Source organism: Alistipes sp. AF48-12 (assembly GCF_003477565.1).
Lineage (GTDB): Bacteria > Bacteroidota > Bacteroidia > Bacteroidales > Rikenellaceae > Alistipes_A > Alistipes_A hominis.
On record NZ_QUDJ01000002.1, the window covers coordinates 173,014 to 256,065 of the forward strand.

At 54.3% G+C, this 83,052-nt stretch carries 64 protein-coding genes, 2 tRNA genes and 1 pseudogene (1 of these 67 only partly in view); 46 read left to right on the plus strand and 21 right to left on the minus strand.

All coding sequences use genetic code 11. The features are described from left to right. The 17 genes from DW082_RS01995 to DW082_RS14415 all read left to right on the plus strand — a co-directional run. A protein-coding gene (locus tag DW082_RS01995; protein WP_118457076.1) for a F0F1 ATP synthase subunit delta crosses the window boundary here: on the plus strand, nucleotides 1-265 show its end. Its footprint begins 290 nt before the window's first position; the window shows 265 of its 555 coding nt (coding positions 291-555); its start codon lies off the left edge, out of view; the stop codon is at nucleotides 263-265. Nucleotides 266-292: 27 nt separating this feature from the next. Beyond that, nucleotides 293-1,873, plus strand: a complete 1,581-nt coding sequence (atpA, locus tag DW082_RS02000; RefSeq protein WP_055202729.1) for a F0F1 ATP synthase subunit alpha — start codon at nucleotides 293-295, stop codon at nucleotides 1,871-1,873. Nucleotides 1,874-1,876: 3 nt separating this feature from the next. After that, nucleotides 1,877-2,743, plus strand: a complete 867-nt coding sequence (locus DW082_RS02005) for a F0F1 ATP synthase subunit gamma (protein WP_055202731.1) — start codon at nucleotides 1,877-1,879, stop codon at nucleotides 2,741-2,743. 464 nt (nucleotides 2,744-3,207) lie between these two features. Further along, nucleotides 3,208-4,779: an SUMF1/EgtB/PvdO family nonheme iron enzyme gene (locus DW082_RS02010; protein ID WP_055202733.1), complete on the plus strand. Its 1,572-nt coding sequence runs from the start codon at nucleotides 3,208-3,210 to the stop codon at nucleotides 4,777-4,779. A 60-nt stretch (nucleotides 4,780-4,839) separates the two neighbouring features. Then, nucleotides 4,840-6,201 carry a Gfo/Idh/MocA family protein gene (locus tag DW082_RS02015; RefSeq protein WP_118457078.1) on the plus strand — a complete coding sequence of 454 codons (1,362 nt, stop codon included), beginning with the start codon at nucleotides 4,840-4,842 and terminating at the stop codon, nucleotides 6,199-6,201. Between the two features lie 91 nt (nucleotides 6,202-6,292). Next, the gene (locus DW082_RS02020) at nucleotides 6,293-6,787 is read left to right on the plus strand and encodes a WbuC family cupin fold metalloprotein (RefSeq protein ID WP_101571891.1); all 495 of its coding nucleotides are present in this window, start codon (nucleotides 6,293-6,295) and stop codon (nucleotides 6,785-6,787) included. Then, the gene (locus DW082_RS02025) at nucleotides 6,784-7,683 is read left to right on the plus strand and encodes a sugar phosphate isomerase/epimerase (protein ID WP_101571893.1); all 900 of its coding nucleotides are present in this window, start codon (nucleotides 6,784-6,786) and stop codon (nucleotides 7,681-7,683) included. The genes DW082_RS02020 and DW082_RS02025 overlap by 4 nt, the downstream gene beginning before the upstream one ends. Before the next feature lie 228 nt (nucleotides 7,684-7,911). After that, a complete protein-coding gene (locus DW082_RS02030) occupies nucleotides 7,912-8,430 on the plus strand; it encodes a PspC domain-containing protein (protein WP_101571895.1) in 519 nt (172 codons plus the stop codon). A 4-nt stretch (nucleotides 8,431-8,434) separates the two neighbouring features. Beyond that, the gene (locus DW082_RS02035; RefSeq protein WP_055202744.1) at nucleotides 8,435-8,776 is read left to right on the plus strand and encodes a PadR family transcriptional regulator; all 342 of its coding nucleotides are present in this window, start codon (nucleotides 8,435-8,437) and stop codon (nucleotides 8,774-8,776) included. Nucleotides 8,777-8,788: 12 nt separating this feature from the next. Continuing rightward, nucleotides 8,789-9,988, plus strand: coding sequence for a PspC domain-containing protein (locus DW082_RS02040; protein WP_118457080.1), 1,200 nt, complete (start codon nucleotides 8,789-8,791; stop codon nucleotides 9,986-9,988). Between the two features lie 70 nt (nucleotides 9,989-10,058). Then, nucleotides 10,059-10,424: a LiaF transmembrane domain-containing protein gene (locus DW082_RS02045; protein ID WP_118457082.1), complete on the plus strand. Its 366-nt coding sequence runs from the start codon at nucleotides 10,059-10,061 to the stop codon at nucleotides 10,422-10,424. Nucleotides 10,425-10,540: 116 nt separating this feature from the next. Then, complete coding sequence (pfkA, locus tag DW082_RS02050; RefSeq protein ID WP_055202750.1) at nucleotides 10,541-11,521, plus strand: 6-phosphofructokinase; 981 nt, start codon at nucleotides 10,541-10,543, stop codon at nucleotides 11,519-11,521. Between the two features lie 93 nt (nucleotides 11,522-11,614). Continuing rightward, nucleotides 11,615-12,514 carry a cation diffusion facilitator family transporter gene (locus DW082_RS02055; RefSeq protein WP_101571899.1) on the plus strand — a complete coding sequence of 300 codons (900 nt, stop codon included), beginning with the start codon at nucleotides 11,615-11,617 and terminating at the stop codon, nucleotides 12,512-12,514. A 117-nt stretch (nucleotides 12,515-12,631) separates the two neighbouring features. After that, nucleotides 12,632-13,408: a S1/P1 nuclease gene (locus DW082_RS02060; protein ID WP_101571901.1), complete on the plus strand. Its 777-nt coding sequence runs from the start codon at nucleotides 12,632-12,634 to the stop codon at nucleotides 13,406-13,408. A 172-nt stretch (nucleotides 13,409-13,580) separates the two neighbouring features. Beyond that, a tRNA-Met gene (locus DW082_RS02065) sits at nucleotides 13,581-13,653 on the plus strand. A gap of 630 nt (nucleotides 13,654-14,283) precedes the next feature. Further along, complete coding sequence (locus DW082_RS14235; RefSeq protein WP_147386946.1) at nucleotides 14,284-14,844, plus strand: hypothetical protein; 561 nt, start codon at nucleotides 14,284-14,286, stop codon at nucleotides 14,842-14,844. Nucleotides 14,845-15,252: 408 nt separating this feature from the next. Then, on the plus strand, nucleotides 15,253-15,417 hold the full coding sequence (locus tag DW082_RS14415; protein ID WP_172970727.1) for a hypothetical protein: 165 nt from the start codon (nucleotides 15,253-15,255) through the stop codon (nucleotides 15,415-15,417). A 102-nt stretch (nucleotides 15,418-15,519) separates the two neighbouring features. On the opposite strand, the gene DW082_RS02075 is transcribed toward DW082_RS14415, so the two are convergent. From DW082_RS02075 to DW082_RS02100, 6 genes are all read right to left on the minus strand, one after another. Continuing rightward, nucleotides 15,520-15,592 (minus strand) — tRNA-Thr (locus tag DW082_RS02075). A 167-nt stretch (nucleotides 15,593-15,759) separates the two neighbouring features. Further along, nucleotides 15,760-16,527: a glycerophosphodiester phosphodiesterase family protein gene (locus tag DW082_RS02080; protein WP_055202759.1), complete on the minus strand. Its 768-nt coding sequence runs from the start codon at nucleotides 16,525-16,527 to the stop codon at nucleotides 15,760-15,762. Between the two features lie 129 nt (nucleotides 16,528-16,656). After that, nucleotides 16,657-18,489, minus strand: coding sequence for a RagB/SusD family nutrient uptake outer membrane protein (locus tag DW082_RS02085; RefSeq protein WP_118457086.1), 1,833 nt, complete (start codon nucleotides 18,487-18,489; stop codon nucleotides 16,657-16,659). Nucleotides 18,490-18,526: 37 nt separating this feature from the next. After that, on the minus strand, nucleotides 18,527-21,688 hold the full coding sequence (locus DW082_RS02090; protein WP_182424064.1) for a SusC/RagA family TonB-linked outer membrane protein: 3,162 nt from the start codon (nucleotides 21,686-21,688) through the stop codon (nucleotides 18,527-18,529). 38 nt (nucleotides 21,689-21,726) lie between these two features. Next, nucleotides 21,727-23,676, minus strand: a complete 1,950-nt coding sequence (locus DW082_RS02095) for a RagB/SusD family nutrient uptake outer membrane protein (protein ID WP_118457090.1) — start codon at nucleotides 23,674-23,676, stop codon at nucleotides 21,727-21,729. A gap of 18 nt (nucleotides 23,677-23,694) precedes the next feature. Next, nucleotides 23,695-26,970: a TonB-dependent receptor gene (locus DW082_RS02100; protein WP_259335461.1), complete on the minus strand. Its 3,276-nt coding sequence runs from the start codon at nucleotides 26,968-26,970 to the stop codon at nucleotides 23,695-23,697. 420 nt (nucleotides 26,971-27,390) lie between these two features. Between DW082_RS02100 and DW082_RS02105 the strand changes: the two genes are divergently transcribed. The 7 genes and pseudogenes from DW082_RS02105 (at nucleotide 27,391) to DW082_RS02135 (ending at nucleotide 42,370) form a co-directional block, all read left to right on the plus strand. Then, complete coding sequence (locus DW082_RS02105; RefSeq protein ID WP_259335471.1) at nucleotides 27,391-31,404, plus strand: two-component regulator propeller domain-containing protein; 4,014 nt, start codon at nucleotides 27,391-27,393, stop codon at nucleotides 31,402-31,404. 189 nt (nucleotides 31,405-31,593) lie between these two features. Then, entirely contained in the window at nucleotides 31,594-33,399 is a 1,806-nt protein-coding gene (locus DW082_RS02110) for a hypothetical protein (RefSeq protein WP_259335462.1), read from the plus strand. A gap of 38 nt (nucleotides 33,400-33,437) precedes the next feature. Next, nucleotides 33,438-35,246 (plus strand): hypothetical protein, encoded by a 1,809-nt coding sequence (locus tag DW082_RS02115; protein WP_118457094.1) that lies wholly within the window; start codon nucleotides 33,438-33,440, stop codon nucleotides 35,244-35,246. 27 nt (nucleotides 35,247-35,273) lie between these two features. After that, on the plus strand, nucleotides 35,274-37,094 hold the full coding sequence (locus tag DW082_RS02120) for a hypothetical protein (RefSeq protein WP_259335463.1): 1,821 nt from the start codon (nucleotides 35,274-35,276) through the stop codon (nucleotides 37,092-37,094). 78 nt (nucleotides 37,095-37,172) lie between these two features. Then, nucleotides 37,173-38,843, plus strand: coding sequence for a hypothetical protein (locus DW082_RS02125; RefSeq protein WP_259335464.1), 1,671 nt, complete (start codon nucleotides 37,173-37,175; stop codon nucleotides 38,841-38,843). 7 nt (nucleotides 38,844-38,850) lie between these two features. Further along, complete coding sequence (locus tag DW082_RS02130; RefSeq protein ID WP_118457095.1) at nucleotides 38,851-39,096, plus strand: hypothetical protein; 246 nt, start codon at nucleotides 38,851-38,853, stop codon at nucleotides 39,094-39,096. A gap of 17 nt (nucleotides 39,097-39,113) precedes the next feature. Further along, nucleotides 39,114-42,370 (plus strand): annotated as a pseudogene (locus tag DW082_RS02135) (glycosyl hydrolase). A gap of 95 nt (nucleotides 42,371-42,465) precedes the next feature. Here the strand turns inward: DW082_RS02135 and DW082_RS14845 are convergent. The 5 genes from DW082_RS14845 to DW082_RS02155 all read right to left on the minus strand — a co-directional run bounded on the left by DW082_RS14845 (nucleotide 42,466) and on the right by DW082_RS02155 (nucleotide 47,684). Beyond that, a complete protein-coding gene (locus DW082_RS14845; RefSeq protein ID WP_259335465.1) occupies nucleotides 42,466-42,948 on the minus strand; it encodes a hypothetical protein in 483 nt (160 codons plus the stop codon). Further along, nucleotides 42,846-44,288, minus strand: a complete 1,443-nt coding sequence (locus tag DW082_RS02140; RefSeq protein ID WP_259335466.1) for a hypothetical protein — start codon at nucleotides 44,286-44,288, stop codon at nucleotides 42,846-42,848. The genes DW082_RS14845 and DW082_RS02140 overlap by 103 nt, the downstream gene beginning before the upstream one ends. A gap of 77 nt (nucleotides 44,289-44,365) precedes the next feature. Continuing rightward, complete coding sequence (locus DW082_RS02145) at nucleotides 44,366-45,646, minus strand: MFS transporter (protein WP_055202777.1); 1,281 nt, start codon at nucleotides 45,644-45,646, stop codon at nucleotides 44,366-44,368. A gap of 36 nt (nucleotides 45,647-45,682) precedes the next feature. Beyond that, on the minus strand, nucleotides 45,683-46,747 hold the full coding sequence (locus tag DW082_RS02150; protein ID WP_101571927.1) for an aldose epimerase family protein: 1,065 nt from the start codon (nucleotides 46,745-46,747) through the stop codon (nucleotides 45,683-45,685). A gap of 22 nt (nucleotides 46,748-46,769) precedes the next feature. After that, complete coding sequence (locus tag DW082_RS02155) at nucleotides 46,770-47,684, minus strand: sugar phosphate nucleotidyltransferase (RefSeq protein WP_172970724.1); 915 nt, start codon at nucleotides 47,682-47,684, stop codon at nucleotides 46,770-46,772. 264 nt (nucleotides 47,685-47,948) lie between these two features. On the opposite strand from DW082_RS02155, the gene DW082_RS02160 reads away from it, so the two are divergent. From DW082_RS02160 to radA, 4 genes are read left to right on the plus strand one after another with little or no spacing between them, the layout of a single operon-like run. Next, a complete protein-coding gene (locus DW082_RS02160) occupies nucleotides 47,949-48,824 on the plus strand; it encodes a murein hydrolase activator EnvC (RefSeq protein ID WP_055203539.1) in 876 nt (291 codons plus the stop codon). 54 nt (nucleotides 48,825-48,878) lie between these two features. Continuing rightward, nucleotides 48,879-50,033 (plus strand): 1-deoxy-D-xylulose-5-phosphate reductoisomerase, encoded by a 1,155-nt coding sequence (locus tag DW082_RS02165; protein ID WP_055202783.1) that lies wholly within the window; start codon nucleotides 48,879-48,881, stop codon nucleotides 50,031-50,033. 31 nt (nucleotides 50,034-50,064) lie between these two features. Beyond that, nucleotides 50,065-51,396: an RIP metalloprotease RseP gene (gene rseP / locus DW082_RS02170; protein WP_118457097.1), complete on the plus strand. Its 1,332-nt coding sequence runs from the start codon at nucleotides 50,065-50,067 to the stop codon at nucleotides 51,394-51,396. A gap of 16 nt (nucleotides 51,397-51,412) precedes the next feature. After that, the gene (gene radA, locus DW082_RS02175; protein ID WP_118457099.1) at nucleotides 51,413-52,795 is read left to right on the plus strand and encodes a DNA repair protein RadA; all 1,383 of its coding nucleotides are present in this window, start codon (nucleotides 51,413-51,415) and stop codon (nucleotides 52,793-52,795) included. Between the two features lie 49 nt (nucleotides 52,796-52,844). Here radA and yidD read toward each other — a convergent pair whose 3' ends face one another. From yidD to DW082_RS02215, 8 genes are all read right to left on the minus strand, one after another. Further along, on the minus strand, nucleotides 52,845-53,105 hold the full coding sequence (yidD, locus tag DW082_RS02180; RefSeq protein WP_101571933.1) for a membrane protein insertion efficiency factor YidD: 261 nt from the start codon (nucleotides 53,103-53,105) through the stop codon (nucleotides 52,845-52,847). Further along, complete coding sequence (locus DW082_RS02185) at nucleotides 53,062-53,460, minus strand: ribonuclease P protein component (RefSeq protein ID WP_228385738.1); 399 nt, start codon at nucleotides 53,458-53,460, stop codon at nucleotides 53,062-53,064. Before DW082_RS02185 ends, yidD begins: the two co-directional genes overlap by 44 nt. Before the next feature lie 10 nt (nucleotides 53,461-53,470). Continuing rightward, nucleotides 53,471-54,409 (minus strand): uroporphyrinogen-III synthase, encoded by a 939-nt coding sequence (locus DW082_RS02190; RefSeq protein ID WP_118457101.1) that lies wholly within the window; start codon nucleotides 54,407-54,409, stop codon nucleotides 53,471-53,473. Nucleotides 54,410-54,488: 79 nt separating this feature from the next. Further along, complete coding sequence (locus DW082_RS02195) at nucleotides 54,489-55,319, minus strand: DUF4271 domain-containing protein (RefSeq protein WP_118457103.1); 831 nt, start codon at nucleotides 55,317-55,319, stop codon at nucleotides 54,489-54,491. 6 nt (nucleotides 55,320-55,325) lie between these two features. Further along, nucleotides 55,326-56,486, minus strand: coding sequence for an ATP-binding protein (locus tag DW082_RS02200; RefSeq protein ID WP_055202794.1), 1,161 nt, complete (start codon nucleotides 56,484-56,486; stop codon nucleotides 55,326-55,328). A 51-nt stretch (nucleotides 56,487-56,537) separates the two neighbouring features. Continuing rightward, complete coding sequence (locus tag DW082_RS02205) at nucleotides 56,538-58,211, minus strand: S41 family peptidase (RefSeq protein ID WP_153497751.1); 1,674 nt, start codon at nucleotides 58,209-58,211, stop codon at nucleotides 56,538-56,540. 134 nt (nucleotides 58,212-58,345) lie between these two features. Continuing rightward, nucleotides 58,346-58,816: a hypothetical protein gene (locus tag DW082_RS02210; RefSeq protein ID WP_228385737.1), complete on the minus strand. Its 471-nt coding sequence runs from the start codon at nucleotides 58,814-58,816 to the stop codon at nucleotides 58,346-58,348. A 91-nt stretch (nucleotides 58,817-58,907) separates the two neighbouring features. Beyond that, nucleotides 58,908-59,486, minus strand: coding sequence for a 5-formyltetrahydrofolate cyclo-ligase (locus tag DW082_RS02215; protein ID WP_055202799.1), 579 nt, complete (start codon nucleotides 59,484-59,486; stop codon nucleotides 58,908-58,910). A gap of 184 nt (nucleotides 59,487-59,670) precedes the next feature. On the opposite strand from DW082_RS02215, the gene DW082_RS02220 reads away from it, so the two are divergent. The 4 genes from DW082_RS02220 (at nucleotide 59,671) to DW082_RS02235 (ending at nucleotide 64,378) form a co-directional block, all read left to right on the plus strand. Beyond that, nucleotides 59,671-60,363 carry a fumarate reductase gene (locus DW082_RS02220; RefSeq protein WP_055202801.1) on the plus strand — a complete coding sequence of 231 codons (693 nt, stop codon included), beginning with the start codon at nucleotides 59,671-59,673 and terminating at the stop codon, nucleotides 60,361-60,363. Between the two features lie 42 nt (nucleotides 60,364-60,405). After that, nucleotides 60,406-62,349 (plus strand): fumarate reductase/succinate dehydrogenase flavoprotein subunit, encoded by a 1,944-nt coding sequence (locus DW082_RS02225; protein ID WP_101571939.1) that lies wholly within the window; start codon nucleotides 60,406-60,408, stop codon nucleotides 62,347-62,349. 29 nt (nucleotides 62,350-62,378) lie between these two features. Next, the gene (locus DW082_RS02230) at nucleotides 62,379-63,122 is read left to right on the plus strand and encodes a succinate dehydrogenase/fumarate reductase iron-sulfur subunit (RefSeq protein ID WP_055202803.1); all 744 of its coding nucleotides are present in this window, start codon (nucleotides 62,379-62,381) and stop codon (nucleotides 63,120-63,122) included. 272 nt (nucleotides 63,123-63,394) lie between these two features. Beyond that, nucleotides 63,395-64,378, plus strand: coding sequence for an NAD-dependent epimerase/dehydratase family protein (locus tag DW082_RS02235; RefSeq protein ID WP_101571941.1), 984 nt, complete (start codon nucleotides 63,395-63,397; stop codon nucleotides 64,376-64,378). Between the two features lie 55 nt (nucleotides 64,379-64,433). Here the strand turns inward: DW082_RS02235 and DW082_RS02240 are convergent, their stop codons facing one another. Beyond that, nucleotides 64,434-66,485 (minus strand): prolyl oligopeptidase family protein, encoded by a 2,052-nt coding sequence (locus DW082_RS02240; protein WP_101571943.1) that lies wholly within the window; start codon nucleotides 66,483-66,485, stop codon nucleotides 64,434-64,436. Between the two features lie 117 nt (nucleotides 66,486-66,602). On the opposite strand from DW082_RS02240, the gene DW082_RS02245 reads away from it, so the two are divergent. From DW082_RS02245 to DW082_RS02315, 14 genes are all read left to right on the plus strand, one after another. Beyond that, entirely contained in the window at nucleotides 66,603-67,424 is an 822-nt protein-coding gene (locus tag DW082_RS02245) for a 2,3,4,5-tetrahydropyridine-2,6-dicarboxylate N-succinyltransferase (RefSeq protein WP_055202810.1), read from the plus strand. A 6-nt stretch (nucleotides 67,425-67,430) separates the two neighbouring features. Continuing rightward, nucleotides 67,431-68,210, plus strand: a complete 780-nt coding sequence (locus DW082_RS02250) for a biotin--[acetyl-CoA-carboxylase] ligase (RefSeq protein ID WP_118457105.1) — start codon at nucleotides 67,431-67,433, stop codon at nucleotides 68,208-68,210. Nucleotides 68,211-68,274: 64 nt separating this feature from the next. Beyond that, entirely contained in the window at nucleotides 68,275-68,763 is a 489-nt protein-coding gene (locus DW082_RS02255; protein WP_118457107.1) for an RNA polymerase sigma factor, read from the plus strand. After that, nucleotides 68,763-69,602, plus strand: a complete 840-nt coding sequence (locus DW082_RS02260; protein WP_101571947.1) for a hypothetical protein — start codon at nucleotides 68,763-68,765, stop codon at nucleotides 69,600-69,602. Before DW082_RS02255 ends, DW082_RS02260 begins: the two co-directional genes overlap by 1 nt. Beyond that, nucleotides 69,595-70,437: an outer membrane beta-barrel protein gene (locus DW082_RS02265; protein WP_055202818.1), complete on the plus strand. Its 843-nt coding sequence runs from the start codon at nucleotides 69,595-69,597 to the stop codon at nucleotides 70,435-70,437. Before DW082_RS02260 ends, DW082_RS02265 begins: the two co-directional genes overlap by 8 nt. Before the next feature lie 304 nt (nucleotides 70,438-70,741). Next, nucleotides 70,742-71,620, plus strand: coding sequence for a deoxyribose-phosphate aldolase (gene deoC, locus DW082_RS02275; protein ID WP_118457111.1), 879 nt, complete (start codon nucleotides 70,742-70,744; stop codon nucleotides 71,618-71,620). Between the two features lie 224 nt (nucleotides 71,621-71,844). After that, nucleotides 71,845-73,209 (plus strand): citrate/2-methylcitrate synthase, encoded by a 1,365-nt coding sequence (locus DW082_RS02280; RefSeq protein ID WP_055202824.1) that lies wholly within the window; start codon nucleotides 71,845-71,847, stop codon nucleotides 73,207-73,209. 150 nt (nucleotides 73,210-73,359) lie between these two features. Beyond that, nucleotides 73,360-75,027 carry a hypothetical protein gene (locus tag DW082_RS02285; RefSeq protein WP_118457113.1) on the plus strand — a complete coding sequence of 556 codons (1,668 nt, stop codon included), beginning with the start codon at nucleotides 73,360-73,362 and terminating at the stop codon, nucleotides 75,025-75,027. Next, complete coding sequence (locus tag DW082_RS02290; protein WP_055202826.1) at nucleotides 75,024-76,298, plus strand: GDSL-type esterase/lipase family protein; 1,275 nt, start codon at nucleotides 75,024-75,026, stop codon at nucleotides 76,296-76,298. Before DW082_RS02285 ends, DW082_RS02290 begins: the two co-directional genes overlap by 4 nt. Nucleotides 76,299-76,447: 149 nt before the next feature. After that, entirely contained in the window at nucleotides 76,448-77,947 is a 1,500-nt protein-coding gene (locus tag DW082_RS02300) for an MBOAT family protein (RefSeq protein WP_101571953.1), read from the plus strand. Nucleotides 77,948-78,018: 71 nt separating this feature from the next. Next, the gene (locus tag DW082_RS02305; protein WP_055202830.1) at nucleotides 78,019-78,621 is read left to right on the plus strand and encodes a phosphatase PAP2 family protein; all 603 of its coding nucleotides are present in this window, start codon (nucleotides 78,019-78,021) and stop codon (nucleotides 78,619-78,621) included. After that, complete coding sequence (locus DW082_RS02310) at nucleotides 78,618-79,334, plus strand: isoprenylcysteine carboxylmethyltransferase family protein (RefSeq protein ID WP_101571957.1); 717 nt, start codon at nucleotides 78,618-78,620, stop codon at nucleotides 79,332-79,334. Before DW082_RS02305 ends, DW082_RS02310 begins: the two co-directional genes overlap by 4 nt. A 50-nt stretch (nucleotides 79,335-79,384) precedes the next feature. Then, nucleotides 79,385-80,083 (plus strand): hypothetical protein, encoded by a 699-nt coding sequence (locus DW082_RS14850; RefSeq protein ID WP_259335467.1) that lies wholly within the window; start codon nucleotides 79,385-79,387, stop codon nucleotides 80,081-80,083. Continuing rightward, a complete protein-coding gene (locus tag DW082_RS02315; RefSeq protein WP_259335468.1) occupies nucleotides 80,080-81,708 on the plus strand; it encodes a glycosyl hydrolase in 1,629 nt (542 codons plus the stop codon). Before DW082_RS14850 ends, DW082_RS02315 begins: the two co-directional genes overlap by 4 nt. Before the next feature lie 80 nt (nucleotides 81,709-81,788). On the opposite strand, the gene DW082_RS02320 is transcribed toward DW082_RS02315, so the two are convergent. After that, on the minus strand, nucleotides 81,789-82,799 hold the full coding sequence (locus DW082_RS02320; protein ID WP_101571961.1) for an aspartate-semialdehyde dehydrogenase: 1,011 nt from the start codon (nucleotides 82,797-82,799) through the stop codon (nucleotides 81,789-81,791). Nucleotides 82,800-83,052: the final 253 nt, after the last annotated feature.

Here is an 83,052-nt window from a genome sequence, read left to right on the forward strand (position 1 = left end):
CCTCGATCTGTACCGCAAACTGAATCGCATCAGCACCGGCAGGCTGGAAACGGCCGTACCCGTAACTCCCGAAACCGAACGGAAGATCATCGACCTGATCGCCTCCGAAACGAACGGGAAGGTGGAACTCAAAACGTCCGTCAAACCGGAATTGCTCGGCGGGTTCGTTTTCGAAATGGACTCGGAACGGCTGGACGCCAGTATTGCGACGCAACTGCGCAATATCAAGAAACAATTCGTCGAAAAGAACAAACGGATTGTATAGTGTTTTTAATCAGTAAACAAAGAAGGTATGTCTGAAAATATAAAGGCAAGCGAGATTTCGGACGTGCTGCGGATGCAGCTCGAGGGAATCGACACCGACCTTCGGTTCGAAGAAGTCGGCACGGTGCTTCAGGTCAGCGACGGCGTCGTCCGGATCTACGGCTTGCAGAATGCTGAGGCCAACGAACTGTTGGAGTTCGACAACGGCATCCGGGCCGTGGTAATGAACCTCGAGGAAGATAACGTCGGCGCCGTGCTGCTGGGCCCGACGGATCAGATCCGCGAAGGAGACACCGTGAAACGCACCAAGCGCATCGCGTCGATCAACGTCAGCGAAGCGATGCTCGGTCGCGTGATCGACCCGCTCGGCAATCCGCTGGACGGCATGGGACTGATCGGCGGCGAAACGATCGAAATGCCGCTGGAACGCAAAGCGCCGGGCGTTATTTTCCGGCAGCCGGTGAACCAGCCGCTGCAAACCGGACTGAAAGCCGTCGACGCGATGATCCCGATCGGCCGCGGACAGCGCGAACTGATCATCGGCGACCGCCAGACCGGAAAAACGGCTATCGCCATCGATACGATCCTGAACCAGAAAAGCAATTTCGAAGCGGGCGACCCGATCTACTGTATCTACGTAGCCATCGGGCAAAAAGGCTCGACCGTAGCCACGATCGTCAACACGCTGCGTGAAAAAGGAGCGATGGACTATACGGTCGTCGTGGCCGCTACGGCTTCCGACCCGGCCGCCATGCAATATTTCGCACCGTTCGCCGGGGCCGCCATTGGCGAATACTTCCGCGACACGGGACGCCACGCGCTGGTCGTTTACGACGACCTGTCGAAACAGGCGGTAGCTTACCGCGAAGTATCGCTGATTCTCCGCCGCCCGTCGGGCCGCGAAGCGTATCCGGGCGATATCTTCTACCTGCACTCCCGTTTGTTGGAACGCGCCGCGAAGATCATCAACCAGCAGGAAGTGGCCGAGCAGATGAACGACCTGCCGCCCAGCCTGCAAGGCAAGGTCAAAGGAGGCGGTTCGCTGACGGCGCTGCCGATCATCGAAACGCAGGCGGGGGACGTAGCCGCCTATATCCCGACCAACGTGATTTCGATCACCGACGGTCAGATCTTCCTCGACACCGACTTGTTCAATCAGGGAAACCGCCCGGCTATCAACGTCGGAATCTCGGTATCGCGCGTCGGCGGTAACGCGCAGATCAAGGCGATGAAAAAGGTGGCCGGCACGCTGAAAATCGACCAGGCCCAGTACCGCGAATTGGAAGCGTTTACGAAGTTCGGCGGCGACATGGATCCGGTGACGGCGCTGACGATCGACAAAGGACAGAAAAACACCCGTCTGCTGGTACAACCGCAATACTCGCCGATGCCGGTCGAACAACAGATCGCCGTACTGTACTGCGGTACGCACGGCCTGCTGAAAGACGTTCCGCTGGATCGGGTGCAGGATTTCGAAACGGCATTGATCAACAACCTGCTGGGCAGCGAAACGCTCGCCACGCTGAAAAAAGGCATCATCAACGACGAGGTAACCGCCAAAATCGAGGAAGTGGCTGCAGCAGTCGCCTCGGCACTTAAAAAGTCATAAGTCATGGCATCGCTGAAAGAGGTCAAGGGAAGAATCGCGTCGGTCAACAGTACGCTGAAAATCACGTCGGCCATGAAAATGGTAGCGTCGGCCAAGTTGCACCGCGCGCAGGGAGCCATCGAAAACATGCTCCCCTACGAGCGGAAGCTGAACGGCATCCTGTCGGGATTCCTGTCGGCCGAAGGTTCGGTCAGTTCTCCCTTTGCCGAAAAGAGGGAAGTGCAGCGGGTGGCTATCGTGGCCGTTTCGTCGAACTCGTCGCTCTGCGGTGCATTCAACGCCAATGTCGCTAAAAAACTGCACGAAACGATCGCCTCTTACGGCAAGCTGAAACGGGAAAACATTCTGATCTTCCCGATCGGGAAAAAAATCGCCGAAGCGACCCGCAAAGAGGGTTTCGAACCGCAGGGCGATTACCAGAAAATGGCTGAGAAACCGACTTACAAAGAAACTTCCGATCTAGCCGCCCGGTTGATGAAAATGTTCGCAAATCACGAGATCGACCGCGTCGAACTGATATACAACCATTTCAAAAGCACGGCCGTACAGGTGCTGACGCGCGAGGAATACCTGCCGATCGACACCGAACAGCAGAAAGGGAAAGGTCTGAGCACGGATTATATCGTCGAACCGGATCGCGAGACGGTCGTCAACACGCTGATCCCGCAGGTGCTGGGGCTGAAAATTTTCACCGTGTTGCTGGATTCGAACGCCGCCGAGCATGCCGCCCGGACAATCGCCATGCAAATGGCGACGGACAATGCGATCGAACTGATCCAGGAACTTACGATCCAGTATAACAAAACACGCCAGCAGTTGATTACGAACGAACTGCTCGATATGATGGGAAGCGAAATCGGCAACGACTGATTTTTCGACATCGCACACCCGACAAAAACGCTTCATGCGATGAAGGCGTTTTTTTATTACCCGAAAAAGCTTCGTATACACGCTGCCGACACAGTGATCGCCCCCGGCCGATCATGTTTAGCAACCGGGACGATCCCGTCGCTGCCGACCGCTTCGAATTATCGATCTTCATTTTACCCCCTAAACATCATAAGAGAAGTTCCGGCTGTCCGCCCATCTCGGAGTCGCTATAGGGGCGAAAAACGAGCCGGGTGGTAGATTTCGAACCGGAATTTCAGCCGAATAACCCCCCGCACATTTTCCGGAAAGAACATCGGCCTCAACCGGAAGTGATTTAGAACGCACTTTAATAAAAATTTTTAGTAAAAGTTTCGGCGATGTTTTGGCTTTTCTGGCATATTTTATATAAATTTGTATTTAAGCTGTGGAGTGTGGCTAATTGAAAATTTTAACTATCAGTTTGTATGTCCGGGAAATCCGAAAAAAAAGAGCATCAGAAAAAAATTATAGGGCTTAGCCGTAAAGGACTCATTTTAACTGTCATAGCGGCGGTTGCCGTCGGAGCGAGCATCACGATCGGATTGAACAGAGTTTACATGCAGAGTTCGACGGACGAGTCGTGCCAGTCGTGCCATGTGCACCCTCAGGCGGATAAAAGCTGGAAACTGTCGTCGCACCACAACAGCAAAAGCGGCGTAGTGACCGGTTGCGCCGAATGTCACCTGCCCCCGAAAGGCTCTTTCAAGCATTTCACGGCCAAAGCGCGGACCGGTTTGAAAGATTTGTGGGCCTACTGGACGAAAGACAGTTCCGAATTCGACTGGGAAAGTAAAAAAGAACTGGACCACGCCGTCACGATCGTCTACAACGAATCATGCAAGGAGTGCCATCAGCAGTTGTTCCCGTCGCGGCTCAGTCAGGAAGGTATCACCGCCCATCTCTACTACGAAGAAAACGAAAAGAAACTCGACCTGCAGTGTATCAGCTGCCATCTGGACGTAGGCCATTACGATCCGAACTATACGCATGCGAAAATGCAGGGCATCCCGCAGCCCGAAGCGAAAAAAGGCGAACCGTTCACCGAAGCGGCTACCGTAACCGCATTCGAGAATTTTACCGAAACCATCCCCGGTACGACCGTATCGTTTGACATGAAAGCGATCCCCGGAGGAACTTTCGCAATGGGCAGCCCGGACGACGAACCGTTCCGCAGGGACGACGAAGGCCCCGTAAAAAAAGTGACCGTTTCGCCGTTCTTTATCGGCGAAACCGAAGTGACCTGGGATCAGTACTGGGCTTTTTACGCCGAGACCATGTCGGAAGGACGCACGCCGCCGGAAAAGGTTTACGCCAACAATTCGAACCCGGAAGTAGACGCGATCAGCGGCCCGACCCCGCCGTTCGGCATCCCCGACCAGGGTTGGGGCAGCGGCAACCGGCCGGCCATCACGATGACCCATTACGCGGCCGAAACGTTCTGCCAGTGGTTGTCGAAAAAAACCGGCAAGAAATACCGTCTGCCGACCGAAGCCGAATGGGAATACGCGACGCGCGGCGGAACGGAAACGCCCTACTTCTTCGCCGGCGATCCGAAGAAACTCTCCGATCAGGGCTTCTGGCGGAAATTCTTCGATGCCGACACGACCAACATAAACCGTTACGTCGTCTATACCAAAAACAGCAAGAACAAAACCCAGGAGCCGTCGTTCGTACAAGCCAACCCGTTCGGGCTTAAAAATACGCTCGGCAACGTAATGGAATACTGTTCGGACTGGTATGCCGAAGACGCCTACGCGAAAATGCCCGACGGCGCAGTCGATCCGAAAGGCCCCGCATCGGGGAAAGAACACGTAGTGCGCGGCGGTCAGTTCTCCGACGACGCGGCGGATCTGCGATCGGCCGCCCGCGGACATACCGAGCACGACAAATGGCTGAAAACCGATCCGCAAAATCCAAAAAGTATCTGGTGGTACTCGGATATCCGCAGCATCGGGTTCCGGGTCGTATGCGAACCCGCCGAGGGTCAGCAACCGTAATCGTCAGAGCTTGTCCGACAAAAAAGAAACCAAATCAATAAAACCTAAACATTAACTATTATGAGCAAGGATAACAAAATTACCAGAAGGGAGTTCCTCTCCTATTCGGCAGTGGCCGGCGTAGCCGGAGCGCTGGGCTTTTCACCGCTTCTTTCCTCGTGCGGAAACAGCAAAAAGACGGCTTACGTACCGTTGAAGGCGCCCGGGGAATATTACATTCCGGAATTGCCCGACAAAGCGGCCGACGGAAAAGAACTGAAAGCCGGCGTGATCGGCTGCGGCGGACGCGGTTCGGGAGCGGCCGAGAACTTTCTGGCCGCCGCCAACGGAGTCACGATCACGGCGCTTGGCGACGTATTCGACGACCGTCTGCAGGGATTGAAAAACACGCTGAAAGACAAATACCAGATCGAAGTAGCCGACGACAAATGCTTCACCGGTTTCGACGCCTATAAAAACGTGATCGATTCCGGCGTAGACGTGGTAATCATCGCCACGCCCCCGTTTTTCCGTCCGGAACACTTCAAATACGCCACCGAAAAAGGGGTACACAGTTTCCTCGAAAAACCGATCTGCGTCGATCCGGAAGGTTACCGCACCGTAATGGCCGCGGCCAAGCAGGCCCAGGCCAAGGGGCTGTGCGTTATCACCGGAACGCAGCGTCACCATCAACGCCCCTACGTAGAATCGTATAAAAAGGTGCAGGAAGGTCTGATCGGCGAAATTACCGGCGGCAACGTCTACTGGAATCAGCCGATGCTGTGGTACCGCAACCGTGAAAAAGGTTGGTCGGACATGGAGTGGATGATCCGCGACTGGGTGAACTGGAAATGGCTTTCCGGAGACCATATCGTTGAACAACACGTTCACAATATCGACGTATTCAACTGGTTCTCGGGTTATAAGCCGAAACGAGCCACCGCTTTCGGAAGCCGCCAGCGCCGCGTGACGGGGGATCAGTACGACAATTTCAGCGTAGATTTCGAATACGACAACGGCGTTCATATGCACAGCATGTGCCGCCAGATCGACGGCTGCGATTCCAACGTCAGCGAATTCATCCAGGGAACCAAAGGATCGTGGAGCAGCACCGACTTCGCCATCCGCGACCTGCAGGGCAACATCGTATGGCAGTACGACAGCGCGACCGAAGATGCCGCCCACCAGCAAAACGACCCGTACACGCTGGAGCATGTCAACTGGATCTCCTGCATCCGCAACAATACCCCGATCGTACAGGCCGAAGAGACCGCCACATCGAATATGTGCGCCATTATGGGCCGGGAATCGGCTTACACCGGCAAGTCGGTCTCTTGGGACGAAATGACGGCATCGCCGCTGAACCTCACGCCTGCCAAGATGGAACTCGGCCCGATGGACATGAGCATCTATACCATTCCCGTCCCGGGCACAGGCAAATAGAACGAACTCCGGCGATCCGGATTCCGGCAATAAAACGGGTATATACATCTATACCCGTTTTTATTCGTTCCGGGAGACAACCTGAAACAAGATGAAACTCATCGATGCCGAACTGTTGAACCGTACCTCCGCCCAGGCCAGAACGGACGACCGTCTCCGAAAGAATTATAACTTTCACGAACGGCCGGACGATCCGGTAAACCGGCTGTTGAATGCGCTCGAACCGGGCAGCTACCTGCCGGCGCACCGCCACCTGAATCCTGCCAAGGACGAGGCGATCGTGGTATTGCGCGGCAGCGTCGCCTCGTTCATTTTCAACGACCGGGGCGAAATTGCCGAATGTGCCGTGATCGACCCGCAGCAAGGCGTTTACGGATTCGACATTCCGGCCGGCGAGTGGCATAGCCTGTTGGTGCTCGAAAGCGGTACGGTCGTCTACGAAGTGAAGCCCGGCCCGTACGTCCCGCTGCAAGAGTCCGACCTGGCGCCCTGGACGCCGCGCACCGGCGATGCCGAGGGAATAGACCGTTACCTGAAACGATTGCAGGACGAATTATCGAACCGAAACAAACAATCAAAAATATGAAAAGAAGAGACTTTTTACGGGCGACGCTGGTCGGCGGAGCCGTCGCAGCGGTCAGTCCGCTGAACATGCTCGCAGGATGCGACAGCACTAAAAAGAAAAAAACGGAACTGAAACTCTCGTTCCAGGAAGGAACCGCTCCCGGTGAAACGCTGGAGCAGAAATTCGATTTCATGGAACAGAACGGCGTGGTCGGCTTCGAACCCGGCGGAGCCGGCTTGGCCGCACGGGTCGGCGAACTGCAAAAACTGCTGCAAGGACGCAACATCAAGGTCAGCGCGATCTGCGCCGGTTTCCAGGGCTTCATTCTGTCGGAAGACGAAGCCGTGCGGCAACAGTTCGACCAAACGATGCGCGAGATCATCGCTGCGGCCGGCGAACTCGGCTCGACGGGCGTCATCATGGTTCCGGCTTTCAACGGGCAGGTTCCCGCAATGCCGCACACGATGGACACCCGCAATTACTTGGTAGACCAGCTCCGCCAGTTGGGCGATTACGCGGTACAGTGCGGCACGACCGTCATTCTCGAACCGTTGAACCGCAACGAGGCATTCTACCTGCGCCAAGTGGGCGACGCCGCCTCGATCTGCCGCGATGCGAAACATCCCGCCGTGAAATGCATGGGCGACTTCTGGCACATGACTTTCGAAGAACCTTCCGACTACGGGGCCTTCTTCTCCGCCGGCGAGCACCTGCAACACGTACACATCGCCAGCCGCGGCACCCGCAACACGCCCGGCGAAGACGGCGACGTAGACAACTACGTGGACGGCTTCCGCGCCCTGAAAGCGATGAATTACCCGAATTACGTCAGCTTCGAATGCGGCTGTAAAGGAGACAGGACGCAGAGCGTTCCGGCTGCGCTGAAACTGATCCGCGAACAGTGGGACATGGCCTAAACCGGTCGGTTCCTCGCACTGATTCGGGAATTATTTTCTTTTTCTGAAAAATAATTCCGATCTCATTTCCAAATAAAAGCCTTACAATAAGCATATTGTAAGGCTTTTGTCGTTTACGCACCGGAATAGATTGAGAAAAACATGGTACTTTGTATTGCAAAGTATAATTTTATTCCATATATTTGTCGTATCCATTCAAATATCGTTTAATCTCAAAAAAGCGACATCATGAAAAAGACCGTAAACGTAAACATAGGAGGCGCTCCGTTCATCGTGGACGAAGACGCCTACGGCATGCTGAAAAAATACCTGAACGAAATCGAAATCCGTCTGGACGGCGTAGACGACAAAGAGACGATGCAGGACATCGAGATACGGATCGCCGATATTTTCAACGGCGCGATTTCGGCCCAGTCGCAAGTCGTGGACGCGGCGCTGGTCAAACGGGCGATCGCGATCATCGGCAGCGCCCGCGAGTTCGGGGAACCGCGCCGCAGTCTCCCGGACCAAGAACCCGGACCGGGACCCGATCGGCAGCGCCGGCTTTACCGGAGCCGCCGTGAGAAGATCATCGGCGGCGTATGCGGCGGTATCGCCGAGTACTCGGAAATCGATCTTACGTTGGTCCGGGTCCTTATGGCGCTGTTCATCATTTTCGGAGTCGGCCTGATGGTCTACATCGTCATGTGGATCATCATCCCGCTGGAACCGGCAAAACAAGAGAACTATAACGAATACAGGAGGTAAGGCCATGACAGAACTGAATATAGACAATATCAAGGCCCAGATGCGGAAAGGGATCCTGGAGTATTGCATCCTGTCGATCATATCGCGCAACGACGCCTATGCTTCATCGATCATCGCCGAGCTGAAGGCCGCCGAAATGATCGTGGTGGAAGGGACGCTCTATCCGCTGCTCACCCGGCAGAAAAACCAGGGGCTTCTTTCGTACCGCTGGGAAGAATCGCCGCAAGGACCGCCCCGCAAATATTATTCGATCACGCAGAAAGGCCGAGAATGCCTCGAACAACTCGACATCGCATGGAGTGAACTGATCTCGCAGATCCGGATCATCCGCGACGGAAACCGTTAAAACCCGACAGCCATGAACAACACGATCAATGTCAGCATCGCCGGCATCGCTTTTATCCTCGAAAACGAAGGATACCGGCTTTTGAAAGACTACCTGGTACGGATCGAGGTAGGATACAAAGGAAATCCGGACGGCCCCGAAATCCTGTCGGATATCGAAGCCCGCATCAGCGAACTGATCCTGAACGAACAGGACGCCGACACGGTGGTCACCGCCGAGCGAATCCGTACCATTATCGGCCAACTGGGTCTGCCCGACGGCATGGATACGCGCACGCCGGCAGACAACATTCAGGCAGACAGCGTTCCATCCGACAACTTCGCGCGACGGCTCTACCGCAACCCCGACGGAGCCAAACTCGGCGGCGTGTGCAACGGAATAGCCACCTATTTCCGGGTAGACCCGACCCTGGTGCGCCTGATTTTCTGCTCGCCGCTGTTGATCTTGGTCTGCATCAGCGTCATCCCGTTTCTGAATATGTTTTGCGGATTTTTCGGGGTGTTGATCGGCGTCAGTTCCCTGCTCTACCTGATCCTGTGGTTCTCGATCCCGAAAGCGCGCACGCCGCGCCAAAGGCTGGAGATGAGCGGGGAAAAAATCACCGCCTCGTCGATCCACCGTAACATCAGCGAAGATCTGAACAGCGCCCATCCTTCGCCGAAAAACGAACGGACGGCCTCGGTATTTTCCGAGTTGCTTTATGTTCTGGGCCGGGTATTGCTGTTTTGCATCAAGGCCTTCGTTCTGATCGTAGGCGGCATTCTGGCGCTGAGCATCATCGCAGCCGTCGTCGCCGTCATTTCATTCCTGATCGGCGGATCGATCGTCGGAATGCCGTTCCACATCGCCGGCACCCAGAGCGTCCTGCTGGTGATCCTGTTGCTGCTGGTGTTCGTCCTGCCGGTTTTCATCGTCATCTACCTGCTGATGAAACTGGTTTTCGACCTGCCGAGTCGGAAAACGACCCTGTCCGTGCTGTTCGGTATCTGGATTCTAATCCTGATCTATATCGGCGTATACGTCGTAAGGAATTACGACCGCTTGGAAGAAGCGGTGCGAAAAGACAACATCGAACTCTTTTTCAATGTAACCCGGAGCGTGACCGTCATCCCGACTCCGACGATCGTCAACGATACGGTGCGCGTCGAAACGGTTTCAATAGGCGACTCGACGGCCACCGACACCGTTCGCATCGAATATTATACGGAATAAAACGGAAAACGGGGGGCGCGTCGGCAGATCCCGACGGCCGACCCGACACAACCCAATAACTACCATCGGCATGGAAATCATCGAAAACGACAAACCCGGACGCAACCGAACGGTTGAAATAATCCGTCCGCGCAATCTTTTTATCGGGATCATCCTGATCCTCGCAGGCATCCTGTGGCTGCTGAACAACTTCGGGCTGCTATCCGACAGCGCATTCGAGCTGATCTTCTCCTGGCACATGCTGGTCGTTCTGATCGGAACCTACCTGCTTTCGCTGAGCCGGTGGATCCCGGGCGGCATCGTCACGGCGATCGGAATCCTGCTGCTGCTGGTCGACCGGCTGTGCCTGGATATCCCGTTCGAAAAGATCATTTTCCCCCTTCTTTTCATCTTCGCAGGAATTTTCTTTATTCTGAACTGCAGAAACCGGAATTAACGTTCCGGTTTCTTCTTTTCTTTCCGTTCAAAAAATCAGGCATCCAATGTGCAGGGGAATTGATTAATTACTATTTTTGTAACGGATAAAGATTGAACCGAAAAGGAGGAACGATTATGGAAGGAAAGAAATGCGTGGGTATTCTGACGTCGGGCGGAGACGCCCCGGGTATGAATGCGGCCATCCGTGCCGTGACGCGGGCGGCTATTTACAACGGATTCGACGTAAAAGGGATCATGAGAGGATACAAAGGCCTGATAACCGATGAGATCATTCCGTTCCAGACCCAGAATGTCAGCAACATCATCCAGCAGGGAGGAACCATCCTCAAAACTGCGCGCTGCGAGGAGTTCCGGACGCCGGAAGGCCGGAAGATCGCTTACGACAACATCATAAAGCACGGCATCTCGGCGCTGGTCGTAATCGGCGGGGACGGGTCGCTGACCGGAGCGCGGATTTTCGCTTCCGAATACAATTTCCCGATCGTAGGAGTGCCGGGAACGATCGACAACGACCTGTTCGGCACCGATACGACCATCGGGTACGATACCGCTCTGAACACCATCGTAGAATCGGTCGATAAGATCCGCGACACGGCGACCTCGCACGAACGCATTTTCTTCATCGAGGTCATGGGCCGCGAAGCCGGATTCCTCGCGCTGAACGGAGCCATCGCTTCGGGAGCCGAAGCGGCCATCATCCCGGAAATCGCGACGGAAGTCGACCAACTGGGCGAATTCATCCAACAGGGATTCCGCAAATCGAAGAACAGCAGCATCGTCCTGGTGGCCGAAAGCGAACTGACCGGCGGCGCCATCGGACTGGCCGAACGGGTCAAGAACGAATTTCCGCAGTACGATGTCCGCGTAACGATCCTGGGACACATTCAGCGCGGCGGTTCGCCGTCGGCCAGCGACCGGATTCTGGCGAGCCGGCTCGGAGAAGCCGCCATCAACGCCCTGCTCGAAGACCAGCGCAACGTAATGGTCGGCATCCAGAACGATGAACTGGTTTACATCCCGTTCAGCAAAGCGATCAAAAACCAGAAACCGATCAAACGGGAGCTGTTGAATACGCTGAGAACGCTTTCGATCTAAACCGGAACGGGAGACGGCTGTTCCGTCTTAAACATACAGGCAGCCGGCCCTTCTTCCGAAGAGCCGGCTGCCCTGCTTATAAAACAAAACATCATGGCACACACGCACAATCATTCGGTCGATCACCTGAACCGGGCTTTCATGCTGGGCATTCTGCTGAATCTGGTTTTCGTAGCCGTCGAGTTCGGCGCGGGACTCTTTCTGGACTCCGTCGCCCTGATCTCCGACGCGGGGCACAACCTGAGCGACGTCGTCAGCCTCGTCCTATCGCTGCTGGCATTCCGGCTCGCCCGGCTGAAACCGACCCCGAAATACACTTACGGATACAAAAAAAGCACGGTGCTGGTCTCGCTGCTGAATGCATGTATCCTGCTGGTGGCCGTCGGCGTCATCTTTGCCGAAAGTATCGACAAGCTGAAAAATCCGACTCCGATCGCCGGGGGCAGCGTCGCCTGGGTCGCCGGCGTGGGAATCGTCATCAACGCCTTTACCGCATGGCTATTTCTGAAAGACAAGGAGAAAGATCTGAACGTCAAAGGCGCCTACCTGCACATGGCGGCCGATACGCTGGTTTCGGTCGGCGTACTGATTTCGGGCATCGTCATCAGTTTTACGGGATGGTACGTCATCGACCCCATCATCGGCATGGTGATCGCCGTAGTCATCCTGATCTCGACCGCGCATTTGCTGCACGACAGCCTGCGTCTGTCGCTGGACGGCGTCCCGACCGGGATCGACAGCGAGCGGATCCGGAAAGAGATCCTCGATGCGGACCCCGGAATCGCAAACGTCCACCACCTGCACATCTGGGCCATCAGCACGACCGAGAACGCCCTGACAGCCCACATCGCCGTTCGCGACACGGAACAAATTCCAGCGCTCAAGCACCGGATCAAACACCTGCTCGAACACACGGGAATCACCCACGCCACCCTGGAATTCGAACGGCCGGAAGAGACGTGCGACGACCCGGGATGCAATCCTCCCTGCTGATATCGGAACCGGAATGTCTTTTTTCGGCCGGAAATCCGAGCAAAACATCGTCGCAGTCCGAATTATTTCTATCTTTACGATGAAATCATCGTTAAACCCGAATATATAAAAAGCGCTATGAAGAAACTTCTGATCGCGGCGTTCCTGCTGGCGGCCGTTCCTTTCTCTTCGTTCGGATGGAACAAATTGGGCCACGACATTTCGGCGGCCATCGCACAACAAAACATGACAAAAAAAGCGAAAAAGAACATCGCCAAATACCTCGAAGGACACGACATCATCTATTACGCCTCGTGGATGGACTACCTCGGCTACGTTACCAAAAGCGGCTACTCGAACGAATGGTTCGACCATTGCGTTCCGGTCAACAAGGATTTCGAATATGCGGAAGGCGACTTCCCAGGCGATGCGCTGATGGCCGTAGAAAAAGCGATCGACCGGATGAAGGATGGCAAGTACAAGAGCATGGACGATTCGACCGTATTGCTGCTGATCAAACACCTGGTTCACTTCCTGCCCGACATGCACTGTCCGGCTCACGTCATTTACAATTACCGCCCGTCGAACTACTGGCTGAAAGTGGACGGCGAGGCGATTCTGTTCCACAGCGTATGGGACGACATGCCTTCGCTCGGCCCCCACGCATGGAGCGTTACGGAATGGTGCGAACAACTGGATCGCTGTTCGAAAGCCGAAAAGGCCGAAATGGTCAGCGGGACTCCCAGGGAGTGGGTGAGCGACAATGCCCGCAACTGCATCGTCGCTTACGACATCGTAAGACCCGACACGGAACTTTCCGACACGGAACGCTACGAAGGCAACCTGCTGGCCGAAAAGCAACTGCTCAAAGGCGGCTATCGGCTGGCTTACGTACTGAACCTGATTTTCGGATAAAGCGTCTGGAAACCGGTGCGCCGCATCCGGCAATCCGGCACGCAATCATTCCATATTCGATATAAACAAATAACAACCAGCCTATTGTGCGCAACACCCCTTCGGCACGCGCCAAATAAAGCCGATATTTTTTGCGGATTTGTTTTTTTTGGTTATCTTTGTACCATAATACCGCGGGGTGGAGCAGTTGGCAGCTCGTTGGGCTCATAACCCAAAGGTCGGAGGTTCAAGTCCTTCCCCCGCTACTAAGACAGACAAGGCTCTCATATATGAGAGCCTTGTCTGTCTTATGAAAGTATTACGAGATCTTTGATTTGAACCGGCGCCTCGTTTACCTGAGAATCTTATGTAGAATTCGATTGCAAAATTACTCGGCTCGTGAGGAGACAATCTCTTCCTTACGATATACTGATCGTTATAAACCCCGTTTATCCTTTCGAAATCTTTCAAGATGTATTTCCCTGTCGAAACGTCCATAACGCTCCAGAGATCGTCTTTCAGAATCAGAACATGATTTTCGGGCAGGTAAGTCTTGGCGACTCCCCCTACCCACCCATCCGAATAGTAAGGATTGGTTATCCGGTTATCCATCTCGTCGTAGACGGGCGGTATCAATATCTCCCTTTAGCATTCATCAAACCGAATTCTTTACCGTCATACGGATCGCCGTCAACGACGAGATAGTAATTGCCGTTCTCATCCGGGATATAAGTATATATAAAAGGCGTTATTTCACCGCTGCTCAACACCAGAGCCTACATGTCGTCGAAGTCCTGTATAATGCCCAGCCCATTCTTGTAAAAATCAATGTCCTTATATATCGGCGGAATAATTTCGGTATAGTCTATGTCGATTGCGACCTGGACCTGGGTTCGATGACTCTGCTCGACGGCACCTACTACATTCTCTCCAGACGGATGTTCGACATGACGAATTTCAGAGACTGGACAGATAAGTTTTACGCTTTTTCGAAAACAGGGGAGAAACTCTCAGAAATCGACATCTCGCAAGTATTTACCAGCTATCACTACCTGCATTGTCAGAACGACACGCTCGTCGCCCGAATAGGTAGCCGCAAAGGAGCCAGAACCCTGTATTTCGACAAACGCGGGCAGAGCTGGAACCTTTCGGGAAAGCAGCGTCTCTGTTCAAGGAAAATATTACGTATCCAATTTTCTGGGACACGTGCGCGGACATTCGACCCTGTACAAAATAGAAGATCCTCGAAGCATGAACATCTACACGGGAGACAGACCGAAAGCCGACAAACTCATCGACCAGAGAGAGTGCAAATCGACCGAGGCATGAAAAAATGGCTGGACATCATCGGGCGCCCACGAACCATGGAATTGCTCTCTTCCTTCGTCCGGAACAACCGGCTGTTGCACCTCTTCGGACGACAACGACGTGTATATATGCCAATCGGCGGACGATGATTCCGTGATCGACGAAACGAAAAACAGCCGCATCCAGCATGTCTATCGCTTTAAAATTCCGATGCACAACAATCCGTGGATAAAATTCAGCCGGACGAACTACCGCCAGTTAAATCTGCACACGGACCCAAACGATGTCGGCGTCATTATGGAAATTCCCCCCCTCCACGATTTTCGTACACTATATTATCCGCAAAAACAGGCGACTTGCGAATTCTTAATGCAAAATAAGAGTATAGCATAATTACAGCTTTTCGCCGACCGATCGACCGCTAACGCAAAAAATCGATACCGTCCGGCAAAAGGCCGGCTAACCCTTTTCCCGAGAATATTCCCTGTCCGCAGCCGGTGTAGTACGTATTTTGCATGTCTTCATGCAGAATTATTCATTAATAAAATAAAACAGCCATGAAAGAGAATTGTAACACATGCGATCCTTGTGAGGAAAATTTCTGGAACGAAGTAAAAGAGATCGTCGACAACGTGAAAAATTACACGAAGAAAGACCACGAAGAAAAAAAGAAAGAGGTGCAGGACGCTTTTTCCGAAGAAGAAAGCAAAAACGGCAAATAACTGCCCACGCAAAAACGGCAACAAAGCTTTCCCTCAGGGAGAACAAACTTACCGGGCCAAAACAAAAGAAGAAGGAACGTTTTCACGTTCCTTTTTCTTTTGAGCCACAAGTGGGACTCGAACCCACGACCTTTTCGTTACGAATGAAATGCTCTACCGACTGAGCTATTGTGGCAAATCCAAACGATCGTGCTCCCACAACCGGATTTAGCGAGTGCAAATTTCGTAAAATTAATCGAATTATCCGCAAAATCTTGCGACTTTTTTACCTCGCCACCGCTCTTTTTCCCGAAAAATCCGAAACAAGAAGACCGACGATCGTTTATCCGACACGATCCTTTGCTATTCGGCCAACAATTTCTGCAACATAACGGGCTCGTCCGTCGTAATATAAGTAACGCCTTTACCGATCAACCATTTCATATTCGGCTCGTCGTCGACGGTCCAAACATTGACTTCCAACCCCAATTGTTTCGCTTCGTCGAACCACTCTTCATGGGCCCGCATCGCACCTATATGATAATCCAATCCGGTATACCCCTTGTCGGAGAGCTGTTTCGGGGTCAGATCGCTGCCAAGATAAGCCACCTTCGCTTTCGGCGACAACGCGATCAGGCGCTCGCAGACATTTTGACTGAACGAAATATATTCGACCAACTTATCCATCTTGTTTTTTTTCACCAGTTTCAACACAGCATCGACTGCCGCCGCCTCCTTCTCCTGGGTATTATGCGACTTGATCTCGATAATCAATTTCGTATGTTTCTGTTTACGCGCAATCGCAAGAAGCTCGTCCAGCGTCGGAATTGCTTCTCCGTTCGATAATTTGCAATCTTTCAAAGCCGCGTATGTGCTTTCGTCGATCCGCTTCCCGTCGATCGTCGGATCATGATGCACGACGACGACTCCGTCCGTCGTAATATACACATCGCATTCCGATCCCCTGGCTCCGATCTCAATCGCCTTTTTCAACGACGCGACCGAATTCTGAGCGGAACCCTCCGCCTTCCAATACCCCCGGTGCGCAACCACTTCCGTCGCAGGCTTTGCCCCGGCACCGACGATACCACACATAGCCACAACACTTAATAAAATCTGTTTAATTCCCATTTTATGCTTTTATTTATGTTCTATTCAGAGAGTAAATATAATGATTATAGCGAAAATAATCAACAACGCCTAAAATAAAAGAAACGGAAACCCGTTGGTTTCCGTTTCTTTATCATGTAGACGATCGACTTATTCGGGAGATTCGTAGCCCGGATTCTGCCAGTTCGTCCCGGTAAGTTTATACATCTTATTCACTTCGTCCGTAGGCAACGGGAAAAGCAGATAAGTATCCGCATTCGATTTGCGTTCGCTGACAACAAAACGTTTATAAGTAAACGTATTATCATCGTTCTTGGTCGCCCGCATACCCGTTACGACCGTTTCGGTTTTGTCAAGGATCTTCCAACGCCGGATATCATAGAAACGAAGCGGTTCAAAAGCGAATTCCACCCGACGTTCATTCCAGACTCTATCCCTGAACACATCCCTATCCGTAGTATATTCGTCTCTGACACCCGGCATACCGGCTCTCGAACGGATTGCATTGACAGCCTCTACGGCAGACATTGCAGGCTGTCCGCTATATCCTTCTACCTGCTGAGTCGGGCTATAAGCTTCATTGGCCGCTTCTGCGAAGTTCAGATAAAGCTCTGCCAACCGGAATCTACGTACATATCCGGTAACAGGCGTTTCATAAGATGAAGTATGTTTGTCGTACTTTCTCATGTAATAACCCGTTCTCGTATTCCGAATGGTCGTTTTATCAATTGCGCAGGAACTGTCTTTCGGCGCATTGTCATAAATTTTCACGAGTTCGTCCGGATCGTCCCAATGGCGCTGTGCTCCATTGAAATAAACGGATTGATAGAAACGAGGATCGCGGTTCTCATAAGGATTCTGATCGTCGTATCCGGCAGCTTCATTGAAGTTCGGTTGCAAATGAGAGTCATCTTTATAATATTTGCCATCCCCTGTTTTCTTAAGAATCGGGTGTCCATCGGCCGTTTCATAAGAGTCGATCAACTCCTGTGTCGGGCTGATTCCGGCAGAAGACTGTTTGGGATTAGTCGGAAGACCGTAACCATTCCAAACCGAAATCCCGGCAACACCGTAAATCGTTTCCTTGTCACTCGGACGGTCGTAATCGTACGGAGTGAAGAAATAATAATCATAAGCGCCCTTCGAATCGGTCTCGATGATCGGCAGACGGGTAAACAACGAATAATCGTGAGCCAGACATTGGTCGAGCGCTTCCTTCGTAATTTTAGCGGCATCCTCCCAGGTATAAGGATTTCCTTCTTCATTTTTGTGAAGCGGACTTACAGCCAGCATAATCGCTTCCGAACGGATAGCATAGGCCAATGCGCGGTGCATCATATTGGCATAGTTCGAGCCCAATACCCAACGGAATCCTTTGCTCGTATAAGACATATCCTCGGCTCCCGGAGCTGCAAGAGCATCATCGGTATCCTGCAGAATCTGCTTAACGATTTCCCAGACTTTAGCACGCCTGTCGGAAGAAAAATCGTGATCATAAGAATATGGCTCCGTAATCAACGGAACACCGCCGTAATCTCTGATTAGCGTCAAATAATAATAAGCGCGTAATGCCTTGGCTTGAGCGATCCAGCCTTTCTTTTCCTCCTCCTGAGCATAGGCGGTCGCATTCGGCAATGCCTGAATAAAAACATTGCAATAACGGATTCCGACAAACGCATTGCCCCAAGATCCTCCCAGCGGCCATTGAGTAGCACTGACCAAACCAGAGTACCAGTAAGTAACTCCAGAATTTGCCAGGTAATCATATGCGTCCTGCGCATCGTCCGTATAAGATATCACTCCAAAATTCGGACCGGAAACGTAATTATAGCAAGTATTCAGATAACCGATCGTTCTGTTCCGATCCGACCAGATACTCTCGTAACTGATACGTCCGTCATCCGGCAGATCGAGTGCATCCTTGCAAGAGGAAAGCCCTCCGGCAACAAATGCTGCAAAAAGAAGATATATATGTTTTTTCATACAATTTTTTTTTACTCGTTAAAAGAACTTTTACTGGTTAGAAAAGAACACTGACACCTACGTTATAAACACGGTAGGCAGGAATGGTATACAAACCGCCGTATTCCGGTTCAATATCCTTGTTTTTCATGCGGCCCCAGGTAACCAGGTTCTGTCCGCTAAGCGAGAACCGAATTTTATCCGCAGAAATCTTCTTCGATACATTCAACGGCAATGTATAAGCGATCTCCACATTCTTCAACCGAAGGAATGCCCGGTCGTTCCAGTTATAGGAATTATTACGCATATCGCTCGAGGTCTGACTATTGGACAAAGCCGGAGCCGTAATCTCTTTCCCTGCGGCATACCTTTCAGGCGTCCAGGCGCCTTCATGCAACCGGGTATAGATCCCTTCGTAGTTAAGATGCCATGTACTGCTTTCGAATCCCCCCGTTCTGGCTACGCCCTGGAAAAGGAAGCTAAACTCCAGATTCTTGTATTTGAATCCGCCATTGAAAGCGTAGAATACCTGCGGTATGCCACCGTATCCGAAAGGAACCTGATCTTTCTCATCGATGATATAGTCTCCGTTTATATCCTTGAAGATCAAATCGCCGACCCTGGGAGAAGGCATGTTCCATCCGTAAGTACATTCGTAACGATCGATTTCTTCCTGCGAATTGAAATAACCATTACCGTTGCTATAATCAACCATCAATCCGAAAGAAGTTCCGAGCGGGAATCCTTCCTCTTTACGTCTGTAAGAATAGCTTTCACCCAGTTCGGTTTCGTCTTTGTAAATAACCTTATTACGGGCATAGCTAACCCAACCGCCTACGTTAAAACTCCAGTCCGCATTGATCCGTTTGTAGTAGTTAGCCGACAGATCATAACCTTTGTTCTCGTAAACACCGACTTGCGTAGCAGGATAATTGTTGATGGGAATACCCTGATAACTCGGAATCGTCGAGGTCGCATGGATCAGCATATTATCCATCCGTTCTTTGAAATAGTCGAAAGAGAACGTAAACCCGTTGAACAATCCTACGTCGATACCGTAATTTTGTTTGAGCATCGTTTGTGCCTGAAGCAAAGCATATCCCTTTTTATTTTCCCATGTAGAATAAGCCAACACGGGAACCGAACCGCCAGTACCAAACTGGTTCTCATCCAAGTAACCATGACGTCCGTTCTGCAAATCGTCCTCGGCAGTACGTCCGTAAGAAGCACGGATTTTAAACTCGTTCAGCCATTTCACATTTTTCATAAAATGTTCGTTCGCCAGATTCCACGCGCCGGAAATAGCGGGCGTAGCGATCCAACGGCGATCGGGAGCGAACTGCTCGGTCGCAGAATAACCCAGATCGACTTTTACGAAATAACGGTTGTCATAACCATAGGCAGCCTCGACGCCGGACAACACCGTATTGAAAGGCAAAACATTATTGGAAGACCCCATATCCGCCTTAGACAGGTTCTGGTAGTAAATAAAAGCGGTAGCCTGTACATTATGTTTTCCAAAAGTACGCTGATAATCCAAATAAGCCCGATAATCCAAATGATAGTAAGAAGAATAACCTTTCCCGTAACTCAGTTCGGAATCTTTCGTCGTACCGATCGTTTCGAAAGCGAGTACGGACGGATCGTCGGTCGTTTTCCTCTTAACAAGTTCATTGCTCTGAATAGCGGTAAGAGAATTGTAACCATAAGTCTGGTAAGCGATATATCCGCCTAATTTCAACCCTTTGGTCACGAAACTCAGATCCAGATCCAATCCGAACTGGGAATTGATGTTCACGGAAGTAGCCTTATTATAACCCATCCGGTTCAACACTCCGTAAATCGAATAAGTATTCTTCTCTTCAACGACCAACTTTCCTCCAGGATCCAACATCGTTCCGTCTGTCGGGTCATATACGGCAGGCGTCAACGGACCGTAAACATTCGCTCCACGATAATACATATTTTGGAACAATGTCTGATCCACGTTATAAAAGAGACCCGTGCCCGGAGTACGATCACGTCTTACGGTACCGCTCAACCGAAGGTATGAGCTCAGGTATTTGTTCACCTTAATATCTACGTTCGTGCGGTAATTGAACCAGTTCGTATTGAACCCGGACTTATAACGTTCATTGGTCACTTTATACTGACCTCCCTGGTGCATGAAATTCACCTGTGTGAAATAAGTGAACTTATCCGAACCACCGGTAACGTTTACATTGGCCCGCGACATGGTAGTTAATTTCTTATAGAACATATCGCGCCAGTTGTTATCCGGATACAGATCCCTGTTTTCTCCGGAGATATAATTGGCGATGTCAAGAGACGAGTAAACAGGCGTTTTACCCAAGCTCGGATTATCGTTATAGGTAGCTTCGTTCTTTAATGTAGCATATTCCCACGAATGTAAGAATTTCGGAGAAATCGTCGGCTGCTGTACCGACTGATCATAAGAAACATCGATCCGAACCGGCCCCTTCTTACCTCGTTTCGTCGTAATTACGATCACACCGGCATTTCCCTTAACCCCGTACAAAGCCTGCGTAGAAGCATCTTTCAACAAAGTAATCGATTCGACCTCTTTTGCAGTCAGATAGCGCAAAACATCGTTACTATTATAAGAAGACATCACGCCATCGATCATAATCAACGGGGCCTGCCACCCATTCTGCGGATTCGAAGCGCCGCGGATCAACATATTAACCGTCTCATTACCAAGTACAAAGTTATTTTCCCGTACCATCAAGTTGGTCACAAAACCGTTCATAGCAGCACCGAAACTCGAAACGGGAGCGGCTTCCATCGGAGTTCCTTTCACAGAGCTAACAGCTCCGGAGATTGCTCCCCGCCGTTGCTGAACGAAACCCATGTCTATGATCTCATCGCTTTTCAAAGCGTCGGGTTCCAATTTCGCATCGATTGTTTCCTTCTCTGCGATGGCCACCTTTTTATCTTTATAACCGAGATAAGAAAAAACGATATCCTTACTCCCATCGTCCACTGTCAGCATATAGGAGCCTTCAATATCTGTCGAAGTTCCGTTCTTTCCCGTCTCGGAATTAACGACCACTCCGGACAGCGGCTTGCCAAACTCGTCCGTTACGACACCCTTGATGGTATAGACGGTTGACGACTGCGCACTGACTTTAGCCCCGAATGCACTCAAAAACATGCATGTGAGCAACAGCGCTATTTTAATATTTACTTTATGTCTCATATTATTTATCATTTAATCGTTTACACAACCCGTAAATACTACCATCCGGGATTTTGCCATGCATGTCCGGTCAAAGTTTCCAACCGATTCTGATCGCTCAACGGAATGGGCACCCACAACCACTTATTGGAATAACAACGGCGGGGAGAGTTCCGAATATGCTTACGAGTGTAAGTATACATCGGCTTACCTTCCTTATCATCGCCCAACCATGAAATCTCCATAGCCGTCGGCCACTGATAATCCGACATATCTCCGTCGGGCCTCTGCCAACGACGCATATCGTCCAAACGGGTATCCTCCATCGCCATTTCGACACGGCGTTCATGTTTCAGATACAACAGAGCTTCGTTCTGCGTAAGACTTGTCGGCCAAGCCGGCATCCCCGCGCGGTTTCTGATTTCATTGACCAACGTCATACCTTCCTGGATATGACCGGCATTAATAGCGCATTCGGCAGTATTCAGAATAATTTCGGCCAAACGGAAAATTTTATACTTTACACTACCGCCTGCGTTCTCTCCTTCGGACGGCTTCAAGTATTTATTGAGATAGTAACCGGTACGCGTTCTCTGACGACGACTGCTATGGATACCGGTGTAATCGTCTTCCTTATTCGTCCAGATCGTTTTGGAACGGATGGCATTTCCGACATAATGAACTCCCGAACGACCGTCGATCTCTTCGTTTTTCCAGAAGGCGGTACGAACACACTCATTGTAAACGACCGTTACGTAGAAACGCGGATCCCTGTCCCCATAAGGATTCGAAACCTGATCGAAAATCGTATTTTCAGGATTAAAATTCGGTTTCAAATGCGTATTATCCCGGTAAGGCAACGCCAAATCGACAACCGGATAACTTTCCAAGGCAGTACTGCTGTTGTATTTTACATTTTCATACTGATCGACCAGTTCCTGCGTCGGCGTCAATCCGCACTTATAATATCCCTGGAAACCGATCCCGTTGATAAACCACATATCACCGCGGGCGCCACGGTCTTGCCAAATCGTCTCCTTATCGTTCGGATTCGCATCATAACTCAATGTTGAACAGAAATATTCATGCATTGCCGCCGCAGCGTCGGAACCTTTTTTCCATTTCACCTGCCCTTTGGTAGCGAATACATCGTATTCGGACGGATTCTTGCACGTTTTATAAAGTTCATAGCTGTTCTCACGCAAACTAGCCAACGCTTCCTTATTGATCTGATAGGCCTCTTCCCAAGTCATCGCATCCAGCGCATTCGTCGCGTTCAGCGGGCTGGCGGCATAAAGCGAATAACGGGACTTAAGAGCGCAAGCCAACGCTTTCGTTACCCGGTTCGATTCTCCGCCGGTAGTAATTCTCCAAGGAACTGCCGGTTCCGCCAGCGCCGAATCGCAATCGGCAATGATAGACTCGACCAACTCACGGTAAGTAGATTTAATCGCATATTGTTCAAAATCATCCGTATAAGCAGTGGCAGTCTTTATAAGCGGAGCCATCGAACCGAAATAACGAATCAATTCCGCATAGAAATAAGCCCGCAACAAATAAGCCTCGGCTTTCCAACGGGCGCGGTTCTTCTCTTCGGTAACCGTTGCCGAATCGATATGAGTCAAAAAGATATTGCATTTACGCACGCCTTCATACAGATTGCCCCAACTGATATTACCGCTTCTTAACAACGGATGGTTGCTGGCCGAAGCCACTCCATTATAAGCCTGAGCCGAATATAATCCCGTTTCTACTTCTGCGTCCGCATCCCACGCATCATCCGACATGGCAACCGGAATATTGGTAGTAAAATACCACTGTCCGATTCCTTTGTTTGTAACATAACTTCCACTGTAAATAGCATTCAGGTAAGCCCCGACTCTATCGTTATCCTTCCATATCGTGGACATGTCGATGTAACCAGCCGGAGCCATATCCAAAGCGTCCGAGCACGAACTCAATGCAACGACCGACGCTATAGCTGATAAAAATATATATTTCACTTTCATAATGAGAATTTTAGTAGCTTAGAATGTTACGTTAAATCCAAAGTTGAACGTCTTCACGATAGGATAACCGATCTGGTCCGTTTGTTCGGGGTCTGTCGTACTTGTTCTCAGACGATCCCACGTAACCAGGTTATCACCGCGGAAATACACTCTCAATTTATTAATACCGATTGCACGCAGAGCATTCGACGGCAAAGTATAACCCAATTCGATTGCTTTAAGACGGATAAAAGCACGGTCCATTACGAAGAAATCATTTTGGATCTTCGAGCAGGTTTCTCCGGTAGACAATCTCGGATAAGTGATCTTCTGCCCGGCAGCATAACGTTCGGCGGTCCAAGCGGTTTTGTGATACTTGAAGAAAGTACCCTGATAGATGTTCTCGTTCACACCCTGACCGCTGTAATAGCTCGAATATTTACCTACCCCCTGAAGGAAGACCGTAAAGTCGAACCATTTGTAATTAAGAGAAACGTTGAGACCGTAAGATACGCGCGGCACATTCGTGTAACCGATGGGCACCCGGTCTTTCTCGTCGATAATTCCGTCCCCGTTCTGGTCGATGTACTTGAAATCGCCCAACAGGGGAGCCGTAGAAAGGTTGTAAGTAATACCCTTGTGTTCGACGCCGTTCTCGTCTACATATCCTTCCGTATACTTGTCCAATTCTTCCTGAGTATTGAAATACCCGTTGCCGTTGCTCCAGTCGATCTTGTAACCGAAAGTCTGATTGAGCGACTGTCCGGTCGTACGATACTGGTAATAATAACCGTCCGCATAAGGCACTTCATCCCAGAATTTCACTTTATTGTGGTTATAACTGAAATTACCCTTTACAGAGAGGAACAGATCCTTGTTGAAAGACTTGTTGTAATTAATTTCGAGTTCATAACCCGAGTTATCCACCACGCCGAGGTTCAAGTAAGGCCACTGGGGGACACCCGCAAACTGCGGAGCCATTCCCTGGGTCTTCAGGATCTTCGAACGCTGTTCGATAAAGTAATCGAAAGTAATCGACCAATCGCTCCACAACTGGAGATCGATACCGTAGTTCTGTTTCTTGGAAACCTCCCACTGCAGGTTGTAGTTACCCGGACGATTCTCATTGATCGTACCGTAACCGCCGACGGCAACGCCACCGCTTGCACTATAAGTGTGATTGTCCAAATAAAGGAAACGGTTGTTTCCGATCTTATCGCTACCTACTTTACCGTAAGAAGCTCTCAACTTCAAATTGGTGATGACTTTATTGCCTTTCAGGAAATTTTCATTGGAAACAACCCAACCCACTGCAAAAGAGGGGAAGAAACCGAACCGATTTTTCGGAGAGAACTGCTCGGAACCGTTGTAACCCATATTGGCGTCTAACAGATAACGGTTATCGAAGCCGTAAGTAACGCGGGCAGCCATACCCATCATATTATAAGGCATGTTAAGCGGAGCGCCGTTGGTTTCCCAAAAATCACGCTGTACCAAAATCATGGCGCCTACGTCGTGCTTGCCAAAAGTTCTGCTATAATTCAACGATCCCTGCAGGTTGACCGTATAATTGGTATAACCGCTCTTGCTCAGGCTCAACGTACCGTTCAATTCGCGGTCGGCCGCAAAATAGATCTGGTCGTTATCTTCATCAACCGAAGTTGCGAAAGACATTTCCGTAATGTCGCCGCCCAGAATCGTATTGGCTACGGCATCGAACGAAGCCATACCTTTCAAAGACAAACCTTTGGTGATAAAGGTCATATTCCACTCGCCTCCGATAGACGCATTCAGGTTCGTTCTGGTTTCATCCCGGTAACCTTTACGGTTTACGGATTCGAAAGGCGAACGGTCGGTTTCGACCGGACGGATCACTTTATCCGGAATTACATCGTAGCCCAGAGACGCATCGGGAGTGGTAGGACCTACGGTCATCGGCTTCATACCTACCGTACAGTGGATAAGGTCACGGATCATCCATTTATTGTCTCCGCCGTAAGTCGTAGTACCGGGCATGCCCACTTTTTCAATGTAGCTACCCAAATTCAGGAAAGCCTTGAAGTTCTTCGTGATGTTATAGTCCAAGTTCGAACGGAAGCTGTAACGGGTCATCCTTGCCTGAGGATCGTAGCCGAGCTTGCTTTTCGGTTCCGTATGCAAGTTACCACCCTGATGCAAATAGCTGGCATTTACAAAATATTGCAGCTTTTCGGTACCGCCGCTGATATTGATGTTCACACGACTCTGAGGCGACCATTTTTTGAAAATTTCACGATACCAGTCGTGGTTAGGATACATATAATGCCTTCTGGCCGCTTTCAATGCATAATCCGGATCGTTCGGATCCAGCCCCATCAACGGATTCAACGAACGGGAAATCATCTTTCCGGAATATTCTTCGTTCATACCGTCGTTCCGGTTCGCTTCGTTACGCAAAGTCATAAATTCCCACGAATCAACCCTTTCCGGCTCGCGCGTGAACGCCTGGAAACTCTGGTCGAAAGAGATATCCAACTTAGTCTGTCCTACTTCGCCACGCTTGGTCGTGATCAGGATCACACCGTTCGCGCCACGCACACCGTATACGGCGGTAGCCGCGGCGTCCTTCAGCACGGAAACCGTAGCGACCTCGTTTGCATCCAACGTACGGATATTGTCACGAGGCACACCGTCAATCAGGATCAGCGGTCTCGTACCGTTCGTAGTGGAAGCCCCACGCAGATACAGGTCGGCATCATCGAAACCCGGCTGAGAACCGCCGGACTGCAACGAGGTCAGACCGGCCAGACGTCCGGCCAATGCGTTGGCCAAGTTCGGCGAAGAACTCTGACGGAGTTCCTTGCTGTTAACCGACGACACGGCGGCAACCACGGAAACTTTCTTCTGCGTACCGTAACCGACAACGACTTGCTCTTCGAGCTGCTGAGCATCGCTTTCCATCTTCACGTTGATCGTGGTACGAGTGCCAACTTTCACTTTCACTGTCTTATAGCCCAAATAGTTGAATGTCAACTCGGCTCCTGAGGGAACTTTGATCGTAAACTTACCGTTCACGTCGGTCACCACGCCGTTCGACGGACTCGAAGTAACCGTCACACCGATCAGGGGAGTGCCATCCTGATCCTGAACGGTACCTGAAACAGTCTGAGTTCCAGCCTGCATAGACTCCGAAACTTCAGATAGGCTCCCATTGCCAGAGAAAGCCGCGTATGGAACTGCCGACAACAAAACAACCAGGCTCAGCACCTTCGCACTGACCAGATTGCGTCCTGTTGCCTTCATCCATGTCTTGAAGTAAAGTAATGTTTTGTTCATAGATAAAAATTTAGGTTTAATTTTCTTGTTTTACCAAATTTTCCCCGCGTATTTTTATAGAAAATTCCGATAGCACGAAATTCTACAAATATTAGCTAATAATAGACTCATTTGTTTCAATTTTTTTCAAAACATGTTCATTCTTGTACCCATGCGGGCTATATTCATTTAAATTCTGGTCAAAAGCATAATTCATAAAACCCTTATTAACAACAATATATAAAAGGATAAAATGTTTTTTGAAACAAAAACGAAAAAAATTATCAAAGAATGATTATTTTTGTGCTATCAAGAATATGAAATTGCCGAAACCTTCAACGATGAATTGCAGATACATTTTTATTATTTACGTCCGTTTTTGCTTTTCTAACGTCAAAAACGGATGTAAAAGCCCAACAAAATTTTCATTTTTCACCCCGGATCTCAAACCTTCAGATACGGGATATCTGTCAGGATTCCTTGGGGTATCTCTGGATTGCGACGGCCCGCGGTGTAGACCGGTACAACGGCTATGAATACGCGCAATTATTCCGGGACGAATCGGCTCCCGAAACGTCTATCCAATCCAGCCGGATCAACAGGTTGCATTTGGACAAAACGGGAAATCTATGGATAGCGACATCCAGGGGATTAAGTAAATACGATCTAACCATCGACAAAATAACACCCTATACCATCAGTAACGGACAAGACGAATACTTCGTAACCGATCTCGCCGAAGATTCCACCGGTAATTTATGGATCGCGACTTACAGCAACGGAATTCTCAAAATGAACCGCACGACGGGCATTTTGTCTCCGATGCCCCTTCCGTTCGGCAACCGGGCTTCCCAACGGGCGCATACCCTGTTTATAGACGACTTACAGAATCTATGGATCGGATACTCTACCGGATCGGCGCTCGGCAGATACAACATCGACGACCAGACGGCAGAATTGTACACGCTCCCGGATTATATCGAAATCAACTGCCTGTCCAAATTCGGCGATTCACAGATATGGATAGGAACCGACCAGGGAATACTCGCTTACAGTATCAAAGGAAGGAAACTGACCTCCGTTCCGCCATCCATACGGAAACACCCGGAGCTATCTGCCGCAAAAATAAACAGCATTAAACTGATAGACAAGAATAATTACATCATCACATCAACGCATTATGCATATAAATATTGCATCAGTACAGGCGAAATAGCCGTCATCCCGGTAAAAAGCGAAAAAAACGATCAAAACAACGACATCACCTGTGCATTGAAAGACAAGCAGGGAAATCTATGGCTCGGGACTTTCGAACAGGGCATCGTCAAAGTCAACGCCGCGGAAAATACGTTCAACCATCCGGAAATATCTTCGGTCACACTGAACGGGAAATCGGTAACCGTCGTTTGCGAAGACAAAAGGTTCGGCCGGATCTGGTTCGGCTCCAAATACGACGGACTCTATTGCTATTCGAAAAACGGTTCCGTAAAAAATCTCACAAAGAACAACCATCCTGCATTGGCTTCAATCCGCAACAACTCGATACGGGCCCTGTTTTGCGACTCTCAAAACAGGATATGGATCAGTACGGGACGTAACCTGATCGTGGGACAGCTCAACGCGTCCGGATTTTCGGAAATTACGACGCTGCAAAATTTCGGGCCGATCACGGCGATCGGACAGGATCTGTCGGGCAATATCTGGGCGGGGGGATTCTCCGGACTTTATTTTTTCGGTCAAAATGTGACGGCCGAGCCTTCGCAGGTCGTAAAAAATGTGACGGTCACCACGATCCAACCCTATAAAGCCGATCAGATCGTTTACGCCGCCTACGGGCAAAATGTTTTCACGATCGATCACCGCGATTTCGAACCGGAACCGTTGATCCCGGAGGGTCAGTTCGCCAACATGCACGCGTTGAACGCATGTACCGATATCCGCCGATCCGAAAACGGCTCCCTATGGATCGGAAGCTACAACAAAGGGCTGCTCGAATACGATCCGAAAACACGGAAAATCACAAAGTACACCTACACGGAGGGACTTCCGAGCAACGACATCCTGGCCCTGACCGAAGACGGAAACGGACGTATCTGGCTCGCCACCTCCAACGGGCTGTCACGGTTCGATCCCAAAACGAAACGGTTCCGTAATTTCAACGAAACCGACGGACTGAACAACACCCAGTTTTTCGAACGAGCGATGCTGACCGCATCCGACGGGCTGATCTACATCGGTGGAAATTTGGGAACCGACTGTTTCAATCCGAACGACGTCAAGCAAAACGGATACCATCCATCCGTCGTATTGGAAGACATTAAGATTCAGAACCGGAGCGTCACTCCGGGCGGCAAGCACGCTCCGATCGGCAAAAGCATCGCTTACGAGCGGAAGATCACGTTGAACCACTGGCAAAATTCATTCAGTATCGACTACGCAGGCATCGACTACAATTACTCGGACAAACTTCGTTATGCGTATAAACTGGACGGTCTCGATAAAGACTGGGTAGAGGCGGGAAACAACAAGCGGGCCTCTTATGCGAACGTTCCGCCGGGAGAGTACCGGTTCAAACTCAAAGTGCAGAACGGGGACGGGGAATGGAGTCCGGAAACCGGGATCGATATCCGGATAAAAGCTTCCCCATGGCTGACGGGCTGGGCCTACGCCCTGTATATCCTGCTGGTTCTGGCCTTCATTATTACGGTCACCAAGCTGTATTTCAGGACGAAATACAATAAAAAAGCGCTCGCCCTCTCCGAAAAACAGCGACTCCACGAACAGGAGATCAACCAGCAGAAAATCGACTTTTACGGAAACATCTCCCACGAATTACGGACTCCGCTGACCCTGATCAACGGAAACATCGAACTGCTGGCGCATGGCGCGCTGAACGAAGACAACGAGCATAAACTGATAACGACTCTGTCCTACAACTCCAACCGGCTGCTGCGACTGGTCAACCAATTGCTGGATTTCAGCCGGATGGGTAACGAAACGATCCCGTTGCACGTCATGCAAACGGATATCGTGCCGCTCATCCGGAATGTGGCCGGCTCGTTCCGTTTCAGCGCCCATACCAAAGAGATCGATTATTCGCTGCACCTGACGGAAGACTCCCTGCAAATCTACACGGACGAAGACGTGCTCGAAAAAATACTGACCAACCTCGTTTCGAACGCGGTAAAATACACTCCCCGGCAAGGTCGTATTTCGATCGACTTTCGGAAAATCGACCGGAACACTGCGGTCGACCGGTATCCCGAATTTGACGCCCCCGGTTCCGAATGTCTGGAGTTTCGAGTCGTGAACTCCTGCAAAACAATCGATCCGCAGCAATTGGAACACATCTTCGACCGGTTCAGGCGGTTGGAAAATACGGAAAGTACGGAGGAGATTCCGGGAAGCGGCATCGGCCTCCACTACACCAAAATGCTCGTCTGCCGACAGAAAGGATCGATAAAAGCCGTCTTCTCCGAAACGGAAGGTCTGATTATGAGTTTCGTGATCCCAATCGGTAGAGAGGCGTTCCCGGCCGACGAAATTTTCGAACAGCAGACGCCCGGAAACCTTCCTGAAAATACAAAATCCGACGGAGCGGATTTCGACACGCCCGTCGTTCAAACGCCCTCGCCCCCCAAAGGACGCACGATACTGATCGTGGAGGACGACCCGCAGATTCACACGCTGCTGCACGAAATTCTGCACATCGAATACGATCTACTGCACGCCTATAACGGAACGGAAGGCGTCCAGATGGCCAGGGAACAGATGCCGGAAATGATCATCAGCGACATCCGGATGCCCGAAATGGACGGGATCGCCCTGTGTAAAACCATTAAAAACGATCCGCAACTCAGCCATACCATTTTCATCCTGCTGACGGCCAAGAACCGGATCGAAGAGCGGATCGAAGGATACAACTGCGGCGCCGACGCCTATATTAACAAACCGTTCCGCGCCGACCACCTGATTTCGGTCATCCACAGCCAAACGAACAACAGGGACCGGCTGAAAGCCTATTTCAGCGACAAAGGTCTGCACGCCGAGCAGGAGGAACCTTTCGGGGACAACGACCGGATACCGGGAAACCTGCCGGAGATCGACCAACGTTTCATGGAAAAGTTGCATTCGTTCATCGACAAAAGCATCGAAAATCCGGATATCAACATCAACGTGATCGCCGTCGAATTGGGTTTCAGCCGAACCAGTTTTTACCGCAAAATGAAGAGCCTAACCGGCCTGGCTCCGAACGATTACGTACGGAATTTCAAAATGAAAAAAGCGGCCAAACTGATCCTCGAAGGAAATCTGAGCATCGCCGAAATTTCCGACCAGACCGGATTCGGCACACAGTCCCATTTCTCGACCGCATTCAAAAAATATTTCGGAGTGAGTCCGAAAGACTACAAAGAGAAATGGAAGGAAGAGCACAAACGATCCCATGCGAAATAATTTGCAAATAAAACGCATAAACCGCCGGGAAAGTCTGAAAAATTTGTTTACTTTGTCTTTATTGAGGTATTTGTAGCTCAAAATATACGTAACAGGACGATTTTTGCCTGCAAACGTAGACCGTTTTCAAGCAGAAAATGTTGTGTTTGCAACAAAAACCAAACCGATCGGGTGTCCAAACGACTGATTATGAAAACCTATCTGCTTTGTGTCACGCTATGCGCGGGAATCTGTCTCGCACTTGCCGGCAACACGGCGGCCCAATCCGTAAACAGCGATTTCTGGGCGGCGACCGATGCGCTCGGACGCAAAGTTCGGGAATACGGGGAAACCGGGGAACGCAAAAAAGATAAGTTCGTCGCCATGTTCTACTGGACGTGGCACATCTACGACATGCCCCCGGGCAGCCAGGTCAACAACACGACCGAGATACTCCGCGAACACCCGGAAGCGATCCGCTCGTTCGACGATCCGGCCTGGAATAATCCGGGCCGGTACTACTGGGAGCAACCCCTTTTCGGATACTATAAAACGACCGACCCGTGGGTGTTGCGTAAACACGCCGAGATGCTGGCCGACGCAGGGATCGACGTCGTTTTTTTCGACTGTACGAACCTGACACTGACCTGGAAAGAATCCTACGACGTACTGATGGAGGTATGGTCCGAAGCGCTAAAAGACGGCGTCAAAGCCCCGAAGATCGCATTCATGCTGCCGTTCGGTTCGCCGGAATACGGCGGCCCGCAGTTGCACATGCTCTACGAAGACATCTATAAACCGGGACGGCACCGGGAACTGTGGTTCGTCTGGAAAGGAAAGCCGTGCATCATGGCACGGCCGGAAGACCTCGGCGATACGCCTGAAGACCGTGAAATCGCCGATTTCTTCACCTTCCGTCCCGGACAGCCCGACTATGTGAACGGCCCGCAGCGAAAAGATAACTGGGGATGGCTGGAGCTCTACCCGCAGAACGGATATGCGCCGCTACCGGAAGGAGGTTACGAAGAAGTGCCCGTCGGAGTGGCCCAAAACGCCTGTTTCGCCAGCGGAGGCCGTTTTTGCTCTTTCAACGAGCCGGAAACTTTCGGGCGGAATTTCAGTATGCTGAAAGGATTCGACCCGCGCGTGGACGGCTATCTGTACGGATGGAATTTCCAGGAGCAGTGGAACCGCGCGCTTGAGCTCGACCCGGAACTGGTGTTCGTCACCGGATGGAACGAATACATCGCCGGCCGGGTCGCCGATTGGCCGCCCCACAGGCCTTATTATATGGGATTCCCCGATCAGTACGACTGGAATTGCAGCCGCGATATCGAGCCGAACGCCGGATGGGGCGACAAAGGAGACGTATATTACCTGCAACTGGTCGACAACGTCCGAAAATTCAAAGGAATGTACAGGCAGGAAAAAGCTTCCGCCCCAAAAACGATCCGGATCGGCCGGGCCGACGGATGGGACGACGTGGCTCCCTACTTCGCATCGTACAAAGGCAATACGATGCACCGGCGGCACAAAGGATACGGAGGAAACGTTTATGAAAATAATTCGGGCCGTAACGACATCGTCGGAGCGAAAGTGGCACGCGACGCCGACAACGTCTACTTCTACGTCGAAACCGCCGACAAACTGACCCCGGCGACCGACCGCAACTGGATGATGCTGTTTATCGACGTCGACCGCGACAAAGCGACCGGATGGAACGGATACGATTTCATCGTCAATCGCACGAGTCCGCACGGTAAAAAAGCCGTGATCGAAAAGAACGTCGGCGGACGATGGGAATGGGAAGCCGTCGGCGAGAGCAAGTTCGCCGTCAACGGCAACAAGCTCGAACTGGCTATCGCAAAACAACTGATGAACCTCACGGGCGACGACGTCGATATCGAATTCAAATGGAACGACAACATGCAGGAAAACGGCAACATCATGGACTTCTACGTCAACGGAGACACCGCGCCCGGAGGACGGTTCAACTACGTTTATACCACGAAATAACCCATTCAAAATCTAACCCTAATAAAATCCAACAAACCATGAAAAACCTAACTTGCCTCGGACTTCTTCTCGGAATATGCTGCCTATGGGCGGCCGGCGCGCCGGCGCAAACCGTCAACAGCGACTCGTGGGCGGCGACCGATGCGCTCGGACGCAAGGTGCGCGAATACAAGGAAGCCGGCGACAAGAAAAAAGACAAACTCGTAGCGATGTTCTATTGGACGTGGCATACCGACTTCGTCGCGGACGGAGACGGAAAACCGGTACAGAATATTACCGAAACGCTCCGGAAATACCCTGAAGCGGCTTTCGACTACAACCACCCGGCCTGGAAGCACGGAACCTGTTTCTGGGAACAGCCCCTCTTCGGCTACTACCGGACGACCGATCCGTGGGTGCTGCGCAAACACGCCGAAATGCTGGCCGACGCAGGAGTCGACGTCGTATTTTTCGACTGTACGAACGGTTCCTACACCTGGAAATCGTCCTACGATGCGCTGATGAAAGTCTGGGATCAGGCCCAGAAGGACGGCGTGAACGTGCCGAAAATCGCTTTCATGCTGCCGTTCGCCCCGCTTCCCGCTTCGCAGGTATCCATCCGGCAGTTATACAACGATATTTATAAGCGGAAACGCTACGAAAACCTGTGGTTCGTGTGGCAAGGAAAACCCTGTATCATGGCTTATCCCGAATCATTGTTGGACACTCCCTCGGATCGTGAAATCGCCGAATTTTTCACGTTCCGGCCCGGACAACCCGACTACGTGGACGGCCCGAGCCGCAACGACCAGTGGGGATGGCTCGAAAACTATCCGCAGCACGGTTACGTGAAGGGCCCCGACGGCAAATTCGAACTGGTTACCGTCGGAGTCGCGCAAAACGCTACCGCCGAGAACGGAGGACACGCTTACGCGTTCAACGCGCCCAAAGCCTTCGGCCGCAGTTTTTCGATGCAAAAAGGATTCGACCCGCGCGTGGACGGTTACCTGTACGGATGGAATTTCCAGGAACAGTGGAGCCGCGCTTTCGAACTCGACCCGCAGATCGTATTCGTTACCGGATGGAACGAATTCACTGCCGGGCAACACGAGAACTGGCCGCCCACCAAGCCCCATAAACCGTTCGCATTCCCCGACCAGTACGACTGGAATTGCAGCCGCGACATCGAGCCGAACGCCGGATGGGGCGATAAGGGCGACGTATACTATATGCAACTGATCGACAACGTCCGCAAATTCAAAGGCATGACGCCTCCCGAGAAAGCTTCGGCTCCCAAGACGATCGAGATTGGCAAAGCGGGCGAGTGGGACGACGTGGCGCCCTATTTCGCTTCTTACAAAGGAAATACGATGCACCGGAACCACAAAGGACACGACGACACGCACTATACGAACAACACCGGCCGCAACGACATTGTCGGAGCGAAAGTAGCCCGCGACAAAGACAACCTTTATTTCTACGTCGAAACAGCCGACAAACTGACCCCGGCGACCGACCGCAACTGGATGATGCTGCTGATCGACGCCGACCGCGACAAAGCGACCGGATGGAACGGGTACGACCTGATCGTCAACCGAGTCAGTCCGCACGACGGCCTGGTCGTGATCGAGAAGAACGTCGGGAACCGTTGGGAGTGGGAGAAAGCCGGGGAAAGCCGGTTCGCCGTCAACGGCAACAGTCTCGAATTCGCCGTAACGAAGGCCCTGATGGGACTCTCCGGAAACGGGGTAGACATCGAATTCAAATGGAACGACAACATGCAGGAAAACGGCAATATTATGGACTTCTACGTCAACGGCGACACCGCGCCTGGAGGACGGTTCAACTACGTATATACCGCGAAATAAATCCTTGTCCGCAAAACGCCCGCCCCTATGAAAACCTCAATCGAAATCGGTCTGTCGTTCGGAATGCTCCTGCTGCTGGCAACGGCGGCGGGACAAACCGTCAACAGCGACTCGTGGGCCGCGACCGATGCGCTCGGACGCAAAGTCTGCGAATACGGGGAAGCCGGCGACCGGAAAAAGGATAAGTTCGTCGCCATGTTTTACTGGACATGGCATCAAATGGGAATAGACACGGCTTACCAGGTAAAAAACATCACTGAAATCGTCCGGCGATACCCCGAAGCGATGAAAGACTACAACCATCCGGCTTGGGGAACCTCCAAACCAGGCCTATACTACTGGGAACAGCCTTTGTTGGGTTATTATAAAACGACCGACCCGTGGGTGTTGCGCAAGCATGCCGAGATGCTGGCCGACGCAGGTGTTGATGCGGTATTTTTCGATTGCACGAACGGCAGCCAAACTTGGCGGGAATCGTACGAAGCGCTGATGAAAACCTGGGATCAGGCGCAGAAAGACGGCGTAAAAGTGCCGAAGATCGCTTTCATGCTGCCGTTCGCCCCGGTTCAGCATTCGCTGGTCTCGCTCAGACAACTATACGAAGAAGTCTACGAACCGGAATTTTACAAAAATCTTTGGTTCATGTGGGAAGGCAAGCCCTGCATCATGGCTTATCCGGACAACCTGACCGACTCGCCGAAAGATAAAGCCATCGCCGTTTTTTTTACTTTCCGGCCTCCTCAAGCCGGATATTACACAGACGGGCCTATCGCAACACGATATGACGAATGGTCATGGCTGCAAATCTACCCTCAACACGGTTTTGCAAAAAAGGCTGACGGAACATTCGAACAAATATCCGTCGGAGTCGCACAAAACACCTCTCCTGACAAAAAAGGACGTTGCGGCGCATTTAACGTGAAAGACGCTTACGGGCGGAATTTCAGCGTACTGAAAGGATTCGACCCGCGCGTGGACGGCTATCTGTACGGATGGAATTTCCAGGAGCAGTGGAACCGCGCGCTTGAGCTCGACCCGGAACTGGTGTTCGTCACCGGATGGAACGAATACATCGCCGGTATGCACACACCGGCAGACGGATGGAACGGTTTTCCGTTCTCTTTTGTCGACCAGTACAACTGGAATTGCAGCCGCGACATCGAGCCGAACGCCGGATGGGGCGACAAAGGAGACGTATATTACCTGCAATTGGTCGACAACGTCCGGAAATTCAAAGGGATGACCCCGCCCGAAAAGGCTTCGGCCCCGAAAACGATCAAAATCGGCAAGGCGGACGGATGGGACGACGTGGCCCCTTACTTCGCATCGTACAAAGGCAACACCATGCACCGCGACCACCGGGGCTGTTACGACCGATACTACGTCAACAACACCGGCCGTAACGACATCGTCGGCGCAAAAGTGGCACGCGACGCCGACAACGTCTACTTCTACGTCGAAACCGCCGACAAACTGACCCCGGCGACCGACCGCAACTGGATGATGCTATTTATCGACGTCGACCGCGACAAAGCGACCGGATGGAACGGATACGACCTGATCGTCAACCGCACGAGTCCGCACGGCAAAAAAGCCGTGATCGAAAAGAACGTCGGCGGACGATGGGAATGGAAAGCCGTCGGCGAGAGCAAGTTCGCCGTCAACGGCAACAAGCTCGAACTGGCTATCGCAAAACAACTGATGAACCTCACGGGCGACGACGTCGATATCGAGTTCAAATGGAACGACAACATGCAGGAAAACGGCAACATCATGGACTTCTACATCAACGGAGACACCGCGCCGGGCGGACGGTTCAACTACGTTTATTCCACAAAACCGAAGTAAGCAAAACATTGATAATACAGGATCGACACAGACAAAACAATCACCATCAAAACCTAATTTTAATAAAACTTACAAGTAATGAAATTCTTAACCAAATTTACTGTGGCGCTCGGAACGGTCTGCCTGATCGGCGGAAGCGCCTTTGGACAAACAGTCAACAGCGATTCGTGGGCGGCTACCGACGCGCTCGGACGCAAAGTCCGCGAATACAAGGATGCCGGCGACAAGAAAAAGGACAAGTTCATCGCTATGTTCTACTGGACATGGCATCAAGGCAATGACGACACCACTTATCAGGTGAAGAATATCTCCGAAATCGTCCGCAAATACCCCGAAGCGATGAAGGATTACAACCATCCGGCGTGGGGCGACAAACGTCCGGGCTTTTTCTTCTGGGAACAGCCGTTGCTGGGTTACTACAAAACGACCGACCCCTGGGTATTGCGCAAACACGCCGAAATGCTGGCCGACGCAGGCGTGGACGCCGTATTCTTCGATTGCACGAACGGCAGTCTTACCTGGGAGGATTCGTACGAAGCGTTAATGAAAACCTGGGATCAGGCGCAGAAGGACGGCGTAAACGTGCCGAAGATCGCTTTCATGCTGCCGTTCGGCCCGGCTCCGCACTCGCTGGTATCGCTGCGCCAACTCTACAAAGACGTTTACAAACCGGGGCGTTACGAAAACCTGTGGTTCGTGTGGAAAGGCAAGCCCTGTATCATGGCTTATCCGGACAACCTGACCGATTCGCCCGAAGACCGGGCGATCCGCGATTTTTTCACGTTCCGGCCCGGACAGCCCGACTACGTGGACGGCCCGTTCCCGACGCGCAAAGACCAGTGGAGCTGGCTTGAAATCTATCCGCAGCACGGCTACATAAAAGGGCCCGACGGCGGGTTCGAACAAGTTTCGGTTGGCGTGGCCCAGAACACCTCTCCCGACCGCAAAGGACACTGCGGAGCCTTCAACGTGAAAGACGCTTACGGACGGAATTTCAGCGTACTGAAAGGATTCGACCCGCGCGTGGACGGATATCTGTACGGCTATAACTTCCAAGAACAGTGGAGCCGGGCGTTCGAACTCGACCCGGAACTGGTATTCGTCACCGGATGGAACGAATTCATCGCCGGACAATGGCTACCTGAGCACAGTTGGAACGGCTTCCCGTTCTCGTTCGTCGACCAATACAACTGGAACTGCAGCCGCGATATCGAACCGAACGCCGGATGGGGCGACAAAGGAGACGTATATTACCTGCAACTGGTCGACAACGTGCGTAAATTCAAGGGAATGAACGCTCCTGAAAAAGCTTCGGCCCCCAAGACGGTCAAGATCGGCAAGGCCGACGGATGGGACGACGTGGCTCCCTACTTCGCATCGTACAAAGGCAACACCATGCACCGCGACCACCGCGGACGGTATGACCAGTACTACACCAACAATACCGGCCGCAACGACATCGTCGGAGCGAAAGTGGCACGCGACGCCGACAACGTCTACTTCTACGTCGAAACCGCCGACAAGCTGACCCCGGCGACCGACCGCAACTGGATGATGCTGTTTATCGACGTCGACCGCGACAAAACGACCGGATGGAACGGATACGATTTCATCGTCAATCGCACGAGTCCGCACGGTAAAAAAGCCGTGATCGAAAAGAACGTCGGCGGACGATGGGAATGGGAAGCCGTCGGCGACCGGATGGAACGGATACGATTTCATCGTCAATCGCACGAGTCCGCACGGTAAAAAAGCCGTGATCGAAAAGAACGTCGGCGGACGATGGGAATGGGAAGCCGTCGGCGAGAGCAAGTTCGCCGTCAACGGCAACAAGCTCGAACTGGCTATCGCAAAACAACTGATGAACCTCACGGGCGACGACGTCGATATCGAGTTCAAATGGAACGACAACATGCAGGAAAACGGCAACATCATGGACTTCTACGTCAACGGAGACACCGCGCCCGGAGGACGGTTCAACTATGTTTATACCACGAAATAAATCATCCATAAAATTTTATGAAAAAAAATCTTTTTAAACTTTCCGCCTGCGCTTTGGCAGGAGCCGCGCTGGCCGCCTGTTGCGGAACAGGGGCGTCGGGTCCGCAACACGTTTCCCACGAAGCGCTCGCTTCGGGATTCGTAACCCCGCCCGACTCGATCCAAACCAGCGTTTACTGGTATTGGATTTCGAACAACATTTCGAAAGAAGGCGTTATCAAAGACCTCGAGTCGATGAAAAAAGCCGGAATCAACCGCGCGTTCATCGGCAACATCGGCCAGGACGACGTACCCTACGGCAACGTGAAAATGCTCAGCGAAGAGTGGTGGGACATCCTGCACGCCGCGCTGAAAAAAGCGACCGAGCTGGACATCGAAATCGGAATCTTTAACTCTCCGGGCTGGAGTCAGTCCGGCGGCCCGTGGGTAAAAGCCGACCAGGCGATGCGTTATCTCGCTTCGTCGGAAACGCGCGCCAAAGGCCCGCAAAAGTTTAACGCCAAGCTCGTACAGCCGACCGACTCTTTCCAGGACGTACGCGTCATCGCTTACCCGGTGCCGAAAGACGACCAGCTCACGCTGAACGCGTCGAACGGGACGATCACCTCGACGCCGAAAGTGGCCGACCTGACGAAGATCACCGACGGCGACCAGAAAAGCGGAATCGCCATCCCGAAGGGCGGCGAAATTACGATCGACCTGAAAGCCAACGCTCCGTTTACGGCGCGCAGCCTGACCGTAAAACCCACCGAGCACCCGTTGGGCGCACAAGGCGAGTTGCAAGTTAAAGAAGGCGACAACTACCGCACGCTGTCGAAATTCGACATCAACCGCACGAATACCGCGCTGAACGTCGGATTCGACCAATTCGCACCGGTGGTCGTATCGATCCCGGCCACGACCGGAACCGATTTCCGGGTAATCATCAAAGGCGCCAATGCAGGCAGCGGCTTGGCCGAAGTGGCTCTGGCAGCCGCTCCGCGCGTAGAACGCTTCAGCGAAAAGACGCTGGCGAAGATGCACCCGACTCCGCTGCCGTACTGGAAAGACTATCAGTGGCCGGTACAGCCCGCTGTGGAAGACGCCGCGCTGATGGTAGATCCCGCGAAAGTACAGGACATCTCGCAATACCTGGCTGCCGACGGCACGCTGACATGGGATGTTCCGGAAGGCGAATGGGTAATCCTGCGCATGGGTATGACTCCGACCGGGACGACCAATTCTCCCGCCGCGCCCGAAGCGACCGGTTATGAAACCGACAAAATGAGCCGCGAACACATCGCCAGTCATTTCGATGCTCACATGGGCGAAATCCTACGCCGCATCCCGGCCGAAGACCGCAAGACGTTCAAAGTCGTGGTGCAGGACAGCTACGAAACCGGAGGACAGAACTTCACGGACGGCATGATCGAAGAGTTCAAGACCCGCTACGGTTACGACCCGACCCCCTACTTGCCGGTATACAACGGCATCGTAGTGGGCAGCGAAGAGGCCTCCGACCGTTTCCTGTGGGACGTGCGCCGGATGATCGCCGACAAGGTCGCTTATGATTACGTGGGCGGCCTGCGCGACGTCAGCCATCAACACGGGCTGCATACCTGGCTCGAAAACTACGGTCACTGGGGCTTCCCCGGCGAATTCCTGATGTACGGCGGCCAGTCCGACGAGATCGGCGGCGAGTTCTGGAGCGAAGGCGAACTGGGCGACATCGAAAACCGCGCCGCTTCGTCCTGCGGCCATATCTACGGCAAGACGAAAATCTCGGCCGAATCGAACACCTGCGCCGGCAATTCGTACGCCCGTTACCCGGGCGTGATCAAACAGCGCGGCGACCGTTTCTTCGCCGAAGGCATCAACAACACGCTGCTGCACGTCTACATCACGCAGCCGGACGACCGGCTCCCGGGCGTCAACGCCTGGTTCGGCAACGAATTCAACCGCCACAACACCTGGTTCTCGCAGATCGACAACTACCTCACGTACCTCAAGCGCGCGAACTTCATGCTGCAACAGGGTCTGAACGTAGCCGACGCAGCCTATTTCATCGGCGAAGACGCTCCGAAGATGACCGGTATCGTCGACCCGGCCCTTCCGACCGGCTACCAGTCGATTACATGAACGCCGAAGTGATCGAAAAGTACATGGACGTGAAAGACGGTAAGATCACGTTGCCGCACGGTACGCAATACCGCATCCTGGTGCTGCCGAAACTCGAAACGATGCGTCCGGAACTGCTGGCCAAGATCAAAGAACTGATCGAGAAAGGCGCCGTCGTGATGGGCCCGGCCCCAAGCCGCTCGCCGAGCCTGCAGAATCAGCCGGCCGCCGACCAGCAGGTGAAAGCGATGGCCGCCGAAATCTGGGGCGACGTGGACGGCGTGAACGTCAAATCGCGCAAACTGGGCAAAGGCATGATCCTAAACGGCATGACGATGGAAGAAGCCTTCGCCACGATCGACTGCATCCCCGACCTCAACATTCCGGAAGGCGCGCCGGTACACTACGGACACCGCACGCTGGACAATGCCGAAATTTATTTCGTAAGCAACCAGAGCGACGAAACGATCGTCGTTACGCCGGAATTCCGCGTAACCGGTATGCAGCCCGAACTGTGGGCCCCGACCACCGGCGTGATACGCAAACTGCCCGCTTACGAGCAGAAACAGGGCGCTACGGCCGTTCCGCTCGAAATGGCTCCGTACGAAAGCATGTTCATCGTGTTCAAGGACAAAGCGGGTGCCGCTTCGTCGACCGACGTGGCAGCCAACTTCCCGGTTCCGGCCCAGATCGCCGATCTGAAAGGCCCGTGGACGGTCGATTTCGCCGACAAGGTACGCGGCCCGCAAGAACCGGTCGTATTCGAATCGCTGACCGACTGGTCGACCAACGCCGACGACAAGATCAAATATTACTCCGGTACGGCCACCTATAAGACCAACTTCAAACTGGACAAAGCCCCGACCGACGAGAACATCCTGATCAACCTGAACGACTTCGTGGCCATGGCCCGCGTGAAGGTCAACGGACAGGATGCCGGCGGCGTATGGACGGCTCCGTATGAACTGGACATCACCGACTTTGTCAAAGAAGGCGACAACGAACTGGAAATCGAAGTGGTAAACACTTGGGTGAATCGCCTGATCGGCGACCAAAAACTGCCCGAAGCACAACGCACGACATGGACGCCGTGCAGCCCGTGGACAGCGGATTCCCCGCTGCAAAAGGCAGGTTTGATGGGCCCCGTCGTTATCGAGAGCGTTACCTACGAAAAATAGACGGAACACTGCCGGATAATCGTTTCCGGAATTAAAAACCGGGTCGGACTTCAGTCCGACCCGATTTTTTAATGGAACACGCTTTACGAAAACCGTTAGCGATTCTGCCCGGCACGCTCGTCGTAAACAAAATTGAACCGGCCGCCCGGGGCCGCATCGCCGTTCACGTAAAAATCCATGATATTCCCCTCTTCCTGCATGTTGTCGCTCCATTTGAATTCGATGTTCAGCGACTTTCCGAACTCACCGAGCAACGAACGCGGTATCCGAATCTCCATCCGGTTGCCGTCGACGGCATAATCCGCCTCCGCGGCGCGCTCCCAATTCCAGCCGTCGCCGCTATGGCGGGACAATACGGATTTGCCGTCCTGCGGCTTTTCGTAGTTCAGCACGAAATCGTACCCCTCCCATCCGGTCGCTTTGTCACGGTCGACGTCAATGAACAGCATCATCCAGTTGCGGTCGGTCGACGGGGTCAGCTTATCGGCGGTTTCGACGTAAAAATAAACGTACCTGCGATCGCGGGCCACTTTCGCGTCCACGATGTCGTTGCGCCCGGTCGTATTGGTATAAAACATGTTCGCATGACCTTTGTGATTCCGGTGCATCGTATTGCCCGGATAATGCCTGAAATCGGGCGATACGCCGTCCCAACCGTCGAAACGGCCGATCCGGAAGCTCCGGGGCTGCGACACCGCCTGCGACTCCGAAACGCCCTTGTAACGGCGGATATTGTCGACCAACTGGATGTAATAGGCATCGCCTTATCGCCCCACGCCTTGACCGGTTCGATATCGCGGCTGCGTTCCCAGTCGAACTGATCGGGGAATGCAAACGGATAATAGGGGCGGGCGGGATGCCAGCCGATGTGCTTCCCGGCGATGAATTCGTTCCAGCCGGTAACGAAAATCAGGTCGGGATCGCACTGCAGCGCATAATCCCACTGCTCCTGGATATTCAATCCGTACAGGTAAGCATCCTCGCGGGTATCCTGCCCGCGCTGTTGGGTATAACTGCGCCCGTAAGTTCCCGGCGCATTGAAAGCACAGCAGTGGCCGCCGCTGGCATCGTTCGCATTTTGCGCCACGCAGACCACCATCTCTTCGCAGCCGCCGTCCGGACGTTCGACAAACTTATGCTGCGGATAGGTTTCGAGCCAACCCCACTGGTCGGGACGCCCGGGGCCGTCCACGATGTCGGGTTGACCGGGACGGAACGTGAAAAAATCGCGGATCGTCCGGTCTTCGGGCGAATCGGTCAGGTTGTCCGGATAAGCCATGATACAGGGTTTGCCGTGCAGGTAAAACCAAAGGTTTTCGGCCCGGCCCGGCTTGTAAATATCCTCATAAAGCTGGCGCAGCGAAACGAGCGACCAATCCACAGGCCCGAACGGCAGCATGAACGCAATCTTCGGCACATTCACGCCGTCCCCCTGCGCCTTCGTCCAGACGTCGATCAATACGTCGTACGAAGATTTCCAGGTAAGGGAAGCGTTCGTACAGTCGAAAAACACGACGTCCACACCGGCATCGGCCAGCATTTCGGCATGTTTGCGCAGCACCCACGGGTCGGTCGTCTTGTAATACCCCAGCAGCGGCTCGTCCCAGAAATAAGAATTTCCGCCGATATCCCAGGCGGGGTGGTCGTAATCGTCGATCGCCTCGGGATGTTCGCGGAGAATCTGCGTAATGTTGCCGATCCGCCGGTAGTCGGTAATCGGACTGGTGTGCCACGTCCAGTAAAACATCGCCACTTTGCGGTCGTCTCTGCGGGCGCGGGTCTGTTCCCGCCCGGGCAAAGCGCGGCCGAGACCGTCCGTCGCGGCCCACTGGTCGCTCTCGACCGCCTGTGCGGACGACCTTTCCGACCAAAAAACCAGAGCGGCCGCCACGATACTTATAAAAAATAATTTTCTCATCGTTCTCGAAAATAGCGGAGGGCGGCTATGGCCGCCCTCCCGATTTTACTTTTTTTAAATATCTCCGGACAGCGGAATTATTCGACCGGAATGTCCTTGTTCACGTTTTTGGAACCGACTTGGGCGTAATACAGGATGTAAGCCAGAGCGACGATAATCACCCAGAAACTGGCCAGGTAACCGAAACCGTCTGCAACGGCGCCCTGGATCAACGGCAGAACACCACCGCCGCATACCATCACCATGAAAATGCCGGACGCGGCGGCCGTATATTTACCCAGCCCCTCGACGGCCAGGTTGAAAATATTACCCCACATCACCGAGGTGCACAACCCGCAAAGGATCATCAACATGATACCGATCGGCACTTCAGCCAGACCGAATGAGATATCGGATTTGAACACCGGCATGTTGACCGTCGTCGACAGCGGCAGGAAGATCGCCAGCAGGATCAGCAGGATGCCCAGCGAAGAAACGAACGTCAGCATGGATTTGCTGGAAAATTTCGCACCCAGCGACGCGCCGGTCAAACGGCCGATCAGCATCAGGAACCAGTAGGTTCCGGCGATCGTCCCGGCGACCGTCGTATCGATAGCGAGACCGCCCTTATCGACGCTCTGCGTCATAAACAGGTTCGCAAAGTTGGCGATCCCTACTTCGACGCCCACGTAAAAGAAAATCGCCAGCGTTCCGAGAACGAAATGGCGGAACGAAAACGGACTGTGTTTCTCTTTTTCCTTTTTCGCGGTCACCAGATGCGGTTCCGGAATCTTCACGAACGAAAGTACGATAAACGCCAGCGCGAAAATTCCCATCGCCAGGAAAAGCGCCGGGTTGGCCTTGCTGATCGAGGCGCTGTATACGTCGCCCATCAGGTAGCCGACCAGCACCGGTACGATCGTAGCGCCGATCGAGTTGCACGAACCGCCGAACTGCACCAGCTGGTTCCCGCGATTACCTCCGCCCCCGAGCGTATTGAGCATCGGGTTTACCACGGCGTTCAGCATACACATCGAAAAACCGGATACGAAAGCGCCGATCAGATAGACGGTAAAACTTTCGACCTGTCCGGACAGGAAAGAAATCCCTACGCCGACGAAACCGACGACAATGGCCGTAAGAGCCGTCTTCTTATAACCGATGCGTTGCAGCATGATACCCGCCGGAATACCCATGCAGGCGTAAGCGATGAAGTTGGCGAAGTTTCCCAACTGCGACATCCAGTTCGGTACCTGGAACTGTTCCTTCACGATAATGCCCATCGGGTTCTGAAGCCCCGTAACGAACGCGATCATGAAGAAGAGCGCGAACATCATCGCTATCGGCAATGCGTAACTCTTTTGTTTAGTTGATTCCATCCTTATCTATTTTAGGTTAATAATTGGCTCTGCGGATTAATTCGCATCCGTTTCGAAACGGAAGACGATTTTCTCGTTATAGATCTCCCCGGGACGCAATACGGTCGACGGAAAGCCGGGGCAGTTCGGACTGTTCGGATAGGCCTGGCACTCGATCGCCACGCCGGCGCGGCGCCCGTACGGATGGCCGCTGATACTTTGCGGACAGCCTTCCAGATAGTTTCCGGCATAGATATGGATCGACGGCTGGGTCGTCCGGATCCGCATCCGCCGTCCGCTCTGCGGGTCGTACAGCACGCCCGCTTCGGAAAGTTTTCCCTTTTCATACCCGTCGATCGCCCAGCTCTGGTCGTAACCGGAACCGAAACGCAGCGGTTCGTAATCGGCGTCGATCTCCGCGGACAGCGCTTTCGGTTCGCTGAAATCCATCGGCGTGCCTTTCACGTCGACCAACTCGCCGGTACAGACGCAGTCGGCGTCGTAGCGCAAGTATTTCGATCCGTTGATCTGAAGCAACTGATCCATCGCGCCCGGCCGATCCTCGCCTTTGAGGTTAAAATAGGAGTGATTCGTAAGGTTGATAATAGTAGGAGCGGTCGTCTTGGCGTAATAGGTAATCTCCAGCTCGCAATCGTCGCTCCAGTCGTAAACGACCTCGGCGTTCAGGTCGCCCGGATACCCCTGGTCGCCGTCGGGACTGAACAGCGAGAAAACGACCCGGTCGGTCTCCACGCGGCTCTCCCAAATTTTGTTCGCAAAGCCGTTGATGCCGCCGCCGTGCGTATGGTGCCGCCCTTCGGAGCAGTTCGCCGACAATCGGTATTCCACACCGTCCAACGTAAATTTCGCTCCCCGGATCCGGTTGGCGAACCGGCCGACCGTTTTCCCCATGCACGGCCCGTCGCCGAAATAACTTTTGAAATCGTCGTAACCGAGGGCCACGTTCGCGAGCCGGCCGTCCCGGTCGGGAACCTCCACCGATACGACCGTCGCGCCGATATTGGTCAACTTCACGGATGCGCCGCCCGCATTGGTCATCTTGTAAAGGACGATCGCTTCGCCTTCGGCGGTAAAACCCCAGATATTCTGTTCTATTTCCATCGTTTCGAGCGCTTTTGCGGGACTATGCCCAGAGTTTGTCGGGATAAACCCCGGCGGCGATCAACTTGCGGATCCGTTCGACGACGGCCGGGCGGTCTTCCTTGTAGGTTACGCCGAACCACTGGGCCGCGCTGTGCAGCACCCGCAACTGAGCCTTTCCGTCGGCAACCAATTTATTGACCATCGTCGGAATGTAAAATTCGGATTTCGGATTCCCGATATTGTCTTTCAGGTAGGCGCTGAAAAAATCTTCGGAATATTTGAAATAATCGGGCGTAAAACCGAACATGTTCATCGATACCAGCGTATCCCCGGCCAGCGGGAACACATTGCCCTTTTCGTCCTCGTAAACGATCTTGTCTTCGCGGCGCTCGATCTTCGTCCGCTCGACCATCGAGGTCAGGTTGCCGTTGCTATCGACGCTGCAGATGCCGCGCGATACGGACCCATAATCGGACAGCGTGTTTTTCAGTTCGTAACCGACCATGCAGTAATGGTTGCGCTGCGCGGCCACGCTGCGTAGGTAATCCGCGATGGTCTTATAAGCTTCCGCCCCGTAAAAGTCGTCGGCGTTGATCACGGCGAAAGGCTCCTCGCGGATCGTATCGGCGGCCATCATCACCGCATGGTTCGTCCCCCACGGCTTTACGCGGTCGGCGGGCACCGTAAACCCGGCCGGCAATTTATCCAGTTCCTGAAAAACGAAATCGATCTCGATCTTACCTCCGAAACGTTCCGGCGTGAACATCTCCCGGAACTCCTTTTCGAACAGGTGACGGATCACGAAAACCACGCGGCCGAATCCGGCGCGGATGGCATCGTAGATCGAATAGTCGATAATAGCCTCTCCGCCCGGCCCCACGCCGTCCATCTGTTTCAACGAACCGTACCGGGATCCCATTCCCGCAGCCAATACCAAAAGTGTAGGTTTTACCATGTTTTTGTCGTCTTTTTAAATCTTCGTTTCGGCCGCGGACGCATCGTCCCGCATCGGAAATACCGCCGCCCCGGATCGGAAAACAGGACGGAAAGCGGGTATCCGCGTCCAAACGCTACGCAAATTTACACTTTATAACTTATTTTCAAAATCGATTCCTCCGAAAAAACCGTCTGTCAAATAATCTTTGATATATTTTCCCCGTTCTGTCATTACCCGAGGGAAATTATTATCTTTGTAAGTCGAATTATGCATAAAAGTTCCATGAACTTCAAAACGAGCGTTTCATACTTCATACGGAACCTGCGCGAGAAGCACCGTCTCAGCATCCGGAATCAGCATAACGATTCGGAGGTTTGGTATATGTATATCAGCCCGTTGAACCTACTGGCCGGCTTTCTGGCGCTGGTGCTGATCCTGTTTATCGTCATCACGATCACCGTGGCCTACACGCCGGTGCTGGACCTGATTCCCGGTTATCCGGGCAACAAGTCGCGGACGATGCTGATCGAAAACATCATCCGGCTCGACTCGTTGGAACAAGAAGTGCGCAACATGCAGATATACAGCGATAACATTGCGCTCATCATGGCGGGCAAAAATCCCGTCACACGAAATAACGTGCAAAGTTCCGACTCACTGTCGAAAAAAAACGCGGACGCGGCGGCGACCATCGTCGAGGACTCGCTGCTGCGCAGGCAGATGGAGACCCCGGGCGGCATTTATAGTCTGAACGATCCGGACGCGGCGCGCAAGAACCTGCGCAGCGCGATGGAACTCTATACGCCGGTCAAAGGCGTCGTCACCGAAAAATTCAGCCCGATCGACAACCGGTACGGAACGACGCTCGCCACCGCAGGCAACCAGCAGGTGATGGCGGTGATGGACGGAACGGTCGTCTCGTCGTCGTGGACGCCCGAAGACGGCTTCGTGCTGTTCATCCAGCACGGAGGCAATATGCTATCGGTTTACCGGCATAACACCAGCGTACTGAAAAAGGCGGGGGAACGCGTATCGAGCGGCGAGATCGTCGGTTACACCGGCGGCGAAAAATCCGCAGGCGGCGGACAGAACCTGTTCGAGTTCGAACTGTGGCATAACGGAACGCCGATCGATCCGGAAGGATACATCGTTTTTTAAACTATTTTAAATGAAGACGACGGAAAACCCGACACGGTTTTCCCTTTAACGGAAATGACACAAAGCAAACAGCGATTAGCCGTTCTCGGCTCGACCGGTTCGATCGGAACCCAGACGCTCGATATCGTCAGGCGATACGGCGACCGGTTCGAAATAACGACGCTGTCGGCCCACAGCAACTGGAAAAAGTTGGTCGAACAGGCCGTCGAATTCACCCCCGACAACGTGGTGATCGCCGACAAAACTCATTATACCGCCGTGCGAGACGCGTTGGCGGACCATCCGGTCAAAGTATACGCGGGCAGCGATGCGCTCGAACAGGTCGTCTGCTCGGAACAGGTCGACACGGTCGTCATGGCCCTGGTCGGTTACAGCGGGCTGTTCCCGACGGTCAGCGCGCTGAAACACGGCAAAAAAGTCGCGCTGGCCAACAAGGAGTGCCTGGTCGTAGCCGGAGAGATCGTCACCAGGCTGTCCGCCGAACACCGGGCTCCGATCATTCCGGTCGACTCGGAACATTCGGCCATTTTCCAATGCCTGACCGGCGAACATTCGGCGGTCGAAAAGGTGATCCTGACCGCATCCGGCGGCCCGTTCCTGCACCGCCCGGCCGAAGAACTCGAACGGGTCAGCGTCGAAGAGGCGTTGAACCACCCGAGCTGGTGCATGGGCGCGAAAGTCACGATCGACTCCGCCTCGCTGATGAACAAGGGTTTCGAGGTGATCGAAGCGCGCTGGCTGTTCGGACTGCGGCCCGAACAGATCGACGTGGTCATCCACCCGCGCTCGGTAATCCACTCGATGGTACAGTTCGGCGACGGAGCCGTCAAGGCGCAAATCGGCACGCCGGACATGCACCTTCCGATCCAGTACGCGCTGACCTTTCCGCAGCGGTTGCCGCTGCAAGGCCCGCGGATCGACTTCTGTAAGTTGGGATGCCTCGAATTTTTCGAACCCGACCCGATGCGCTTCCCGAATCTCGCGCTGGCGTTCGAATGCCTGCGGCGCGGCGGCAATGCCGGAGCCGTGCTGAACGCAGCGAACGAAGTGGCCGTAGCGGCATTCCTCGACCGGAAAATCCGCTTCACCGACATCGCCCGGATCAACGAAGAGACGCTCGGCCGGACGACGCTGCGCGAATGCGTTTCGCTGGAAGAGTACCGCCGCACCGATCGCGAAGCGCGGCAAACCGCCCTATCGATATTATAAATTCAAAATACTCACGTTAGTACGATAAAACATGGACATTCTGATTAAAATTCTGCAATTCATACTCAGTTTCTCACTGCTGGTCATCATCCACGAATTCGGGCACTTCCTGTTCGCGCGGCTGTTCAAGACGCGCGTCGAAAAATTCTACCTGTTTTTCAACCCGTGGTTCTCGCTTTTCAAGTTCAAAAAGGGGGGCACCGAATACGGTATCGGCTGGATTCCGTTCGGCGGCTACGTGAAAATCGCCGGGATGATCGACGAGTCGATGGACACCGACCAGATGAAACAACCCGTCCAACCGTACGAGTTCCGGGCGAAACCGGCCTGGCAGCGATTGCTGATCATGGTCGGCGGCGTGCTGATGAATATCCTGCTCGCCGTATTCATCTACATCGGGATGAGCTATACGTGGGGAAAGACCTACCTCGACAACAAGGACGTCAAATACGGCTACGTCTACAACGATCTGGCCCGGGAAATGGGTTTCCGCAACGGCGATAAGATCGTCGACATCGACGGCGAAGCGGTCGAAGACGCCGGAGCGATCTGGCAGACGATCGTGATCGACCAGGCGAAAACCGTCACGGTCGACCGCGACGGACAGCGCGTCCGGATCGACATTCCGGAAGAAGCGATCGCCCAGTTGCTCAAATCGCCCGATTTCGCGACGGTACGGATCCCGTTCGTGGTCGGAGAGACGGTCGCCGGCGGTCCCGCCGCCCAGGCCGGACTGCTCGCCGGGGACACGCTGGTGTCGTTCAACGGCGAATCGATGCGCTACTTCGACCAGTACCGCCAGGCTTTCGAGACGTACGCATCCGACACGGTCACACTGGGCGTGATGCGCGATTCGGCGGGAATCACGCGGCTGATTACCCTTCCGGTCAAAGTTTCCGAGAAAGGGACGATCGGCGTCTATCCGGTATCCCCGGCCAGCCTGCTCGCGCTGAGCACGCACCGGTACAATTTCTGGCAGGCGATCCCGGCCGGTATCCAACGGACGGGCAGCGAAATCAGCAGCTACGCCAAGCAAATCAAACTGATGTTCACACCGAAGACCGAAGCCTACAAATCGCTGGGAGGCGTGATCGCCATCGGCAACATCTTTCCGAACTACTGGAGCTGGGAGCAATTCTGGCGCATCACGGCATTCCTGTCGGTCGTTCTGGCTGTCATGAATATCCTGCCGATTCCGGCGCTGGACGGCGGACACGTATTGTTCCTACTGGTCGAAGTAATCACCGGGCGACGACCGAGCGATAAATTCCTCGAACGGGCGCAACTCTTCGGCATCATCATCCTGTTCGCGCTGCTGATATACGCGAACGGCAACGACATTTACCGCTTCTTCATCAAATAAACCGTTCCGACCCGCGATGGCCAAATTAAAAAAAGCGTTTTTCTGCCGCAGTTGCGGGTACGAGTCGGCCAAATGGGTCGGCAAATGCCCGGCGTGCGGCGAGTGGAATACGCTGGTCGAAGAGGTCGTCGGCAAGGAATCGTCGCGTACGACCTCGTTCGCACCGGCGCGCGGCAGCAACCGCCCCGTGCCGGTGCACGGGATCGAACGGCAGGTTTTCACGCGCACCGACCTGGCCAACGGCGAGGTGAACCGCGTGCTGGGCGGCGGCCTGGTGCAGGGCTCGATCATCCTGCTGGGCGGCGAACCGGGCATCGGCAAATCGACGCTGAGCCTGCAGCTCGCGCTGAAAGCCGCCGGGCTGAAAACGCTGTACGTATCGGGCGAGGAGTCCCCGCACCAGATCAAGATGCGGGCCGAACGGATCGGTATCGTGAACGAAGCGTGCTACATTTACAGCGAGACGAACCTCGAAAACATCATCACCCAGATCACGCAGCACGGCCCCGACCTGGTCGTGATCGATTCGATCCAGACAATTTACACCGAAACGATCGACTCGTCGCCGGGCAGCGTGTCGCAGATCCGCGAATCGGCCGCCTTGCTGCAAAAATATGCCAAGCAGACCGGCACATCGATCATCGTAATCGGACACATCACCAAGGACGGCATCATCGCCGGTCCGAAAATCCTGGAACACATCGTCGACGTGGTGCTGCAATTCGAAGGCGACAACAACAACATCTACCGCATCCTGCGCAGCATCAAGAACCGGTTCGGAGCGACATTCGAGATCGGCGTATTCGAAATGCGCGGCGAAGGGCTGATCGAGGTCGACAATCCGTCCGAAATCCTGTTGTCGCACTACGACGAACCGCTGAGCGGCATCGCCGTCGGCGCGGCCGTCGACGGGGCCCGGTCATACCTGATCGAGACCCAGGCGCTGGTCAGCACGGCCGCCTACGGCACGCCGCAGCGCTCGGCGACCGGATTCGACTCGCGGCGGCTGAACATGCTGCTGGCCGTACTCGAAAAACGGATCGGCCTGAAGATGTACCAGAAAGACGTCTTTTTAAATTTTGCGGGAGGGTTCAAGATCAGCGACACGGGGCTCGACATGAGCGTCATCGCGGCTATCCTGTCGTCGTATTTCGACCGGCCGGTAGACCGGGAAACCTGTTTCGCCGGAGAGATCGGCCTGTCCGGCGAAGTACGTCCCGCTCCCCGCAGCGAACAACGCATCGGCGAAGCGGCCCGGCTCGGCTTCCGACGGATCGTCGTATCGGGCTATCTACGCAAAAGCCTTCCGAAGCCGCCAAAAGGCATCGAAGTCGTCTATATCAACAAACTGGAAGAGCTGGGACGCATCGTCTTCGGCGTTTCCGGGCCGGTCGAGTAATCCCTTTTATTGCTTACTAAAATCGCTCCGGGAAGTCCGTCCGTTCCGTTTACGGAACCGGATCGTAACCGCTTCCTCCCCACGGATGGCAACGCAGAATTCGCCTCAGGCCCAGATAGCTCCCCTTGAACAGGCCGTGCTTTCGCAGGGCTTCGGCGCAGTACTCCGAGCAGGTGGGCGTGAAACGGCAGGAAGGGGGCGTAAAAGGAGAGATGCAATGACGATATATCCAGATCAACCCCAGCAAAGGGGCTAAAATAAGCCCCTTAAATCCTTTCGGAAAGGTTCCGGATGATCTTCTGCACGGCATTTTCGATCGACGTATAATCGGCTATCTCTTTGGAAACATACAACAGGCCCAGGTTGAACCGTCCGCCTCCCGAGATCTCCCGCAGGGGATTCCGGTTCAGGCGGTAAGCCTCCCGTATCCGGCGTTTCAACAGGTTGCGCACGTTGGCCCGTTTGTGATTGCGCTTCGAAACGGAAACCAGCACCGACAGCCCGCCTTCGTCCGTCGCGTCGCCGGCATCGTCCTCCCCGGTGAGAAATACGTAACGGATCGGGTAGACGACACCGCTTTCGCCCTTTTCGAACAGGCGGGCGATCTGCTTGCGCGACCGAAGCCGCTCCGCACGGGGAAACGTATGATCCGAACTCTCCATCATTCCCGCCGGGCTATTTCCCGGCGCTTTTGGTTGCGGCCCCTGCCGTTTTTACCGAGGCTTTTTTCAGCGCGGACGACGCTTGTTCGCCGGAAGCTGCTCCCGGTCTGGCGGCCGTGCGCACCCGCCTGCCTTTGGCGTATTTCGAACTTTCGATGAAAGTCAGGTCGGGCGACCGCTCCTCGAGCGTCACCGGCGGAACCTCCTCTCCGGCATTGATTTTCCGGATATAAATATCGAGCGCCTTGGTCATCGACGGAACTTCGGGCGTAGGCGCCATCACATGGACGGTCAGTCCTTCGGTCAGCGCGGCCTTGGCCGTCCCGTGGCCGAACGTCGCGATTTTCGGAGCGTTCTCCCCGAGCGTAAATTTTCCGGTCAGCGAGGCGATCTCGGACGGACTGTAAAAGACCAACAGATCGTACTTGCGGACATCGACCGCATCCAGGTCGGCGCTCACCGTACGGGCCAGGATCACCTTGCCGAACTGAAGTTTCATCTTCTCCATCGCCAGCGGCATCTCGGGCTTGTGCGGCTCGGAAAGCGTCAGCAGGAATTTCTCGTCCTTGTGCTTGGCGATCAGTTCGACCAGCGAAGAGAAAGTCCCTTCGGCAAAGAAGATTTTCCGCTTGCGGTAAACGATATATTTTTGCAAGTACAGGGCGATCGCCTCCGTATTGCAGAAATATTTCATGGTTTCGGGAATCGTAACGCGGGCTTCCTCGCAAATCCGAAAGAAATTATCGATCGTAACGCGGCTCGTGAAAATAACAGCCGTATGCGCCAGGATATCCACCCGCTGGCTGCGGAACTCTTTCAGGGAGACCCCCTCCAGCTTAATGAACGGATGGAATTCCACATTCACGCGGTGCTTGAGCACGATCTCATGAAAGGGAGATTTCTCGGCGATGACCGGAGCCGGTTGCGAGACTAAAACATTTTTAATTTTCAAAACAATAACTTGTTTATAGTTAGCTTCTTCTGATAACTCCGCCGTGAGACGGAACTGCTCCTCCTCCTCGGAAAAACACTCAGCAATTTCTGGCTACAACAAGCACGAAAAAGCTTATCGGAAACAATTCGACGGCACAAAGGTACAAAATCCATTGCAGAATTGAAACATCCCGCGCCACAAAGAAACGATAACTTTTCGCCAAATACAGCAGATAGAGCGCAGCGGCGAAAACGGCGGTACCGTGCAGTAGCCGGTCGATTCCGGGGCCTTCGGTGAGCGCTACGACCAAAAAAAGAGGAGTCAGCAGGATATATATAAACGACGAAAAAATACGGATCGTGAACCGGAGTTTCTCAAAAAAAAGATCGTTCCGGATCACTCCGCCGATGATCCGCGTCACGATCTTGCGGTAAACCGCAACGGCGGCGGCGGCAAACAGCACGGCCAGGCAGGCCAGGTCGGTCGCAAAAGGGATTTGCCGGGGCAACCACCCCTCGACGCCGTACAGTCCGCCGTAGCGAATCAACAGCCCGCCGATCAGCAGCATCCCCCACAGAGCCGTCCATGACAGGAACTTGCGGAAAAACAACGGATACTCGTCGTAAACCTTGTCAGATGAAACCCGCCCGGTCAGGATCTTGAACACGATCCCGATACTGCTCCGGTAGCTGTGGATCAGGTAACAGAAAACCATGAACACGGCCAGCACGACTCCCTGGTAAGCATAACTGTCCGTCAGGTGCGGCTGCAGGGCGGGCAGCGCCAAAGGATCGTACCCGTCCGGCCGTTCGGCCACTGTCCCCGACACGCCGAAAATATCGGCCTGCGAAGGAACGCTCGCCCCTTCGAGCGGCTCGATTTCCGGAAGGTAACAGTCGCAATCGGTAACGTAGCGGGACTCCATCATACCGGTCTATGAATAGATTTTTTTCAGGGCGATGCGGATGGTCGTTCCTTTGTCGATCTCGGAATCGAGCACGAAGATCTTACCGCCGTGGTATCCGTCGATAATCCGTTTGCTGAGCGAAAGTCCGAGCCCCCAACCGCGCGTTTTGGTCGTAAAACCGGGTTCGAAGATCCGTTTGAAATTCCCCTTCGCGATCCCCTTGCCGCTGTCCCGGACATCGACGTAAATCCAGTTGGCGTCGCTGGAGAGTTTGACGTCGATCGTCCCGGTTCCCGACAAAGCGTCCATCGCGTTTTTCAACAGATTTTCGATCACCCATTCGAAAAGCGCTTCGTTGATCATCGCCTTTTGCTGAGCCATCGCCAGCCCGTTATAGGTCAGCGTGACGTTCTTCGGTACGCGCGTGCGGAAATAGATCACGCTGTTGCCGACGATCTCGTTGATCACCCCTTCGCTGAGCGGAGTCGCGGCCCCGATTTTCGAGAACCGGTCGACCACCTTGGTCAGCCGGACGATATCCTTGCCCATCTCGTCGATGGCGGTCTGGTCGATGTTCTGGGTTTTCAGGTATTCGAGCCACCCGAGCAGCGAAGAGGTCGGCGTACCCAACTGGTGGGCCGTCTCCTTCGCCAGCCCGATCCAGACGCGGTTCTGCTCGTCCTGCTTCGTCGAACGGAACGTGATGTATCCGAACACGACAAACACGATGATCACCAGCAACTGGATGTACGGGAAATAGACCAGCGTCTTGAGCAGCCGGGATTCGTCGAAAAAGATATACAGCGTCTCGTTGTACAGCGTCTGCACCTTCAGGTGCGGATTGACCTTCGTCATCTGGTCGAGCTTGTCGCGCAACAGGTTCGGATGATTCAGGATGTAATCGGGAATCAGATGCGAATACTCCACCCGCAACGCCCCGTCGGTCAGAATGAACGGAATGTTGTTGCGCGTGGTGATGATCGACAGCAACAGGGGGTTCCCCGGGTCGGCCCCCAGCTCGCGGAAGGCCGCCGCCCAGATCGCCACCTCGTTCTGTTCTTTCTCCCGGAGCTGGCGCGCCATGTCGTTGGTGAACAACAGCGACGAGATCCCGATCACCATCCCCAGAACGATGATGACCACCCGGCTCCGAAAAGAAAGCATCTTATGCAGCGCTCTTTTTTTCATAGTTTTACGGGAACCCGATGTCCCCTGTGTTTTGCGAATCGTCCCGGAAAGCTACTTGCGCGGAGTATCCTGCGAAGTCACGATCTGCCGGTAACGGTTTTGGTCTTTCAGCACTTCGACGGCCTGTCGTACTTCCGGATCGTGCAGCGCCGTATGACGGGCGACTCCGGTCTCGTAATGGTAACGCAAGATAATCTCGTCGCCGATCAGCTTACGAATCTCGTCGCCAAACAATTCGAGGTCGGTATTTTTATCGTCTTTCAGTTTTTCGCCGATCGCGTCGAGTTCGCCGGAGATTCGGTCGAGGTATTTTTCCCGCTCGGCTTTCTTACGCAGATCTTTGACGGCTTCCTGAGTTTCCGACTCGAAATCCATCTCCTTGTCCTGCATGAAAGCGACGAAAAGACCGTATTCCCCGTCCGGCAATTCGAACGTATCCGCATCCACGCCTTCGCGGTGCCGTTTGTAGTAATCGTTCGCGAAATCCTCGATATATCCTTTGCCGTAAAGCGCCATCGTGAAACGGCTGGTATAGACCGGGTCGAGACGGACGTCCGGCATTACGCCGCCCCCGTCGTACACTTTCCGCCCGGCGGCGGTCTCGTACTCCCGAATCAACGAATCCGGCACCAGCCCCACGCTGCCGTCGTCGTTGCGGTGCGTATAATCGATCGCCTGGATACAACGGCCGCTGGGAATGTAATATTTCGCGGTAGTCACTTTCAGGAAAGCGTTGTACCCCAGCGGACGCGGAGTCTGCACCAATCCTTTGCCGAACGTCCGCTGTCCGACCAGCACGGCACGGTCGAGATCCTGCAACGCTCCCGACACGATCTCGGCGGCAGAGGCCGTCATACTGTTCACCAGCACGGCGATCGGAATTTGCGTATCGAGCGGTTCGGCTTGCGTCACGAACGTCGCGTCGGATGATTTCGTGCGGCCGTGCATCGACACGACTTCGGTGCCTTTGGGCACGAACATCGAAAGAATCTTCACGGCTTCCTGCAAAATGCCGCCGCCATTGCCCCGCAGGTCGATGATCAGCGAAGTGATCCCCTGTTTTTTCAGTTTCTCGAAAGCGGTCCGCATATCGTCGCTGCAATCCTCCGAGAAATCGTCGTGCAAGATATAACCCACATCGCCGTCGATCACGCCGTAATAAGGTACCCCTGAGATCACGATCCGCTCCCGCTTGACCGAAACATCGACCGGATTGCCCGTCAGCAGTTTCTCGACGGTCAGTTTCATCGAAGTGCCGGGCGTTCCTTTCAACAATTCGCTAACTTTCGAAACGTCGTACCCTTTCAGGTTCTCGCCGTCGACGGCCAACAGCTTGTCTCCGATAACCAGCCCCGCCTTATCGGCCGGAAAACCCTCGTACGGCTGGGCGATCGCCACGTAATCGCCGCTCTTGCGGATCAGGGCCCCGATACCGCCGTACTTGCCGGTCGTCTGTATTTCGAAATCGGCCATTTTATTCTCCGGAATCAGTTCGGTGTAAGGGTCCAGGTTCTCGACCATGCCGGCCGCAGCGTCCTCGAGCAGTTTGTCCGTATCGACCGAATCGACATAGGAGAGACTGACCTCGCGGAACATGTTGAACAGGATCTGGATATTCCGTCCGAGCGCGAAATCGGGACGCGACGCAGCCAGCGAAAATCCCGCTGCCGCCACGATCGCACCGATCGCCAACACATATTTGAGTCGCTTATACACTCTTTCCATTTTTATAACATTTCCTTATCTAACGTTCGTAAAAAACAAAGCGGTATGCCCCGTCCGCTCATTTTTTTATCCCCAAAGCGGGAATACGAATCATATTATTTACAACCAAATCTTTACGCATTTCCGAAAACCGGTCAGTTTTCGATGTGCGACCGGAGCCGGAACTCCGCTTTCACGACCTCCTTGCGAATGCCGTCCAACACGACGGAACCGCCCGCATCGGTTACGGCGATCCGGTCTTCCCACAGCAGCAAAGCCCTTTTCAGCGGCGACGAAGCCCGGAAGACCATCGTCCCGTCCTGTTCCCGAACCAGCGAAAAACCGTTTGCCCGGAACGTACTGAGAATCAACTCCCGGTCACCGGTAAAATCGGCCGCCACCGTCCGCCGGGCAAACCCGAATTTCGGATAAAAAGCCGCCACGACGACGATCACAGCCAACATCAGCCGTCCCCGCTGCGACCCGAACAGTTCGGCCAGATCGCGCCCGGCATCCGCTCGCGACGTCCCGGTCGCCAGCATCAGCGTGAAGACCAGCGTAAAAAGCAACAACAGCCACACGAGGTATTTCAGCGACCGGACTATATAAGTTTTCCCATCCATCATGATTCGCATTTAAGTTTTTTCGACGGCGTACCGAATGCAAAGATAGCGGATTTTTGCGAACGGTTTCCGAATTTCGCGGGATACGAACGAATTATAAAGACCGTAAAGCGCCGTCCCGGTACCAGCGCGCCTCCCGTTCCGACCCGCATACGACCCAGTCGACCGGCACGTCGTGCGCATCGGCGGGAACATGCTCGAAAAACTGGTATTCGAAACAAACGCCGATTTTCAGCGGTCCTTCGCGCGTCAGCAACCGATCGTAGAATCCTTTGCCGTGCCCGAGACGGTTTCCGTACGGATCGTACCCCATGGCCGGAACCACGATCAGGTCGATCCGCCGCAGGCAGGTCTCTTCCTCCCCGACCGGCTCCCTGATCCCGAAACGGGCCTCCCGCAGTTCGTTTCTGCCGGTAAACTTCCTGAGCGACAGTCCGTCGCCTCGCATTACCGGAAGGTAAACCTTTTTGCGGACGGCCCATTTTTCGACGAAAGCATGTGTATCTACCTCCGCAGGCAGCGACCAATAAAGCGCCACGCTCGCGGCATCGGCGAACGGCGGGAAACGGCCGACGGCTTCCATGACCCGCTGCGACATCGCGGCTCGCGTCCGCCCGTCGTACAGTTCTCCGCGATCGCGAACGATCCGGCGTAACGCACTCTTCGACTCCATACTCCAAATCCGGTTTAAAAACGGAATCCGAAGATACCGTTTTTTTCAAAAAAATTAAAACTCCGGACAGAATATTCCGTCAAAAGATTGTTATTTAAAAAACAATGGGATAACTTTGTACTCTGTTTTTTCGGAAGTACACGAAATGCGTAAATAACCAAAATCACTAAATTTCATTTTACTTATGGGCAATCTGTTTACATCTACAATCGGACGGAAACTGATTATGAGCATCTCAGGTCTTTTTCTGATCCTGTTCCTGTTGTTCCACATGTCGATGAACATTGCAGCCGTATTTTCCACCGAGGCCTACAATGCGATCTGTGAATTTCTGGGAGCGAACTGGTACGCACTCGCCGGGACGCTGATCCTGGCCGCCGGTTTCGTGGTGCATATCATCTATGCATCGATCCTGACGCTGCACAACCGCAGTTCGAGGGGCACGCAGCGCTATGCCGTGGAAGCTACGCCGAAATCGGTAACCTGGGCTTCGCGGAACATGTTCGTGCTGGGACTCGTCGTCGTATTGGGATTGCTGCTGCACCTTTACAACTTCTGGTATAACATGCAGTTCGCCGAAATCATCGGAGACCACTCGCTCGGAGCGTTCGGGCCGACCGACGGAGCGGCTTACATCGCCGACCTGTTCAGCAACCCGGTCTACTGCCTGATCTATCTGATCTGGTTCCTGGCCATCTGGTTCCACCTGACGCACGGTTTCTGGAGCGCCTTCCAGACGATCGGATGGGACAACCAGATCTGGATGAAACGCCTCAAATGCCTGGCCAACGTCTTTGCGACCGTCGTTTTCCTCGGTTTCGCTCTGGTCGTAGTCGTTTTCTACCTGCGCAGCCTGTGCGGCGGGTTCTGCTACTAATTTGATTGCACCAATTAGAAATAAAAAAACAAAAAATAAGATATGGTAAAGTTAGAATCGAAAGCTCCGCAGGGCCCGCTGGCCGACAAATGGAGCAAGCATAAGGCTGAAATCAAAGTGGTCAGCCCCGCCAATAAGAGAAAACTCGACATTATCGTAGTGGGTACCGGACTGGGCGGCGCATCCGCAGCCGCTTCGCTCGGCGAACTCGGATATAACGTAAAGGTATTCTGCATCAGCGACTCCCCGCGCCGCGCGCACAGCATCGCCGCGCAGGGAGGCATCAACGCCGCCAAGAACTACCAGAACGACAACGACTCGGTATACCGTCTTTTTTACGATACGATCAAGGGCGGCGACTACCGCGCCCGCGAAGCCAACGTATACCGTCTGGCCGAGGTATCGAATCATATCATCGACCAGTGCGTCGCACAGGGCGTTCCGTTCGCCCGCGATTACGGCGGACTGCTCGACAACCGTTCGTTCGGCGGCGCGCAGGTTTCGCGTACGTTTTACGCCCGCGGCCAGACCGGACAGCAGTTGCTGCTCGGCGCTTACGCCGCGCTGAACCGCCAGATCGCCAAAGGCAGCGTGAAAAGCTACCCGCGTCACGAGATGCTCGACCTGGTCATCGTAGACGGCAAAGCCCGCGGTATCATCACGCGCAACGTGGTAACCGGCGAAATCGAGCGATTCGGCGCGCATGCCGTAGTGATCGCCACCGGCGGTTACGGAAACGTTTTCTTCCTGTCTACCAACGCAATGAACTCGAACGGTTCGGCCGCATGGCAGTGCTATAAGAAAGGCGCCGTATTCGCAAACCCGTGTTTCACGCAGATTCACCCGACCTGTATCCCGGTACACGGAACGCAACAATCGAAACTGACGCTGATGTCCGAATCGCTGCGCAACGACGGCCGCATTTGGGTTCCGAAGAAAAAAGAGGACGTCGAAAAGATCCGCGCGAAGAAACTGAAACCTTCGCAGATCCCGGAAGAAGACCGCGACTATTACCTCGAACGCCGTTACCCGGCCTTCGGGAATCTCGTGCCGCGCGACGTGGCGTCGCGCGCCGCCAAAGAACGCTGCGACGCCGGCTTCGGGGTCAACGAGACCGGCTTGGCCGTATTCCTCGACTTCTCGACCGCAATCAACCGCCTCGGCGAACAGACGATCCGCGAACGTTACGGCAACCTGTTCCAGATGTACGAAAAGATCACCGACGTCAATCCTTACAAAGAACCGATGACGATCTATCCGGCCGTGCACTATACGATGGGCGGTATCTGGGTGGATTACAACTTGATGACCACGATCCCCGGCCTGTATGCGATCGGCGAGGCCAACTTCTCCGACCACGGCGCGAACCGTCTGGGCGCATCGGCGCTGATGCAGGGTTTGGCCGACGGCTATTTCGTACTGCCGTATACGATCGGCGACTACCTGTCGCACGAAATTCAGACTCCGAAAATAAAGACCGACCTGCCCGAATTCGAGGTAGCCGAAAAAGGCGTCCGCGAAAAGATCGCCAAGTTGCTGTCGATCCAGGGTAAAGAGACGGTGGACGACCTGCACAAAAAGCTGGGACACATCATGTGGGAAAACGTCGGCATGGCCCGCAGCAAGGAGAGCCTCGAAAAAGCGATCGTCGAAATTCAGGCGCTGCGCAAGTCGTTCTGGGCGAACGTCCGCGTGCCGGGAACCGACAAAGAGTTCAACCAGGAACTCGAGAAGGCCGTTCGTCTGGCCGACTTCCTCGAACTGGGCGAACTGATGGCCCGCGACGCCCTGAACCGGAACGAATCCTGCGGCGGTCACTTCCGCGTGGAGTACCAGACCCCGGAAGGCGAAGCGCTGCGCGACGACGAACACTACGTATACGTGGCTGCATGGGAATATACCGGCAAGGACAAGGAACCGGAACTGGTCAAAGAACCGCTGGCATTCGAAACCGTGCATCTGGCCCAGCGCAACTACAAGGATTAATTGAGTCAAACAGGTAAAACGTTAAGACAATGAATTTGAAATTAAAGATATGGCGTCAGCAAAACGCCCACGCGCAGGGGAAGTTCGTCGACTATACCGTTGAAAACATCTCCCCCGACACCTCGTTTCTGGAAATGCTGGATATCCTCAACAACAAGCTGATCCAGAACAACGAAGAACCCGTCGTGTTCGACCATGACTGCCGCGAAGGCATCTGCGGCATGTGCTCGTTGCACATCAACGGTCATGCGCACGGACCCGATACCGACATCACCACCTGCCAGTTGCACATGCGCAAGTTCAAGGACGGGGATACCATCACGATCGAACCGTGGCGTTCGCGCGCTTTCCCGGTAATCAAGGACTTGGCCGTAGACCGTAGCGCCTACGACAAGATCCTGCAGGCCGGCGGTTTCATTTCGGTCAATACCGGCGGCGTGCCCGATGCCAACACGATTCCGATCCCGAAACCGGATGCCGACGAAAGCATGGACGCGGCCGCCTGCATCGGTTGCGGCGCCTGCGTAGCCACCTGCAAGAACGGTTCCGCGATGCTGTTCGTCGCCGCCCGCGTTTCGTCGCTGGCCAAGCTGCCGCAGGGCCGCGTCGAAGCGGCCCGCCGCGCCAAAGCGATGGTCGCTAAGATGGACGAACTCGGATTCGGGGCCTGCACCAACACCGGCGCCTGCGAAGCGGAATGTCCGAAAGGGATCTCGATCGCCCACATCGCCCGGTTGAACCGCGAATTCCTTTCCGCCAAACTGAAAGATTAAGCTTTCTCGCATTATTTGCCGGAGTCGATCCGGCATCCGAAACGAAAAGCGTTTTACCGTTCGGGTAAAACGCTTTTCGTTATTTCGACCATTGTTCAAAAATTACGGCTACGATCGGGAGTAGCGGGCTATAAAACCCGAATCGATGCCAATCAATATGATGTACAACAACATATTGCATTACAAACGTCTGCCGAACGGCCATCTTCGCAAATCCACAAAATCTCTTGGAACGGTTCTTGCTTAATCCGTTTTAAACATTTTATGCAATCATGAAAAAAAAGATACTCGTTACCGGCGGAGCCGGTTTCATCGGCAGCCACCTGTGCGAACGTCTGCTGGCGGACGGGCACGAAGTGGTCGCGGTGGACAATTTCGTCACGGGCAACCGCCAGAACGTGGAACACCTGCTGCACAACCCGCAGTTCCACCTGATCCGGCACGACATCACATTCCCCTACTTCGAAGAGGTCGACTGCATCTACAACCTGGCCTGCCCGTCGGCGCCGGTCTATTACATGCACGATCCGGTGATGGCGCTGAAAACCTCGCTCGTCGGATCGATCAACGTGCTCGAAGTGGCCAAGCGGATGCGGGCCCGCATCGTACACGCCTCCTCCTCGAAAGTATACGGCCTGATCCAGTCGGGCCCCGTCCCGGAAGAGTTCCGCGGCAACGTGAACCCGGTCGGCGAACACAGCGCTTACGAAGAGGGCAAACGCGCCGCAGAATCGCTTTTTACGGCCTACCACAACCAGTACGGCGTCGACACGCGGATCGCCCGGCTGTTCAACGTTTACGGCCCGCGTATGGCGTTGAACGACGGCAAAGTGATCTCCGGATTTATCCGCAACGCCCTTTACGGCGAAAACATCACGATCCGCGGCAACGGAACGCAGACGCGCTGCTTCCTGTACATCGACGACGCGGTCGAAGCGTTGGTACGGATGATGGGAACCGACGGCAACCTGTCGAAACCGATCAACATCGGCGGAATCGACCCGATGCGAATCGACGCATTGGCCGAAGACGTGGTGAACCTGACCGGCAGCTCGTCTAAAACGGTGCGCTTGAACCTAACGGCCGATTCCGTCCAGCATGCGATCCCCGACATCCGCTATGCCCGCCAGAGGCTGGGCTGGGAACCGCTGGTGCCGATCGAAGAAGGATTGGTACGCACGATCAAATATTTCAAAAACGCGATGAAGTCCGAGAAAAAACCGTTCCCTTTCATGAGCTGGGTCGAAATGATGTAGGATTTCGATACGAACGACAACGGGGAGTTCCGGCGACGATACCGGAACTCCCCGTTCATTTTACCTCCGTACCGGTATTCCGGAACAGGAAAACGAGCACATCCGCCTGTTCGTCGATCCTTTTCGCGGTGGGCTTGCCGAGGCCATGCCCGGCGGCGGTATCGATCCGGATCAGCACCGGCCGGTCGCATCCCTGCGCGGCCTGCAACGTCGCGGCGAACTTGAACGAGTGCGCCGGCACCACCCGGTCGTCGTGATCGGCGGTCGTGACCAGCGTAGCCGGATAACACGTCCCCGGCCGGATATTGTGCAACGGCGAATAACGGTACAGGTATTCGAAATCGGCCGGGCGGTCGCTGCTGCCGTACTCCACGACCCAGCCCCAACCGACGGTAAACTTATGGTAGCGCAACATGTCCATCACGCCGACGGCCGGAAGCGCCACGGCAAAGAGGTCGGGCCGCTGCACCATGCAGGCGCCGACGAGCAGGCCGCCGTTCGAACCGCCGGCGATCGCCAACTTATGCGGAGCGGTGTATTTCCGGTCGATCAAGTATTCGGCGGCCGCGATAAAGTCGTCGAACACGTTCTGCTTAGCGGAAAGCATACCCGCCCGGTGCCACCGTTCCCCGAACTCGCCGCCGCCGCGCAGGTTCGCCACCGCATAAATGCCGCCCTGCTCCATCAACAGCACCGCCAACGGCGAGAAACCCGGCGTCAGATTGATGTTGAAACCGCCGTATCCGTACAGGTAAACGGGATTCTCTCCGTTCCGTTCCAGCTCTTTGCGGTGCGCCAGGAACATCGGAACGCGCGTTCCGTCCCGGCTCTCGTATTCGTGCCGTTCGACGACGAATTCCTCCGGGGAAAACTTCACCGGCGAAATCCGGTACGGCTCGGAAGCCCCGGTCGCCGGATCGTAGCGGTAAACGGCCGGCGGTTGCGTGAACGAAGCGTAAGCATAAAATATCTCGGACGGAACGTCTCCGCCGCTGAAACCGGTTACCGTCCCAATGCCGGGCAACCGCACCTCCCGCACCGGCCGGCCTCCCAGGTCGTACTGCACGACGGCGCTGTGCGCGCGATCGAGGTAATGCGCGAACAACGCCCCGCCGGCCACGGACGCCGCGACCAACTGCCGATCGGATGCGGCCAACAGTTCGGTGATCTCCGGATAACCGGCGCTGAAATCCACCTGCAACAGCCGACCGTTCGGCGCTCCCTGGTTCGTATGGAAAATCGCCCGGTCGTCTTGCGCATAAACCAGCGCATAATCGCCGGTAAACCCGAAGAACAGCTTGCGAAACGTCCGGTCGTGCCGCGAAAGGTCGCGGTACAGCACTTCGTTGCCGCAGGTTCCCTCGGCGACCGTAACGAAGAGCTGCCGGTCGTCCCGGCTAACCGCCGCAGTCAGGTAGCGCAGCGGATGCTCTTCGTCGCAATATATCGTGCGGTCGGCCGACTGATCGGTCCCGATCCGGTGAAAAAACACTTTTTGAGAGTGGTTGCAGGCCGACAGCGCCTTTTCCGGAGCCGGCCGGTCGTACCCGCTGTAATAAAACCCGTCTCCGCTCCATACGGCTCCGGAGAATTTGACCCAACGGATGCGGTCGGGCAGCAGGTCTCCCGTAGCGAGCTCCTTTATGCGAAGCTCCACCCAATCCGAACCCGATTCGGCCGCCGAAAAAGCCATGTAACGATTATCCCGCGAGAACGACACGCCGGTCAGCGCGACCGTACCTTCTTCCGACAGCGTATTCGGATCGAGGAATACCTCGGGGCCCTTCCCGTCCCGCTGCCGGTACAAAACGCTTTGGTTCCGCAACCCGTCGTTTTCAAAGAAAAAACGGGAATCGCCGTGGCGTTCCGGAATCCCGTACTTCGGATAATCCCACAATTCGGCCAGCCGGGCGGCGATCCGGTCGCGTTCCGGAAACTGCGACAGGTAGCGGCGGGTCACTTCGTTCTCGGCCGCCACCCAGCGGACGGTTTCGTCCGAACGGTCGTCTTCGAGCCAGCGGTAGGGATCGGCCACTTCGGTTCCGAAATAATCGTCCGTCGTATCGTCCCGCCGGGCAACGGGATAGGTCAGTTCTATCGTTCTCATATCTGAATCGTTCCGCCGTCCGCCCCAAGGGACGGGCAGTGCACAAAAATAGGGATTGTTTCCCGGAATCCGACAGATTTTTTTAACTTTGCGATCATACCTTAACGGAGAACGGATATGTGCGAAGAATTGAAAAAAACGGTAGAAAAAGCTTGGGATAACCGGGAATTGCTCGGCGACGAGCGCGTCAAACAGGCGATCCGCGACGCGATCGACCTGCTCGACAAAGGAAAGCTGCGGACGGCGGAACCGCTCGCCGACGGAACGTGGCAGGTGAACGAATGGGTCAAAAAAGCGGTCATCCTCTACTTCCCGATCCAGCAGATCGAAGTGATCGAAGCCGGCCCGCTGGAGTTTCACGACAAACTGAAACTGAAAACCGGATACCGCGAACTGGGCGTCCGCGTCGTACCGCAGGCTACGGCCCGTTACGGAGCCTACCTGGCCCCCGGCGTAATCATGATGCCGTCGTACGTCAACATCGGCGCTTACGTCGATGAAGGGACGATGGTCGATACGTGGGTGACCGTGGGTTCGTGCGCCCAGATCGGCAAACGCGTCCACCTGAGCGGCGGCGTAGGGATCGGCGGCGTGCTGGAACCCGTACAGGCGGCCCCGGTGATTATCGAGGACAACTGTTTCGTCGGCAGCCGCTGCATCGTCGTCGAAGGGGCCCATATCTGCCGCGAAGCGGTGCTCGGCGCCAACGTGGTGATTACCGGTTCGACCAAGATCATCGACGTGACGGGTCGGGAACCGAAAATTTACAAAGGGTACGTTCCGCCCCGCTCGGTCGTAATCCCCGGTTCGTACACGAAGCAGTTCCCCGCCGGAACTTACCAGGTTCCGTGCGCGCTGATCATCGGGCAGCGCAAAGCCTCGACCGACCTGAAAACGACGCTGAACGACGCCCTGCGGGAATTCAATGTATCCGTATAACCGATCATGGGAATAAAACAGGAACTCGAACGATTCGCCGGGCAGGTCGGATTCACGCTCGCCTACCTCGACGAAACGACGTCGACGAACGACGTCGCCCGCGACCCGCGCTACGACGCCGGAGCGGTCGTTATCGCCGAACGGCAAAGCCGCGGACGCGGACAGCGCGGGAACAGTTGGAGCAGCTCCGCCGGAGCGAACCTGACTTTCTCGGTCGTACTGTGCCCCGGATTCCTGGAAACCGCGCAGCAATTTTACCTGTCGAAAGCCGTATCGCTGGCCGTATGCGACACGGTGGAAAGCTTCGGCGTCCGGCCGCAGGTCAAATGGCCGAACGACATCTACATCGACGGACGGAAAGTGGCCGGCATTTTGATCGAAAACGATTTGGCGGGAAATTTTCTTTCCCGTTCGGTCGTGGGAATCGGGATCAACGTCAACCAAACCGAATTCGATCCGGCCTTGCCGAATCCGACATCGCTCGCAGTCGCCGCGGGCCGGAAGCTGGACAGGGCGGAAGTTTTTAGACTATTTTACGAAAAAATGAGTTTCCGCTACGGGCAGTTGCAGCAACAACGGTACGCGGCGATGGATACGGACTACGCCGCCAGGCTTTACCGCCTCGGCGAGACGCATTCGTTTGTGGACGGACGGACGAAAGTCCGTTTCGAGGGGACGATCTGCGGCGTTCTTCCGACCGGCGAATTGGAGGTCAGACACCGCGACGGACAAATGCACCGGTATCTCTTCAAGGAGATCGAATACACGATTACGGGAATCGGCTGATTTAACGCGGAACGACTGTAACTTTTGCGCTGAAAATACGTTGTAATGACAAATACCGGACTTAATGACAGTTTCTGAATACGATAAATGTGTCAGACAATATTCCGATAATTTATACCGTTTCATACTGAAATCATTACGCAATGACGAGCAGGCGAAAGATATTGTCCAGGAGAGTTTTCTGAGGTTGTGGGAAAACCGGGAAGCCGTCATCGAAGGAAAAGAGAAGTCCTATCTTTTTACCATAGCGTACCGGCTGATCGTAGATCATGTTCGTCTCGAAAAGCGTTACACCGGCGACGAAACCTTGCTGAAAAACCGACACTCCCCGGCGGAAAGAGAATATAACAACGCACGGGAAATGCTCGAACACTATTTGAACGAACTCCCGCCGATGCAGAAATCCCTGATCCTGTTGCGGGATTACGAAGGATACAGCTACCGGGAGATGGCGGAAATGACCCATCTGACCGAAGCGCAGGTGAAAGTCTACATTTTCAGGGCGCGGGTGGCATTGAAAAAGAACATTGGAGACATAAATAATATTTTGTAATGAAAATCGGTCCGGATAATTACCAGGAATGGGCCTTGGATTACATCGAAGGTAATCTGAGCAGGGAGGAGCGCGCCTCGTTCGAATCCTTCCTTACCCGGCATGCGGACATAGCCCGCGAAATCGCGTCTTTGCAGGACGACATGCCGGTAATGGTCGCCGAACAGATCGTTTACCCCGACAAACGCTCCCTGTTGCGGGGAGGAAAAACAATGAGCTTCGGCCGGATCACGTCGTTTCTGGGCGGAGCGGCGGCGGCATCGCTGCTGATCGGACTGTTTACGCTGGTCGACAGCCATTCGTCGCAGAAGGAGCAGTTGCTCGCCGACCGGGCGAAAGAGGTTTTCCGCGAAGAGCTTCCGGCCGAACAGGACGAATGGACCGCTTCGGAAAGCGCGGGCGGCAGCGAAGAGAAACAAGACATCCCGCAACTGGCCGCCGCCGTACCGCAACGAGCCGCGTCCGGCAACCGCATCGCCCTCCGGACCAACGTCCCGACAACGTCCCGGACGAACGCCCAGGCCGTACAGCCCGAGCGCATTCAGCCGTTGTCGGAGCTGATCGGCAGCGAACCGCAACTGATCGCGCCGACGAGCGAACCGATCGCCCTGGCGGCGCTCAAGACCGGCGCGGAAATCTCCGGAACTCCGGGCGCAAAGACGCAGGCCGGCGCGGAAAAGAGCGCCGAACCCAAAAAATTCAACCTGATTTCGCTGTTCGCCCCGTTCGATCCGATCATTCCGATCAAAACTTACCGAACCGAAAACGAACACGGAATCGAAATTGCATCCATCCTACGGATCGGCAACAAAATACAAAAAACGGAAGCTCATGATTAAAAAAGCGCTACTCTCGACGCTGTTCATCGGTTATATCATCTGTCCGGCACAGGCGCAAAACACGGATACCGTCTCCCAGAAACGCGAAACGTTCGTCCTGGAAGAGGGACGCCCCGACAGATCGAAAAGCAGATCGAACCAAAGCAAGCTCGTCGTCGCGGTCAATAACTTTTCCCAAAAATCGAACTCGGATCGTCACAGCAAACTGCTGTGGAACGACGGCCACTGGGCCGGGATCGGCATCCATTACAGCGGCCTGATCACCAACCTCGGAGACATGCAGCTTCCGGACGACGCGCAATACCTGTCCCAAAGCGCCAAATCGATCGGAGTCACGCTGAATCCAATCGACTATACGCTACTGAAAAGCAGGCACGTAGGCTTGCTGACCGGGATCGGCGTCGAATTCAATAACTTCCGTTTCGACAACAACATCGCGCTGAAACAGGAAAACGGCGTCACCGTCCCCGACTATCAATACGAAGAACAACACATCCGGTTGAGCAAATCGAAACTATACACCTGCTACCTGAATGTTCCGCTACTGGTCGAATTCCAGATGGGGCGCCGCAACGACTTCTTTATCAACGCCGGCATGGTCGGCGGATGGCGAATGGGGACGCACTCCAAAATCAAAGCCTCCGACCCGCGGCTGAGCGGCAAATTCAAGAACCACAGCAATTTCGGACTGCGTAATTTCCATTACGGCTACACCCTCAACATCGGCTACAACCATTTCGCCATCTCGGCGACATATTACCGCTCCACGCTCTTCAAAGACGGCAAAGGCCCCCGGGTTCAGCAGATCAACGTCGGGCTGTCGTTTATTTTGTAATCGCCGCGCGGCCGTTCGTTTTTCGCGCCGCAATTTTGCTCGAAACGGCGGAAACGACCGTTTTCATACCCGTTTACGTACGCCGGACCGCTCCGCATCGAACGGCCCGACTTTATTTCTCCGTACCGCAAATTATCCTGCCGGCCCGGAAAATCTTACCGTTCTTCGGAAATTCCGTCGGAAAGCCGCCCCGTCCTTCCGACCCGGCGGAATGCGGCCAAACCGATTCCTCCCCCCGGAAACTATTGAAAAATCGCCGGAAAATGCGTATCTTTGCAAAGGAAACCTTTTAACCGCCCCGAAGATGGAATACAGCAATAATCTGAAAAAGTTCGGCGCCGGACTCCCGGCCGGACAGGTCGATAAAATCGTTGCCGGTATCCGTCCCCTCGCGGAAAAGAACCGGAATACGGAGGTCTATAAACGCTGTTTCGGTTTCATCGACCTGACTTCGCTGAACAGCACCGATTCGCACGAGCGGATCGAACGGTTCGTCACGAAAGCCGTCGAATTTCCGAATCGTTTCTCCGGAATCCCGGGCGTCGCATCGGTATGTATCTACCCGGCTTTCGTCGAAACGGCAGGCCTGGTTATCAGCGACTCCAAAATGACGATCACCAGCGTAACGGGAGGATTCCCCGCTTCGCAGACTTACTTGGAGGTCAAAATGCTCGAAACGGCGATGGCCGTCGAGAACGGCGCCGACGAAATCGACGTCGTTATCAGCATCGGAGAGTTTCTCAACGGCGAATACGACCTGATGGGCAACGAAATCGAAACGCTCCGCAAGGAGATCGGCGACGAGATCACCCTGAAAGTGATCCTCGAATCGGGCATCCTGGCCGAGCCGGAACTGATCCACCGGGCCGCCGTGATCGCCATGCTCGCCGGAGCCGATTTCATCAAAACCTCGACCGGCAAGGCTTCGGTCGCCGCGACTCCCGAAGCGGCGGTAGTGATGTGCGAAGCCATCAGGCTGTTCGCCGCACAAACCGGACGCAAGGTGGGATTCAAAGCGGCCGGAGGAATTTCGACCCCGGAAGACGCTGCGCTTTACTACACGATCGTACAGGAAATCCTGGGCGAGGAGTGGCTTACGCCGGAACGTTTCCGGATCGGCGCCAGCTCGCTGGCGAACAACCTGCTCTCGGCCATCGAGGGCAATCCCGTACACTATTTTTAACACCGGACGACCATTTTTCCGACGCCGGTTTTACGGGTAAACTGCGGGTTCTCCAGACCGGAGGACATCCCTATAACTACTTGTGGCTTGTTCCCGTATCGGCTACCTCGACCCCGGATCGGGAAAAAATCCGAAAAGAACGACCGGATCGTTTCCGGCGATAGTAAATTACAAAAATTTTTTATAAATTGCAAGGCTTGAACTGATAATAAAGGAGGATAAAGATGGAAAAGGAATGCATAATCAGCAGATTGTCGGAATCGATTAAAACGACCAGCCGTATTGATAACGAACTTTTTACCGAATACAACGTAAAACGGGGACTTCGCAACGAAGATCATTCCGGAGTGCTGGTCGGGTTGACTAAAATCGGAAACGTGGTAGGTTACGAAAAATTGCCCGAAGGAGGACTCAAAGCGATCCCGGGACGGCTGATCTACCGCGGCATCGACGTCGAAGACCTGGTTCGGGGCATTCTGGCCGAAAAACGGTTCGGCTTCGAAGAAACCGCATTCCTATTGCTATCCGGCTACCTTCCCGACAAAGAAGAACTGGCCGCTTTCAGCAACATGGTGCACCAGTGCATGCCGCTGACCCAGAAGACCAAAATGAACATCCTCGACCTGGAGGGCCAGAACATCATGAATATCCTGGCCCGCAGCGTATTGGAGATGTATACCTTCGACGAAAACCCCGACGACACTTCGCGGAACAACCTGATGCGCCAGTCGGTGGACCTGATCTCGAAGTTCCCGACCATCATCGCTTACGCGTACAACATCATGCGCCACAGCAACCAGGGACGTTCGCTGCACATTCGTTTCCCGAAAGAGAACCTTTCGGTCGCGGAGAATTTTCTGTACATGCTGAAAGGAGGTTATACCGCTCTGGATGCCCGGACGCTGGATCTGGCCCTCATGCTCCATGCCGAACACGGCGGCGGCAACAACTCCACGTTTACGGTCCGCGTGACCAGTTCGTCGGGCACCGATACCTACTCTTCGATCGCCGCGGCGATCGGGTCGCTGAAAGGGCCGCTGCACGGCGGAGCCAACCTCGCGGTCGTGAGCATGTTCAACCACCTGAAAGAAAATATCCGCAACTGGAAAAGCGTCTCCGAAATAGACGACTACCTGCAGAAAATGCTACGCAAAGAGGTATACGACAAATGCGGGCTGATCTACGGCATCGGACACGCCGTTTATACGATCTCCGACCCCCGCGCGTTGCTGCTGAAGGAGATGGCCCGCGATCTGGCCCGGGAGAAAGGCCGCGAAGAGGAGTTCGCTTTCCTCGAACTGCTCGAAGAGCGCGCCGTCGAAAACTTCATGAATTTCAAAGGAAACAAAGTAAATAAAAGAGTTTGCGCGAACGTCGACTTCTATTCCGGATTCGTTTACGAAATGATCGGGCTCCCGAGCGAAGTCTTCACCCCGCTGTTCGCCATGAGCCGCATCACCGGATGGGCCGCGCACCGGATCGAAGAACTGAACTTCGACAGCAAACGGATCATTCGCCCGGCCTACCGGAACGTCGGACCCGAAAAGAAATTCATTCCGATGGAAAAAAGAGGGCAGGCAAAAGCCTAAGCGCAAAAACCTCACTCTGACAACCGAAAGCGGCCTGTCGGGCCGCTTTTTGCTTTTACGGCGGATCGGGCCGAAAGAAAAAGGGAAATCGTATAGGGCCGTACGAATGATTTTTATTAACTTCGCAACGGGTTTTGAACCTTCGCGTCTATGAATCGAAAACAAGATTATACGGGTCGGAGCTTTCTGATCACCGTTTTTGTCATCCTCTTTCTGCTGGGCATATCCCGGATTCCGAAAGTCACCTTCGGCAAAACGACCTTGAAAAAGATCAATATCCTGTCCGATCTGATCCAGGACGAACACGAACCGATTCCGGAAACCAATCTCTATTTCGACACTACCTTTCTGGCGGAAGGAGAAGCGCTCGAGGCCGAAGCACGGGCGGCGGCAGATTCGCAGGCAGAAAAACAAACGGCACAGACGAACGCACGGACGGTTCAGGCAACGGTTCCCCATACCCGGGACGATTCCCGACACGAGTCATCCGCAGAGGTGCAGCGCGGCGACAGCGCGGCGGAGCAACCTCCCGCACCGGTCGTCGAACGGATCGGATTCCTCGAAGATTTCGGAACGGACGGCCCGTCGATGCTCCATTTCTACGACGCTCTGTTGAAAAAAGAGGGCAAACGCCCGGTACGGATCGCGGTGCTGGGCGATTCGTTCATCGAAGGAGATATCATCACGGCCGACATCCGGGAACAACTGCAAGATCTGTACGGCGGCGGGGGCGTAGGATTCGTGCCGTTTTCGTCGCCGATCGCCCAGTTCCGGGGAACGGTGCGCCACACGTTCGACGGCTGGACGACGCTGGACGTAAAAAACGCCCGGCAGGCTCCCGAAGAGTACCGAGATAAATTTTTCGTATCGGGCAGCCTGTGCATCCCCGACGAAGGCGCTTCGGTGCAAATGAAAGGCGTCATGTTCCGCAAGCACATCGACCGCGCGTCGGTCGCCCGGCTGATCTTTACGAACCGCGAACGAACGACGATCCATGTAACGATCAACGATACGATCCATAAAGTCTACAACCCCGAACCGGGCCCGGAAGTCCAGCAGATCGACATCCACACCCCGATCCGTTCGCTCGAAGTCCGGATCGCCAATCCGGCGGGATTCATCGGTTACGGGATCGTTTTCGAAAACAAAAACGGCGTCAGTCTCGACAACTATTCGATCCGGGGCAACAGCGGACTAGCCCTGTTCGGAACCAACGCCGCAGTCAACGCGCGAATCGGCGCCATGCGCGGGTACGACCTGATTATCCTGCAATACGGCCTGAACGTCATGTCGGCCGACGTCCTGCATTACGGCTCCTATGAAAAGGCTTTCATAAAGGTAATCAATTACATGAAACGCTGTTTCCCGAACAGCAGCATACTGGTCATGGGCGTCTGCGACCGCAGTACGCAACGCGACGGGGAATTCGTCACGATGCCCGCCGTGCGGGGAATGATCGAAGCGCAGCGGAACGCCGCCCGGGAAACGGGCGTCGCATTCTGGAACACTTTCGAAGCGATGGGAGGCGAAAACAGCATGGTCGAGTTCGTCCGCAAGAACTGGGCGGCGAAAGACTACACCCACCTGGGTTACGCCGGCGGAAAATTCATCGCCGGGAAACTGGTCGGGAACTGGATGCAGGGAGTCGAAGCGGAGCAGCAGCGCCGGGACCGGATCGAAGAGGAACGCCGGAAAAACGAGATGCTGCATTACAACCGGAACGATACGATCCCCGGAACCATCGAAACGGAGACGGAAACGGATTCAGACGCGGACGCAGATACGACCTTCACGACAAACGAATTCGCACAACCATGATCCTCAAAGGAATACCATACCTGCAAACAATCCTGACTTTGCTGCTGTGCGGCACGGCGTTTACCGCGCGCGCGCAGGCGGATTCCGCCGAGCCGGCCGACTCTTGTTATCCGGAAATCATCTGTCCCGACTCGAACCGCCTCGGCGGTAACGTCGCAGCGCTCGAACCCCTTTTCCAAAAACTGGAGGCACTCGAAAAAAAGGATACGACAGCCGTGATCTCGATCCTGCAAATCGGCGATTCGCATATCCAGGCCGGATTTTTCCCCAACGAAGTGCGTGAAAACCTCCAACGCGAATTCGGCAATGCGGGGCGCGGCCTGATCGTCCCGCTGAAGCTGGCCGGAACGAACGAACCGCCGGATTACGCGATCACCTCGCCGAACAGTTGGAACCGCAGCAACTGCATCACGCGCGCCGCAACCGAAGAACCGGGCATGTCGGGCATGTCGATCGTTACCTACGACCGCCATATCGAACTGGATATCAAAACCAAGGAACCGTTCGACCGCATCTGGGCATTCCACCACCGCGAAGCGCCGCTGCTCACGGTTCCCGATTCGCTGTCCGACGGGATTTGCTGTCCCGCCCTAGACAACGACGAAATGACGCTGATCCCGCTGAGCCGGCCGGTCGAACAGATCAGGTTGTGCGCTTCGGTCGCGGACTCGTCGTTCGCCCATTCGGCTTTTTACGGTTTTTCCCTCGAAAACGGTCGCAGCGGAGTCCTGTACCACAGTTTCGGCATCAACGGCAACACCTACGCCGCCATTAACCGCAACCCGCAGATCGTCCGCCAGGCATCTGGACTGTGCCCCGATCTGGTAATCGTCTCGCTCGGCACGAACGACAGCTACGGCGCGTCTTTCGATCCGGCCGACGCGGACGTTCAGATCACCCGGCTGATCGACTCGATCCGCCGGAACATGCCCGCTTCCGTTCTGCTGCTGACCACTCCGATGGAACACTGCAGACGGATACGTTCCAAAGGCCGCACCTACCGGAAACCCAACCCGAACGCCTGCGCCATGCGGGAATGCATTCTGCGGCAGGCGGCGCTGTACCGGCTGCCGGTCTGGGATTTCTACGCGGCAGCGGGCGGCGACGGAGCAATGGGCCGATGGGCCGATCTCGGAATAGCCAACGCCGACCGGGTGCACCTTTCGCGCGAAGGATACCGGCTGCAGGGAAAACTTTTCTACGACGCGATCATGAAAGCCTACGACCACTACCGCAAACATAACGGAGAACTCAAGATTCTGCTGAATTGATCCGCTCCCGAATCTTCGTTCCCGTCCGAATCCGGAAAACGATCGAAAAACTTTTCGTATTTCTTCCGCTCCGGTAGCGGTCGTAGAAAATAATATTAAATTTGCCCGCCGTTACCCGATGTTCCGGCGACCCAGAAAAAATCAGATATATGCCCGATGTTTCGTCCGTTTGCGACAAAATAACGGAAATACTCAGTTACGATCCGCTGCACCCGATCCTGTTTTCCAGCGGGCTGTTTCTGTTCCTGTTCGCCGGCTTCGCCTTTTTCTACCAATTCATGCGGCGGGCGGTCATGCTGCGGATGATCTATGTCGTGCTGTTTTCGCTCTATTTCTATTACAAAACCAGCGGACTGTTCCTGTTCCTGCTGGTCGGCATGTCGGTCTCGGACTACGTCATCGGCCGCTTCCTGTGTGCCGCCCGGAAGCAATCGCTGCGCAAATGGCTCGTAGCGCTGAGCCTTACGATCGACATCGGCGTGCTGTGCTATTTCAAATACACGAACTTTTTCATCGGCCTGCTCAACGACGTTTCGGGACGCGACTGGCTCGATTTCCAAAACATTTTCCTGCCCGTAGGAATCTCGTTTTTCACGTTCCAGTCAATCAGCTACATCATCGACCTGTACAAACGGCGGATCGATCCGGCCGACCAGTGGATCGACTACCTGTTCTATCTGTCGTTCTTCCCGCAACTGGTAGCCGGCCCGATTGTCAAAGCGAGGGATTTCATGCCGCAAATCCGCCAGAAGCCGATCGTCGTAACGCGCGAAATGTTCGGCATGGGAATCTTCCTGATCATATCGGGTCTTTTCAAAAAAGCCATTATTTCGGACTACATCAGTTTGAATTTCGTCGACCGCATATTCGACAACCCGCTCCTATACAGCGGATTCGAGAATTTGATGGGCGTATACGGCTACGCCCTGCAAATCTACTGCGACTTCTCGGGCTATTCGGACATGGCGATCGGACTGGCGCTGCTGCTGGGTTTCCGCTTCCCGAAGAACTTCGACTCGCCGTATAAATCGGCTACGATCACCGAATTCTGGCGCAGGTGGCACATTTCGCTGTCGAGCTGGTTGAAAGATTACCTTTACATTTCGCTGGGCGGCAACCGCAAGGGAAAAGCCCGCACCTACCTGAACCTGTTCCTGACGATGCTGATCGGCGGGCTGTGGCACGGCGCGGCGATCCGTTTCGTGCTGTGGGGCGCATGGCACGGCGCGGCGCTGGCCGTGCACAAATGGACGGTGAACCGCTTCCCTTCGTTCAAAAAGACGGGCGCGGACATGGTTCCCTGGCGACGGGTAATCGGTATCATCGTCACGTTCCACGTCGTCTGTTTCGGCTGGATCATGTTCCGCGCACAGGACATGCACAGCGTCACGCTGATAACATCCCAGATATTCAACCATTTCAATGCCGCGCTGATCCCGCAGGTGGTTTCCGGTTACGGAACGATCTTCGGACTGATGGCCGTCGGGTTCCTGCTGCACCTGCTGCCCGAAGCGGCCGAAACCTGGGGAAAAAGGGTCGTTACCGCCGCCCCCGTACTGGCGCAGGCCGTCATCATCACCGTCCTGATCTGGGGAATCATGCAGATCAAATCGTCCGAAATCCAACCGTTCATCTACTTCCAATTTTAGGGTTTCCGCACCGGATGTTTGACCGGAACGGATTTTAATCGTATTTTTGGGGATCAAAACGATCCGCACCTATGGTTTGGCAATCCCTTCTGGATATCGACAAGCAACTGCTGCTGGCCCTCAACGGGGACGGCGGAGCGGGCTGGGATACTTTTTTTTACATCGTTTCGGCCCGGCTGACCTGGGTTCCGCTTTATGCGGCGATTCTGTACGCGGTCTGGAAACAGTGGGGCTGGCGCCGCCTGCTGTGGGTAGCGGTCGTGCTCGGCCTGTGCGTCGGAGCGGCCGACCAGATCTGCAATTTCTTCAAACACTTCACGCCGAAATTCCGGCCGACCCATACGCCCGACATCGAAGCCTTCGTCCATACCGTGCGGGGTTACCGCGGCGGACTGTACGGCACGGTATCGGCCCATGCGGCGATCAGCTTCGCGATCGCGCTGTTCACCGCCCGGCTGTTCCGAAAAAGGTGGTATACGGTCGCTATCTTCGGATGGGCGCTGCTGCTCGCTTACAGCCGCATTTACCTCGGCGTCCATTACCCGATGGACATTCTGCTGGGGACGGCTCTCGGCCTCGGTCTCGGAGCCGGCGCGTTCGCGCTGTTCGGCCGGCTAATGAAACGGGTCGAAACGCCCCCGGAACGAACCGAAAACATTTCTTCCGATAAATGACGCTTTCAGAACGATACACCATCTTCCGTTACCGCCTCTGGCGTGCGCGGCGAAAACTGCCGCTGGTGCTGATCCCCGCCGGATGGATTGCCCTGTGGATCGCAGTGCCGTTCTCCGTTTACGACGGAATCGTCTATGCGGCGCTCTGCATCGCCTGCTCGCTGTGGGGATTCCTGATCCGCGCCCGCGCGCTCGGAACATCGGCTCCACTGGCGCGAAAAAATGCCGAAACGGCCGAAAACGGCCCTGCCGTCTTCCCGACCGAGGGCATCTATGCCCGGATGCGGTATCCGCTCTATACGGGCAACTTTCTGGTCTGGTTCGGCTTTATCCTGTTCGTGGGCGTCAACTGGTTTATCGTCGCCGCGACAGCCGCATACGTCGCCTGCTACCTGATCGTCCTGAGCCGCGAAGAGGAACTGATGTTGCACAAGTACGGCGAAGATTTCCGCATCTGGTGCAAACAGACCCCCGCGCTGATCCCGAACCGCAGAGGCAAACGGTACCGGACGCGAAAATTCTCGTTTCTGGCCATTCTGCGCGGCGATTTCCGTAATTTCTGGGGAATGGCACTGCTATTCCTGCTGACGGCCATTCTGAAACGGCGCATGATTACCTTTTCGTGGAACGATTCGTGGCAGATAGCGTTGGCCGCCGCCGCCGCGTTGCTGCTGTTTCTGGTCGGAAGCCTGATCCGCCGGAAAAAATTTTAATATCTTACACATATCTTTATATTTGTAAGCGTTCGTTAATCATTCTGCAAATGAAAAAAACATTCCGAAAACTGCTCATATACGGGACGGTGCTCGCCGTATGCGGATGCCGCGGAGCCGGTCAGCGCGAAACCTGGGAAAAAGAGTTCGCCGACCCGTCGGACATCTACCGTCCGCAGCCGTTCTGGCACATCAACGGCACGCTGACCACCGAAGGAATCCGCAAACAACTGAGCGACGCCATCCAGGGAGACGGATTCGGCGGCGTGGCCATCCTTCCGCTGAACCCGGGAGGCATGTGGGGCAATCAGGGCATCTGTCCCGGCACGACGCCCGTTTACCTGTCGGAAGGCTATTTCAACCGCTACCGGGACATTCTGGAATGTTCGGCCGAACAGGGAGCGCAGGTGATCCTGTACGACGACGTCGATTTCCCGAGCGGAACCGCCGGCGGCAAACTGGGCGAACAATTCCCGCAGTACACCCGCAAGAGGCTTTGTAAAACCGAAGAAGAGGCAATCGGACCGAAGAACGTAAAAATCGCCGTTCCGCTCCGGGACTCGTTCATGGGGGCCGCAGCGATGAACACGCTGACGCTCGAACGGATCGATCTCGGCGAATTCGTAACCGACAGCACGCTGGAATGGCAGGTACCGGAAGGAACATGGAAAATCATGTCGTTCGCGATGGAAAACCACGTAGACAACCACGTGGACTACATGGAGCCGAGGCTGTCAAAGAGTTCATGAAAATGACCTACGACCAGTATGCCGAACGTTTCGAACCCTATTTCGGGAATACGATCACGAAAACGTTTTTCGACGACGTGGGCTATTACGGCATCGAGAATTACTGGAATCCGGAGCTTTCCGGCCTGTTCGAAAAACGCTATGGAAAAAAGGCGGCTCTGTATTACCCGGCCCTGTGGTACGATATCGGTCCGGAAACCGATGCGGCACGGGTCGCCTTGTTCGGACTGCGCGCCGAGGCGATGGGCGACGGTTTCCCGCTTTGCGTAGCCGAATGGTGCGACCGCTACGGGTTGCAAAGCATGGGACACCCGCCCGGAAATTACGAGCCGACGACCGTCGATATGTACGGAGACCCATTCAAATTTTACCGGCACGTCCACATTCCGCTGATGGACGCCATCCACGGCTATCCGTACGGGCGTCCCGGCTTCAAACTGATCAGCTCGGCTGCCGACGCATTCGACAAACAACTCGTCGGCGCCGAAATTTACGGGAATTATTCGGATCGGGAGACCGATTCGGCCATGCTGTACCGGGTTGCGATGGAAGTCATGGCGCGGGGCGTCAACTTCCTGGTTCCGCACGGGATGTGGTACGAACCGGATACGGTCAAGATCCCGCCGCTGATCGCGCATTACAATCCGCGGCTGGCCCCGGCCCTGCCCGGATACAACGATTTCGCCGGCCGGAGCACGTTCCTGCTGCAAGGCGGTCGCCGGGTGGCCGACATCGCGCTGCTCTTCCCGATTCAGTCGCTCGAAGCGTGGTACGCCTGGGAAACCGGACGCCCCCGGTGCGGAAAAGACGTGCCTCCCGGCACCGACTACAACCGGATCGGCGATCTGCTGACCGGGCAGATCCGACAGGACTTTACTTTCCTGCATCCGGAAGACTTCGTCACGGACAAATACCAGATCGGCAACGGACAAATCAAGCTGAACACGCCGTCCACCGGACAGACGTACAAACTGCTTATCATGCCCTCCGGAAAAGTGCTCTCGGTGGAAACCTTACGGAAAATACGGGATTACTACCGAAGCGGCGGAAAAATACTGGCGACCAACCTGTTGCCGTCCAGATCCGCCGAATTCGGGCAGGACGCAGAAGCGGTCGCGCTGGTACGGGAGATTTTCGGCATCGACCCGGAGGCTCCGATGCCTGCCCGACAGGTCTCTTCTTCCAATGAAAACGGCGGAAAAACCATCTTCTTGCCGCAGGCCGAGTCGACCGCGCTGGCCGCAGCGATCGATTCGCTGTTGCCCGACCCGGACGTCCGGGTCGATCCGGTCGAAACGCTGGCCGCAGCCGGCCTGCCGGGACAGCCGCTGTTGGGCGTAGAACGGTTCCGCGACCTGCCGGCCGACGAACTCGGCATGTTCTCATATATCCACAAGCAGAAAGAGGGACAGGATATCTACCTGTTCGCCAACTCGACCGACAAACCGGTCGACACGCAGGTGAGCCTGAAAGGAAAGCTGAAACTCGAAAAGTGGAACCCGCATACCGGCACGATCGGGAAGTGGGAAGATGTCGAATACGACAGACATGCCGACGGCACGATCTATACCCGGATTCGCCTTACGCTCGAACCGGTCAGCGCCGTTTTCGCCATCGGAAAATAGTACGCACGATTCCAAAAAACGGGCATGAACTTAGGTTCATGCCCGTTTCCTATTCATACCTTCCCGTTCCCGGGAAATCCTTATTTCACATGTCCCTCCTTTACGAGGTATTCGGCGATCTGCACGGCATTCAGCGCCGCGCCTTTGCGAATCTGGTCGCTGACGCACCAGAACGTAAGTCCGTTCGGATCGGCCAGATCCTTGCGGATACGCCCCACGTACACGGCGTCCACACCGGCCAACGGCAGCGGCATCGGATAAACTTTTTCTCCCGGTTCGTCCATCAGCACCACCCCTTCTGCGCCCGCGAACGCCTTGCGCGCCTCTTCGACGGATACGGGCCGTTCGGTCTCGAGCCAGATCGACTCGGAGTGGGCGCGCATTACCGGAACGCGCACGCAGGTCGCACTGACCTTCACGTCCGAATGCATGATCTTACGCGTCTCGTTGAACATCTTCATCTCCTCTTTGGTATAACCGTTGTCGGTAAAGACATCCACCTGAGGGATAACATTGAAAGCCAATTGAAAAGCGAATTTTTCGACGGTCGGTTCTTCGCCGCGCACCAACTGGGCGTGCTGTTCGGCCAGTTCGGCCATCGCGCTCGCTCCGGCGCCGCTGGCAGACTGGTAAGTCGATACGTGCACCCGGCGGATATGGGACAGATTCTCGATCGCCTTGAGCGCCACGACCATCTGGATCGTCGTACAGTTCGGGTTGGCGATGATCCGGCGGGGCGGATTGACCGCATCGGTCGGATTCACTTCGGGAACCACCAACGGCACATTTTCGTCCATCCGGAATGCGCTCGAATTATCGATCATCAGCGTCCCAAATTTGGTGATCGTCTCGGCGAACTCCTTCGACGTACCGGCTCCGGCCGACGCAAAAGCGATATCGACCCCTTTGAAATCGTCGTTATGGGCTAGCAGACGCACGGTCAGCTCCTTGCCCCGAAACGTATATTTACGGCCCGCACTGCGTTCGGAACCGAACAATAACAATTCGTCGATCGGAAATTCCCGTTGTTCCAGCACCCGGAGAAATTCTTGGCCTACGGCGCCGCTTGCGCCTACAATCGCAACTTTCATAATTTTAAAGACTTTTAAACAGGAAACTTTCCCGCGGGGAAAGCCCTTCACTAAAAACGTTTCTATCTATTGTTCCGGCAAAAATAATGACTTTTTTTCGTAAAAGCCGCTTATTTGGGACAAAGGTAACCGATTTTATTTCAAAATAAACTATTTGTTAAATTTTTTATTCTATTTGTTTTATTTATTCATTTTCAAAACATCCTTTATCAAAAATTACAACGCGGAATTGTTTCAGATCAATAGTAAATCC

Excerpts from the sequence above, each read along its gene's own strand:
- DW082_RS02205 (WP_153497751.1), bottom strand. The coding sequence starts at position 58,211 with ATGGAAAGAGTGTATAAGCGACTCAAATATGTGTTGGCGATCGGTGCG.
- rseP (WP_118457097.1), top strand. The coding sequence starts at position 50,065 with ATGGACATTCTGATTAAAATTCTGCAATTCATACTCAGTTTCTCACTG.
- DW082_RS02240 (WP_101571943.1), bottom strand. The coding sequence starts at position 66,485 with ATGAGAACGATAGAACTGACCTATCCCGTTGCCCGGCGGGACGATACG.
- DW082_RS02090 (WP_182424064.1), bottom strand. The coding sequence starts at position 21,688 with ATGAGACATAAAGTAAATATTAAAATAGCGCTGTTGCTCACATGCATG.
- DW082_RS02080 (WP_055202759.1), bottom strand. The coding sequence starts at position 16,527 with ATGGGAATTAAACAGATTTTATTAAGTGTTGTGGCTATGTGTGGTATC.
- DW082_RS02015 (WP_118457078.1), top strand. The coding sequence starts at position 4,840 with ATGAGCAAGGATAACAAAATTACCAGAAGGGAGTTCCTCTCCTATTCG.
- DW082_RS02030 (WP_101571895.1), top strand. The coding sequence starts at position 7,912 with ATGAAAAAGACCGTAAACGTAAACATAGGAGGCGCTCCGTTCATCGTG.
- DW082_RS02235 (WP_101571941.1), top strand. The coding sequence starts at position 63,395 with ATGAAAAAAAAGATACTCGTTACCGGCGGAGCCGGTTTCATCGGCAGC.
- DW082_RS02145 (WP_055202777.1), bottom strand. The coding sequence starts at position 45,646 with ATGGAATCAACTAAACAAAAGAGTTACGCATTGCCGATAGCGATGATG.
- DW082_RS02060 (WP_101571901.1), top strand. The coding sequence starts at position 12,632 with ATGAAGAAACTTCTGATCGCGGCGTTCCTGCTGGCGGCCGTTCCTTTC.
- DW082_RS02290 (WP_055202826.1), top strand. The coding sequence starts at position 75,024 with ATGATCCTCAAAGGAATACCATACCTGCAAACAATCCTGACTTTGCTG.
- DW082_RS14845 (WP_259335465.1), bottom strand. The coding sequence starts at position 42,948 with ATGTTTTATACCAATACGACCGGGCGCAACGACATCGTGGACGCGAAA.
- DW082_RS02035 (WP_055202744.1), top strand. The coding sequence starts at position 8,435 with ATGACAGAACTGAATATAGACAATATCAAGGCCCAGATGCGGAAAGGG.
- DW082_RS02260 (WP_101571947.1), top strand. The coding sequence starts at position 68,763 with ATGAAAATCGGTCCGGATAATTACCAGGAATGGGCCTTGGATTACATC.
- DW082_RS02285 (WP_118457113.1), top strand. The coding sequence starts at position 73,360 with ATGAATCGAAAACAAGATTATACGGGTCGGAGCTTTCTGATCACCGTT.
- DW082_RS02140 (WP_259335466.1), bottom strand. The coding sequence starts at position 44,288 with ATGAGAAAATTATTTTTTATAAGTATCGTGGCGGCCGCTCTGGTTTTT.
- DW082_RS14850 (WP_259335467.1), top strand. The coding sequence starts at position 79,385 with ATGAAAAAAACATTCCGAAAACTGCTCATATACGGGACGGTGCTCGCC.
- DW082_RS02155 (WP_172970724.1), bottom strand. The coding sequence starts at position 47,684 with ATGGTAAAACCTACACTTTTGGTATTGGCTGCGGGAATGGGATCCCGG.
- DW082_RS02215 (WP_055202799.1), bottom strand. The coding sequence starts at position 59,486 with ATGGAGTCGAAGAGTGCGTTACGCCGGATCGTTCGCGATCGCGGAGAA.
- DW082_RS02005 (WP_055202731.1), top strand. The coding sequence starts at position 1,877 with ATGGCATCGCTGAAAGAGGTCAAGGGAAGAATCGCGTCGGTCAACAGT.
- pfkA (WP_055202750.1), top strand. The coding sequence starts at position 10,541 with ATGGAAGGAAAGAAATGCGTGGGTATTCTGACGTCGGGCGGAGACGCC.
- DW082_RS02250 (WP_118457105.1), top strand. The coding sequence starts at position 67,431 with ATGGGAATAAAACAGGAACTCGAACGATTCGCCGGGCAGGTCGGATTC.
- DW082_RS02165 (WP_055202783.1), top strand. The coding sequence starts at position 48,879 with ATGACACAAAGCAAACAGCGATTAGCCGTTCTCGGCTCGACCGGTTCG.
- DW082_RS02110 (WP_259335462.1), top strand. The coding sequence starts at position 31,594 with ATGAAAACCTATCTGCTTTGTGTCACGCTATGCGCGGGAATCTGTCTC.
- DW082_RS02265 (WP_055202818.1), top strand. The coding sequence starts at position 69,595 with ATGATTAAAAAAGCGCTACTCTCGACGCTGTTCATCGGTTATATCATC.
- deoC (WP_118457111.1), top strand. The coding sequence starts at position 70,742 with ATGGAATACAGCAATAATCTGAAAAAGTTCGGCGCCGGACTCCCGGCC.
- DW082_RS02200 (WP_055202794.1), bottom strand. The coding sequence starts at position 56,486 with ATGAAAAAAAGAGCGCTGCATAAGATGCTTTCTTTTCGGAGCCGGGTG.
- DW082_RS14415 (WP_172970727.1), top strand. The coding sequence starts at position 15,253 with ATGAAAGAGAATTGTAACACATGCGATCCTTGTGAGGAAAATTTCTGG.
- DW082_RS02245 (WP_055202810.1), top strand. The coding sequence starts at position 66,603 with ATGTGCGAAGAATTGAAAAAAACGGTAGAAAAAGCTTGGGATAACCGG.
- DW082_RS02315 (WP_259335468.1), top strand. The coding sequence starts at position 80,080 with ATGAAAATGACCTACGACCAGTATGCCGAACGTTTCGAACCCTATTTC.
- DW082_RS02120 (WP_259335463.1), top strand. The coding sequence starts at position 35,274 with ATGAAAACCTCAATCGAAATCGGTCTGTCGTTCGGAATGCTCCTGCTG.
- DW082_RS02230 (WP_055202803.1), top strand. The coding sequence starts at position 62,379 with ATGAATTTGAAATTAAAGATATGGCGTCAGCAAAACGCCCACGCGCAG.
- DW082_RS02255 (WP_118457107.1), top strand. The coding sequence starts at position 68,275 with ATGACAGTTTCTGAATACGATAAATGTGTCAGACAATATTCCGATAAT.
- DW082_RS02305 (WP_055202830.1), top strand. The coding sequence starts at position 78,019 with ATGGTTTGGCAATCCCTTCTGGATATCGACAAGCAACTGCTGCTGGCC.
- DW082_RS02040 (WP_118457080.1), top strand. The coding sequence starts at position 8,789 with ATGAACAACACGATCAATGTCAGCATCGCCGGCATCGCTTTTATCCTC.
- DW082_RS02045 (WP_118457082.1), top strand. The coding sequence starts at position 10,059 with ATGGAAATCATCGAAAACGACAAACCCGGACGCAACCGAACGGTTGAA.
- DW082_RS02125 (WP_259335464.1), top strand. The coding sequence starts at position 37,173 with ATGAAATTCTTAACCAAATTTACTGTGGCGCTCGGAACGGTCTGCCTG.
- DW082_RS02225 (WP_101571939.1), top strand. The coding sequence starts at position 60,406 with ATGGTAAAGTTAGAATCGAAAGCTCCGCAGGGCCCGCTGGCCGACAAA.
- DW082_RS02300 (WP_101571953.1), top strand. The coding sequence starts at position 76,448 with ATGCCCGATGTTTCGTCCGTTTGCGACAAAATAACGGAAATACTCAGT.
- DW082_RS02310 (WP_101571957.1), top strand. The coding sequence starts at position 78,618 with ATGACGCTTTCAGAACGATACACCATCTTCCGTTACCGCCTCTGGCGT.
- DW082_RS02210 (WP_228385737.1), bottom strand. The coding sequence starts at position 58,816 with ATGATGGATGGGAAAACTTATATAGTCCGGTCGCTGAAATACCTCGTG.
- DW082_RS02160 (WP_055203539.1), top strand. The coding sequence starts at position 47,949 with ATGAACTTCAAAACGAGCGTTTCATACTTCATACGGAACCTGCGCGAG.
- DW082_RS02185 (WP_228385738.1), bottom strand. The coding sequence starts at position 53,460 with ATGATGGAGAGTTCGGATCATACGTTTCCCCGTGCGGAGCGGCTTCGG.
- DW082_RS14235 (WP_147386946.1), top strand. The coding sequence starts at position 14,284 with ATGACTCTGCTCGACGGCACCTACTACATTCTCTCCAGACGGATGTTC.
- DW082_RS02220 (WP_055202801.1), top strand. The coding sequence starts at position 59,671 with ATGGGCAATCTGTTTACATCTACAATCGGACGGAAACTGATTATGAGC.
- DW082_RS02320 (WP_101571961.1), bottom strand. The coding sequence starts at position 82,799 with ATGAAAGTTGCGATTGTAGGCGCAAGCGGCGCCGTAGGCCAAGAATTT.
- DW082_RS02055 (WP_101571899.1), top strand. The coding sequence starts at position 11,615 with ATGGCACACACGCACAATCATTCGGTCGATCACCTGAACCGGGCTTTC.
- yidD (WP_101571933.1), bottom strand. The coding sequence starts at position 53,105 with ATGCCGTGCAGAAGATCATCCGGAACCTTTCCGAAAGGATTTAAGGGG.
- DW082_RS02100 (WP_259335461.1), bottom strand. The coding sequence starts at position 26,970 with ATGAACAAAACATTACTTTACTTCAAGACATGGATGAAGGCAACAGGA.
- DW082_RS02280 (WP_055202824.1), top strand. The coding sequence starts at position 71,845 with ATGGAAAAGGAATGCATAATCAGCAGATTGTCGGAATCGATTAAAACG.
- DW082_RS02115 (WP_118457094.1), top strand. The coding sequence starts at position 33,438 with ATGAAAAACCTAACTTGCCTCGGACTTCTTCTCGGAATATGCTGCCTA.
- DW082_RS02085 (WP_118457086.1), bottom strand. The coding sequence starts at position 18,489 with ATGAAAAAACATATATATCTTCTTTTTGCAGCATTTGTTGCCGGAGGG.
- radA (WP_118457099.1), top strand. The coding sequence starts at position 51,413 with ATGGCCAAATTAAAAAAAGCGTTTTTCTGCCGCAGTTGCGGGTACGAG.
- atpA (WP_055202729.1), top strand. The coding sequence starts at position 293 with ATGTCTGAAAATATAAAGGCAAGCGAGATTTCGGACGTGCTGCGGATG.
- DW082_RS02010 (WP_055202733.1), top strand. The coding sequence starts at position 3,208 with ATGTCCGGGAAATCCGAAAAAAAAGAGCATCAGAAAAAAATTATAGGG.
- DW082_RS02025 (WP_101571893.1), top strand. The coding sequence starts at position 6,784 with ATGAAAAGAAGAGACTTTTTACGGGCGACGCTGGTCGGCGGAGCCGTC.
- DW082_RS02020 (WP_101571891.1), top strand. The coding sequence starts at position 6,293 with ATGAAACTCATCGATGCCGAACTGTTGAACCGTACCTCCGCCCAGGCC.
- DW082_RS02150 (WP_101571927.1), bottom strand. The coding sequence starts at position 46,747 with ATGGAAATAGAACAGAATATCTGGGGTTTTACCGCCGAAGGCGAAGCG.
- DW082_RS02095 (WP_118457090.1), bottom strand. The coding sequence starts at position 23,676 with ATGAAAGTGAAATATATATTTTTATCAGCTATAGCGTCGGTCGTTGCA.
- DW082_RS02195 (WP_118457103.1), bottom strand. The coding sequence starts at position 55,319 with ATGATGGAGTCCCGCTACGTTACCGATTGCGACTGTTACCTTCCGGAA.